Origin of the sequence: Haloarcula quadrata (assembly GCF_003634715.1) — an archaeon.
Taxonomy (GTDB): domain Archaea; phylum Halobacteriota; class Halobacteria; order Halobacteriales; family Haloarculaceae; genus Haloarcula; species Haloarcula marismortui.
This window is the reverse complement of sequence record NZ_RBWW01000003.1, coordinates 114739-230081: the sequence shown is the minus strand read 5'-3', so window position 1 is coordinate 230081 and position 115343 is coordinate 114739. Positions and strand designations below refer to the sequence as shown.

The 115343-nt window shown below is 55.8% G+C and carries 98 protein-coding genes, 19 pseudogenes and 2 CRISPR repeat arrays (2 of these 119 only partly in view); of the genes and pseudogenes, 67 read left to right on the top strand and 50 right to left on the bottom strand.

Going from position 1 to position 115343, the window contains the following annotated elements:
• Together BDK61_RS21735 and BDK61_RS21730 are read left to right on the top strand one after the other, a co-directional pair.
• Positions 1 to 722 carry the end of a PD-(D/E)XK nuclease family protein gene (locus BDK61_RS21735; protein ID WP_148709172.1) on the top strand. 1066 nt of this gene lie to the left of the window's left edge, so 722 of the gene's 1788 nt are visible here — the last part of the coding sequence; its start codon lies off the left edge, out of view; the stop codon is at positions 720 to 722.
• Positions 719 to 4192 carry a UvrD-helicase domain-containing protein gene (locus BDK61_RS21730; protein ID WP_121304687.1) on the top strand — a complete coding sequence of 1158 codons (3474 nt, stop codon included), beginning with the start codon at positions 719 to 721 and terminating at the stop codon, positions 4190 to 4192. The genes BDK61_RS21735 and BDK61_RS21730 overlap by 4 nt, the downstream gene beginning before the upstream one ends.
• 47 nt (positions 4193 to 4239) lie before the next feature.
• On the opposite strand, the gene BDK61_RS21725 is transcribed toward BDK61_RS21730, so the two are convergent.
• Positions 4240 to 4683, bottom strand: coding sequence for a DUF3592 domain-containing protein (locus BDK61_RS21725; protein ID WP_121304686.1), 444 nt, complete (start codon positions 4681 to 4683; stop codon positions 4240 to 4242).
• Between the two features lie 640 nt (positions 4684 to 5323).
• On the opposite strand from BDK61_RS21725, the gene BDK61_RS23690 reads away from it, so the two are divergent.
• From BDK61_RS23690 to BDK61_RS21700, 5 genes and pseudogenes are all read left to right on the top strand, one after another.
• Positions 5324 to 5476, top strand: a complete 153-nt coding sequence (locus tag BDK61_RS23690) for a DUF7837 family putative zinc-binding protein (protein ID WP_167467419.1) — start codon at positions 5324 to 5326, stop codon at positions 5474 to 5476.
• Positions 5477 to 5600: 124 nt separating this feature from the next.
• On the top strand, positions 5601 to 6290 hold the full coding sequence (locus tag BDK61_RS21715) for a hypothetical protein (RefSeq protein ID WP_121304682.1): 690 nt from the start codon (positions 5601 to 5603) through the stop codon (positions 6288 to 6290).
• Between the two features lie 129 nt (positions 6291 to 6419).
• Positions 6420 to 6659: pseudogene (locus BDK61_RS21710) on the top strand (ISH3 family transposase); the annotation flags it as partial.
• 52 nt (positions 6660 to 6711) lie between these two features.
• Entirely contained in the window at positions 6712 to 7563 is an 852-nt protein-coding gene (locus BDK61_RS21705; RefSeq protein ID WP_121301968.1) for an IS5-like element ISHma10 family transposase, read from the top strand.
• A 31-nt stretch (positions 7564 to 7594) separates the two neighbouring features.
• Positions 7595 to 8092, top strand: a pseudogene (locus BDK61_RS21700) (ISH3 family transposase); the annotation flags it as partial.
• A gap of 13 nt (positions 8093 to 8105) precedes the next feature.
• Here the strand turns inward: BDK61_RS21700 and BDK61_RS21695 are convergent.
• A pseudogene (locus BDK61_RS21695) lies at positions 8106 to 9257 on the bottom strand (IS4-like element ISHma1 family transposase); the annotation flags it as partial.
• A gap of 1 nt (position 9258) precedes the next feature.
• Here BDK61_RS21695 and BDK61_RS21690 point away from each other — a divergent pair.
• Positions 9259 to 9537, top strand: a pseudogene (locus tag BDK61_RS21690) (ISH3 family transposase); the annotation flags it as partial.
• A 188-nt stretch (positions 9538 to 9725) separates the two neighbouring features.
• Here the strand turns inward: BDK61_RS21690 and BDK61_RS21685 are convergent.
• The 6 genes from BDK61_RS21685 to BDK61_RS21665 all read right to left on the bottom strand — a co-directional run bounded on the left by BDK61_RS21685 (position 9726) and on the right by BDK61_RS21665 (position 17230).
• The gene (locus tag BDK61_RS21685) at positions 9726 to 11000 is read right to left on the bottom strand and encodes an IS4 family transposase (protein ID WP_394337640.1); all 1275 of its coding nucleotides are present in this window, start codon (positions 10998 to 11000) and stop codon (positions 9726 to 9728) included.
• Between the two features lie 212 nt (positions 11001 to 11212).
• Positions 11213 to 13159: a hybrid sensor histidine kinase/response regulator gene (locus BDK61_RS21680; protein WP_121304797.1), complete on the bottom strand. Its 1947-nt coding sequence runs from the start codon at positions 13157 to 13159 to the stop codon at positions 11213 to 11215.
• Positions 13160 to 13775: 616 nt separating this feature from the next.
• Positions 13776 to 14219 carry a hypothetical protein gene (locus BDK61_RS21675; RefSeq protein ID WP_121304680.1) on the bottom strand — a complete coding sequence of 148 codons (444 nt, stop codon included), beginning with the start codon at positions 14217 to 14219 and terminating at the stop codon, positions 13776 to 13778.
• A gap of 190 nt (positions 14220 to 14409) precedes the next feature.
• A complete protein-coding gene (locus BDK61_RS21670) occupies positions 14410 to 15579 on the bottom strand; it encodes an ISH3 family transposase (RefSeq protein ID WP_121304485.1) in 1170 nt (389 codons plus the stop codon).
• A 51-nt stretch (positions 15580 to 15630) separates the two neighbouring features.
• A complete protein-coding gene (locus BDK61_RS23685) occupies positions 15631 to 15795 on the bottom strand; it encodes a hypothetical protein (protein ID WP_167467418.1) in 165 nt (54 codons plus the stop codon).
• 604 nt (positions 15796 to 16399) lie between these two features.
• Positions 16400 to 17230, bottom strand: a complete 831-nt coding sequence (locus tag BDK61_RS21665) for an IS5 family transposase (RefSeq protein WP_121303441.1) — start codon at positions 17228 to 17230, stop codon at positions 16400 to 16402.
• Positions 17231 to 17304: 74 nt separating this feature from the next.
• On the opposite strand from BDK61_RS21665, the pseudogene BDK61_RS24425 reads away from it, so the two are divergent.
• Positions 17305 to 17476 (top strand): annotated as a pseudogene (locus tag BDK61_RS24425) (ISH3 family transposase); the annotation flags it as partial.
• Positions 17477 to 17625: 149 nt separating this feature from the next.
• On the opposite strand, the gene BDK61_RS21660 reads toward BDK61_RS24425, so the two are convergent.
• Together BDK61_RS21660 and BDK61_RS24045 are read right to left on the bottom strand one after the other, a co-directional pair.
• Positions 17626 to 18042, bottom strand: a complete 417-nt coding sequence (locus tag BDK61_RS21660) for a universal stress protein (RefSeq protein ID WP_121304678.1) — start codon at positions 18040 to 18042, stop codon at positions 17626 to 17628.
• A pseudogene (locus tag BDK61_RS24045) lies at positions 18035 to 18325 on the bottom strand (MMPL family transporter); the annotation flags it as partial. The pseudogene BDK61_RS24045 and the gene BDK61_RS21660, both read right to left, overlap by 8 nt.
• A 49-nt stretch (positions 18326 to 18374) precedes the next feature.
• Here BDK61_RS24045 and BDK61_RS21650 point away from each other — a divergent pair.
• Positions 18375 to 18527, top strand: a pseudogene (locus BDK61_RS21650) (ISH3 family transposase); the annotation flags it as partial.
• Between the two features lie 587 nt (positions 18528 to 19114).
• Here the strand turns inward: BDK61_RS21650 and BDK61_RS21645 are convergent.
• Complete coding sequence (locus BDK61_RS21645) at positions 19115 to 20113, bottom strand: IS110 family RNA-guided transposase (protein WP_121303628.1); 999 nt, start codon at positions 20111 to 20113, stop codon at positions 19115 to 19117.
• A gap of 349 nt (positions 20114 to 20462) precedes the next feature.
• Positions 20463 to 20858 carry a ribbon-helix-helix domain-containing protein gene (locus tag BDK61_RS21640; RefSeq protein ID WP_121304676.1) on the bottom strand — a complete coding sequence of 132 codons (396 nt, stop codon included), beginning with the start codon at positions 20856 to 20858 and terminating at the stop codon, positions 20463 to 20465.
• Between the two features lie 865 nt (positions 20859 to 21723).
• Between BDK61_RS21640 and BDK61_RS21635 the strand changes: the two genes are divergently transcribed.
• The 4 genes from BDK61_RS21635 to BDK61_RS21625 all read left to right on the top strand — a co-directional run bounded on the left by BDK61_RS21635 (position 21724) and on the right by BDK61_RS21625 (position 25108).
• On the top strand, positions 21724 to 23307 hold the full coding sequence (locus BDK61_RS21635) for a hypothetical protein (RefSeq protein WP_244209993.1): 1584 nt from the start codon (positions 21724 to 21726) through the stop codon (positions 23305 to 23307).
• 36 nt (positions 23308 to 23343) lie between these two features.
• A complete protein-coding gene (locus BDK61_RS24040; protein ID WP_244209991.1) occupies positions 23344 to 23580 on the top strand; it encodes a hypothetical protein in 237 nt (78 codons plus the stop codon).
• Between the two features lie 41 nt (positions 23581 to 23621).
• On the top strand, positions 23622 to 24473 hold the full coding sequence (locus BDK61_RS21630) for an IS5-like element ISHma10 family transposase (protein ID WP_121301968.1): 852 nt from the start codon (positions 23622 to 23624) through the stop codon (positions 24471 to 24473).
• A gap of 125 nt (positions 24474 to 24598) precedes the next feature.
• On the top strand, positions 24599 to 25108 hold the full coding sequence (locus BDK61_RS21625) for a hypothetical protein (RefSeq protein ID WP_244209990.1): 510 nt from the start codon (positions 24599 to 24601) through the stop codon (positions 25106 to 25108).
• A 24-nt stretch (positions 25109 to 25132) separates the two neighbouring features.
• Here BDK61_RS21625 and BDK61_RS21620 read toward each other — a convergent pair whose 3' ends face one another.
• Complete coding sequence (locus BDK61_RS21620) at positions 25133 to 25327, bottom strand: zinc ribbon domain-containing protein (protein WP_394337641.1); 195 nt, start codon at positions 25325 to 25327, stop codon at positions 25133 to 25135.
• Positions 25328 to 25547: 220 nt separating this feature from the next.
• On the opposite strand from BDK61_RS21620, the gene BDK61_RS21615 reads away from it, so the two are divergent.
• On the top strand, positions 25548 to 26822 hold the full coding sequence (locus BDK61_RS21615; RefSeq protein ID WP_394337640.1) for an IS4 family transposase: 1275 nt from the start codon (positions 25548 to 25550) through the stop codon (positions 26820 to 26822).
• Here the strand turns inward: BDK61_RS21615 and BDK61_RS21610 are convergent.
• Entirely contained in the window at positions 26819 to 28081 is a 1263-nt protein-coding gene (locus BDK61_RS21610) for a Cdc6/Cdc18 family protein (protein WP_167467417.1), read from the bottom strand. The two genes, BDK61_RS21615 and BDK61_RS21610, sit on opposite strands and share 4 nt — an antisense overlap.
• Before the next feature lie 639 nt (positions 28082 to 28720).
• Between BDK61_RS21610 and BDK61_RS21605 the strand changes: the two genes are divergently transcribed.
• The 9 genes from BDK61_RS21605 (at position 28721) to BDK61_RS21560 (ending at position 39553) form a co-directional block, all read left to right on the top strand.
• Complete coding sequence (locus BDK61_RS21605) at positions 28721 to 29995, top strand: IS4-like element ISHma1 family transposase (RefSeq protein ID WP_011222252.1); 1275 nt, start codon at positions 28721 to 28723, stop codon at positions 29993 to 29995.
• Between the two features lie 706 nt (positions 29996 to 30701).
• A complete protein-coding gene (locus tag BDK61_RS21595) occupies positions 30702 to 32507 on the top strand; it encodes an SWIM zinc finger family protein (protein ID WP_121304666.1) in 1806 nt (601 codons plus the stop codon).
• Positions 32508 to 32618: 111 nt separating this feature from the next.
• Entirely contained in the window at positions 32619 to 33272 is a 654-nt protein-coding gene (locus tag BDK61_RS21590) for a hypothetical protein (protein ID WP_148709171.1), read from the top strand.
• 82 nt (positions 33273 to 33354) lie between these two features.
• Positions 33355 to 34629 carry an IS4-like element ISHma1 family transposase gene (locus BDK61_RS21585; RefSeq protein ID WP_121302325.1) on the top strand — a complete coding sequence of 425 codons (1275 nt, stop codon included), beginning with the start codon at positions 33355 to 33357 and terminating at the stop codon, positions 34627 to 34629.
• Between the two features lie 308 nt (positions 34630 to 34937).
• Positions 34938 to 36608, top strand: coding sequence for a hypothetical protein (locus BDK61_RS24035; protein WP_244209988.1), 1671 nt, complete (start codon positions 34938 to 34940; stop codon positions 36606 to 36608).
• A gap of 91 nt (positions 36609 to 36699) precedes the next feature.
• On the top strand, positions 36700 to 37068 hold the full coding sequence (locus tag BDK61_RS21575; RefSeq protein WP_121304662.1) for a calcium-binding protein: 369 nt from the start codon (positions 36700 to 36702) through the stop codon (positions 37066 to 37068).
• A gap of 24 nt (positions 37069 to 37092) precedes the next feature.
• A complete protein-coding gene (locus BDK61_RS21570; protein ID WP_121304660.1) occupies positions 37093 to 37587 on the top strand; it encodes a zinc ribbon domain-containing protein in 495 nt (164 codons plus the stop codon).
• A gap of 122 nt (positions 37588 to 37709) precedes the next feature.
• Positions 37710 to 38516: a recombinase family protein gene (locus BDK61_RS21565; protein ID WP_121304658.1), complete on the top strand. Its 807-nt coding sequence runs from the start codon at positions 37710 to 37712 to the stop codon at positions 38514 to 38516.
• A gap of 134 nt (positions 38517 to 38650) precedes the next feature.
• Entirely contained in the window at positions 38651 to 39553 is a 903-nt protein-coding gene (locus BDK61_RS21560; RefSeq protein ID WP_121304656.1) for a response regulator, read from the top strand.
• Between the two features lies 1 nt (position 39554).
• Here the strand turns inward: BDK61_RS21560 and BDK61_RS21555 are convergent, their stop codons facing one another.
• Positions 39555 to 40520 carry an IS1595 family transposase gene (locus BDK61_RS21555; RefSeq protein WP_121302811.1) on the bottom strand — a complete coding sequence of 322 codons (966 nt, stop codon included), beginning with the start codon at positions 40518 to 40520 and terminating at the stop codon, positions 39555 to 39557.
• 80 nt (positions 40521 to 40600) lie between these two features.
• On the opposite strand from BDK61_RS21555, the pseudogene BDK61_RS24420 reads away from it, so the two are divergent.
• The 3 genes and pseudogenes from BDK61_RS24420 to BDK61_RS21545 all read left to right on the top strand — a co-directional run.
• Positions 40601 to 40918: pseudogene (locus tag BDK61_RS24420) on the top strand (GAF domain-containing protein); the annotation flags it as partial.
• Positions 40919 to 40984: 66 nt separating this feature from the next.
• Positions 40985 to 42091: a sensor histidine kinase gene (locus BDK61_RS21550; protein ID WP_244209986.1), complete on the top strand. Its 1107-nt coding sequence runs from the start codon at positions 40985 to 40987 to the stop codon at positions 42089 to 42091.
• A 160-nt stretch (positions 42092 to 42251) separates the two neighbouring features.
• Positions 42252 to 42611 carry a hypothetical protein gene (locus BDK61_RS21545; RefSeq protein ID WP_121304653.1) on the top strand — a complete coding sequence of 120 codons (360 nt, stop codon included), beginning with the start codon at positions 42252 to 42254 and terminating at the stop codon, positions 42609 to 42611.
• A 190-nt stretch (positions 42612 to 42801) separates the two neighbouring features.
• Here BDK61_RS21545 and BDK61_RS21540 read toward each other — a convergent pair whose 3' ends face one another.
• Positions 42802 to 44604: an MBL fold metallo-hydrolase gene (locus BDK61_RS21540; protein ID WP_121304651.1), complete on the bottom strand. Its 1803-nt coding sequence runs from the start codon at positions 44602 to 44604 to the stop codon at positions 42802 to 42804.
• Positions 44605 to 44761: 157 nt separating this feature from the next.
• Between BDK61_RS21540 and BDK61_RS21535 the strand changes: the two genes are divergently transcribed.
• Complete coding sequence (locus BDK61_RS21535) at positions 44762 to 45439, top strand: hypothetical protein (RefSeq protein WP_121304649.1); 678 nt, start codon at positions 44762 to 44764, stop codon at positions 45437 to 45439.
• Between the two features lie 42 nt (positions 45440 to 45481).
• On the opposite strand, the gene BDK61_RS21530 is transcribed toward BDK61_RS21535, so the two are convergent.
• Positions 45482 to 45820 carry a hypothetical protein gene (locus tag BDK61_RS21530; protein ID WP_121304647.1) on the bottom strand — a complete coding sequence of 113 codons (339 nt, stop codon included), beginning with the start codon at positions 45818 to 45820 and terminating at the stop codon, positions 45482 to 45484.
• Entirely contained in the window at positions 45817 to 46140 is a 324-nt protein-coding gene (locus BDK61_RS21525) for a MarR family transcriptional regulator (RefSeq protein WP_121304645.1), read from the bottom strand. Before BDK61_RS21525 ends, BDK61_RS21530 begins: the two co-directional genes overlap by 4 nt.
• A gap of 250 nt (positions 46141 to 46390) precedes the next feature.
• Here BDK61_RS21525 and BDK61_RS21520 point away from each other — a divergent pair, with 250 nt between their 5' ends.
• Complete coding sequence (locus tag BDK61_RS21520) at positions 46391 to 46594, top strand: hypothetical protein (RefSeq protein ID WP_121304643.1); 204 nt, start codon at positions 46391 to 46393, stop codon at positions 46592 to 46594.
• 2 nt (positions 46595 to 46596) lie between these two features.
• On the opposite strand, the gene BDK61_RS21515 is transcribed toward BDK61_RS21520, so the two are convergent.
• Together BDK61_RS21515 and BDK61_RS21510 are read right to left on the bottom strand one after the other, a co-directional pair.
• Entirely contained in the window at positions 46597 to 47310 is a 714-nt protein-coding gene (locus tag BDK61_RS21515) for a DNA-binding protein (RefSeq protein ID WP_121304641.1), read from the bottom strand.
• Between the two features lie 21 nt (positions 47311 to 47331).
• A pseudogene (locus BDK61_RS21510) lies at positions 47332 to 47997 on the bottom strand (replication factor A); the annotation flags it as partial.
• Between the two features lie 115 nt (positions 47998 to 48112).
• Here BDK61_RS21510 and BDK61_RS21505 point away from each other — a divergent pair.
• On the top strand, positions 48113 to 49387 hold the full coding sequence (locus BDK61_RS21505) for an IS4-like element ISHma1 family transposase (protein WP_121302325.1): 1275 nt from the start codon (positions 48113 to 48115) through the stop codon (positions 49385 to 49387).
• Here the strand turns inward: BDK61_RS21505 and BDK61_RS21500 are convergent.
• Positions 49384 to 49683 (bottom strand): hypothetical protein, encoded by a 300-nt coding sequence (locus tag BDK61_RS21500; RefSeq protein WP_244209982.1) that lies wholly within the window; start codon positions 49681 to 49683, stop codon positions 49384 to 49386. The two genes, BDK61_RS21505 and BDK61_RS21500, sit on opposite strands and share 4 nt — an antisense overlap.
• A 278-nt stretch (positions 49684 to 49961) precedes the next feature.
• Between BDK61_RS21500 and BDK61_RS21495 the strand changes: the two genes are divergently transcribed.
• Positions 49962 to 50246, top strand: coding sequence for a helix-turn-helix transcriptional regulator (locus tag BDK61_RS21495; RefSeq protein ID WP_121304529.1), 285 nt, complete (start codon positions 49962 to 49964; stop codon positions 50244 to 50246).
• A gap of 349 nt (positions 50247 to 50595) precedes the next feature.
• Positions 50596 to 50940 (top strand): ester cyclase, encoded by a 345-nt coding sequence (locus BDK61_RS21485; RefSeq protein WP_167467416.1) that lies wholly within the window; start codon positions 50596 to 50598, stop codon positions 50938 to 50940.
• Here BDK61_RS21485 and BDK61_RS21480 read toward each other — a convergent pair.
• Positions 50914 to 51678: a helix-turn-helix domain-containing protein gene (locus BDK61_RS21480; protein ID WP_121304635.1), complete on the bottom strand. Its 765-nt coding sequence runs from the start codon at positions 51676 to 51678 to the stop codon at positions 50914 to 50916. The genes BDK61_RS21485 and BDK61_RS21480 overlap by 27 nt on opposite strands.
• Before the next feature lie 387 nt (positions 51679 to 52065).
• Here BDK61_RS21480 and BDK61_RS21475 point away from each other — a divergent pair, with 387 nt between their 5' ends.
• A complete protein-coding gene (locus BDK61_RS21475) occupies positions 52066 to 53238 on the top strand; it encodes an FAD-dependent monooxygenase (RefSeq protein WP_244209980.1) in 1173 nt (390 codons plus the stop codon).
• An 8-nt stretch (positions 53239 to 53246) separates the two neighbouring features.
• Positions 53247 to 53423: a DUF1272 domain-containing protein gene (locus tag BDK61_RS24415; RefSeq protein WP_121304633.1), complete on the top strand. Its 177-nt coding sequence runs from the start codon at positions 53247 to 53249 to the stop codon at positions 53421 to 53423.
• A 207-nt stretch (positions 53424 to 53630) separates the two neighbouring features.
• On the opposite strand, the gene BDK61_RS21465 is transcribed toward BDK61_RS24415, so the two are convergent.
• Positions 53631 to 54041, bottom strand: coding sequence for a response regulator (locus tag BDK61_RS21465; RefSeq protein WP_121304631.1), 411 nt, complete (start codon positions 54039 to 54041; stop codon positions 53631 to 53633).
• Positions 54042 to 54108: 67 nt separating this feature from the next.
• Between BDK61_RS21465 and BDK61_RS21460 the strand changes: the two genes are divergently transcribed.
• From BDK61_RS21460 to cas2, 11 genes are all read left to right on the top strand, one after another.
• Positions 54109 to 54531 (top strand): radical SAM domain-containing protein, encoded by a 423-nt coding sequence (locus BDK61_RS21460; protein ID WP_121304629.1) that lies wholly within the window; start codon positions 54109 to 54111, stop codon positions 54529 to 54531.
• A gap of 487 nt (positions 54532 to 55018) precedes the next feature.
• Entirely contained in the window at positions 55019 to 55300 is a 282-nt protein-coding gene (locus tag BDK61_RS21450) for a hypothetical protein (protein WP_121304625.1), read from the top strand.
• A complete protein-coding gene (locus BDK61_RS21445; protein ID WP_121304624.1) occupies positions 55297 to 55548 on the top strand; it encodes a hypothetical protein in 252 nt (83 codons plus the stop codon). Before BDK61_RS21450 ends, BDK61_RS21445 begins: the two co-directional genes overlap by 4 nt.
• A 116-nt stretch (positions 55549 to 55664) precedes the next feature.
• A CRISPR array of direct repeats spans positions 55665 to 58181; the repeat unit is 30 nt; unit sequence GTTTCAGACGGACCCTTGGGCGGTTGAAGC.
• A gap of 206 nt (positions 58182 to 58387) precedes the next feature.
• Positions 58388 to 59200, top strand: a complete 813-nt coding sequence (gene cas6, locus BDK61_RS21440) for a CRISPR-associated endoribonuclease Cas6 (protein ID WP_121304621.1) — start codon at positions 58388 to 58390, stop codon at positions 59198 to 59200.
• Complete coding sequence (gene cas8b, locus BDK61_RS21435) at positions 59187 to 61319, top strand: type I-B CRISPR-associated protein Cas8b/Csh1 (protein WP_121304619.1); 2133 nt, start codon at positions 59187 to 59189, stop codon at positions 61317 to 61319. Before cas6 ends, cas8b begins: the two co-directional genes overlap by 14 nt.
• A gap of 1 nt (position 61320) precedes the next feature.
• Positions 61321 to 62394 carry a type I-B CRISPR-associated protein Cas7/Csh2 gene (gene cas7b / locus BDK61_RS21430; RefSeq protein WP_011222267.1) on the top strand — a complete coding sequence of 358 codons (1074 nt, stop codon included), beginning with the start codon at positions 61321 to 61323 and terminating at the stop codon, positions 62392 to 62394.
• A gap of 2 nt (positions 62395 to 62396) precedes the next feature.
• Entirely contained in the window at positions 62397 to 63194 is a 798-nt protein-coding gene (gene cas5b, locus BDK61_RS21425) for a type I-B CRISPR-associated protein Cas5b (RefSeq protein WP_121304617.1), read from the top strand.
• A 1-nt stretch (position 63195) separates the two neighbouring features.
• Positions 63196 to 65805: a CRISPR-associated endonuclease Cas3'' gene (locus tag BDK61_RS21420; protein ID WP_167467415.1), complete on the top strand. Its 2610-nt coding sequence runs from the start codon at positions 63196 to 63198 to the stop codon at positions 65803 to 65805.
• Entirely contained in the window at positions 65802 to 66374 is a 573-nt protein-coding gene (locus tag BDK61_RS21415; protein WP_011222270.1) for a CRISPR-associated protein Cas4, read from the top strand. The genes BDK61_RS21420 and BDK61_RS21415 overlap by 4 nt, the downstream gene beginning before the upstream one ends.
• Before the next feature lie 2 nt (positions 66375 to 66376).
• Positions 66377 to 67369: a type I-B CRISPR-associated endonuclease Cas1b gene (gene cas1b / locus BDK61_RS21410; RefSeq protein WP_121304613.1), complete on the top strand. Its 993-nt coding sequence runs from the start codon at positions 66377 to 66379 to the stop codon at positions 67367 to 67369.
• A gap of 2 nt (positions 67370 to 67371) precedes the next feature.
• Positions 67372 to 67635, top strand: a complete 264-nt coding sequence (cas2, locus tag BDK61_RS21405; RefSeq protein ID WP_121304611.1) for a CRISPR-associated endonuclease Cas2 — start codon at positions 67372 to 67374, stop codon at positions 67633 to 67635.
• A gap of 104 nt (positions 67636 to 67739) precedes the next feature.
• A CRISPR array of direct repeats spans positions 67740 to 70461; the repeat unit is 30 nt; unit sequence GTTACAGACGGACCCTCGTGGGGTTGAAGC.
• A gap of 165 nt (positions 70462 to 70626) precedes the next feature.
• On the opposite strand, the pseudogene BDK61_RS21400 reads toward cas2, so the two are convergent.
• Positions 70627 to 71082 (bottom strand): annotated as a pseudogene (locus BDK61_RS21400) (hypothetical protein); the annotation flags it as partial.
• 547 nt (positions 71083 to 71629) lie between these two features.
• On the opposite strand from BDK61_RS21400, the gene BDK61_RS23680 reads away from it, so the two are divergent.
• Together BDK61_RS23680 and BDK61_RS21390 are read left to right on the top strand one after the other, a co-directional pair.
• The gene (locus tag BDK61_RS23680; RefSeq protein ID WP_167467424.1) at positions 71630 to 71782 is read left to right on the top strand and encodes a DUF7837 family putative zinc-binding protein; all 153 of its coding nucleotides are present in this window, start codon (positions 71630 to 71632) and stop codon (positions 71780 to 71782) included.
• A gap of 102 nt (positions 71783 to 71884) precedes the next feature.
• Positions 71885 to 72877: a hypothetical protein gene (locus BDK61_RS21390; RefSeq protein ID WP_121304607.1), complete on the top strand. Its 993-nt coding sequence runs from the start codon at positions 71885 to 71887 to the stop codon at positions 72875 to 72877.
• A 168-nt stretch (positions 72878 to 73045) separates the two neighbouring features.
• On the opposite strand, the gene BDK61_RS21385 is transcribed toward BDK61_RS21390, so the two are convergent.
• A complete protein-coding gene (locus tag BDK61_RS21385) occupies positions 73046 to 73300 on the bottom strand; it encodes a PRC-barrel domain-containing protein (protein WP_004966886.1) in 255 nt (84 codons plus the stop codon).
• Between the two features lie 489 nt (positions 73301 to 73789).
• On the opposite strand from BDK61_RS21385, the gene BDK61_RS23135 reads away from it, so the two are divergent.
• The 6 genes and pseudogenes from BDK61_RS23135 (at position 73790) to BDK61_RS24030 (ending at position 79178) form a co-directional block, all read left to right on the top strand.
• Positions 73790 to 73972, top strand: coding sequence for a hypothetical protein (locus tag BDK61_RS23135; protein ID WP_148709170.1), 183 nt, complete (start codon positions 73790 to 73792; stop codon positions 73970 to 73972).
• A gap of 610 nt (positions 73973 to 74582) precedes the next feature.
• Positions 74583 to 74828: pseudogene (locus BDK61_RS21380) on the top strand (IS5/IS1182 family transposase); the annotation flags it as partial.
• A gap of 64 nt (positions 74829 to 74892) precedes the next feature.
• A complete protein-coding gene (locus tag BDK61_RS21375; protein ID WP_121303712.1) occupies positions 74893 to 75858 on the top strand; it encodes an IS1595 family transposase in 966 nt (321 codons plus the stop codon).
• A 15-nt stretch (positions 75859 to 75873) separates the two neighbouring features.
• A pseudogene (locus BDK61_RS21370) lies at positions 75874 to 76488 on the top strand (IS5-like element ISHma10 family transposase); the annotation flags it as partial.
• A gap of 106 nt (positions 76489 to 76594) precedes the next feature.
• The gene (locus tag BDK61_RS21365; RefSeq protein WP_244209978.1) at positions 76595 to 78610 is read left to right on the top strand and encodes a hypothetical protein; all 2016 of its coding nucleotides are present in this window, start codon (positions 76595 to 76597) and stop codon (positions 78608 to 78610) included.
• A complete protein-coding gene (locus BDK61_RS24030) occupies positions 78561 to 79178 on the top strand; it encodes a hypothetical protein (RefSeq protein ID WP_244209976.1) in 618 nt (205 codons plus the stop codon). Before BDK61_RS21365 ends, BDK61_RS24030 begins: the two co-directional genes overlap by 50 nt.
• Position 79179: 1 nt before the next feature.
• On the opposite strand, the gene BDK61_RS21360 is transcribed toward BDK61_RS24030, so the two are convergent.
• Entirely contained in the window at positions 79180 to 80145 is a 966-nt protein-coding gene (locus BDK61_RS21360; protein WP_121302811.1) for an IS1595 family transposase, read from the bottom strand.
• A gap of 74 nt (positions 80146 to 80219) precedes the next feature.
• Here BDK61_RS21360 and BDK61_RS21355 point away from each other — a divergent pair, with 74 nt between their 5' ends.
• Both BDK61_RS21355 and BDK61_RS21350 read left to right on the top strand, forming a co-directional pair.
• Positions 80220 to 80903, top strand: coding sequence for a type IV secretory system conjugative DNA transfer family protein (locus tag BDK61_RS21355; protein ID WP_244209974.1), 684 nt, complete (start codon positions 80220 to 80222; stop codon positions 80901 to 80903).
• 5 nt (positions 80904 to 80908) lie between these two features.
• Positions 80909 to 81286: a plasmid mobilization protein gene (locus BDK61_RS21350; protein WP_121304605.1), complete on the top strand. Its 378-nt coding sequence runs from the start codon at positions 80909 to 80911 to the stop codon at positions 81284 to 81286.
• 84 nt (positions 81287 to 81370) lie between these two features.
• Here the strand turns inward: BDK61_RS21350 and BDK61_RS21345 are convergent, their stop codons facing one another.
• The 4 genes and pseudogenes from BDK61_RS21345 to BDK61_RS21325 all read right to left on the bottom strand — a co-directional run.
• Positions 81371 to 82255: an IS1595-like element ISHja1 family transposase gene (locus BDK61_RS21345; protein WP_121304603.1), complete on the bottom strand. Its 885-nt coding sequence runs from the start codon at positions 82253 to 82255 to the stop codon at positions 81371 to 81373.
• A 158-nt stretch (positions 82256 to 82413) separates the two neighbouring features.
• Positions 82414 to 83289 (bottom strand): annotated as a pseudogene (locus BDK61_RS21340) (IS4-like element ISHma1 family transposase); the annotation flags it as partial.
• A gap of 183 nt (positions 83290 to 83472) precedes the next feature.
• Positions 83473 to 84618, bottom strand: a complete 1146-nt coding sequence (locus BDK61_RS21330) for an ISH3 family transposase (protein WP_121302321.1) — start codon at positions 84616 to 84618, stop codon at positions 83473 to 83475.
• A gap of 45 nt (positions 84619 to 84663) precedes the next feature.
• Positions 84664 to 85068, bottom strand: a pseudogene (locus tag BDK61_RS21325) (IS4 family transposase); the annotation flags it as partial.
• A 112-nt stretch (positions 85069 to 85180) separates the two neighbouring features.
• Between BDK61_RS21325 and BDK61_RS21320 the strand changes: the two are divergent.
• The 3 genes and pseudogenes from BDK61_RS21320 to BDK61_RS21310 all read left to right on the top strand — a co-directional run.
• On the top strand, positions 85181 to 85555 hold the full coding sequence (locus BDK61_RS21320) for a hypothetical protein (protein ID WP_121304601.1): 375 nt from the start codon (positions 85181 to 85183) through the stop codon (positions 85553 to 85555).
• Entirely contained in the window at positions 85552 to 86307 is a 756-nt protein-coding gene (locus tag BDK61_RS21315) for a relaxase (RefSeq protein WP_121304599.1), read from the top strand. The genes BDK61_RS21320 and BDK61_RS21315 overlap by 4 nt, the downstream gene beginning before the upstream one ends.
• Positions 86304 to 87740 (top strand): annotated as a pseudogene (locus BDK61_RS21310) (type IV secretory system conjugative DNA transfer family protein); the annotation flags it as partial. The gene BDK61_RS21315 and the pseudogene BDK61_RS21310, both read left to right, overlap by 4 nt.
• 13 nt (positions 87741 to 87753) lie before the next feature.
• Here BDK61_RS21310 and BDK61_RS21305 read toward each other — a convergent pair.
• Positions 87754 to 89028: an IS4-like element ISHma1 family transposase gene (locus BDK61_RS21305; RefSeq protein WP_121302325.1), complete on the bottom strand. Its 1275-nt coding sequence runs from the start codon at positions 89026 to 89028 to the stop codon at positions 87754 to 87756.
• 107 nt (positions 89029 to 89135) lie between these two features.
• Here BDK61_RS21305 and BDK61_RS21300 point away from each other — a divergent pair.
• A pseudogene (locus tag BDK61_RS21300) lies at positions 89136 to 89933 on the top strand (type IV secretory system conjugative DNA transfer family protein); the annotation flags it as partial.
• 810 nt (positions 89934 to 90743) lie between these two features.
• Here the strand turns inward: BDK61_RS21300 and BDK61_RS23130 are convergent.
• Positions 90744 to 90929 (bottom strand): hypothetical protein, encoded by a 186-nt coding sequence (locus BDK61_RS23130; RefSeq protein WP_148709169.1) that lies wholly within the window; start codon positions 90927 to 90929, stop codon positions 90744 to 90746.
• Between the two features lie 115 nt (positions 90930 to 91044).
• Here BDK61_RS23130 and BDK61_RS21295 point away from each other — a divergent pair, with 115 nt between their 5' ends.
• Positions 91045 to 91410, top strand: a complete 366-nt coding sequence (locus tag BDK61_RS21295) for a hypothetical protein (protein ID WP_208644711.1) — start codon at positions 91045 to 91047, stop codon at positions 91408 to 91410.
• Positions 91411 to 91419: 9 nt separating this feature from the next.
• Here the strand turns inward: BDK61_RS21295 and BDK61_RS23675 are convergent, their stop codons facing one another.
• Positions 91420 to 91572, bottom strand: a complete 153-nt coding sequence (locus BDK61_RS23675) for a hypothetical protein (protein ID WP_023842963.1) — start codon at positions 91570 to 91572, stop codon at positions 91420 to 91422.
• 574 nt (positions 91573 to 92146) lie between these two features.
• Between BDK61_RS23675 and BDK61_RS21285 the strand changes: the two genes are divergently transcribed.
• Together BDK61_RS21285 and BDK61_RS21280 are read left to right on the top strand one after the other, a co-directional pair.
• Positions 92147 to 93169 (top strand): hypothetical protein, encoded by a 1023-nt coding sequence (locus BDK61_RS21285; protein WP_014030736.1) that lies wholly within the window; start codon positions 92147 to 92149, stop codon positions 93167 to 93169.
• Complete coding sequence (locus tag BDK61_RS21280) at positions 93166 to 93537, top strand: type II toxin-antitoxin system PemK/MazF family toxin (RefSeq protein ID WP_008313532.1); 372 nt, start codon at positions 93166 to 93168, stop codon at positions 93535 to 93537. The genes BDK61_RS21285 and BDK61_RS21280 overlap by 4 nt, the downstream gene beginning before the upstream one ends.
• A gap of 746 nt (positions 93538 to 94283) precedes the next feature.
• Here the strand turns inward: BDK61_RS21280 and BDK61_RS21275 are convergent.
• Complete coding sequence (locus BDK61_RS21275; RefSeq protein WP_121304597.1) at positions 94284 to 95504, bottom strand: SOSS complex subunit B family protein; 1221 nt, start codon at positions 95502 to 95504, stop codon at positions 94284 to 94286.
• A 1860-nt stretch (positions 95505 to 97364) separates the two neighbouring features.
• Between BDK61_RS21275 and BDK61_RS21270 the strand changes: the two genes are divergently transcribed.
• Positions 97365 to 98357, top strand: coding sequence for a transposase (locus BDK61_RS21270; protein ID WP_121302489.1), 993 nt, complete (start codon positions 97365 to 97367; stop codon positions 98355 to 98357).
• 239 nt (positions 98358 to 98596) lie between these two features.
• Here BDK61_RS21270 and BDK61_RS23120 read toward each other — a convergent pair whose 3' ends face one another.
• The 4 genes from BDK61_RS23120 to BDK61_RS23670 all read right to left on the bottom strand — a co-directional run bounded on the left by BDK61_RS23120 (position 98597) and on the right by BDK61_RS23670 (position 100372).
• Complete coding sequence (locus BDK61_RS23120; protein WP_148709167.1) at positions 98597 to 98800, bottom strand: hypothetical protein; 204 nt, start codon at positions 98798 to 98800, stop codon at positions 98597 to 98599.
• A 227-nt stretch (positions 98801 to 99027) separates the two neighbouring features.
• Positions 99028 to 99516, bottom strand: a complete 489-nt coding sequence (locus BDK61_RS21265; RefSeq protein WP_121304790.1) for a hypothetical protein — start codon at positions 99514 to 99516, stop codon at positions 99028 to 99030.
• 132 nt (positions 99517 to 99648) lie between these two features.
• A complete protein-coding gene (locus BDK61_RS21260; RefSeq protein WP_121304595.1) occupies positions 99649 to 100014 on the bottom strand; it encodes a hypothetical protein in 366 nt (121 codons plus the stop codon).
• A 202-nt stretch (positions 100015 to 100216) separates the two neighbouring features.
• Positions 100217 to 100372 carry a hypothetical protein gene (locus tag BDK61_RS23670; RefSeq protein ID WP_167467414.1) on the bottom strand — a complete coding sequence of 52 codons (156 nt, stop codon included), beginning with the start codon at positions 100370 to 100372 and terminating at the stop codon, positions 100217 to 100219.
• A 471-nt stretch (positions 100373 to 100843) separates the two neighbouring features.
• Between BDK61_RS23670 and BDK61_RS21250 the strand changes: the two genes are divergently transcribed.
• The 3 genes from BDK61_RS21250 (at position 100844) to BDK61_RS21240 (ending at position 102705) form a co-directional block, all read left to right on the top strand.
• Positions 100844 to 101455 carry a pentapeptide repeat-containing protein gene (locus BDK61_RS21250; RefSeq protein ID WP_121304591.1) on the top strand — a complete coding sequence of 204 codons (612 nt, stop codon included), beginning with the start codon at positions 100844 to 100846 and terminating at the stop codon, positions 101453 to 101455.
• A complete protein-coding gene (locus BDK61_RS21245; RefSeq protein WP_121302041.1) occupies positions 101385 to 102269 on the top strand; it encodes an IS1595-like element ISHja1 family transposase in 885 nt (294 codons plus the stop codon). Before BDK61_RS21250 ends, BDK61_RS21245 begins: the two co-directional genes overlap by 71 nt.
• A 193-nt stretch (positions 102270 to 102462) precedes the next feature.
• Positions 102463 to 102705, top strand: coding sequence for a helix-turn-helix transcriptional regulator (locus BDK61_RS21240; protein ID WP_394337638.1), 243 nt, complete (start codon positions 102463 to 102465; stop codon positions 102703 to 102705).
• A 29-nt stretch (positions 102706 to 102734) separates the two neighbouring features.
• Here the strand turns inward: BDK61_RS21240 and BDK61_RS21235 are convergent, their stop codons facing one another.
• The 3 genes from BDK61_RS21235 to BDK61_RS21225 all read right to left on the bottom strand — a co-directional run bounded on the left by BDK61_RS21235 (position 102735) and on the right by BDK61_RS21225 (position 105920).
• The gene (locus tag BDK61_RS21235) at positions 102735 to 103103 is read right to left on the bottom strand and encodes a hypothetical protein (protein WP_008313784.1); all 369 of its coding nucleotides are present in this window, start codon (positions 103101 to 103103) and stop codon (positions 102735 to 102737) included.
• Positions 103096 to 103923 carry a ParA family protein gene (locus tag BDK61_RS21230; RefSeq protein ID WP_011222370.1) on the bottom strand — a complete coding sequence of 276 codons (828 nt, stop codon included), beginning with the start codon at positions 103921 to 103923 and terminating at the stop codon, positions 103096 to 103098. Before BDK61_RS21230 ends, BDK61_RS21235 begins: the two co-directional genes overlap by 8 nt.
• Positions 103924 to 104624: 701 nt before the next feature.
• Positions 104625 to 105920 (bottom strand): orc1/cdc6 family replication initiation protein, encoded by a 1296-nt coding sequence (locus tag BDK61_RS21225; RefSeq protein WP_121304788.1) that lies wholly within the window; start codon positions 105918 to 105920, stop codon positions 104625 to 104627.
• 514 nt (positions 105921 to 106434) lie between these two features.
• Between BDK61_RS21225 and BDK61_RS24510 the strand changes: the two genes are divergently transcribed.
• A complete protein-coding gene (locus BDK61_RS24510) occupies positions 106435 to 106803 on the top strand; it encodes a DUF7344 domain-containing protein (RefSeq protein ID WP_121304587.1) in 369 nt (122 codons plus the stop codon).
• Between the two features lie 29 nt (positions 106804 to 106832).
• Here the strand turns inward: BDK61_RS24510 and BDK61_RS24275 are convergent, their stop codons facing one another.
• The 9 genes and pseudogenes from BDK61_RS24275 to BDK61_RS21175 form a co-directional block, all read right to left on the bottom strand.
• Positions 106833 to 107171 carry a HalOD1 output domain-containing protein gene (locus BDK61_RS24275; protein WP_004966982.1) on the bottom strand — a complete coding sequence of 113 codons (339 nt, stop codon included), beginning with the start codon at positions 107169 to 107171 and terminating at the stop codon, positions 106833 to 106835.
• A 123-nt stretch (positions 107172 to 107294) separates the two neighbouring features.
• Complete coding sequence (locus tag BDK61_RS24020) at positions 107295 to 108089, bottom strand: TrmB family transcriptional regulator (RefSeq protein WP_244210003.1); 795 nt, start codon at positions 108087 to 108089, stop codon at positions 107295 to 107297.
• Positions 108090 to 108122: 33 nt separating this feature from the next.
• Positions 108123 to 108853 (bottom strand): annotated as a pseudogene (locus BDK61_RS24015) (ISH3 family transposase); the annotation flags it as partial.
• Positions 108854 to 108910: 57 nt separating this feature from the next.
• Positions 108911 to 109261: pseudogene (locus tag BDK61_RS21205) on the bottom strand (IS5/IS1182 family transposase); the annotation flags it as partial.
• Positions 109262 to 109484: 223 nt separating this feature from the next.
• Positions 109485 to 110117 carry a TetR/AcrR family transcriptional regulator gene (locus BDK61_RS21200; protein WP_007188619.1) on the bottom strand — a complete coding sequence of 211 codons (633 nt, stop codon included), beginning with the start codon at positions 110115 to 110117 and terminating at the stop codon, positions 109485 to 109487.
• Positions 110118 to 110467: 350 nt separating this feature from the next.
• A complete protein-coding gene (locus tag BDK61_RS21195; protein WP_121304585.1) occupies positions 110468 to 111784 on the bottom strand; it encodes an RNA-guided endonuclease InsQ/TnpB family protein in 1317 nt (438 codons plus the stop codon).
• Positions 111785 to 112448: 664 nt separating this feature from the next.
• Positions 112449 to 113690 carry an RNA-guided endonuclease InsQ/TnpB family protein gene (locus BDK61_RS21190; RefSeq protein ID WP_121304583.1) on the bottom strand — a complete coding sequence of 414 codons (1242 nt, stop codon included), beginning with the start codon at positions 113688 to 113690 and terminating at the stop codon, positions 112449 to 112451.
• 1 nt (position 113691) lies between these two features.
• Positions 113692 to 114033 (bottom strand): annotated as a pseudogene (gene tnpA, locus BDK61_RS21185) (IS200/IS605-like element ISHma12 family transposase); the annotation flags it as partial.
• Between the two features lie 177 nt (positions 114034 to 114210).
• Positions 114211 to 115343: the 3' portion of an ISH3 family transposase gene (locus BDK61_RS21175; protein WP_121302812.1), read on the bottom strand. The gene runs 13 nt beyond the window's last position; 1133 of the gene's 1146 nt are visible here — the last part of the coding sequence; the start codon falls outside the window, past its right edge; the stop codon is at positions 114211 to 114213.

Here is a 115343-nt window from a genome sequence, read left to right as displayed (position 1 = left end):
ATGATATTCTCGCTACGCTTGGCCCAGTTCTGGATGGGTTTGAGACTGTTGTTCTTCCACACATCGAGGAAAACGATACAGTAGCATATACTGAGACATCACGTGCTGCCCGGGCCATACAGCGCGTCGCCGGGGATACTGATTCTGATCACTTGCTACGCGAGGCTCGTGCAAAATACGCCGACTGGCGTGACCGACACCAGATCGAGTCGTCATGGTCGTCAGTTCTGGAGGTGATCGAGACGATCGCAACAGCTCGCCCAGGCCGCCGGGAACACGAAAACGCTGAGCGACTCGATGTACTCGATGCGACTGACACATGGTTACGGTCGTATCCATTCGTCATCGCGCTCGGGTTCGTCGACGGTGAATGGCCGCAGCAACCTCACGGCGAATTCCCGGTGGAAGTCCAGACGGCCGTCACAGACGGCGAGTCACCCGAGGCACGGACCCTTGGCGTCAGAGGTGCGTGGACTGAAGAACGCGAGTACGACCACGCAGTCGACGCAGTTCGGACGGCGACGAATCACATGATCGTGACTCGGTTTACCGAAGATGTGAAAGGGGTCAGCTATCAGCGGTCACCACTGCTGGAGAACCTCTCGACAACGACACTCAGTGAAGACGCGTATCGCGAGCTGTTGGGGCAAGATGTCATCTTACCTGACCGGATTCGGAAGTCGATTCCAGAGAACGTCAGCACAGACGGGGGAAATGAATGAGTAAGACTGTTCCCCCGATGAAGGGGAAACAGGCTGCTGTCCGTGAGGACTATTTTCAGCACGACGCTGGCTTCTTCGCTCTGGATTGCAATCCAGGATTTGGGAAATCCACGACGCTCAACCAGATCGCCGCAGAGGCCCTTGTTAGGGCTGATGCTGCCGGCGACCGGTGTCCCGAACAACAACTCTGTGTGATCTCGTTTTCACGTGAGGATGCAGCGAGCATCGAACCAGGCATCAGAGACGCGCTTGATGCGTTTGCTGAGGATACGGATGGAGCGTATCCTGTCCAGATATCGCCCGAGACGGCAGACCGGCTCAAACGCCGCCTTCAGATGACAGACCACATCGGGACGATAGACAGCGTACTCCGTGGGATATTCGAGGATATTGCGTCTGAACTTGGTTTTGATGGCATGCCGAGCGTCGGGAACGCGTCGCAGCTCTCGCTCCTTCGACAGAACTGCATAGCGTCGGTCCGCCAAGATGATGCCTATTCTGACCAGTGTACACGGCTCGATACTGCGTATCCGACTGCTGCCGATTCGGACGACGAGTCGGACGACCGCCTTCATACCCTTCTCGAGGACGCGAGAGCGAAAAAGCGCGATCGGCGGCTCTCGATCGACGACTTCGAAGCCCGGCTTCGAGACACCGTCACCGATGTGTATCCAAGTGGGCCACCAGAGACGCTTGCAGATCTCCTTGGAGATATACGCACATTCTACGACGACGACGTCGCCACCGACTTTGCAGCCCAACAACCGCCTGAAACAGATGGGGAAGCGAACGAGGCTGTCAAGGACGACCAAGAGTGCTATGAAGAGTGGCTCACCTGTATCGAAGAGTTTTGTACTGTTCTCGGAGGGTACGAACGTGCGTACGATGCTGCGTGTCGTGAGCAGGGTGTTGTTTCGCACGCTGACATCGCTTACTGGATCGCTGAATACTTCGACAACCCGCTGGAGGACATAGCCGGCGCCGACGAGAGTGCGTCGGAAGAATACCGAGCCCGCGTAAAAGCGCGATATACTGCCAAGTTCCAATCGCTGCTCATCGACGAAGCGCAAGATATCTCGATTGCACAGCACGATGCGCTAGCGCCGTTTGTTACCGACGAGACACGGGTGCTGATGGCTGGCGATGTCGATCAGTGCATCTACGTCTGGCGGAATGCACGGCCAGAGCAGTTTGTGACGGGCTTCAAGCGTGGTGAATACTTCGAGACGGAATGGACAGAGCATCGGTCCTACTCTGGGTCTCGCACCTACCGGATGCGCCCGGACATCGCAGCAGCTGTGGATACGATCTTCGGAGACGTGTTCACAGACCCAGCCCGTGGAGGCGGTGTCGACGCTGTCTCGGCGAACACCGACTATTCCTCGCTCGAGCCGACGCGAAGTGGGACAGCAGACCCTGCAGTCCATATTTCGGGATACACACAGCCAGAAGGGGCGCCTGGGACTCCAGACTGGTTCAAGACAGAAAAGACGCCAGTGGCGAATTATCTCGCTGGCGGACTTACAGATGGTACATTCGGACATGACACCGTGACAGTCCTGTTTGTCACTCGCTCGAATATGGATGAGCTGGCGGAGCAGCTGACAAGTCAGGGGTTCTCTGTCGTCAATGCGAGTACTCACCTCTTCGAGAACCCGCTGATCAAACTCATCTGTCGAGTCGTCTGGTGGCTGGTTGAGCCATATGACCCCGAACGCACCCGTCGCCTCGTTGAGTCCGAGTGTCTCCCGCTTTCGTCCGAGAGCACTGCGTTATTCGAGGATGCCGGGTATCAAATCGATGCCGTGGCAGAACGTGGTGATTCTGATCGACAAGCAGCCACTGAAGACGGATTCCTAGCCGGGCTCGTGGCTCTTGCGCGGCGGCGTGCTCGGCACACGAGTGATCCAGGGTCGCTCGTTGTCGAAGAGATCATCGAGATGCTTGGCTTGCGTGCAGACCCATTTGGTCAAGTACCAGATCCTGAACGACGTCTGGCAGCCTGCGATGCACTTCTCTACTCGATCGAAGACTGGGAAGGCGATGAGAGATATTCACTCAGTGAACTCGCTCAGATCCTGAACAGCTATGTTGCGGAGCCAAAAGACGGCCTCGTCCACCCCGTGCCAAATCAAGACGAGTACGATATCGTGTTTCGGACGATCCACAATATGAAAGGCGACGAAGACAGCGTTGTCTGTCTCGCAGATGCGAGCGGCTCCGTGAATTTTCGGGGCCCGCATACTGACACGTTTCTTGCACTCGGCGATACACTGGCGCTTGCGCCGCCAGAGACAGTCTCTCGAACACCGCTCACACAGTCAGATGACCAAGGGCCTGCGACGACGGACTATGGGTCACTTCGGTGGGCGAGTGACTACTGGAGTGACGGTCGCATTGCTGGCCCTCCATCGCTCAGTAGGATCAGTCAGCGATACTGTGCAGAACAGTGGCGAGTCCTGTACGTTGCTCTCACGAGAGCACGCGATCATCTCGTCCTCTCACTACCCTATGAACGCCGAGATAACGGTGTTGAAACGTCGTGGATAGCAACGCTGGCTGACGCACTCTCGTTTGAAGAGAACTCATCAGCAGGTATATACGAGGCCCCAGTGTCCAACGCTGAGAAAGAAGCGGCACTCACTGTCGGTGTGAACGACGTCGCGTTGCCAGAGCGAAAATCGAGCGAGGGCCAACAGCCAACGCCCCGGAGTGCTCACGTCCCAGCTAAAACCAAGACCGGATGGACAAGCCGATATGTGAACGGAACATCAGTGTACCAACTCACCGCCAATGCGATTGGTTCAAAGGCGCAATATATCTTAGATGAGAGAGGAGAGAGCGTCTCTACTCGAAGTGAGTCAATAGACGCAGACCTTCCGGATGGGATCGAGCGAGAACAACTTGGAGAAATCACACATCAGGTACTCACACGTGCTGTCTCGCAGAACGTGTCTACCGCGAGCCTCCGGTCGTTTGATCGACCGCTCCCAGAGATTCTAGCTCAGAGCGTTACGGCCTCGGATTCTCGGATTACGCCTGCAATGCGAACTTCGATTCAGACCTATCTCAGTGATCGTATTTGTCCACAGTTTGCTACCAGCGATACGTGGAAGGAGATCCAGCAAGCCCAGACCCAGTACGTCGAGGAACCGATTCATACCGTGCTTGAGATAGATGGCATCGAGATAGAAACCCAAAATCGAGCAGACATCGTCTCTGTTCAGTCCGATGGACAGTGGGTTGTTGACGAGCTAAAACTCACACACAGTTCAATTGAGCAGGAAACTAGGAAACAGCATCGGCTGCAGGTAGCGTTCTATGCGTGGCTGCTTAACCAGCAACTCCCAACAGAGAGTTCAGTGACTGCACGACTCACATATCTGGGCGAGTCGGCTGAATCAGCAGTTGTGTCGTCTCCCATTGTCCCAGTTCCTGAGTGGCTTGCAGGTCTCGTCGGTTCTGAGTGATTCAGCAACCAAGCGGAAGGACATCACCCTGACGGAGCGGTTCAAAATTAAGAAGCGACAGATTTGTAGACTGGTCTTCCGATCAGGAGTAGGCCTAAGATACCGAATATAAATGGTAGAGGGCTACTCTTTTTCTTAAGATACGATTTTGAGGGCGAGCCTTGCACGACATAGGCCGTGGTTGTCTCTCCGACATTGTACTGGTCAATTCTGTCTTCCGCGGCAGCCCTTGTGTCGGACGCTTTTGTTCCTATTCCCGGTCTGATGTTGTCGGAAGTGTATTGGGTTCCGTTGTACGTGTAGCTATAAGTGACGTGGGGGGTGTACTTGTCCCCGCTCTTTGAGGAATCCATGGTGACTTCTTTGCTCTCTACCGTGACTTCAATCTGCACCCCGGACGAGAGGCTTTGTTGCTGAGAGTATGCCATGTATCCAGCAACTCCGAGCAGCACAATCCCCAGTATTATACTTATCAGAGACAGCTTCGACATATTGGCGATTGTTCAGACTACTGAATATTAATTTCGACGTATTTCTCACTGCGCAACATATGCAGTCGTACTGAGTAGACGGTTCTTCCACAACTGTTCTAGAATAAACCACCCTATGTGTGGTTTCAGCACACAATCAGTCCGTATTCTGCTTCGGTTGGATCGGGTAGATACGTCGCCCACAAGATCTTGTCACACTCGATTTTGTGTCACTGTTCATTGGTCGTCGGCAGTGTCGTTCCCTTCACTGCAACTGTTCGCGGTGTTGGACAGTCACACTCTGTTCTGATGAGTGCTCTGTGCCCAGGGTCGGTCTGTAAGAGTGCTTCCAGGTCATCCGTATACACGCCCCGCTCGGTATCGACGGCCAACACAACTTGTTCACCACACCGCCGACATACGCGTCCAAGAGGGATCGCTTCTCCCATATCGTTTCTTTTGCCCAGCGGAACCTAGAATGTATCGCCACCGGAGTGAAACTGAAACAGACGGACTCCCACCGGCCACTGACTGGAGTCCCGGCAGTCATACCGGCTACCATCGGGCAAGCTGGACTTGCGTTTTCGACGACGCAAACGGTTATGTCCAAAGCGGTGTGATTTTTTACATACTATCGCTGTGAGTTCCCTGGTATACGATTATGCCTGACAACACAGAGACCATTGGTCAGTGCCCGAACTGTGGTGACCCTCTCACAGCCGCATGGACGCTGGTCGAATACGAGAAGGCCGACGGGACAGCAGGCGTCTGGGCGGAGTGTCCAGCATGTGGGGATGTCGTCGCACCGGAGTAGGAGGCCACCACAGTACCGCAGCACTGCCGCTGATGGAAGCCAGACAATTCAAGACCCGGTGTGGTGAAGTTTTTTTATCGAACTTTATGACCGCTCGCAGTCTCGGTCGTGATCAAAAACTACCATGACGCCAACACAAGACGACCCAGATACCGACCGCACAGAATACACACAAGAGGATTTTGCGATTGGCGATACCGTCATCGACCGCGAGCAAGACGACTCTGAACACGTCGCCGTCGTGGTGAACCGCCCGCCAATGGCTGCCAAGGACTGGGAAGCATATCGAGTCGACGGTGAGGCTGTGACCGTGGCTGATGATAATCCCGACTACGACCCGACGGCAAACGTTGTGGTTGTGATCTACCCCGAGGACTTGGAAGAGTGGGGCATTGAATGGGATGGCGACGATCCCATTGTACTGGCCGATGCGCCAACTGGAATCGCATACGCGTTCCCGCCTAGCCGTCTTGAGCCCGTTGGAACGTATTCACCCGATGAGGAGAGCGATACTCCCGATGATCCATCACAAGCGACCGACACAGGCGACGGCTCGACTGGTGACGACGCCACAACTGAACCGGCATCCGATGCTGCTGATGATGAGTCTCGCTCACAGGAACGGCTTGAGAGCATCGCTGCTGTCGTTGAAGAGTTGAATGTCGACGACGTTACTGTTGACTCCTTGAGAGAGGTTGTTATCGTTGAGAAACTGGGCGAACCATACGACATCGATATCGACGGTTCTGTCGACGCTGATGACTTGCTTGCCCAGCGGCTTGAAGACGCTGTTGCTGAACAGTTAGGCAGTTGAATCCTCCAGAGCTATACAATCGCTAGTTGTCCACTCTGGCTCAAGAGACCAGTTGCTGACACGTAGTGATCAGAATGACGCGACTGAATCAGTCACCTGATTCAGCCGCTGTCCGGATTCCTGTGTGTGATGGAGTTCCCAAGACTCAAACGCACCCTCACAGATCCGGACGAGTACATTTCGAACAACCAGTTGAAGTCTCTTAGCATGGAGTTGCTTGAGCTGATACCGATGGAAGGAATCGAGGGCTCCGGCCTCGATTCCGAGGAGATTATGGAAGTCGTCTTACGAGCTGCTGTTGACACAACTTCAGTCAACGGCGTCACGACGAACACTGAGGACACGCCAAACCGCGAGCCAGTGATGGACGGCTCAATTGAATCCACAGACGGCGCCGGGATAGGTCGTTAGAATCACGGGTATGAAGCGGGAGAGTAATGTTATGCACAACACCCTCTTCCGCTTCGTGAAGCAAGTGGCTTCGCTCGCTCAAAAGCTTACTGACGCTGCGCTGATGGAACTGAGTGATCCAGCCGGCAACGGGTTTGCCGGCTGGAAGCACGCAGTCTTGCTCTATCTGCGCGAACACATGAGCGCGGAGTACGAGGAAATCATCGACTGGGCCGAAGAGATGGAACGTGTTCGAGCGGTATTGAATCTTCAACGCGGGGAGTTTCCCGCGCCTTCGACGCTGTGTAAGGCGTTCAAACGGGCATCGATGACTGTCTGGCGACAGCTGCTCCGCCGGTCGGCGGAGCTGCTGGACCAGAATGGTCACGCCGCAATTGATGCCACCTACTTCGACCGTCAGCAAGCATCGTCTCACTACTTGCGACGGATTGATCGTTCCGTCAAAACGATCCAGACGACGTTTCTCGTAGATACAGCTGAGGGAGCAATTCTTGACTTACACTGCAGCACGAAGTGGCCTGACGAAACCAAGATCGGCCCGAAGGTCGCCCTGCGGAACGCGGGCGACCTTCGAAGCTTGGCCGCTGACAAAGGCTATGATGACATGAGCTTCCGTGAGGAGCTTCGAAACGCCGGGATTCGTCCGCTGATAAAGCACCGTGTTTTCGCTCCTTACGATCACGCACACAACGCCCGAATAGACGACGAGCTCTATGGTCAGCGATCACAGACCGAGTCCGTCAACTCCTCAATCAAGCGCTCGCACGGCTCCGCCGTCCGAGCGCGTGACTGGTTCCGCCAGTTCCGGGAGATAACGCTCATAGCCGGCGTTTACAACGTGGAGCAGGCAATTGAACGCTGAAACGCCGAAATTCGCCGGATTCAATTGAGCCGTGATGGACTGGTTGCACACCCTAGAGAAAGGGCCGATGCTTGATGCTGTCAACGATATCCTTGCAATGATGGCAATGACGGTTCTCGACCGCGGCAGGTCGAGAACCATCTGTCTGGACTTCATGGACAATCCGTTCCACGGTCATTCAGACGACGAGGACGAGTTCAGGAGAATGGAAGCACGGGACGGGACCACGAAGTGTCACCGGTACTGTACTGCGTTCGTCATCGCGCAAGGAAAGCCACTAACACTGGCAGTTGAACCAGTTGACGGCGAGGACAGCAAGGCCGACGCGGTCGAGCGCGTGCTCGCCCGCGTCGAGACATACCCATTCGACACCGACCAGATCCTCATGGATAGGGACGCCTTTGTCGGGGAGTTAATCGGTATTCTTCGGGAGACAGCATCGCCAGTCTTTCCGGTCATAGCCCGGAAAGACTCGCTCCGGGAGAAACTCTCCAAGACCGCGTCACACATGACCGAGGAGACGATTTGCCATTCGTCTTTAGCTAAGACTCACACCTCGGTTGTGTAGCGGTAGCGAGCGTCTCTTGGAGTATCGGTCGTTGCTGGTGGATCTTCTGAGCGTCCTCGATCAACCGCTCCAGCAACGGCGGTGGCGAGTAACCGAGATACTCTCCGAGTTCGTGGAGGATGAGCTGGGCGTGCGACCGGAAGGTCGCCGCCCAGCGTTCCGGCGGAAACACGATCTCATCGTCGGCCTGCTCGGTGAGCAGATCCAACAACTCACGACTCACTAGCAGTGACAGCAACGCCGCGTACAGTAGAATTTTCACGACATCAGGGTTGTTCGTGTCGAATTCGTCCAGTTCGTACTGCGTCTTCAACTCACGGAACAACGTTTTTACTTCCCATCGACACCGATACAGCGTCGCTAGATCTGCCGGGAGAAACTCCTCTCTCGGCAGATTCGTGATGTACAGGTGGTAGTCGTCGGCGTCCTCGTTGCGGACGCCGACGACGCGAAACCGCTTCGTGTCCAGCGACCGAGTTCCCTCGTACTGGCCGCGCTTGAACTCCGCTTCCACCTCTACGTCGATGTACTTCCGCGAGAGATCATCGACCACGTCGTGGATCTGCTTGCCCTCCAAGGGAATGGCGCGGCCGCGCCATTCCCGTAATTCCGTCGTTATCACCGGATTTGCGTTCTGCTTCAGCCGACTCACAAAGTAGCCGTCATTCTCGTCGATCAACGCAAAGCGGCGGTACTTGAAGTACGCTCGATCAAACAGAACCAGTCGTCCTTGCAGCCACGACCCCGTCTTGAACAGCGCGCTGTCGTGTGTTTTCTCATCAGTCACATCGATCCGTTCAATCGTCTGGTCGGTGGCGTTGTGGAGCAGGTGGAGCTTCGCTCCAGCCTGCTCCTCGTGGCGGGCTTGAAACTCATCAGAGAGAGACTCGTGCAACCGCAACACCGTTCCATCAGCGATCATCACGTCCCTGAATCGGTCGATATCAGCGTCAACAGCATCAGGGACAGCGACCTCGTCGAGCGCGGCCTCGACGAGGTCGCGGAGATACTCTGCAAGAGTAGGCGTCAACCGGTGATAGAAACCGCCAGAAGAGATCGGTTCGTCAGCTGTAGCGTTGTAGCAGCGTCTAAACCCAGCGAGTGTTCGGCTCTCGCCTGCGGCGAAGTTCCGCGAAGCGCGTGCTTTGACAACGACACCGTCAACGATAATTCGGCTCTTCTACGTGGGTGTCGGTTTCCTGTTGGAGCAATTGTGGCTCGTGTTGCAATGGGCAGTGCTCGCCCGGCCACGGCGTGGCGGGCGAGCACTCCCGACAGATTTCACATTCAGTGATGCGTTTCTTCACGGGATTGAGCAGGTGTTAGACGATGAGCTCAGCTGGAAGCAAGAGCATCGGACAAACAGTGAAGGGTTACCACCAGGATACGAGCACGGACTCGGCTGAGCCGCCTCGCTTCAGGCGAAGCGAGGCTGGCGAACAGCGACAGCTGTCTTCGGAGATCGGTCCGAACAGCGACTACAGCCAAAACAAACCAGATTTATGACTCTTTCTCAACTCTCCGTGGCGTCAGAAGTGTACTTTGTCTCGTATCAGCGTCTTACCGTGTCAGACCGAACTCCATGCGTCTTTAGCTAAGCCTCACCCCTCGGTTGTGTAGCCTTAGCGAGCGTCTCCTGTAGTATCGGGCGGTGGCTGTGGATTTTCTGTGCATCTTCGATAAGGCGCTCCAACAGCGGCGGTGGCGAGTAGCCGAGATAGTCACCCAGATCATCGAGGATGAGCTGGGCGTGCGACCGGAAGGTCGCCGCCCAGCGCCCTGGTGGAAAGATAGCGTCGTCATCGGCGCACTCTGTCACCAGCGCCAGCAACTCACGGCTTACTAACAGCGACAACAGCGCCGCATGCACCAGAATCTTCACGATGTGCTCTTTCGTCGTGTCGAACTCATCCAGTTCGTACTCCGTCTTGAGTTCTCGAAACAACCGTTCAACAGCCCACCGACACCGATAGATTGTCGCCAGATCTTCCGGGAGAAACTCCTCACGCGGCAGGTTCGTGATGTACAGATGGTAGTCGTCGGCGTCCTCGTCGCGGACGCCGACGACACGGAAACGTTTCGTATCCAGCGACCGCGTTCCGTTGTACTTCCCTCGCTTGAACTCGGCTTCGACTTCTACATCGATGCACTTCCGGTAAAGATCGTCAACGACATCATGGATCTTCTCGCCCTCCAAGGGAATGGTGCCACACCATTCCCGTAATTCGTCGGTTACAACCGGATTTGCGTCGGGTTTCAGCCGACTCACGAAGTAGCCGTCGTTCTCGTCGATCAACGCGAATCGCCGGTACTTGAAGTACGCCTGGTCGAACAGTACCAGCCGCTGTTCGAGCCACGAACCGGTGTTGAACTCGGTGCTGTCGTGGGCTTTTTCATCGGTGATGCTGAACCGTTCCAGCATCTGATCGCTCGGGTTATGGAGCAGGTGGAGCCGTGCTCCAGCCTGCTCCTCGTTGCGCGCTTCGAACTCATCAGAGAGGAACTGATGCAGGCGCAACACCGTCCCATCAGCAATCATCACGTCCCTGAATCGGTCGAACTGGTCGGTCACAGTGTGTGGGACAGCGACCTCGTCGAGGCCGTACTCGACGAGGTCGCGGAGGTACTCGGCCAACGATGGCGTCAATCGCTGGTAGTAGCCACCGGGAGACAGTGATTCGTCGGCTGTGGAGTTGTAGCTCCGGCGGAATGCCGCGAGCGTTCGGCTCTCGCCGGTGGCGAAGCCGAACGCAAACGACCACACGAGAGGCGGAATCTGGAGCTTTCCCTCTCGCTCGATCACGCCGACAGCCTCGGCGTGATCTTCCAGCGCAGTAGAGGGAAAGAGGGTAGTGAGCCGACGTTCAATCTGGTTTGAGGAGGGGGCTTGGTGCACACTTGCGTCCTCCTCAATCCTCTCGAAAAGATGTCTCGATAAGTCGCTGTTGTCTAGTGGTTCGTCACTTAGCTAAAGACGCATGCCCGGTGTGATCGGTGTGCAACAAATAACCCCGAAATCCGGAACCACTGCTGGAATGAGACTCTCGCAGCGTGTGTGTTATGCGCAGAGAAGATTGGTTGTCACTCGATTATCTCCAAGCCAGTAATCTCAAATCGTGTTCCGCCGATTGAGCTTTCGGTCACACGAATATCCCATCCGTGAGCGTCGACGACTCGCTTGGTGATGTTGAGACCAATCCCAGTACCCGCTTCAGAGGTCGAATATCCAAGATTAAACACCTTTTCGCGTTCTTCAGCGGGGATTCCCGGCCCATCATCCTCGATATAGAACCCAACATCGTCGCTGGAAATCATACCAACAACGACGGTGACATCCGCGCCAGCATGGTCAATTGCGTTCCTGAACAGGTTTTCCAGGAGGTGCTGGAATTGATCCACGTCTGCTCTGATCAGCGTCTGAGTAGCACCTCCACAATCGCAATACACCTCGGCGTCATCGGCAGGGTCAGCCGCAATATTCCACGCGGCCTCAGCAGCGGTTTCAATCGCAACTGGTTCCTGTGACCCAATCTCCCGTTGCTCACGAGTCAGCCACAGCAGGTCCTCGATAATACGCTCCATTCTGTCGGTCGCTGTTTCGATCACATCGAGGTGTTCGCTTGAGCACTCCTGTTGAACGAGGTCTAGACGGCCAGTAATTACGTTTAGCGGGTTCCGTAGATCATGGCTAACAGTGGCTGCAAATTGCTCTAGCTGTTCTTTTTGATCCTCAAGCTCTCGTTCACGCCTGTTCCGTTCAGAGACATCGCGGCCAGTACCGACAAGTCCTCTCAGATTACCATTTTGATCTGTCAGGCGGTTCCCGGTGAATTCATACGGAATCCGCTTGCCGTCCTCAGCAAGTAAATCGGCCTCAATGGCTGTTTGCCCCGTAGTGAGCGTCTCCTCGATTGCTTCAGAGATTGTGTCATGCTCGTCGTTTGGAAAGAGGTTGATCACATCACGGTTCGAGAGCTGTGCTTCGCTACGTCCAGTCACCGTTGCGAACTGTTCGTTACAGCGCTGAATACGGCCCTCAGGATCGAGAACATAGAAGATGTCTGCAAGCGAGTCAAGTGCTTGGTCGATGAAGGTCCGCTCTGCACGCAGCTCATCACGAATCTTCAGCGAATGCACGGCATGGGAGATGTTGTCCCCAAGTTCACTGAGCAGCGCCTGCTCGCTCTCACAAAAGGCAAACGAGCGAGACGAGTACACACCCAGAAGACCGTACAACGTGCCGTCGTATTCTAGTGGAACCGCGGCACAACTTTTGTACCCCCGCTCAAGTGCCTCCTCCCGCCAAGTCTCGAATTCCGGGTCGTTTTGAATGTTCTGTGAGGCAGCGATGCGTCGCTTCCGGATAGCCGTACCTGCAGGCCCCTGTCCAGTAGGTGAATCGTCAGCAGTGACAGTAATGTTCTCTAAGTACGACTCTTCAACGCCAGCAGAGGCGCAGGGCTCGATCCGATCTGTGTCGGGATCACGCTCGCCAATCCACGCAAAAAGGTAGGGGTCGGACTCGCTAATGATTTCACAGACGCGGGTTTTAATTTCTGCAATCGAGTCCGCTCGGATGAGTGCCTGGTCGACACTACTTGCGAGGGCACGAACCCGCTCAAGTTCGGCAGCCCGCTGGCTAGTACGATACTGGTCAACGGCATTTTCGATACGATTTGCCAGTAATTCGTATCGCTCTGTGCCGTGGCCTTTTCGAAGGTAATCGGTTGCGCCTGCAGCAATGGCATCACTTGCGACTGTTTCGCTCCCCTGTCCAGTAAACAAAATAAATGGTACGTCAGGATACGTTTCTCGGACGGCTTCAAGCAGTTCAATACCGTCCTGTTCGGGCATCTTGTAATCGCTGACGATGCAATCAACATCGCTTGCTGCGAGTCGTTCTAACGCTTCAGTACCGCTTGTCTCGGTAATAACATTGAAATCGCTAGACTGCTGCTCAAGAAGTTCGGCTGCTACATCCAAGAAATCCGGTTCATCATCAACGTGGAGGACCGTAATACGCGACATCTCGGACACAATATCGAATCTACTTAATTTCGCTTCATAAAGTTGCTGACCCAAGTATCAGACGAGATACTCTTGGTTCATGAAATCTCCTCTTACCGATGACTCAAACACCCTGCTACTGGAATACGTACAGTCCTTGCTGTGGCCATTTGATTATTTGACAGCGTGCTACTAGCTAATCAGTGGGTAAGGGTGGCCAGGGAGATCGGCGATAGGCGGCCTGGACGCTCGCCGACAATGGGCGAGCAGATATTCATCGAGCGAAGCTACGTGGTTACGGTTCGGGATCGGCAGCTGGTGGCACCCGTCGCAGCGGTCATTCGGTTTCTGGTATGGCGTGGTTGGCCAACGCTCGGGAGTGCGTACACGTGGGCACTGGCGCGTGACAGGTGCGAGCGGCAGCGTAGGGAAGTGTAGGGAAAGTCGCGGTCAGTGTTTGGTACCCGGTTTGATCGGCGTGCAACAAATCAGCCCAAAATCTGGAACAGCTGCTGAGGCGATTGGTGTAGCTTGACCGTAGCACTGCTGTTTGTTTCCATAACAGCCCAATCGTGACTGTGCCCTGTCTATCCGGGTCTGGAGGCGTTGTTCAAAGCCTCTGACAACGGTTCACGAGTTACGAAAGCAAATCTTCCAAGTCTTCAGCACTGAGTGCATTCTTTTCTTCTAAGTAGTCTTCAACACTCTCAACATCGTCCATAGATGTCGCCACAGAAAGAAAAGAATCAGCCAGTGGATCGTATGTCGCTAATTCCGACTGGTTATACTCGTGCTTATCGTCGATATAGAGGACAAAGATGAGGTGATACGTTGCGTTGCCTTCTGGAATATTTTCGACGATCTTCGTGTAGAGTCGGCACTGGTCTCCTGCTGTAAGAATATCAAGACTGCCTATCGTTTCGTGTCTGAATTGACTGGGGAGATTAGCGCTCGCAACGATGTCCAAGAGCCTGCTCAGTATCTGCTGTTGTTTGCTCCCATCCAGAGATTGGAGGTTTGAAAGGGTTTCCGCCGCAAAAATGACATATGTTTCCTCATCAGACAGCGGGACTCGGCTCACAGAGCGAACAGAGACTCAGTACCTCACAAAGCATCGCCAGTTAACCTGACCTGAGTCACCTGTTCTGTTGGGATGAGTCGTCGATAGCGGTCGAAGAACACTAATCGAGGCCGGAGCTGTCGCTGTCGGCGGCGATCAGCCGCCGACGCGACAGCGTTGCCACTCACGAAGCGGCGTACTCGGTCGGTGATTACCGGTGGAACCGGTCATCAGGTGGTCGGTTCGCGGGGACGGCCCGACGCACTGCGAGGGCCGTCCACGCGGCCCGCCGAACCATATTGACGAACTCCTTGTATGGCCACCACCAGAGGCGACGCCCGCCTCGGCGGGGCGTCGCCACGTATTCGTAGTGGAGATACCGCCAGACGTTCTGCAACAGCAGACTCACCACAACGTACAGAAACCGAACCGTCGCATCTCGCGTTGTCGTCGTCGCTATCGCTTGCTCAGACAAGCGATAGCTCGACTCGATACCGAAGCGTTTGCTGTAATGGTAGCGAGCATCGCGTGGTGTCTCGATGAACGGCGCGTCAGCGGCGTAGCCGTGACGCGCCACACCGTTCTCGTCGTACCGTCCGTTCAGGTACGTACAGTCGATGTAGACGGGAAACTCGACGGTCCAGCTGTGACTGTCGAGTTTCCCTGTCAGGTCGTGTTCGATGACACGGCTCCACCCTTCCGAGAGTTCCTGCTGGATCGTCTCACCCCACCGGATGATTGGGATCACGTAGGGGTAGTTGTGCGCCTGGAGCAGCGTGAGACACTTGCTGTCGTAGAATCCCCGATCAAGGTAGACGGCCTTGACCTCGGTGTCAAGGCCGTCGAGAACACCGAGGAACTCGGCGAGGACGCTGCTAGCGGTGTCGCCGTCTTCGAGACGGCGCACCGCCAGCGTGTAGCGCTTGTTCTTCACGCGTGCGTAGAGCGTCGCGTACGCGTGGAATGCAGTGGTTCCACGCTTGGCTTCTGAATGATAGAGGCCCTCTGTGTCGTCTTCATCACCGTAGTAGGACCGCAGGTGGAGGTCTGCGCAGACCTCCACCTGCTCGGGGAGGAGTTCGACGACATCTCGCCGAAGGAGCGTGTTAGCGACTTGTTCGAGTCGTTCCGGCTCGAACTTCGTCCGGAGGTGGTACAGGATCGTGTTCGCCGGTGGCGACTCTTCACTGGAGTTGCACAGCGTGGAGATCGAGGTCCCGTCGGCGGTCGCGCCGACGAGGACCTCGTAGATGTCCTCGGGATCGATTTCAGCGTTATTCGCCAGGGTAAGAGAAACTTCCTCGTCAAGCCGGTTGACGAGGAAGTTAAGAAGTTGGTCTTCGTGGATTTCACTGTCCGCTTGCTTTGCTTGCTTGGACACAACTCAGCAAGCGGACTCCTTCAACTTGCGAGCTTTGTGAGGTACTGAGACTTAGAATTTCAGAACGTCTTCGATATCCGACTTGCTGGCAGTATCCCCATTGATGATATCGTCCATCCCATCAAGTAGCCCAATGGGCACTTCGGGGAGATCGGAGTCACCGTCTGCCTTTCGTGACGGCGAAGGCGACGGCGTCTCCTCATCCAGTTCGGTCATATATGTATACATATAATCCTCAGCTAAATAAGTAGTGGTGGTGGTAGTCCTCCGGCTTTGGTATTGCTGACCGCCTGCCACTAATCGCGCTGCTTGTGCTTACCGGCCTCGGACAGTCTCCATTCAGCCGGGGGTACCGGGTATGGGCGGGTGGGCCACCCGGGCGATCACGGACGACGTGCGAGCAGGCGTTCGTCAAGCAAGGCTACGTAGCCACAGTTCGGTATCGACGGCTGGCGGCACCCGTCGCAGCGACCGAACGGGTTCTGGCGTGGCTTGGCGGGCCGACGCCCGGGAGTGCGTACACGTGGGCACCGGCTCGTGTGGCGAACGAGCGGCGGCATGTAGAAGCTCACAATCAGTGGCTTCAGCGAGGGCCTGACACCGGGCTCTCGTGCAGCCCTCGTACCTTCGTTCATAGCACCGGGTACCCGGTGTGATTGGCGTGTAATAATTGGAGTGGAAATCCGGAAAACTGTTATTGATACCCAAGAGCGTGGAGCAAACAATCAATGAGTCTATCGACCTTATTCCTCAGCGTATAGTAGTGTTCGTCGGCATTCAGGACAAACGGCTGTGTTGAATCGCCATAAGGCGGTGGAATTCACTGTTTGACGGCACGTTTGATGTTATAGACGACACACATCAGGGCGATTTCTCGGAACTCACGAAACCAGGAACGCGCTCGCACGGCGAAGCCGAGCGAGCGCTTCACGGCCGAATTAACGGTCTCAGTCATAGAGCGCTGATTGTAGCGTTGTTTGTCGATTCTGGCGTTGTGAGCGTGGTCGTAGGGAGCGAAGATGCGGTGCTTGATGAGCGGTCTGATGCCGAGTTCACGCAGTGCTTTACGGAGCGCTTGCTTGTCGTAGCCTTTATCGGCCGCTAGAGACCGCAGATCGCCCGCGTTCCGGCGGACGATCTGCTCAGCGAGGTCTGCGTCGCTTCCTTCCCGAGTCGTTGAGCAGTGTACGTCAAGGATTGCTTGGGTCTCTGTATCGACGAGTTTCGTGACTTTCAGCTTCTGGACGCGGTAGCTTATGCGCTGGCAGTAGTGACGGCTCGCTGCTGAGCGTTCGTAGAATGTAGCGTCGATAGCAGCGTGTTTCGATGGGTCGTGCAGCTGCGCCGACTGGCGCAGCAACACTCGGCAGACGCTCATTTCGATTCGGTCGAACGCTTTACACAACGTAGATGGAGAGGGGAGATCGGCCGCGCTGAGGCCGATCTCCCCGATTATTTGTGGCATCTCTTTGAGCAGGTCAATCGTCATCCGGTAGGATGTATCAAGATAGATCCGCAGACAATGCAGGGAAACGATGGCATAGTCGGCGAATCCGCCGCCGCCTTCCGGGGCGGCGGATTCGTCTCCATCACCGGTAACAACTTGAGCAATCGGCACAATCTCACCAGTGAAGCGGGAGATTTGTGTCATAGGCAACCGAATCATCCCGCTTCAACTCCTTTGATTTAGCGACCTATCCCGACGCCGTCTAGTGATTCAACAGAGCCGTTGAGGCGGTTGGAGACACACTGTTGCAACGTGATGCGCTTGAGACACCCCCAGATCAACCGGTGGAGGTCTGAAGTTGGAGAGCGACTTGACCCTTACTGGCGACGTGGCCCCAGCAGGGATGTGACCCCTGCAACAACGGACTCAGACCGCTTTCATGGAACAACGAGAGATTTCACGAATTCGGGCTGTGCCAGCGGTTGAATCCTCAACGTAAACACGCACGTTGCAGATGATAGACGCATTGTCAAATACCCAGTGCACACAAACCGACAATCACAGACAGCAACACGGTCTAAGCTGTCACCGCGTGAAAATCAGCGAGTGATTGTCACCGGAGCAGGTGCTTTCCGCATAACTTGCTCTGCAACGCTACCGACAAGCAACCGCTGAATACCATCGCGACCGTGGCTTCCCATTATCACTTGATCTATATCTTCATTTTTGACTGTTGCAATAATTGTCTCAACTGGGTTACCGACCACGACGCTAGTTCGAATTTTCTCGGGACTCATGAATTCGGCCTGCGCATCTTTTAAGAGTGACTCTGCTTCTGCCTTAGCTTGTTTTTCCCAGCTTCCATCGTCATCACCACTGTAACCAGCGAATCCATCAGCAGGGTCGATAACAGTCAGAAGCGTAATGTTTGCATCAGGGAACACAGTTTGAGTGTATTTGACAGCTTCTTGTGCTGGTGCTGATCCGTCAACCGGAACGAGGATTGTTTCAATCATCGGCTTCTCTCATATTCCTTTTCATTGGGAGATATTTATTTTCACGGGCTCTCTCGAGTGCGTCTGACAGGCGGCCAAGAATAATTAGTGTCGGTGGAAGAGTCGCAAGGGCAGCAACAAGAGTGAGGAAAATGACACCGGCAGTTAATGACCCAAAGTCAGCTAAAATTGGGAGCGGTGACAGAGTAAGTGCAGAGAATCCGAACACTGTCGTCAGTCCGGAGACAGTAATTGCCTTCCCAACACGTGATCCAGCAGTTTCGACTGCATTAAGTCTCAGTACTTCACGAAGCCGGTTAGTTGAGAGGTCTGCTTGCTGAAGGTGTGCCTAATACCTGGCGACGACCCGCCGCGGCGGGCGTCGCCTCTGGAAGTGGTCGTTTGAGGAGTTCATCAACATGCTGTGTCGGGCAGCGTGGACGGCCCTCGCGGTGCGTCGGGACGTCCCCGCAAACCGGCCACCGGACGACCGTTTCCACCGGTAATCACCGACCGAGGACACTGCCTTGTGAGTGGCAACGCTGCCGCGTCGGCGGCTCATCGCCGCCGACAGCGGCAGCTCCCCCTTCGATTAGCGTCCTTTGACCACTATCGGCGACTCAGTTCAACAGAACAGGTGACTCAGGTCAGGTTAACTGGCGATACTTTGTGAGGTACTGATTCTTCGCTCTCCTTGAGAAAGGACAACTATAGACCCCACAAGAGATCGACGACCTTCTGTGGGAGAGCTACGGCGTCAACACAGCAGAAAATTCTGCTCTGTTGAATAGCGGGGTTGGTTGAGGTAGTCGGAATTTGAGGAGGCCCGTTAGTGGCTGACGCTAGTGGTTTCAAGACCGGGGTCGTCTCAGTGTGGCTCAGAGGCCGCTATTCACCTATGGAAACGCTGCTACCTAGACGAACCACCGTTATCGACAAAATATTTGCGCCGTCCTGTAGTCTGCGGCTCTCCCAGCCGGCAGGCGGCCGATATCTTCAGGCGGTGCGGTCGCAGTCTGGCGATAGCTGTTGCTAACGCTGGCCCCGACCGGCCACTGAGGGCCGCCCGCCCGGCGGCCCTCAGTTCCCTCCTCTATGAACTCACATCAGGCGGGTCGTATACTTCGCCCCGGTCTAGCATGTGGTAGATCGACACCAGCATTTTCCGAGCGCAGGCGACGATTGCCTTCTGTGAGTTCTTCCGGCTAGCTAACCGCTCATAGAAGCGGCTCAGGTACTCATCGTTACAGGTGTGAACTGCTGTGTTTGCAGCCTGGACGAGCAACCACCGGACACGACCCGATCCACGTTTCGAAATACTCCCTTCGATCCGCGAGTCTCCTGACTCGCGGATTACCGGGTTCAATCCCACGTAGCTGACAACCGATTTATCACCGTCAAACCGACTGATCTTGCCTAACTCGGCGTAAATCGTCAACGCCGTATAGTAACTCACGCCGGGAATGGTCATCAGCAGCTGGGTCTCCTTCAGAGACCCAGCGCGCTCCTCGATCGTTTCTTCGAGTTCCTGTATCTCCTCGGTGAGCGTCTCTATCAGTTCGAGATACGACTCCAGCAACGCGTCCCACGGCGTCGGGAGCGAGAGTTCCCGGAGGAACTCTCGTCCCTCCTTGTTCAACGGCTTCACGTCCTCAGTGATGCCGTGATCGGAGAGAAGTCCGTGAATCTTGTTGGCGTACTTTGTCCGGTTTTCGACTAGGGTCTGTCGCCCGCGCACGAGTGCGCGGGCTTCCCTGATCTCGTCGGTCGGAACATAACTCTCTGGCACCGAGTTCAGCCGCACCATCCGCGCGAGTTCTTTTGCGTCGACGCGATCGGTTTTCTTGTCCGAGTTAGCAATCTGATTCAGCTCCTTCGGGTGAGCGACAGTCACATCCAAATGTTCGGACAGCGTATCGTGGATGTGGTAGTAATTGCTGGTCGCTTCGAGTGCGGCTTCGGCACCAGCGTACCGCTGGGCGAGGTCGTCTAGGTTCGCGTTCTTGACGCGAACCTCTTCGACGATCTCCCCAGCCTCATCCATTACTGCCACCTGTGCGTACCGTTTGTGGACATCAATTCCAAGGTACATTGTCTGTTCACCCGGGACGCCAGTGCGTGAAGCAGAGATTCACCTATTCGGGCTTTCCCGGATGCCGCGCCCCGCGGCATCCGGGCTGTAACGCCCATGACTCGGCTTCTTTCGCACACGGACCAGTCAACACGACGTGCTCTAAGGCACGGAATAGCGGTCGGTCTCTTGCGCCCCATGTCTTAATTCACGCTCTCATGGCGTAGCAGCGTTTCCATCGAGTCAACACGGCACGATATACTGCTCTGTTGTCCCCAGGTTCCAATTGAGTATGCTCATTTGTACCAAACATATTGATAGACGAACATAATTATTGGCTATAATTTATGCTGCTACCCGCAGAAAACAATCAGTTACTATCGCTCCCGTCTTGATACGCAGTAAGTAGGTCTTCAAGCAGCATACTGCGAGGATTTGTCGGTGGGTACTGACTATCAATATACTCTGCTGCCGTATTGATATTCTCCCGCATCGCTAACTGGCGGACTCGTGCTGCGGTATTGATGAATCCGTGTTCAGACTGGGTCGTTGGCTCAGCCTCCTGAATGGGTGGGCCATCGTTAATTGTCTCTGCACAAATTTCTGCAAAATCGACTATTTCAGGTTCATACTCACTGACTTCTGAGAGAACATACTCAACGGCGAATCGCTGGAACTCCGACTTACTTGAAAATGAACCTTCTGCAACCATCTGCTCAACATGGTCCATGACGCTCTCTGGAAACCGTACTGTTGATTTAACCATCTGCCTTTCGCGTCCTGTATTATATAATGAACTTATACAGTATAGTGATTACTTATTCCAGACTGGCACGTTCTCCCCCGTAGTAACTGCGTCGGTTGGTTTCAAATTGGTGGCCGGCACTGTGTCTTCCAGTACAAGCGTGTTCTCTCGACGGTCGACGAAATAAAACTGAGGCAGAGGCGACGACCAAACGATATTCTGGGTTGATATGCAATTTCACGTTACGGTTTAGATGTACTGAACTACCCGCTATATTTCCACGGTTCGGTCCCTCTTTCGAGACAGATACCGCTGTTTCACTGTCCTCAGTAAGAGCTGTCAAAGGTTGTCCTCTCGTTGGGGTTGACCGGGACATGAGAGGAAAGCGAGACAGATTGCTGGCAACAGGTTCTTGTCAACAACAGTAACAATCGGCGGTGACCGACTGAGTACATAACAACGGTTTGTGAGTAACACGTTAGTAGCTGCTACTAACGAGATACGTCTCCTACCGCCGGTTTTGCACTGTCGAGTTAGTCTGGTACATTCTCAACAACTGTGCCGTTGTCACATAAATACTGTCGATAGAATTATACTTGTCTGACGCACGACTGACATTGGAGCCAATGTATTTAACACATCTCCGACTAAAATATCTCAATATCAGCAACTTAGGATACACCCGTCGCTCATCGGTATAGGGTAGGACGCTAGGTCCGTTGGCGCGGACCTAGCTGAAAAGGTGACGAACGTTCCCTTGTTCTCACCTACTGCTTCTTGCCGTGACGAAATAAGCGTTATGCCCGACCGGAGAGAGCCATCTCTGTGCTGAGGTCGGGCTTCCTTGCGTCGTCAGCTAGCTGTGAGACTGTCGTAATCGACGTACATGACGAGCTTCGACGTTCGCCCGGAGGAGTCTTTAGACTCCACTGCCTGTCTTGCCCTTGGCCCAGAGGCCATAACGAGTCCTACGGCTCTCAATCGAAGCCTCTGGGAACCCCAGACGCAACTCTCGGATGCACTCTTGACAGCGCTACGCCAACTGCTCGCGGATGTGCCCCGCGACGAGTGGCGGGCGAAACTGATCGAAGAGTGCGGTGTGACGGCACTCACTGACGAGCTCCCCGGCGTTGGTGCTGAACACCACTATGCGACACTCGCCGCCCAAGCAGCCGACTCACAGTTGCAGTGGTTCCGGCTGTTGGAAGTGTCTCGCCAGCTCGGTGGCACAACATCTATCGGGACCCATTCATCGCTTGCTGACGTACTGGAGGGGCCGATCGCGGTGCTCGAAGCCGCCGACGTCCAGCCAACGCTTGCCGTTGACGTGCGTGAGCTGTGGGAGCTCTCTCGAACCCAGCGCTCGTCGCTGATCGAGTTCCTTGTCGAATTGAGTGCTGGCCTCAACGTGATCCTGACCAACGCAACGCCGCGCGTCCAGCGTCATCTGCTGACCGAGTTCGACGACGTGCTGCCGGCCAGCGTGACTCACTCTCTGGAGTCGCGCCTATATGGGTCCGACTCCGTGTCGACCAGAACTGCCCAGCGCCGCCAGCACGTCCGGGAGCTGCTCGCCGACCGTGGCGCAAGCCATGAAGACTGGAAGCGTCTCTACGCCGTTGCAGACGCTGACAGAGAGCAACTGACCTACGACGCGCTGCAGAATCACACGCTCTTGGAGTGGGCCTCTCGTGAGGCGCTGCGCGCGTGGGTGAAGCGTATGGCCGACCTCGACTTGGTGAAATCTCATGGCTCCGGAGATCGGACTGTGCGGTTGCTGCCGGCGGGTTATGCACTGCTGGACGAACACCCAGACTTCTCGATTGACTCGCCGTACGTCCCGTCTGCTGGCGGTTCGGGCCGTACTGACGAGAGCCAGCAGGGAGCGGGTTCCGGCCAGCGGGCCGATTCACCCGGCGTTACTGACCCCCCAAAATCTCAGCACAGTACCGTGTACACCCCAACCGCCGAGAGAGGGAAGGGGGACCGGCCCGACGGCGAGGCCGCGACCGCCACCCGCGGCGGCTCCAACACCGCGCCGACCGTCTCATTCCTTGACGGGCACATCCACGATGGGGCCGTCTCGGCGGCTGCTCCCGGTGAAATCGCGCTTTGCTCCCGCACGGTCGACTCGACCGGGGACTCTCGTGGGGTCAGCTACTCATTCCTGGAGGAACGCGATGAGATCGTTGTCGAAGTCGAAGCAGCCGGCTACCAGGTCTACACAGTGGTCCGTCTTTGTGCGGCGTTACTCTCGGAACCGGCGTTTCAGCAGGTCTTAACGCAGAATCGGCTTGCTGGCGGGCCAGATCGCTCTGGACTGGACGGACTCCCGGTGTCTGACCCGTATCTCCTCCGCGATGGGGGGTGTCTGGGCTACCTCCGAAATCAAGACGCTACCGCCGAAGGCCTCCGGTCCCGGCTTCGAGACGCTCGCGATGAGCTACTTCAGATGACGACCGACGTCTAGGGCAACGGCGACGAGAACGAGAGCCTCTCGACGGTGATGCGCAACGCCCACGGCCTGCTGGGAACTGTCTCCCGGATCTATGATATGCTCGGCATCGATGTCACTCGCGTCCTCAAGGTCCCTGACTGGGCGGTTGAAGATGGAACTCGCCGAGACAATCTCGCGAAGATGATCGCAATCCAGACTGCGGTGTCCAGCCGCTATGGGCTCTATTCCGCGTATCGAGTGCTCTACGAGGACCGCGAAGAGAAACGGTCTCAACGGCTCAATTGAATCCACAGACGGCGCCGGGATAGGTCGTTAGAATCACGGGTATGAAGCGGGAGAGTAATGTTATGCACAACACCCTCTTCCGCTTCGTGAAGCAAGTGGCTTCGCTCGCTCAAAAGCTTACTGACGCTGCGCTGATGGAACTGAGTGATCCAGCCGGCAACGGGTTTGCCGGCTGGAAGCACGCAGTCTTGCTCTATCTGCGCGAACACATGAGCGCGGAGTACGAGGAAATCATCGACTGGGCCGAAGAGATGGAACGTGTTCGAGCGGTATTGAATCTTCAACGCGGGGAGTTTCCCGCGCCTTCGACGCTGTGTAAGGCGTTCAAACGGGCATCGATGACTGTCTGGCGACAGCTGCTCCGCCGGTCGGCGGAGCTGCTGGACCAGAATGGTCACGCCGCAATTGATGCCACCTACTTCGACCGTCAGCAGGCATCGTCTCACTACTTGCGACGGATTGATCGTTCCGTCAAAACGATCCAGACGACGTTTCTCGTAGATACAGCTGAGGGAGCAATTCTTGACTTACACTGCAGCACGAAGTGGCCTGACGAAACCAAGATCGGCCCGAAGGTCGCCCTGCGGAACGCGGGCGACCTTCGAAGCTTGGCCGCTGACAAAGGCTATGATGACATGAGCTTCCGTGAGGAGCTTCGAAACGCCGGGATTCGTCCGCTGATCAAGCACCGTGTTTTCGCTCCTTACGATCACGCACACAACGCCCGAATAGACGACGAGCTCTATGGTCAGCGATCACAGACCGAGTCCGTCAACTCCTCAATCAAGCGCTCGCACGGCTCCGCCGTCCGAGCGCGTGACTGGTTCCGCCAGTTCCGGGAGATAACGCTCATAGCCGGCGTTTACAACGTGGAGCAGGCAATTGAACGCTGAAACGCCGAAATTCGCCGGATTCAATTGAGCCGTCTCAACTGCTCGCGACACCCGACGTCGACGCAGCGGACCCAACCGGTGACACGACCGGCAGCTGGGTCTTGGCTGGCCCAACGGTCGACTCGATGCGACCCCACGTTGAGGACCTTGACGATCATCTGGACTTGCAGGACGGCGCCGATGGGTTCTCAGCGTTCATGCTGAATGTTGATATCGTCAACGGCGATCGTCGCGACGCCGTCGCCACTGCCCTGTCCCGGCAACTGAGCCTCAAGTCGTTGAAACCGACTCGAGAGACGGTTTCGATCCTCCATGCACTGACGAGCGGAACGTTCGCTGCGGCGCGGGCTGTCTTCCATCTTGGCGGGGAAGCGGACCAGCCACGAACTCTCACGACTGACGATCTCCGGTATGCGCTGTCGATGCTGGATGTCGACGAACTCTTGCCTGATATCGGACCTCAGTCGGTCTCTGAGGCTGTCGCGATACTGCTGGATGTCGATGAACCGCGTTCGACGAGCGAGCTTGCAGACCCTCTGAATATCTCGACACAGACGCTTCGGAACAATGAGACGTACTTTGCCGATTTTGAGGCCACTGGCGTCATCCAACGCGAGGACTTTCGACTCGGTTGAGCGACGGAGTGGCGGATTTACCTGCTATTCGACGATGTCGTTGCTGCTTGCCGTCGTATCTCGGTACAGTTCTGAGTAGCCACAGTTCCGACATGAGACGAGTTTGAAGCTGTTCGTTTGGATATCGAACATCTTGGAGAGGCCACCGCCAGTTGTCGCAGTTTTCCACAAGGAGGGGCACTCAGACCATTCGTAGTCCAGTAGTGTCTCGTCCGTAATTGCTCCGCACCACAGAGGAGCGCACAAACAGGTGTCACAAGCGAACCAGAGAAGGAATGTTGCGACTTGTGTATGATTCAAAGTTCAGGGGCCAATGACTTCCACAATCATGCGTCTTTAGCTAAGTGACGAACCACTAGACAACAGCGACTTATCGAGACATCTTTTCGAGAGGATTGAGGAGGACGCAAGTGTGCACCAAGCCCCCTCCTCAAACCAGATTGAACGTCGGCTCACTACCCTCTTTCCCTCTACTGCGCTGGAAGATCACGCCGAGGCTGTCGGCGTGATCGAGCGAGAGGGAAAGCTCCAGATTCCGCCTCTCGTGTGGTCGTTTGCGTTCGGCTTCGCCACCGGCGAGAGCCGAACGCTCGCGGCATTCCGCCGGAGCTACAACTCCACAGCCGACGAATCACTGTCTCCCGGTGGCTACTACCAGCGATTGACGCCATCGTTGGCCGAGTACCTCCGCGACCTCGTCGAGTACGGCCTCGACGAGGTCGCTGTCCCACACACTGTGACCGACCAGTTCGACCGATTCAGGGACGTGATGATTGCTGATGGGACGGTGTTGCGCCTGCATCAGTTCCTCTCTGATGAGTTCGAAGCGCGCAACGAGGAGCAGGCTGGAGCACGGCTCCACCTGCTCCATAACCCGAGCGATCAGATGCTGGAACGGTTCAGCATCACCGATGAAAAAGCCCACGACAGCACCGAGTTCAACACCGGTTCGTGGCTCGAACAGCGGCTGGTACTGTTCGACCAGGCGTACTTCAAGTACCGGCGATTCGCGTTGATCGACGAGAACGACGGCTACTTCGTGAGTCGGCTGAAACCCGACGCAAATCCGGTTGTAACCGACGAATTACGGGAATGGTGTGGCACCATTCCCTTGGAGGGCGAGAAGATCCATGATGTCGTTGACGATCTTTACCGGAAGTGCATCGATGTAGAAGTCGAAGCCGAGTTCAAGCGAGGGAAGTACAACGGAACGCGGTCGCTGGATACGAAACGTTTCCGTGTCGTCGGCGTCCGCGACGAGGACGCCGACGACTACCATCTGTACATCACGAACCTGCCGCGTGAGGAGTTTCTCCCGGAAGATCTGGCGACAATCTATCGGTGTCGGTGGGCTGTTGAACGGTTGTTTCGAGAACTCAAGACGGAGTACGAACTGGATGAGTTCGACACGACGAAAGAGCACATCGTGAAGATTCTGGTGCATGCGGCGCTGTTGTCGCTGTTAGTAAGCCGTGAGTTGCTGGCGCTGGTGACAGAGTGCGCCGATGACGACGCTATCTTTCCACCAGGGCGCTGGGCGGCGACCTTCCGGTCGCACGCCCAGCTCATCCTCGATGATCTGGGTGACTATCTCGGCTACTCGCCACCGCCGCTGTTGGAGCGCCTTATCGAAGATGCACAGAAAATCCACAGCCACCGCCCGATACTACAGGAGACGCTCGCTAAGGCTACACAACCGAGGGGTGAGGCTTAGCTAAAGACGCATGCTTCCACAATATGCCCAACACGCGAATCATCCTCCAAGGCATCTAACACTGACCTCGGGTTGACATCTCCAGCGAGTGTATACATATTTGACATTCCTTGTCCACGGCCGCGACCATGACGGTCTTTCGACAAAACATTTGAATGAACAAGATCGTTTAGCTTTTCTCTAAATGTGTGCTGTTTGAGTTCATTGGCGTCAATGTACTCACAGAGATCGGAGTACAATTGATGCAGTGCCGTCGTTTCACCCGTCGCATCATTCATTTCGGCAGAGACAACGGTGAGTAGTGCGATTTTGCGTTGGGTAGTTTCAGCACCAATCGTATCGATGAGAGCTTCTCTCTCAATCTCTTCTTTTGCGGCACGAACATGGCGTTCACCCACCATTCCGACGCCCTCGTCATCAGCGAGGTCACAGGCGTAAGATAACAATTCGATGGCCTGTCTAGCGTCACCCGTTTCTTGTGCGGCGAGTGATGCAGTCAAAGGGATCGTGCCGTCCTCAAGCACACCGCTTTTTAAATGGGTGAAATCCTCATCCCCGTCCTCAAAGTGTGTATCGCGGAGTGCCTGCGCAGTACGGCGGGCAAGAATATTTTGAAGATGATTAGCGTTGTAGGGATTGAACGTAATTTCACGCTGGCCAAGCGATGAACGGACATCAGCGTCAAGATTATTCCTGAACTGCAGGTCATTTGTGATACCGATGATTCCGATTTTGACGTCATCAGGGTTAGCTCGAGAGAGTTCATAGAGAATGTAGTCATCTTCCCCGATGGCATCGATCTCGTCGAGAATGATGATGACAGTCCCGCCAATGGTCTCGAGTTCATTAAGGACCATCTCAAACAGCCGTTTCCGCTGGTATCCACTGGGTTCATCAACTCCTTGGCCCTTGCGTACTTCGCGAAGCTCTTTGACGAGTCTCGTTAGGACGTGGTACGAGCGGTCAGCTCCCTTACACGGCAGATGGATAATTTCCAGTTGCACCCCTTCTTGATTAGCCCACTCTTGAAGTTGCTCAGATTTTAGCTGGACACCCGCAGTTTTCCCTTGCCCAGTTGGACCATAGACAAGAATATCGCGGGGGGAGCCATCCATAGTCACAGGCCGGAGGGCCATGTGGATCTTGTCAAGCTCTTCCTCCCGCTCAGGAAGATCAGTTGGTTTGTATTTTCCGACATCAGCCTCAAGAACGTCAATGTCTTCATATATTGTGTCCCTATCCCCGAATCCCTGTGTCATCTTACCTGGTGTATCGACTCCATATTTCATAAAACCCCCCGGTAGAGTGATGAGAGTGACATGGGGTGGCTGAGAGTGTAAATCCACGGGGACGGGGGGTATGAGAGTGTAAATAGCTACAGGAGGGGGTAAAGGAGAGGACTGCAACAGTAGAGATGATACTTCGAATATAAAGCGCCAAACGGTGAAGAAATCTAGCGGTCTAGTCAATATGCTCAATTACGTTTTACAAAGTCTCTCCTTCCGATATATTGTCCTTCAGCTATTTCCTCTATCTATTACTATACTAGTATATAACGAAAACGTTATGATAACGCGAAATCGCCCTAAGCAAGTCCACGAGAACCATAGGTTCAAGCCCTGAGCGTGAGACGGACTCTAATTGCTAAATTTGCTGGTTTTACACTCTTTCACCCCCCGTGGAGGTCAATTGACCTGGAGCTAAATGGAGACCAACCCGTCAATAGTTACACTCTCATACCCCCCGTCTCCCGGTGGTAGAACTGATGATTGAAGCAACTCACCATCTGTCTTTAGCTAAGAGACGAACCACGTGACAGCAGCGGCTTATCGAGGCTACTTTTCGAGAGGAATGAGGAGGAGTCCGCTGTGCACACTGACACCTCCTCGTCGAGAATCATGCGTCGGCTCACTACACTGTTTCCCTCCGAGTTCCTCGAAGAGCACGCCGAGGAACTCGGCGTGGTCGAGCGAGAGGGCAAGCTTCAGATTCCTGTCCTCGTGTGGGCGCTCGTGTTCGGCTTCGCCGCAGGCGAGAGCCGAACACTCGCTGGGTTTAGACGCTGCTACAACGCTACAGCTGACGAACCGATCTCTTCTGGCGGTTTCTATCACCGGTTGACGCCTACTCTTGCAGAGTATCTCCGCGACCTCGTCGAGGCCGCGCTCGACGAGGTCGCTGTCCCTGATGCTGTTGACGCTGATATCGACCGATTCAGGGACGTGATGATCGCTGATGGAACCGTGTTGCGGTTGCACGAGTTCCTCTCTGATGAGTTTCAAGCCCGCCACGAGGAGCAGGCTGGAGCGAAGCTCCACCTGCTCCACAACGCCACCGACCAGACGATTGAACGGATCGATGTGACTGATGAGAAAACGCACGACAGCGCGCTGTTCAAGACGGGATCGTGGCTGCAAGGACGACTGGTTCTGTTTGATCGGGCGTACTTCAAATACCGCCGCTTTGCGTTGATCGACGAGAACGACGGCTACTTTGTGAGTCGGCTGAAGCAGAACGCAAATCCGGTGATAACGGCGGAATTACGGGAATGGCGCGGCCGCGCCATTCCCTTGGAGGGCAAGCAGATCCACGACGTGGTCAATGATCTCTCGCGGAAGTACATCGACGTAGAGGTGGAAGCAGAATTCAAGCGCGGCCAGTACGAGGGAACTCGGTCGCTGGACACGAAGCGGTTTCGCGTCGTCGGCGTCCGCAACGAGGACGCCGACGACTACCACCTGTACATCACGAATCTGCCGAGAGAGGAGTTTCTCCCGGCGGATCTAGCGACGCTGTATCGGTGTCGATGGGAGGTAGAAACGTTGTTCCGTGAGTTGAAAACGCAGTACGAACTGGACGAATTCGACACGAACAACCCTGATGTCGTGAAAATTCTACTATACGCTGCGTTGCTGTCACTGCTGGTGAGCCGAGAGTTGTTGGATCTGGTCACCGAGCAGGCCGACGATGAGATCGTGTTTCCGCCGGAACGCTGGGCGGCGACCTTCCGGTCGCACGCCCAGCTCATCCTCCACGAACTCGGTGAGTACCTCGGCTACTCGCCACCGCCGTTGCTGGAGCGGCTGATCGAGGATGCTCAGAAGATCCACCAACAACGACCGATCTTACAAGAGACGCTCGCTACCGCTACACAACCGAGGTGTGAGTCTTAGCTAAAGACGAATGAGCAACTCACATATTAACTAACGGTCCTCGATATACTACGCTCTGTGTTGGTCAATAGGAACTCTCAGCGTCTTATCGATGTCGTCAACGTAGCAGACAATAGCGTGTCAGTCTGTTTCACGAAGTTGGCCATCGACTTCGTACAGCCAGCCTCGTTCGAGGAGCCGATCAAGAACGTAGGTCGCTTGCTCCTCGGTTTCGATATGGTTGACCTCGGTGAAGAGGACCTTGTGGACCGCTTACAGAGTTCTTTTCTGTCCAACGCGTACGTTGTCTCAAGTGATTCGTAGGCGTTCTGTATCCATTGTGGTAGAGATGGCTGGTCGGTACGTCGCATCTGGTGTATCTGGTGTGAATTAGAGGTGATAGCTGGCAATCTCTGTTGAGTAACACTTCGGACATCGTTCTCGACTGGTGTCGATCATGCACCCGCACCGACGGCACTCATATCTGACTTCTCGCTGAGATTCGGAAACGGCTGCTCGCAGGTTTTGGAGCATATGTTAGACTTTAACAGCCCATGACAAATAGATAGCCCGTCTTTTGCCCTCACAGCTCGTGATTAGCGCGATAATCACGACCACTGGAGAGGCTACTTTCAAATCCTGAAACCGTTCGACACCCGGTATCCACACTGCTCACGGATGACACAGAGCAGAATATAACACTGTCTCTCTTGTAGCAGTCACCATCATGAATGATGGCGAGTGGCCACCCCTGACGGAAGCGACGATCAGGGAACTGGCCAGATCCAACTCCTATCAGCGGGGACAGTCGTACTACGAGCAGGGAGCAGTCAGTGACGTGGTGCGACGCGGAGACAGAGTCAGGGCTGATGTCGAGGGAAGCCAGTACCAGCCCTACACAATCACAATCGAGTTCCAAGACGCTGGCGTTGATCACACGGACTGTTCCTGTCCCTACGACCACGGTGGAATCTGCAAACACCGGGTTGCCGTACTGTTAACGTGTCTCCGCGACCCCGAGCGTGTGCGTGCCCAGCCTCCGCTGTCGGACCTGCTCGCTGATGCGGATCGAGAGACTCTAGAGGAGTTGCTCGTCGAACTCGCTGCGGAGCGGCCAGACGTGTCTGACTGGTTCGAAACGCGTCTCGAAACCAGTGCAGTCGCCGACGAGGCAGCCACTGACGAGTCGGTCTCGGTCAACTTGGAGTCGATTCAGCGGCAGGCCAAGCATACATTGCCAAAGCCGGGCCAGCGCGGTCACAACGACGCCTATGCGGAAGCGCAGCGGATGGCCGGGGAACTGGACGAACTTCTCGAACAGGCACGGCTGGCCATCGAGGCTGATGACGGCGAGACGGCACTCGATGTTCTCGAAGCCATCACAGAGGTCCTCGTGACCAACAAGTGGACCGGGCTGTTGCCACACGATGTCTCGGACCTCTTCGAGACGATCGACGATCTTGGTGAGTTGTTCGTTGAGGCAGTCCTCACAGCCGGTCTGCCCGAGGAAGAGCGAGCCGACTGGGAGCAGCAACTGAGAGAGTGGGACGAAGATACGACGTTCGCGCATTTCATGGGTGGTACGGTCCTGGGTGCTGCTGCCGACGCGGTGATAGAGGGGTGGGACGACGACCGTGTCCAGCAGGCACTGGAGGGCGACCTCGACCACGGCGAATTCGGGGAAGACAGCCAGCGTTGGCACGCGCCCGACGTGGTCGATGTCCGCCTGCGTATCCTCGCCCGTCAGGACCGTCACGAAGCGTATCTGAACCTCTCGCGAGCAGCAGGGGCCGACCTCGCCCACGCGGAGATGCTGGTCGAAGTGGGACGTATCGAGAACGCAGTCGAGTACGGGGTCGACCACCTGTTGGACCCTGAATCGCTGCTCTCGCTGGCACAGACCCTCAGAGAGCAGGGCCACACGGATGCGGCCTTCACTGTCGCCGAACACGGGCTGACAGTCAAGGAATATGGACAAGACACATTGGCAGAATGGCTCCGTGATCGGGCAGCCAGCGCTGGTGAAGACGACCTCGCACTCGAAGCAGCCATCACTGCGTTCGAGACGAGTCCGTCAGTGAGTGCCTTCGAAGCGGTTGAAGAACTCGCGGCCGATGACTGGGAGACGATCAAGACTGACCTGCTGGAGTATCTCCGAACCGAACAGCCCGGCGGCAGGACTGCTGCTCGGGCAGCAGAGGTGTTCATCCGCGAGGGCGAGTACGACGACGCAATCACCCTTGCGAAGCGAAGCAGCCGGACCAGCGTCATCGAACCCGTCGTTGAGGCAGTGACCGAGGAGCGGCCAGACTGGGTGGTCAGAACGTGCAAAGCCCAGGCTGAACCGATTGTCGAACAGGGCAAACACGATAGCTACGAGACAGCCGTCCGGTGGCTCAGACGCGCGGGCGAAGCGGCACAGGCGGCCGACGAACTGGATGAGTGGCGCGAATACGTCGAGACGGTGCGGGACAAACACTATCAGAAGTACAAGCTGCGGCCGATGCTGGACGACTTGTTAGAGGAGTTCTGAAGTATGAGATGGCCGTTTGACCGATATGGACACGTTCAGATACGCATTGGCATACGTCTCGGGGGGGACTCGGTGTCGCCAACTCGAGGCGAGACAGTGAGGTGAGCATGAATGGTTGAGATGGGGCTGACGCCCACAGATCGATGGCATCTGCTGGGTAAACACGGTTGTCACTACGTCGAGTCGGCGGAGTTCGTGGAGACGAGGGAGTTCGACGAACTCGCGTTGATACGTCCTGAATTGGGAATCCCTGGCGTGCCGAGTGACGTCGGTGGTCCAGACGCGAGGTGGTGCCGTCACTGCGAAGATACCATCGATGATATGCGATCCAGACGGTACAACGCTGTCGGAAATATGAAATCGCAGGTCCCGTATCGTGATATTTCGTGGCAGACCGTCGACTGTGCAGGGGACTGCCCATGGTGTGGCAAGGCCGACAGTGCAACCCAGTACGACGACTACCTGGACGAAACTGTCTGCCCGGCCTGTGCCTGGAAGTACAACAACGGACCCGACGTTGAGGACCCCCCGGAGACGGATTTGAGACAGGAGAAACCGACCGACGAAGTCGATCCGGTTCGATACACCTACTACACAGGCAATGCTGATCGACCGCCGGACGAGCCGTCGCCGTCCGAATCCCATGAACAGGCCCGCCAGCGCGCTGCCGACGAGCACCGACCGTACGTCGAAGTGAAAATCAAAGCCAAGTACGCTGACGTAGTCTGTGACCATCCGTCTTTAGCTAAGATGAGAACCGCGTGACAGCGACGGCTTATCGAGGCTATTTTTCGAGAGGAATGAGGAGGAGAAGTCTGTGCACAACCCTCGCTCCTCAACGAGAATCATGCGTCGGCTCACTACGCTTTTTCCCTCTGAGTTCCTCGAAGAGCACGCCGAGGAACTCGGCGTGGTCGAGCGAGAAGGCAAGCTTCAGATTCCTGTCCTCGTGTGGGCGCTCGTGTTCGGCTTCGCCGCAGGCGAGAGCCGAACACTCGCTGGGTTCAGGCGCTGCTACAACGCCACAGCTGACGAACCGATCTCTTCTGGCGGCTTCTATCACCGGTTGACACCGACGCTGGCAGAGTATCTCCGCGACCTCGTCGAGCGCGGCCTCGACGAGGTCGCTGTTCCAGACGCTTTTGACGCTGATATCGACCGATTCAGGGACGTGATGATCGCTGATGGAACAGTGTTGCGGTTGCACGAATTCCTCTCTGATGAGTTCCAAGCCCGTCACGAGGAGCAGGCTGGAGCGAAGCTCCACCTGCTCCACAACGCCACCGACCAGACAATTGAACGGATCGACGTAACGGACGAGAAAACGCACGACAGCACGCTGTTCAACACAGGTTCGTGGCTACAAGGACGGCTAGTTCTGTTCGATCGAGCGTACTTCAAGTACCGCCGTTTCGCGTTGATCGACGAGAACGATGGCTACTTCGTGAGTCGGCTGAAGCAGAACGCGAATCCGGTGATAACGGCGGAATTACGGGAATGGCGCGGCCGCGCCATTCCCTTGGAGGGCAAGCAGATCCACGATGTGGTCGATGACCTCTCGCGGAAGTACATCGACGTAGAGGTCGAAGCGGAATTCAAGCGAGGGCAGTACGAGGGAACGCGGTCACTGGATACGAAGCGGTTCCGCGTCGTCGGCGTCCGCAACGAGGACGCCGACGACTACCATCTCTACATAACGAATCTGCCGAGAGAGGAGTTCCTGCCGTCAGATCTAGCGACGCTGTACCGGTGTCGATGGGAAGTAGAAACTCTGTTCCGTGAGTTGAAGACGCAGTATGAACTGGACGAATTCGACACGAACAACCCTGATGTCGTGAAAATTCTACTATACGCTGCGTTGCTGTCACTGCTGGTGAGCCGGGAGTTGTTGGATCTGGTCACCGAGCAGGCCGACGATGAGATCGTGTTTCCGCCGGAACGCTGGGCGGCGACCTTCCGGTCGCACGCCCAGCTCATCCTCCACAAACTCGGCGAGTACCTCGGTTACTCGCCACCGCCGTTGTTGGAGCGGCTAATCGAAGACGCTCAGAAGATTCATCAGCAACGGCCGATCTTACAGGAGACACTCGCTACCGCTACACAACCGAGGTGTGAGTCTTAGCTAAAGACGAATGAGTCTGTGACATTGCCGGAACTGGCTACCGGTTTACGCCAGCCACCATCGAGGAAATCGAATCACTCCAAGCAGAGCAGAAGACCAAGACCGACGCCGACCCGGATCATAAATCGTATGTCCGGACGGATGTCGGACCACACGGGACCCACGTCCGGACCGCGACGATCTTTCCCGACGACGCGAGACGCCACGCGGACGACCTCGCAGCAATCGCTGCTGACCCGTCGAACTGGCAGTGACTTCCCAACCGTCGAATCGTAGCCACTTTGACATGGACGCTCCAGAGAACTTCTATGGACCCATCTGGCTCTGGTCGGTCAGACCAACAGTACGAATCGATGCTCGACCGGGTCGATACGCTGCTGTCGACGTTCACTGACAGCGACCACTTCGCCGACCTCACCAGACACCAGCAACAGGAAGCGACGTTTGTTGTCGAAGGGGTCGCCGAATTGCTCTACGGCTACGAGGATACCACGCTTGAGGAGTGTGACAGGTCGAGTCTCGAAACGGTCTGTACTCGCATCTACCCGGCAAAGATGAGCGTCGAGCCGGATCACTTCGGCGCAGTCGGACCGGTGCTGGCAGCATTCTTCCGGTTTCTCGGTGACCGCGACTACCATATGGACGGAGAGGACCTCGCTGCCCACGTCGAGGGACTCCGTGACGATATCGTCACGGCTGCCGCAGATTCCGGAACAGGGAGCCTGGCCACGTCCACGGCGATGGGGGCTGTGGACAGCGGTGTCTCGCCGGAATTCATGTCCGGCGACATGGGGGACCCGTCGGTCGAACCGGACATCGGGATGTCAGAATTAGGCCTGACACCGGACGAGACTGCAGCACTCGACGACGCTCTCGACGCGCTCTCGCCCGAGTCCAGGGAGACGCTGGAGACGGTTACTGAAGCGCTCCTCGATCCGACCATGCCCGCAAGCCAGGAGGCAGTCTTCGATGTTGTCGACGTGACACGCGAGGAGTATCAGGCCGCCATGGACGAGGCGCTGGCGAACCTTCAAGACGGTGACGCGTTCAGGGGGCCCGGCAACGATCAGGATCCGTCGGTGCTGGATACCGACCAGGCAGAATGGTTTCTCGAACTGTACGGGCGATTGCTCGTGTACGTCAACAGTCGGTTCGACGTTGTACCAGAAATCGATAGCTACGAGGAGTTCAGCACGGCGTTTCTTGACGAGATTCGCCCGATCCGCGACCGTCTGTATCACGAGGCTGATACTGAAGCGATCATTACAGAGTTCGTCACGGAGAACCCGGCCGGGCTGTCCGAGTCGGCACTCTCACAGGTCGAAGAGTGGATTGCATACGAAACGGACGAATTTGCGGTTGTGGAACACCGAGAGAGAGATACAGTCTTTCTCGATCCCGAGCAGCCACGCGCGTTCGCTGTCACAGCCGTTCACGACCCGTACCCGGAGAAGTTCCCGCCAGCGGAACTCCCGATGCCGGTCGCGGATGTTGTCTTGCTGCCGTTCGAGGACACGATTGTGAGTGACGGCTGGCTTCGTCCTGATCCAATCCTGCTCGGCGCGTGGGATATGCTGCTGGACACCGATCTCGATGCGACCGACGAGGAAGCCAGACACAGGTATGGGGTTGCCGCGACGCTCCCGCCAGAAGACGAACCTGACCGTTCCGACGCCGAGAAACTGCGATTTTATACCAAGAACAAGGAGAATCGCGAGCGTTTTGCCGAAGAGATCAACCGTCTGAAGAACGAAAGTGAGGAGCTCGCTCGCATCTATCACCAGCAGATCGGGAAGGGTCGAGCGCGGAGTCTTGGGCGCGAGTTCCGCGAGATGGGTCTCGACGAAGCATACGTCGCTATCTACGACGGACAGGTCGTCGCCACGGCTCCGACCGAGTCAGCAGTACGGGATACACTCTCGGACATCATGCCCGACGGCACGACAGACCATCCGTATATCTACCACTACGATCCCTGAGAACCCACTTTCGCAGTCCTCCTCACAACTGGCCAACCTCCCTTGATCGGGAGCCGGAATCCCTTCCTGCTGGGTAGCCCTACTGCTGGGCATGGGACGAGGAGAAAAGGATGAGGACCGGGAAGAGCGAATCAGGATGGAGATCGTCGTCGATGCGTATGAACGCCATGAACGAGTCAGTGGCTGGTACGTGTATCTCGAGGAACGGCTGGACACACCGTTTGAGGCCCGGTGTATCGAAGAACGTGACGTATCTCCACTTACTGATGGCGAGACGGTACGCGTCGTGAGGATGTCCCCAATCGATGCGTGTGAGAGCGAAATGTTCGTGACTGTCGACTGGGGGGGCCGAGAGTTGGGTGTCCCGTTGGCACAGTTGGAGCCAGTGGATGCACCGGGTGAGACAGCGCAGGCAATCGCGGACTGGCACTACTGGGATCGGCGAAACTATAGCTTCTAATCGGGTAGGCTCGGTTGACAACGTATGCGAGTGCGCTATTACGCCGATGCGGAGGTCCGGAACTGGCACAAACAGGCACTTCGCTGCCTGACGACGGTACACGATCAGCATGATATCACGGTGGAGATAGAGCGTATCGACGAACAGCATGGACAACTGCCAGAGTTCCCTGGCGAGGTACGGTCAACAACGCCCGAGGATGTCTACGAGCGCGATCTCAAACGGAATCAGACGCTGAACAAGCGTATCAACGAGACCCCATCACAGGCGTACAAACGCCATGGGACACTCGAAATTGCTGGGAATGTGGCGGTTGTGGCTGACGAGGGATCGGTCGAATGGGCCTCGACACTGCCGGGCTACGTCGATGGGTACATGCCCGGTGTCGAATCCGAGACGGCGATGGACTTTTTGGAGGACATCGCCGCAGACCCGAACAGTCGAATTTGCACCGAGTGCTGTGTCCAATTGGACGGCAGCGAACAGTTCTGTCCGGGCTGTGGCACTGATCTTTCCTGAGCTGGCTCGCGCTCTCAAACTTCTGTTCGGAACTTTGTAACAATTCCCGCAAGAAGGTAGTGCTTTCTACGGTCCCGCGAAAAGGTCCGTGGTTTATATATTCAGCCCCTGCCGCAAGAAGTATGCCTGAAATCGGGATCTACGCCCGTGTCTCAACAACAGACCAAGACCCACAGCGACAGCTTGACGAACTGCGTACATTCGCTCAAGACACATATGACGACCCAGAAATTCACGAGTATGCAGACATCATCAGTGGGACCGAGACTGACCGCGGAGACGAGTACCAGCGGCTTCGCGGGGATATCGAAGATGGGCACTTGGACACTATCGTTGTCCACGAACTCTCGCGACTTTCCAGACTCGGTGCCGGCGAGATCCATGAATTCCTCGAATTCTGCCTTAGCCACGAAACAGGCATACGGGACTTGGAAGTGGGACTGGAAATCAGCCTCGAAGATGACCTCGTCGACAGAGCGGTGAGCCAGCTTATTGCTGGAGTAATGGGCGACCTCGCGCGTGTCGAGCACAAACAGAAGCTCCGCCGGATTCAATCCGGTATCGACGCTGCGAAAGCCGCTGGCCGATGGACTGGGCGGCCCCCAGCTGGGTTCGATATCGAAGATGGCTATCTTCGGATCAACGCCGACGAGTTCCTGACCGTTCGACGAGCGCTCGAGCGCGTCGAGCAAGGCTACACCTATCCCGAAGCCGCTGATGGCACCCCAGTCGCTGAGTCAACGCTCCGGTCCCTCTACGACGACCGGCGTGATCTCTACTTCTATGGTGAGGCTACCGATGACCGGCTTCAAGCCGCTGTACAACAACTAAATCCGCTTGAGGAACCTGATATCCCCAGTGAGACAACCCTTCCAGAGCAAGAGATCCGCACTATCGTTCGCGACGAGATTCGCCGCCACCAGCAATAGGCATCAGACCGATAGCAAACAGTCCCACGCATCCGCTAACTTAACCACCGAATAGTGTCGTGTTTATATCATATATTTTCGTCTCAGGCTACATCTGAAGCAACATACTAGTAGTCTGCATCCGATTTGACCCTATGGATGATGTTGTTCAGGTGTTACACGTTGAACGAGACTTGGAGTTCGCACGTAGAACAGCTGAACAACTTGAGCAAGTAAACAGTCAGCTACAGGTCACGACTGTTCTTGGATCGGGCTCTGCATTCCAGACGCTCAGTAATGATGAATACGACTGCATCGTTTCAGAGTATCGACTCCCAAATGGTACAGGGCTTGAACTTTTTGACCAGATTCAGCGTAACTACCCTAATCTCCCATTTATACTGTTTACTGAGCACGGGAGTGAGTCAATTGCCGGTGACGCTGTTACTGCGGGTATCTCTGACTATCTTCAGAAGTCGGAAGCCGACGACGACTATGAATTACTAGCAGATAGTATCAGTAACGCTGTCACAGCCAACGAAACTGTGATTGAGGCAACTCGGGAGCGCCGCCGGTTCGAACAGGTACTGAAGACTGTCCCGAGTTGTGTAGTTCAACTCAATCGGGACGGACAATTTGTTTTTGCAAACGACAGGGCCGAGACCGTCTTGGGGTTAAGACAAGCAGAACTAGAGGAGCGTGCGTATAACGATCCTGAATGGGATATCAAAGACCTTGACGGGAACCCGATCCCTGATAATGAATTACCGTTCGCGCGTGTCTTATATGACGGTGAACAAGTGCGGGACCGGCACACAATCAGGTGGCCCGATGGGAAGAAGCGTGTACTCGCTGTGAACGGTGCACCAGTCATGAATGAAGGGTCCGTGGAGAGTGTCGTTTGCTCGCTCACAGACATCACCGATCGCTACCGACGCGAGCGCCGCCTTGAGAAGCTTCACGAAGCGACTCACGAGTTGTACGATGCTGAAACGAAACAAGAAGTCGCACAGATCACCAGCGACACAGCAGACGCTATTCTTGAGGCTCTTACATAACTCAGCGAAACACGTTGACGACGAAGCAGTCAAGAAGGCCGTGTAGTGGTGCTCCAGCGAGGTTTAACGTCCGTACGAACCCGTAGGTTCGGACGGACTGCTCCAATCCAGGCTTGGAGAGGCCGCGGAACTTCTGTAGCCATGGATTCACTAGCGACCAGAGGCATTCGACTTGGTTGATGTGGACGCCGTCATCAGTGACAAATTCTTCGGAGTGAACAACGGTCTGCTCGTTCTTGTAGACGAGTGGCGCGTACCCGCGCCACCCGTCGTGCCAGACCTCATCCAGTTTCCCTGAGAGAATCTCTACCTCATCAAGTGCTGGTTTGAGTTCTTCCGGTTGAGCACCTGGCTCGGCGCGAATTACACGAAGTACATCACGACAGGCACCGATCAGCGTCATGGTATCGCCAGGTGCTCCTTCCCACCGTGATCGCCCCCCTTCCCCAGAGCCGCCGCGGGAAAGCCCATCCCGCGGCGGCGTCTGTCCCTTGTAACCAGAGCACTTGTGGCCGGTTTCGTCGATCTGAGTTGGGCCGTCGATAGCGTGTTGGATGCGCTCCCAGACGAGGTAGAAGCCGCGCTGGAAGGCGGCTTCTACCTCTCGAATCGTGGAATGAACCGTGTCGTAGACCGCTTCGAAGAGCTGGGTGATTTGGTGGATGCTGAGAAGTGTGTCGGCATAGAGGACGAACGCAATGACGATTTCGCCAGGAGAGAGAGTGCGGCCTTCGAAGGGCGTGTTGCGGGTGTAGGAGAAGACATAGCGGCAGTTGGTGCACCAGACCCGGGGACTGCCGTCCCCGGACTGGATGGCGGTTTCACCACACTCCGGGCAAGGAGCTTGTTCCCATGCCTGCTTACAGCGCCGCTCGATTTCCTCATCGAGCGGCTCTGGGCGCAACACTATTGACGTGAGCTCAACAATATCCTGTAGCATCCCGCCGAAGGCTGTTTGATTGTACATAGCAACTAGCCTACGGCGGGATGCTGTAATTCTCGGGGTACTGTTTCACTCAGTTCGGTAAGAGCCTTCTTGATTTTGAATTGAACGGTGTCCATTTCTACGATGAACAGGCAGGTGGGCTGAAACCCGTAGCAGTGTCAGACCGAACACAGCGCGTTACTGATGAGTTAGTGACCTTTGATCACGGGATTGCTTGGGAAACGTTTCAGTCTGGTAAAATCAGACAATACGACGACATCCACACCGCTGATAATATATACAATCCTGAAACGGAATTCCGAAGCGGATTGTATTTCCCGCTTGGGGAACACGGTATTCTACTCGCGAATTCAACCCAGCGTGGCGATTTCGATGATACTGATGTCTCGTTAGGGCAACTCCTTGCGGAAAATGCAAAGAGTGCACTCGATCGTGTCGAACGAGAGCGGCGGCTTGCGCTTCTCCAAGAGCGAACAAGTGCTCTAATGCAAACTACGACCACGGCTAAGACGGTTGATCTTACTGTTGATGCCGCAGCTGAGATCCTTGGAACGAGTCTCTCTGGGTTTATTCAGGAAGACGAGCGCGAAGAAGTCTTACGCCCCCTCTCTACGACTGACGCACTCGCAGCGGAATTTAGCACGTACGATGGCTTCGTATATGACACAGATGGTGACCCCATCAGTAGCTTTCTGTGGGATGTGTACAATTCGGGCACACCAGAATATGTGGGTGACGCGAGCGAGCACCCAGCGCTCCCATCAGATACCCCAGCCCGCAGTGCGTTGTTGTATCCACTGGAGTCGTACGGACTCCTCGTGTTCGCAGCTAAAGCGCCAGACGCGTTTGACAGGACAGATAAGCGATTCGGCTGGATTCTTGCTTCGACACTTGAGACAGCGTTGGAGCGTGTCGACCGAGAAAGACTCCTCCGTGACCAGACACAGAAGCTTACGAGACAGAACCAGCAGCTTGAGGAGTTCGCACAGACTGTCACACATGATCTCCGGAATCCACTGCAGGTCCTACGAGGGACACTTGATGGCGTTCGCAAAACGACTGATGTCAACCATCTTGACCGGGGCTATAGGGCACTTGACCGGATGGAGACACTCATTGATGATGTGCTCATGCTCGCCCAAGATGGACAACTAATCGACGACACAGAGATGGTTTCGCTTGCATCACTCGCTGATGACTGCTGGGACGTTCTGGAGACCGCTGATGCTGAACTGATGATAAATGACGATATGGAGTTTGAGGCTGACTCAGGACGCGTCCGCCAACTTCTTGAGAATCTCTTTGCCAATGCAGTGACTCACGCTGGTACAGACGTGACCGTCACAGTTGGTACACTTACAAATGGATTCTTCGTTAGTGACGACGGATCAGGGATCGATCCAGTAGAGCGTAACCAGATTTTCACTGACGGCTATACAAGCACAAGAAGCGGTACCGGATTCGGACTCTCAATCGTCAAGCAGATTGCTGACGCCCATGACTGGGATGCAACCATAGCAGAGAGTCCCAGTGGCGGAGCACAGATTGAGTTTACTGGTCTCGATGTGGCGTCGACCCAGACAGACAATTAAAATGCCTCTCCCGCGTTCTGCAAGTCGTGTCTCCTTTGATAGCATCCTTCTTATCAAGCCCATCCAGTTCAATTTTGTCAGGGCGGCGGTCTGTTGTCATTACTTGTCCTAACACCAACTGGGGCGTAATGTTTGTGTCTCAGAATGACGACAATCACGTATGGCCGAGACATATGCTCTCAGCATCCACGTTGAATCCTACGAGTTCAGCGGAGAATTCTATCTGGTTGGCGACAGATACGACACAGGTGGAGAAGTGCTGAAACACGTGGCAACCGATCATATCTTGGCGATGAAGCAACGCCCACACGCCGCTGAATACCTTCTTGAAACGCTCCAAGAGGGCGAGAACGTGAGCAAGTCCGAGTACGAGCAGGCAGACCCAGATGTCTCCTGTGGACTCCACTTCGATGTTGACCACCAGCAGTTTCGGTTCTGGGTCGGCGACTACTCCGTCGACATTGGGCGACAGCCGACAAAGAGCGACCTTCGCTCAATCGCTGACGACCTCCCAGTGTAGCCCCAGTCATCGCATTGATACGGATTGTCGTTACTTCCCGAACGAGTAGAGGGAGTGCTGTCTGAACGCCATAAAACAGTCAGCTTTTGTATGATTTAACCGGCGGTCTTTGGTGCTACTGCGGCTCAGATCGAGACAGCTCCAATCTACTAATCCGAACAAGGAAAATATACTTAGACACCTGTGGCGGTCAATTAATCATATCACGAACGATGGCTCTGACCTCCGCCTCAGAGAGTCCATCATTGCGGGTATCAGCAATCTCTTCGCTCAGGGCGGTGACGGTGTCGTGGAGGTCGTCAATCTGTGTTCGGATCTCACCACTGGAACTGGTCACGTCTTCTGATAGCGTTGCTGCGTCTATATCTGGATCTCGTTCGATCGGAATCGGTGTGAGGAGTCGCGCTCGAGACAGTTGCTCACTCGATTCCACATTGTCCATCAAGTGAGCTCCAAAGCCCTCTTGGGCGTATGCAGGCCCGTGGATGAGTGTAATAGTCTCTGGTGAGATGTCGCGAGCAAACGAGAGGAGCCCATTTTGTGCAGCGTGGGCGCTCAGTCCGGACAATGAGTGGAGCCAGCGGGTCGGAACCGTCATTCGGGTTTTGGTTCCATCGTCCGTTTCAACCCACGAAATGCGGTCTGAAGCCGGCCAATCGTTGCCAAATGGATTTGTATCGACTAACCGTGTCGCCTTTTCAGTCCCGCTTTTCTTTGCGTTCTGGAGTGCGTTCCCGAGCGTGCCGTTTGCTTGGTAGCCGGTCGGCACGACGTGACCGTCGTCATATCGAGCGATCAGTTCACCAAGATAGCGAGGGGAGTTCCCGCCACTGAGCATACCGGACGGAGCGAGGATAATTGGGACTTGCTCGCCTCTTGCAGGCGCGAACCGTTCGAATATACGTCGGCGCTCTCGGTCTGTCCGCGGCGTTGTGATCCCACTTGGCAGAAAGGGCGTCGTCATGCCAGTCTCAGTAGCGCGATTGACGACACCAGTGTCATAGTACATATTATCGGTGACATAGTCGTGATAGTGATCTGTAATGTCTTGAGCCATGCCGTCGACAACAAGCTGGTAGTCAACTCCAATCTCTCCAGGGAGGGCATGGCCTCGGTCGTTGAACATCAGGAGCAGCGTCTGTGCACGCCCAGTCGCGAAGGTTGGGATGAGGACTGGCTCGCCGTTTCGAATTGCGTCACCGAGCAGTTCGAACAACTCCGTGCCAGCATCGCTCAGTGACCGATGGCTATGCGTTGCACCGTATGTGCTTTCGATGAAGAGGTGGTCTGCCTGTGGCGGCACATCTATATCGGGGAGTTGTTTTGCCCGACCGCCGATATCTCCTGAGAAAACGACTCGGTGGCCATGGGATTCGAATGCGAACCACGCTGAACCAAGCAGATGCGCTGCATTCCCCACTTGGAGCGTGAGCGGTTCAACTTCGTCGGTTTCCGGGATGAGATTTCGAACTGTGAGTGGCTCAGTATCGGTATCAGTGGTGTATTCGATAGCGCTGAACCGGCGGAACACGGATTCGACATCAGCTTCAGTGAACTGTTGTTCTGCAGGTCCATCAGCGGTTTCGCGGAGGTGCAGCTTCAGCGAATCTTGGAGGAGGGTCTGGGCTATCTGAATCGTCGGCTCCGTCGCGAAGATTTTCGCATCGTCATCAAGCAGCCCCCTATTCTCGAGGACAGGGAGCCCACCAGAGTGATCGATGTGTGCATGGGTGAGAAAGACAGAATCGACATCGTCGGGCGAAAGCCCACGCAGATCAGGGAACTTGTCACCTCCGCCCTGTGAGAGCCCACAGTCAATGAGGTACGTCCCATACTGCGTATCTAATTGGTAGCAGCTCCGTCCGACTTCGCGCCCGCCGCCCCTCGGCGTGACGGCCATTGGCATATCATCGGTTGTGGTGATATCGAAATGCGAAAGCGGGGCAAATGACTCATCAATATCGCTTGGGAGCCATGGAGTCTCTGTGTTCATGCTGGCTATATGTGACGTAGCAGCCGCTGTATTGATATGTCTGGTTTCTATTATCGTGGGGAGTCCAGAGTTCGCGGGAAGCCATACGCATCATGGCTGCAGCACAGCCTGAGACAGTCCGACAGAATTACCAACGGAGCCTATCCATCTGATTGTGATGCCCTCCAACCAGCAGCTTGCGCGCCCCCAGCAGGTGCTAACTATCGCCAACAGCTACCTCAAGCGCGAGCGTCCAGCGACTGCATTGCTACCTGTAGCTGCTTTGCTTGTCGTTGCCGGTGTGTTTGCCGTCACGTCTTTTCTACCCGCCATCGTTGTGGGTGGCCTCCTGACCACTGGGTTTCTTGTACCACTTATTCAGCCCCGTGGTACAGTTCGGCTCCGAACAGACACTGATGTGACGAGCGTAGTCGACTCGTTTACCAGTCCGGTCCCGCCAATCCTCCCGCTTCAGTGGGGCACTGCAGACGAAGTTGTTGTTGAAGACGGTATTCCAGTGTATACACTCTCGTATCTATTCGGCCTCCGTTCGGTCGAAATCTCACTACACAGAGACAGTAGATCGATATCCGACGGAAGTCACCGTATCAACCTCCAACTTCGGATGGACGGCACTCCTTGGTCGAGATACGCTGTCGACGTCTATGACCAAGACGGACAGGCCGAAATCGAGTACGAGTACGAGGCTGACCAGCGCCTTGGATTACGCCGTCTTCCACAGCGGCTTATTGCTGACCGGTACTTTGAGGCGGCGCTACGGGCGCAGGGATATACTGTCGTTGAACGAAACAGGAGCGTTACTCGCTACCTCAAGCAATTGGGGTGTGGAAGTTAGTGGGTCGCTCTAAGTGCTGAAAATAAACTGATAGGGCGAGTTTCAATCTAGTCCTCCGATGAGCGTTGCTGCCTCTCGGGCGATAGTATCAACGGTGTCTGCTCTCAGTTGCCCTTCAATTTCAGCAACATCGGCGTGCTTAATCGTGACCAGAACCCACGGGTTGACGTAACTTTCACGAGAGAGTCCGCCACTTGTGAAGTCTGTTTCGGCAAGCGGGATTGCAGCGGAACGACGTGTCGTCGTGACAACCGTATAGACAGCTTCTTCATCACGAAATGGTGGATCTTCTGTGCTCAGACAGACGTATGGGCGATATTCGTGTGGTCCCAAAAGGTCCGGTCCTTTCACAACCGTGCCCCGGGTGTATTGCTCGGTCATGTGTCTGTGTCAGCGTAGTAGTCGTCAGTTGTTGATGCCGAGCTTGCAGCCTGCTGTGCTGCGAACGAGGCGAGCCGGTCGTCGTCTGCGATAGCCCAGTAGCGGCCACGATGGCGGACTAGTCCTCGGTCTTCCAACCGTGACAGCACGACACCGACGCTCCCGCGAGGGATGTCGGTTGCCTCGTAAATCTCAGTCTGTGTAAACGCTTGGTCGTCATTGGCTGTTAAAAAAGTGAGAATCCTGTGGGGCTGTGTTCCCTCGGTAATGTTGAGGGTATCTTCGGACTCATCTTCGAACCGATCAATGTTGATTGGCATGTGTAGCAATATGTTATAGAATGTAATAAACTGTTTGATGCAGTCAATCCGCGGACCTACCGAGTAGTCGTTTCATCTACTCTCACGGGTGCAAACTGTCTTCGCAACGACTGATACCGGTACATCTAATCGTTTTTGAGTGCTACCATCGTTGAAGCCAACGCCCTTGGATAAGAACTGATGAGTAAAACTGTATTAACGACATATGAGGCGTAATCGCCCACCTGGCTCGTTGGGAGCCGCCTATGATATGCTGTATGAGGATATTAATCCCGGAGAGAGCATCGAGGTTGATACCGCCGTGACCAAAGTGCGTGAGACAGAGCGCTCAGTCGGTACCGCTGAGCACGTAGTTGAACGACTGGTTGACCGTGGCTACCTGTACAAGGTTGACGGACAGCTGTATATTACCGAGCATCGGGATGGCTCGCAAGACCCGGAAAGCGAGCAGTAGCCTTACGAGTTGAGGTCAGTCGTATCGAAGTCGCCGATGTCGCCACCCGACTGTGACGTACTGTCTTCGTCTGCTGAGACCTCTGTGGCACTACCGGATGCGTCCTCTGCTGTGGTTGGTGTCGCGTCACCAGTTTGGTCCTGCGAGGTCGGGGCAGTTTCGGCGTCGTCGGTGAGTTCTTCGAGCGCTTGGATCACGGTTTGTCGGTACTGGTCAGGATCGGTGTCATACTCTTCGCGAGCCATGGCAGCGTACTCGTTGGTATCGTCGTCGAAGCGTTTGAGACGCTCAAGAGTTCGCTTCGCTGTTTCTGTCACCCAGCGATTGCGGGTGTCTGCATCAACAACGGTCAGGTGCTCTGGTCGGAGCGAGACGTTGGTGTCGCCGTCGTCGGTTTCATAGGTGCGGGGCTTGCCAACGAGCGCAACGAAGACAGGCGGGTCAACCTCTCGTAGCATTGCGGCTGCTTCGGGCTGGTACTGCCCAGCATACGTGAAGAACGTCCCTGTGGGCCCGACAATTCGGCCCTGCCAGTATTCATCATCGCTGCCGACATCGTCGGTTTCGGTCAGGGTGCCGACGACAAACACACGGTTTGCTTTCGCGCCTGTCGGGAGCAGGGCATAGACGGGTGCGCGGTCATCATCTGACTCCCGGAAGGTGTAGCCTGCATCGTTGAATTCCCCAGCGAAGGCTCGCTGTGCGAGTTCACGCATCGGGGCTTGTCCTTGGCTCATTTAGATCGACCTCGCAGTGATGAGGAGTTGTTCTGGATCATGCATCTCGGCGAGTTGCTCGAACTCGTTGACGAGCAAATACCGGCCCAGTTCAGGGCCTTGAACGCGATAGTACCGCCCAAGCATCACCTCACGTATCTCGTCGGCGACGACGCTTGTATCTAAAGCGTCCATGGCCATCTCTTGTGCTTGAGACAGCGTAATATCGGCGACCTGCTCAGTCGCATCTCTGTCGAAGATGACCTCCTGGACTGTATCGCCGTTGTCAATCACGCCCTTGATGCGGAGGTCGAACTCGCCTTCACCCTCGCCGTGTTCACTGCATCGCCCGTTTTGGAGGACACGTGTGCAATCGTCTTCGGGGCAGCGTTTGATCAGCCCGCTGCCTGACTGGATATCGACGAGCGCCCCTTCAGCATCGGTGGTGTCATCGCCGACTTCGATATCCCGGTCGAGTGCTTCGATGGTGGTGGTGCGATTGAGTTTGACCGAGTACTGGCCTTGGTACTCATCAGTGACGACATTTCCAAGGCGGTAGACTTGGCCTTCAGTGAGTGCTTCGAGGTCGGATTTGGCCCACTTGGTGAACTTGATGGTTCCAGTTTCGTCACCGAGGAGGCCGACTTGTGCTATCGAGTCGCTACGGGGCTCCCAGAGGTCGGCGACCATCCGTCTTTAGCTAAGATGAGAACCGCGTGACAGCGACGGCTTATCGAGGCTATTTTTCGAGAGGAATGAGGAGGAGAAGTCTGTGCACAACCCTCGCTCCTCAACGAGAATCATGCGTCGGCTCACTACGCTTTTTCCCTCTGAGTTCCTCGAAGAGCACGCCGAGGAACTCGGCGTGGTCGAGCGAGAAGGCAAGCTTCAGATTCCTGTCCTCGTGTGGGCGCTCGTGTTCGGCTTCGCCGCAGGCGAGAGCCGAACACTCGCTGGGTTCAGGCGCTGCTACAACGCCACAGCTGACGAACCGATCTCTTCTGGCGGCTTCTATCACCGGTTGACACCGACGCTGGCAGAGTATCTCCGCGACCTCGTCGAGCGCGGCCTCGACGAGGTCGCTGTTCCAGACGCTTTTGACGCTGATATCGACCGATTCAGGGACGTGATGATCGCTGATGGAACAGTGTTGCGGTTGCACGAATTCCTCTCTGATGAGTTCCAAGCCCGTCACGAGGAGCAGGCTGGAGCGAAGCTCCACCTGCTCCACAACGCCACCGACCAGACAATTGAACGGATCGACGTAACGGACGAGAAAACGCACGACAGCACGCTGTTCAACACAGGTTCGTGGCTACAAGGACGGCTAGTTCTGTTCGATCGAGCGTACTTCAAGTACCGCCGTTTCGCGTTGATCGACGAGAACGATGGCTACTTCGTGAGTCGGCTGAAGCAGAACGCGAATCCGGTGATAACGGCGGAATTACGGGAATGGCGCGGCCGCGCCATTCCCTTGGAGGGCAAGCAGATCCACGATGTGGTCGATGACCTCTCGCGGAAGTACATCGACGTAGAGGTCGAAGCGGAATTCAAGCGAGGGCAGTACGAGGGAACGCGGTCACTGGATACGAAGCGGTTCCGCGTCGTCGGCGTCCGCAACGAGGACGCCGACGACTACCATCTCTACATAACGAATCTGCCGAGAGAGGAGTTCCTGCCGTCAGATCTAGCGACGCTGTACCGGTGTCGATGGGAAGTAGAAACTCTGTTCCGTGAGTTGAAGACGCAGTATGAACTGGACGAATTCGACACGAACAACCCTGATGTCGTGAAAATTCTACTATACGCTGCGTTGCTGTCACTGCTGGTGAGCCGGGAGTTGTTGGATCTGGTCACCGAGCAGGCCGACGATGAGATCGTGTTTCCGCCGGAACGCTGGGCGGCGACCTTCCGGTCGCACGCCCAGCTCATCCTCCACAAACTCGGCGAGTACCTCGGTTACTCGCCACCGCCGTTGTTGGAGCGGCTAATCGAAGACGCTCAGAAGATTCATCAGCAACGGCCGATCTTACAGGAGACACTCGCTACCGCTACACAACCGAGGTGTGAGTCTTAGCTAAAGACGAATGGGTCGGCGACTTTCGCGGTGATATCGACCCACTGTTCGGCTTCGGTAATTTCCTCGAGATCGACCTGTTGATTCTCGTTCTCGCTGCTGACATCGTCACGGTCGACATCGCTGTCGGAAAGATAGGTACTTACGACACTGCGTTGAGCTTCGTCGAGCGGGACTCTGTAGTCGTCGACAAGTGTGGTGAGCCGTTCCTTAATGTCGTCGAGGGAGGCATCAACTGATTCTGGTAACTGGTCGTGGATGTCTTGGGCTTCCTGCTGTATATCAGAGTTGCTCATAGTGTTCTCCGTCTCGTTTGCGATGGGAGACGGCTGGCGGTACGCTTGGCGTGGTCTAAAACCCATGCAAATCGTGGTGAAAGTGAAGCTGTGCCACTCCGACTGTCCCGTGCCAATCACTGGACAGCGGCCGACTGGTTTCGGATGTGAGTCGATCTGGTTTCCTCGTATATACACACGCTTTCCTCTGCCGGAGGTGGGCCTTGTGCTCTCTCTGATGAGCGTGGTACAGTGGGTTCACTGGGATTAACCATGCCAGGCTGGTAGTTAGCGGTGAAATGCACGATCTAACCGGTTTCCAACGTGACCTACTCTATATAGTACATGGGCTGGCCGAGCCCCATGGCCTAGCGATCAAAGACGAGATAGATGAGTACTATCAGCAAGATATCTATCACGGGAGGCTATACCCAAATCTGGACACGCTTGTTGAGAAAGGACTCGTCGAAAAAGGAGAGAAAGACGGGCGGACCAATGTCTATGCAACCACACAGCGTGGTGAACGAGAGCTTACTGCTCGGAGTGAATGGGAGAACCAGCACATAACCACTCACCCTTCCTGACAGCTTGTATCAGGGGCAGCATCGTAGTTCACGCAGTAGCTATTTTTCAGCGCTGAGTGGTTGAATACGCTGTTCGATAAATGTGCCTATTGAGACACAGCGTGTGGACATAGCAAGTTGCGAAGCACTACTATCGTGGACATTATTTGAATGAGTGCTGTTTTCATTTCTATGCCCTCTGAGAAGCAGTGCCCAGACTGTGACGAGTCATTAGAGCAAATGAAACTGAATGAAAGCCACGGACAGCCATCGATAGTTCCAACGGAAGGCGGCTTTTTTGACCGACTAATGTCGGGAAGTCTCACACCGGTTCCATATGTCTGTCCTGAGTGCAAACGGACGTTACTATATGCAGAAGAGTAAGAAACTCCATACAGACGATGTCTCGCATCATGGGCCTAACGGAACCGTAACCGGCGTCAAGAAGTTTGCCGATCACGACTTTGGTCTATTTGATGCCGTTCCTGATCTTACATATGCGGTGGAAGAGTCATTTGGAGGCGAAAATTGGGCAGTGGCCCGATTTACACTCCACGGGACTCACGAAGCAGAACTGTTTGGGATCAAGCCGACTGGAGAAGAGTTCGAGCTATCCTCGATGTCGATTTTCCATCTTGAAGACGGTCAAATTGCTGAAATCTGGACGGAGGCGGACAGGCTCGGGTTGTTAGAACAGTTCGGCATACTTGACTAACCTCGCGGTGAGGGGCCGAAGTGACAATCCAGACATAGGCCCGCTACTGGTATTCTTTTTAATACAGCTTCTCGTTGTCTGGTGGAGGGTAGCCGACTTGACCAGTGTCGATTCGAGTCGCCGTAACCGGTTGCTAATGGTGGCGTTGGTAACTCCCATTGTCTCCGCCAACTCCTTTTGGGTCGTTTCTCGTGGAACCTCGTAGTAGCCAGCGCGGAGCGCCTCATTGAGGAGATCGCGTTGTTTCTGACTCAGCGCCTGCATTGGTCCAGCGAGGGCCTTATCATACTCACCAGTTCGGACAAGGGACACATCAATCTCGTCCGGGAGCGCGTCAAGGGCATCGCTGAGCGCGCCTTCTGGCCCCATGAGCGTTATTTGCACACCTCGACTGGCCGATTCGGTCACAAACTGGACCGGCCATCTTAGAACGACAGTATGCTCGAAGATGGATTTTAGAAAGGCGTCGAATAGAGGTGTGGATTCGAAGTGTACATACACGAGTCCATTCTCGTCTTCTGATAGCTTGTAGTCTAGAACATCGGATGCATCTTCGAGTTGCTCTACGAGAGTCGCAGTCTCACCGTGAAACTGTGTCAGTTCCACATACGTCCCATCGCCCACTGGGTTGACGTAGTGCACCGCTTCGAACTGGACTTCAGGTGCCGCGGCGATAGCTCTATCCAGCGGATGTAATCGAGCGGTTTCCCAAGATATAATGACTGTTGTGTATCTCATGATTTTGTAATCGTAATAAGCGGCCGTATTGTCTCAGAGACGCGCCCGCGTCTAGTATCTGTGATTAACACTCTCGTTTTAAAAGACTACCCGTGATAGTAATTACTAACCGGACTACGCTCTTGGGCGATGCCGTCATATTAGAGCGTTTTAGAGCCTGAATCCATGAGAATCCTGCTAAATCCCCCTGGAGTGTGAAGTATGTTATTGAGTCTCCCTCTAGTTGTGAATCCGGTCCTCCGAGCCTTTCTGTGTCTATGTTAAAAACCGTTCTAAATTGCTAGAAGAAACACAGACAACGCCAGTCGGCATACTGCGAGATATAATGTGGTCCATGAAATGGAAATTGAGCGCCCAACCCACTGAAACGTCTGAGGTGGCTCACTGATGGACGAAGTCCGATACGGAAACGACATACAGGTCCTCGTCGTTGGGGGCGGCATCGCAGGATTGAGTTGTGCAGGATTACTTGAACAGCGGGGGTTCTCGCCCGACGTTGTGGAAAAGACGGACGAGTACGGTGGCCTCGGTTACGCTCTCGGTCTTTGGCCCGCTGGATCGAATATTCTCAAAGGACTTGGTAAGTATGAAGAGTTCTGCTCATACGCCGATCCGATGCACACCTACACCCTCCTCAGCGATAGCGGCGAGGAACTTCACAGCTACGATCTGACAAGTCTCGCTGATGAGTACGGGAAACCCCATCTTATCTGGCGGCCACGGCTCGTTGATGTACTCCGAGACACCGTCTCAGACGACAATATCCGGATGGGAACGACCGTGACCGAGATCGACCAGCGCGGCGACGAAGTAGATGTCTCGTTCACTGACGGTACAACCAGCACCTACGATCTCGTCATCGGGGCTGATGGTATCCACTCGAAAGTCCGTGAATTGACGTTCACAGACGTTGATCTGACCTATCAAGGGATGACGAGTTGGGCATTCTGGGTGGACCCGGAGATGGTTGAGATGGGTGTTGCAAAAGAACACTGGGGCGACGGCCGATTCGCCGGACTATATCCAACGGACGATGGTCTCGCTTGCTTCCTTGCAGTAGCGGCTCCCGAGGGAACGTCGGACCCCGTCGATCAGCGGAAAAGACGAATCCGCAATAACTTCCAAGGGATGGGTGGATTCATCCCAGATGTTTTAGATGAACTGGAAAGTCAGGACTCTGAAGATATTTGGCATGATGACTTCTATGATTTGAAGATGGACCAATGGGTAAATAACCGTGTTGTTCTCATTGGTGACGCCGCTCATGCACCGTTACCGACTGCAGGTGTTGGGGCATCAATGGCGATGGAGTCAGCGGCAGTCATCGCTGATGAGCTGACCAGAACCGACTCTGAGTATCTTGGACAGGCGTTAGACCATTACGTCACCCGCCGCCGCAGCCGAGTGGACCATGTGCAGCAGAAGTCTCGGCAGATCGGCAAGTTTGCTCTCTTCGACCACTCCACAGTCCTGTCAGCGTTGCGAGATCAAGCCGTGAAACTCTACTCACAAGAGCGAATGGAACGGTACTACGAAGACTTCCTTTCGACAGAAATCTAATTCGAACGATGAGCCTCAAAATGAAATCCACGTGCGAACGCTGCGGTAACGGACTCGCTCCCACAGATGAGTGCTATATCTGCCACTATGAGTGTACGTTCTGCCCAAGCTGCACTGATCAGCAGGACGCAGTATGCCCGAACTGTAATGGAGAACTCGTTCGTCGACCACGACCACCGAACTGAATATCTACCGGCTGCTCCCGATCGGGAATGGAGTCTTTCCCCGCTTGCGGCACAGAGACGGAAGCACATCTAACATTCCTATATTTCGCTTACTCCCGTATCACCCTTATCGGTAAGACAATTTGAATTTTGGGCCGTGTTGAATCGCCATACAGCAGCGAGGTAGACCACTAAATCAAACGAGTTGAAGCGGGAGACTTCAGTTGCTTATTCAGGAATCTCGTATTGCGATGCACGGTAGCGTTCAACAGCATCCACGAGACGGGTGGCGAGTAGAGTATACTGGTTACTAGTCCCCTTCTTGAGGTAGCCGGTAAGACCCTCTGGAATGTCGCCATCTATTACATTTTCAATTTCTTCTCCAGTGAACAATATAAACGGAAGATTGTAATGTTCCTTGCGGACTATCTCAAGAAATTCGAGGCCATCTTTATTTGACATCCGATAATCAGACAAGAGACAGTCGAAACTAATATTCTCTAAACGCTGAATCCCTTTGTTTACACTTTGTTCGGTTACGACATTGAGACAGTCTTCTTTACGCTCAAGATGGGCTGCAGTGACTTCTGCAAATTCTGGGTCATCCTCTACATAAAGTACCTGAATTCTATTGGACATATGCAAATTAAATATTCGGGAGGGCTATCAGTGACTGCACTAGTATCGTCGAATGTCTTATTATGCCATGCTCCCATGGGTTAGGTCTTTCAGCTACTTTAGAGCGCTCGGTGAGGTTGTCGTCTTCCACGAACCAATCAATCCCCGTGGCGCGAATTTCCAGCAGTGTCTGACCGCCGCCAAAGAAGCCGGCTACGACGACGTTGTCACCGAACTCCAGCGGATGCAAGACAACCACCAGTACTGGGTCGAGTACGCCCTCGAACAGTTGAATACAGTCCAGCAGGTTGCAACGCGCTTCGACGGGCTCGAAGTGCATTCCTGGCTAGACGATGAGCTGGTGCGCTCGACGAGCGGCCAACTTCGGTCGAAGCTCACAGCAATGCAACAGGCTGTCTCACCGGAGTCATTTTCTACACGTGCTACGGACGCCGAGCCTCAGCAGTCCGAGTTGGTCCGGGACGGCGAATCCATCGAGCATCTCATCTAACGTGTCTATCAGGCACCGCGTCAGGGTTTGGCTGGGTTGACGTTACGGCCGTCGCCGGCACAAGCTGAGTATTAGTACGTGGCAGGACACGGTGTCGTAAAAAGCGCTAACCAACAAGGCCCCGGCAGAACCCAAAGCTGTTGGTTAGCTACCCACTCGGATTTCTAACCGTCATTTGTTTCTCTCCTCGATCCCCTGAACCAACCGTTCAGGAAGTATACCTATCATCCGAACCGACGAGCAAGTTCGTAAGCGATGGTAACAGGGATAGTGATAGCGAGCACTACGAATATGATTTCATCGACAGTCGGGCCAGACTGAGTTAGTGAACTGTAGAACACGAGAGCACCAGTGGCAAGAACGCCGATGACAGTTGCGACGTATTTTGGATGTCTCCACTGGGGAGGAGGGCCATTGGTAGTCACGTACTGACATCGGACTGTGGCTGTTCTAACTTTTCTGGAGTCCTGTTGCCTTCGCACTTCCTATCGATAGATACGTAACCTGTACTGCCTGTCCCGTACACGAGCCACTCACCCAAGGTCGCCCGCTGTTTCTTGGCGTCGACGGCGAGGGTGCGGCGCATTACTGGGACAGCTACGAATTCGCTGTGGCTGATGGTGAGGCAGAGAAGGTTGTGCTGGCCGAGACACCCTTCGAGACGCTCGCACAGTGGTGTGAATACACTCGTAGTGAGCGCGGCTGGGACGTTGGGCCGCACGTCGGTGGGTCGCTGGTCGGCGATCTTGTGCGAGGTGCTGAGGCGTGAGCTGCACCGTCGAGGAGCGCAAGCGGGTGCGACGTGCAGCGCGGGCTATTCGAGATGAGGTGGCGACTGAGTCCGTGGATGTGCTTGCGCCAAGCGCGAGCCAATACGGTGAATGGACGTTGGATGCTGTGTTGCGTGGTTCGGAGGGTGTCCCGCCAGAGGTGCTACGGGAGTTGGCGTTGGCTGGGTTGACGTTGCGGCCGACGCCGTCGCGGGCTGAGTTTCAGCACGTGGCGGCGACGGTGTAGAACAACAGTCCCACATTTTCATCGACCCCCAGGGGGTTGCGGGGGTATTGGCGGTCGACGAAAATAGTGAAGTGAAACCACGCTAGAGATAGGCTGTGTCCCGGAAATCGGGCATGGTTTCAGACGGACCCTTGGGCGGTTGAAGCAACCGAGCCCGAGTGTTGGAGCTCGTGTTTCTGGACGTTTCAGACGGACCCTTGGGCGGTTGAAGCCGCTTGACCTGCGGGGCACTCCCGCCATGCACCGGTTTCAGACGGACCCTTGGGCGGTTGAAGCGCATCGGCGGGGTCGCCGAGGTCGTCGACAACCACGGTTTCAGACGGACCCTTGGGCGGTTGAAGCCTCGTACTGTCGCATCGCACGCATGAACGCCTGTGTTTCAGACGGACCCTTGGGCGGTTGAAGCGAACTCGGCTTTGTGCTCGCCGATGTCGATGTCTTGTTTCAGACGGACCCTTGGGCGGTTGAAGCCTTGTCCGGCTGCCGGGGTATCATCGCCGCCGCGTTTCAGACGGACCCTTGGGCGGTTGAAGCGATAGGTTCCGACGGCATACTGTTGCCTGTAATCTGTTTCAGACGGACCCTTGGGCGGTTGAAGCTTGCCCTCCGCCCACCCGTCGCCGACGGTGTCGCGGGTTTCAGACGGACCCTTGGGCGGTTGAAGCCTCGTACTGTCGCATCGCACGCATGAACGCCTGGTTTCAGACGGACCCTTGGGCGGTTGAAGCAATGCGTCCGGCGTATGCAATTGGCCGACCCCGGAGTTTCAGACGGACCCTTGGGCGGTTGAAGCCACCCCGTCAGGACCGGCGTGGCTGTTGCCCCGGCGTCGTTTCAGACGGACCCTTGGGCGGTTGAAGCGGAACCTCGTTGCCGTTCTCATCAACTTTGGTTCCAGTTTCAGACGGACCCTTGGGCGGTTGAAGCCAGCTTGCGAACGCTCACGAACCGACGGATTGGAGAGTTTCAGACGGACCCTTGGGCGGTTGAAGCCGATTACAACGCCGTCGACAAGCGGCTGACGTACAGTTTCAGACGGACCCTTGGGCGGTTGAAGCTTGTCGATTGTCGCTGTTGGGTGTGTCGCTGCTGGTGTTTCAGACGGACCCTTGGGCGGTTGAAGCTCCAACTCGTCCATCAGCATCATCGGCAGACGAACAGGTTTCAGACGGACCCTTGGGCGGTTGAAGCGATGCGCACAATCGCGAACAACAACATCCCCCTGAGTTTCAGACGGACCCTTGGGCGGTTGAAGCAGCTAGATGCCTGTCGGTATGATAAGTGGTAAGCTGGTTTCAGACGGACCCTTGGGCGGTTGAAGCGCCCGGTATACCACCGAGCGACAGGGAATCGACGGGTTTCAGACGGACCCTTGGGCGGTTGAAGCAGGCCGGACAGACCTATGACCCCTCGTCCCTCGGGTTTCAGACGGACCCTTGGGCGGTTGAAGCACTCGGCGGGGGGTACTGACTAAGACCGCTGCGGGTTTCAGACGGACCCTTGGGCGGTTGAAGCCGAACCAAGCGGGGTGTCCGCGAAGGTCGCGGCTAGTTTCAGACGGACCCTTGGGCGGTTGAAGCCACCGCGACACCTTCCTCGAGGAGCTCGCCTGAGACGTTTCAGACGGACCCTTGGGCGGTTGAAGCTCGTCGCTTACCACAGGCATCGAAAACGCGCTGGTTTCAGACGGACCCTTGGGCGGTTGAAGCAGCGCGAACTGTTGAAGTCACTTGAACAGAACCGGCGTTTCAGACGGACCCTTGGGCGGTTGAAGCCAGTCGTTTAACAGAGTAATTTATGCCAGAGACAACCAGTTTCAGACGGACCCTTGGGCGGTTGAAGCGGCTGGAACAGGCTCGGCGCGGAGGGATTGAGGAAGTTTCAGACGGACCCTTGGGCGGTTGAAGCGTTGATGGGTTCGGTCATGTGCTTGACTACATGGGTTTCAGACGGACCCTTGGGCGGTTGAAGCGGTGAGTTTGACGATCCGTATGTCGTGTTGACTGGCGTTTCAGACGGACCCTTGGGCGGTTGAAGCGGTGAGTTTGACGATCCGTATGTCGTGTTGACTGGCGTTTCAGACGGACCCTTGGGCGGTTGAAGCACCGGACTATCTGGATTCAGCGCTGATGTGCAACTGTTTCAGACGGACCCTTGGGCGGTTGAAGCTACGACCGGCGGAACGGCGACGGCGGCCGGCACACGAGTTTCAGACGGACCCTTGGGCGGTTGAAGCCCCGGAGAGGACGAGCCGCCCGAGCGAGTGCGGCTCGTTTCAGACGGACCCTTGGGCGGTTGAAGCCTGTTCGTCCTCAATATCGGGGAGTGGGTCGGGCACGAGTTTCAGACGGACCCTTGGGCGGTTGAAGCTGTGCGATCAGCAGGACCGCGAGCAGGAGACCGAGGTTTCAGACGGACCCTTGGGCGGTTGAAGCATGGTCCGCCCGATCACCGAGTCGAGATCACGACGGTTTCAGACGGACCCTTGGGCGGTTGAAGCATGGTCCGCCCGATCACCGAGTCGAGATCACGACGGTTTCAGACGGACCCTTGGGCGGTTGAAGCCTTCAGATGTTCGAGTAGCTGTTCTTGTTCGGAGTCGCGTTTCAGACGGACCCTTGGGCGGTTGAAGCAGACGGACTCGTGTCGCAGGGAGAAATATCCCAACAGCAGACATATCCATACAACAGTTAATATAGTGGGAGTGTAGAAATTAAACGTATACAGAGCCCCTACAAGCTAATTCCACTTTTATTCCGCAAAGCTGGCATTTATTTACCACCCAACTGATATATATAGTGATATGCAAGCAACTCCTCCATGGTTGGTGATGTAACCAGTGCGGATTCTCACACGACTCTCTGCGCGAACAGACGCCGCCTACGACAACACGTACCACAACAAGCTTCAGGGCCGCATCTGGCAGGCCCTCAAAGACAGCGAGTACGACGCCCTCCACGACAAAAACCAGCCAAAACCATTCGTATACAGCAATCCCTTCCCCCCGCAGGACATGGACGAGGGTGACGAACGAACGCTCCTGGTTGCCTCGCCCGAGGAATCCCTGCTCGCCCACATCGCCGAGGACCTCACGCACGACCGGGAGCTAAATATCGGCGAGATGCCCTTCCACGTCGACGATGTCTCGCCGCTTGCCCCCGATGTCGGCGAGCCCGGCACCAGCGGCACCATCGAAACCGGAACGGGCGTGCTTGTCCGGATTCCGCCGTGGCGCTTCGACGATTACGGGATGGACGTCAACCACGACCAAGCCGAGTTCTGGCGGCCAGAACATACTCTAGAACCGTTTCGGACCCAACTCGAAGCGAACTTGGATAAGAAGCATCGGCTCTACATGCCCGACTATCTGGCGGGCCCCTCCGATGTCGATGGCGACCTCTTCGACAGCTACGAGCTGATCAAGACTTTCGCCATTCCCGTGACGCCAACGACTGGTCGGACAGAAGAGTGGGTGCTCAGTAAGTGGCGCTTCGACTACACTGTCCGGAACGACGACCACCGACGGCATCTTAATCTCGCGCTGGATGTCGGCCTCGGCGAGCGCAACTCGCTGGGCTTTGGGTTCATCAACATCACCGATCAAACGCGCCCTGACGAGACGGAACTGGAGGGGGAGAATGCTTTCCCCTGAGCAGTTCCGCGAGCGGTACGCGGACACGCTGGCTGATGAACTACCGGACGGCCCGGTCACATCGCTGCGCTCGCTCCAGTATCTCTACGGCAAACTGTATACGCTGGCGACAGCAGGCGGTGGCGACTACGCCGCATATCTCACACCCGATGAGGCAGGCGACCTCGTCGATAGCGAAGACAGCCTCATCGTTGTCCGTGTGGATCTTTCAAGTGATGAACCGCAGCTGGCGACCGACGATCGAGGCCCGGTCTGGGTAACAAAATACACTGACGACCGCGTCGAGAAGGTAGCTCACTGCAAGTACCCAGCAGCACGCGGTATTGACCATAGCGTCACGCATCAGGCTGGCCGTAACAGTGGTCCCGAGAAGCTTGCCCGCTACGCGAAGGAGCGGCTAACAAAATGGGCGAAAGACGAGGTTGTGCAGGAGGCAGCAACTGAACACGAGGACGGCTATATCGTCGAAGCACTCGCCGAACTCAGCGAGGACGAGGCCACCCTGGATGCCATCGAGGAGGCGGTCAAGCGAGAACTGGCCGGCGAGTCGACAACGGCGCTACTCACGGTGCAGGTGAAAGTTGACCCAGACGGTGACTACCTCTGGCCTGCAGAGCGTGACGTGTTCCTGGCCGCGATGCGCCGCCGTAAGCTCTCGAAACTGGTCACGAAGAACAAGGCCGACGACTCCTCGGGACAGGCCACCGATATCGTCACCGGGGCTTCGACTCGGACCGTCGGAACCTCTGAGGACCCTCAGAACTACTACCTCGGCAAACAACTGGAGAAATTCCCCGGCCTAGACATCGAGGAGGCGTGGCGAACCCATCCGATCTCCGAAGACGCGGCAGTGACGGTGATGAATGCCGGCACGTTCGTCGAGGCATGTACGTACCGCACGTTTGGGACGAAGGTGTATTGTCTTCCGTACGTCTGGGGGACCATCTCAACGTCAGATGCGTTCGACCTATACAAACTACTCTACGATGCGACGACCGAAGACGACGGCATGACACCTATCGAACGTCAGTACGAGAACCGGAATACGCTGTTTGGTGACGCCCAACTCCGGTTCTACGTCTCCGCTGTCATGCCACACCAGATGTCGCGGTACGATGTCTTCGGTGAGACGCTGAACGGCCGGTTGCTCTATCCCAAAGAGCTCGCAACCAAGCACAACCAGTTGGTGCAGCAGTCAGCCGCGTTCCACTCCGGGGCGGAATGGACACCGCCGATGCCGACACACCCGAACTGGGATCTGCTTGCGGGCAGTGACGAGCAACTCCATGCCGTCTCGACGGGGTGGTACTTCGCTCAGACGTTCGCACAGCGCGACGACGACGATGCCGACGCAGATGATCCCCGTATTGAGGCGCTCGTCAGCGTCCTCAGCGGCGATGCTATTTCGGTCGAAACGCTGCTCGAAGAATATGTTGCACGCATTATAACCGAACAGACCGACGACGACGTCGAAGGCTTCCCGTCGTTCCGCGTCGCCAGTCAGTTCGCCCAGTTATGTGCACTCGCGACAGACAAACTCGACCTACTGACATCCGACGACGCGGCCAAAGAACCGATCACGCGCGAACCGACCTACGATACACAGACGATGGAACCACCAACAGACATACTCGCCGCCGACGGCGGCCATCCCGCGGCGGCAAAGCTCGAATCGTTCATCGAAGATACGCCGGCACTCGCTCCTGACGAAGACGCACCTCACAACGACCAGCGACGCGGTGCGTTCCTGCTCGGTGCGCTGGTTGGCGAGATCGGGAGCTATCAGGAGTACGACCAAGACCGGTCTACGACACTTGTTGATCAGTTCCCAGTCAAATCAATCACCAAGTCGCGAATCAAGAAGGTGACACAGGAGACCATCGGCAAGACGCTCACATACACCCGCCAAGAAAAGAAAGCGGGTCAGAGCTACCCGGGAACAAAGGCCGAGCACGTCGTCGAGCGGCTCCGCGAGACGATCCTCAAACCTGATCCCGACGAATGGGATCTCGATACCGACGACCTCCGCTTCTACTATGCGCTGGGGGTCACCTATGGGATGAACGACCATCCGGAGTGGGATAGCACGGCAATTGACGACACTGAGGAGGACATCTGATATGACAGACACCACCGACATCGCCCAGCATCGCTCCGAAATCGTCTTTCTGTACGACGCCGTCGACGCGAATCCGAATGGCAACCCGCTGAGCAGCGCGAACCGGCCACGCATCGACCCACAGACTCAGCAGGCAATCGTCACTGATGTCCGGTTGAAACGATATCTCAGGGACCAACTGGACGACGACGGGCACGGAGTCTATATCCGGAACGTCCAAGAGGAGGGTGAGCAGTACACTCGGGCCGACCTGCTCGAAGATCGTCTCAAATCCGTCGATTACGACAGCTACGACCTCGACGACGACGAGGAAGCTGAACAGTTCCGTGAGGATGTCTTCGGAGAGTACTTACGGAAAAGTGCCGATGTCCGGTATTTCGGGGCAACGATGTCCGTCGATACGGATGACGTGTACGCCAAGCATCTCCCGGATCACTTTACCGGGCCGGTTCAGTTCTCGCCCGGCAAAACGATGCACGCAGTCAATGAAAACGAGGAGTACGACAGTCTGACCAGCGTCATCGCAACTCAAGAAGGTAAAGAGCAGGGAGGATTCGATCTCGACGACCACCGTATCCAGTACGGACTCATCCGATTCCACGGATTAGTCGACGAACACGGCGCAGCCGACACAAGACTCACTCAAGAAGACGTCGAACGGCTTGATACACTCTGTTGGCGCGCCATCAAGAATCAGACCATCAGCCGGAGTAAGGTCGGACAGGAACCACGCCTCTACTGCCGCGTGGAGTACGCTGACGAGAGTTTCCACCTCGGTGGGTTGGACAAGGACCTTCGACTCGACGAGGAAGCGTCGAAGGACGACGAGGATCTCCGGAACGTTCGGGATCTCGCTGTCGAGATTGACGACTTCGTCGACCGACTCGACGGAGCGGGTGCTCAAGTCGAACGCATCCGCGTAGTCGCAAGTGACGTGTTGCAATTCACGCATGAGGGTGAGCCGGGCGGGCCGGAACTGTTATACAACGCGCTCCGGGATGCCGTCGGGGCTGACCGCGTTGAGATCATCGACGTGTACGACGAACACCTCGAGACGCTGCCGGCGGCGGAGTGATGATGTCGCAGGAATCGCTCGACGAGTGGTCGGAGACGGACTCCGACTGGTCTCCGGAGCGGTGCCTCTCGCTGACAGTCCGTGGACCGTGGGGGCACTTCCGGCGCGTCGAGGGTAACGTGGTCAAGCAGACGTATCGGGTGATGCCCAGAACGACTGTTGCTGGCCTCATCGCGGCTGTTCTTGGAATCGAGCGAGATGGCTACTACGATCTGTTCGCGCCCGGCCGATCGGCTATCGCCATCGAACCAGTTCGAGGACTGCGAACGCTCAACATGCCGGTAAATGCTCTTTCGACCGCAGCGGATAACCTCAAATCCCTCAACAGCCGCGGGAAACTCAGCGTGAAGCTTCCGGACCCGATGGATCTCAGACAGCAGCACAATTACGAAGTGCTCGTTGACCCGGCGTACCGAATCGACGTTGCGCTCGCCGACAGCGAAACGTACCGAGAGCTTCGGCAGACCCTAGAGGCCGGTCGGTCCCACTACGTCCCAAGCCTCGGCCTCTCGGAACACCTCGCGAATATATCATTCCACGGCGAGTTTACCATCGAAGAGGGTCCAGATGACACTGTCGTCTCAGTCGACTCCACACTCCCCAACGCTGTTGACGATGTCGTCCTTGACTCGGATACCCGCTGTGGCATCGAGGAGTCACCGGCATTCATGACGACTGATGCGGGCGGTCGGACGACCACAGCATTCACTACATACGCATACAACCCGGATGCAAAACCCCTCAGGGTGCGAAATATGCAACCGTCCCGAGTCGACGGACGGACTGTGGTGTTCGTCTGAGATGACCACTATCTACTCACATCCGCCGGAGAACGGATCTGAGGGAGTGGTGCTCGATGACCACCTGAATGACGTGGCTGCACGTGTCGAGTACGTGGTCCCGCCGGGCGCGCGGACACCCGCCGGGGAACCGCTTCGACCAGTAGTCAAGACGCTCGGGTACGTCCACGACCTCGGGAAGGCGACGACGTTTTTTCAGGACTACCTTCTCGATGACCGGCAGCCAGACAATGAACTATTGCGCCACCACGCGCCGCTGGGTGCGTTCGCCGCGTACTTCGCACTCGATGCCCGCGGGTTCGACACCGAGACGTGCCTGGCGGGGTTCGTCGCGGTTGCAAAACACCACGGGAGCCTCCCAGATATCACGGACTACATCCACACCCGAGCACACCGCCGTGAGGGTGTCGAGCCGAGGGAACGGAACTCGGCGGAGCGGCGGCAGAACGCTGTCGCCAAGCAAATAAAGAATATCGACGACAATGCCCGAGAGCTGGTCAGCACCGTCTTCGAGGCGGCGACCGCCGGTGCAGAGGAGTGGGCGTCGTTTCGTGACGGGTTCGGCGAACTCCTTGATGACATCGCAGACACGGTTGCCGCGACCGGCACCACCACTGGTATCAATCGAGACGCCCTCTCTTCGTCCTGTTACGGACTCGTTATCCAGTGCTGGGGGTCACTAGTTCTCGCAGACAAGACCAGCGCTGCTGGTGCGCGAAACGTCGCTGAGACATACACAGAAGACCAGCCGTCGCTCGACCGCCTCAACGATCATATCGCGGACATTGAGGCTTCTGTGAGTGCCGACCCCGATGGGAGTCAGTCAGAACGGCTCAACCATTTGCGGTCGATGGCTCGCGAGGACGTTCTCGATAATGCAGCCGACCTCGCCAAAGCGGGTGGCGGTGTGGCGACGCTGACGCTCCCGACGGGAATGGGAAAGACCCTCACTGGGTTGTCGGCGGCACTGGATATCCGAGATAACCTCGGTGGCAAGCGGGTTATCTATGCGCTGCCATTCACGAGCGTTATCGACCAAGTCGTCGACGATGTTTCGGGCATATACGATACCGATGACCATCCGCACCTACTTACGGCCCACCACCACCTCGCCGACGCCAGCATTGAGGACAACGCCGACGCGGATGAGGCGGACCGCTCAGACGATGTCGCAGGGATGCTCGGCGAGAGTTGGCGCGCCGGGCTGACCGTGACGACGTTCGTTCAGTTGTTCGAAAGCCTCGCGGGACCCGGAAACCGTCAGTCGATGAAGCTGCCAGCGCTACGGGACAGTGTTGTCGTGCTGGACGAGCCACAGAGTCTCCCGCTTGACTGGTGGAAGATCGTCCCGCGCCTCGTCAAGATGTTGACCGAGCAGTTCGGGGCGACCGTCATTGCCATGACAGCGACCCAACCGAAGCTGTTCCCCGAATCACCGGAACTTGTCGAGGACCCGGAACAGTACTTCGAGGAAGTCTCACGGGTATCGTACCACCTCGACGCGTCAACCGACCGCTACATTGAGGCACGGAATGAGGGAGACCCGAAATCTTACGAAGACGCCGCTACGAACCTGTCCGAGCAACTGATAGCGGGTACCTCAGCACTAGCAGTCTGTAACACCATCGACAGCGCTCGGCATCTCACCGAGAGGCTTGTCGAGAACGCCCCAGACGCGGTCGATGTCGCCGAGCAGTACGACGATGTACTCCGCAAGAAGGAACTTACCACCGGTGAGGATGTCGCGAAAAGAGTACAATCTGTCGGCGACCGCGCCATCCTTCATCTTTCCACGCGGCTGCGGCCGGCTGATCGGTTGACCCTCGTTGACGCCGCAAAAGAACTTACAGAGGCTGGACACCCGGTCGCCGTCGTCTCGACACAGCTCATCGAAGCAGGCGTCGACATCAGCTTTGATCGTGTGTACCGGGACCTGGCACCCATCGACAGCGTCGTGCAGGCTGCCGGACGTTGCAACCGCTCGTTCGAGCGTGACCGTGGCCACGTCACCGTCTGGTGGCTAGCAGCACCGCCCGACGTCGAAAAGACGCCTGCAGAAGCCGTCTACAATCGTGGCACGTCGTTACTCCCTGTTGCTGCCGACACCTTGGCGTCGGTTCGCTCCGACGACGGCGAACTGACGGAACGAGCGGTTGCTAGGGACGCCGTCGAACGGTATTACGACCGGCTCCACGACGACAAGTGCGTCGGGAAACAGGCCTACGCCGACTACGTCGATAACGCACAGGCCGACAAACTTTCAGACCTATCGCTCATCGACCAACGGCCATCTGTCGATGTAGTGATTTGCCGGACAGATGCAGACCACGAAATCGTTGAATCAGTACGAAACGCCGCCAATGCATACGATTTCGATGCGTTCAGTGATGCGATCGACGAGACGAAGCCGCTCCGTATCTCTGTGCCGGTGTATCCCGGCGATGACGAGACGAAAGAAGCACTCAACAGCCTCGTCCCGCTGGTCAAGAACGAACGATTCAATCGGGCAACTGGCGTCCGCGTGCTCGACGTCCGCCGATTCGAGAACCATTTCGATCAACGAACGGGGTTCATCGTTCCCGATAGCACCGTAGCACATCAGTTCATATGACTGAATCGAGGACAGACAATAGTGAGGATCCAGTTGAGAAACTGCTCCGTTCAGCTCGTGATGAGGCCGTCAACGACCCATTTCACGTTACCGGCGTGATGATGCAGTACTATGAGGTCTGTGAACGGGAGCTCTGGTTCGCCTCGCGGCATCTCGAAATCGACCGAGACAACACCGCAGTCGTCCGCGGTACACAGGTCGACGAGAGTGCATACGACGACAAGCGTCGTAACGTATCCATCGACGGAACCATCGCTATCGATGTCTTGGACGACGGCCGAGTGATGGAGGTGAAGCCCTCCTCATCACTCATCAAACCAGCAAAACTCCAGTTACTCTATTATCTTTGGTATCTTGATCAGGTCGTCGGCGTCGAACGGGAGGGCGTACTTGCCCATCCGACGGAGCGCAAACGCGAGACTGTGGCACTCACCGATGAGAACACCAGGTGGGTCGAAGAGGCAATCCGCGGCATCTACGACGTCACCACCAGTGACTCGCCACCGCCTGCGGAAGAAAAGCCATTCTGTGAATCCTGTGCATACCACGACTTTTGTTGGAGTTGTTAGTCATGAACGATAACTATCACGTATTCACCGACGGCCGTCTTGAACGACACAACGACACGATCCGCCTCGTCACTGAGGACGGCGAAAAAAAGTACCTGCCAATCGAGAACGCCGAAGCGCTGTTCTTACACGGGCAGATTGACTATAATACTCGGCTCGTCTCGTTTCTCAACGACGTCGGCGTTGCGATACACGTCTTTGGCTGGAATGACTACTACGCAGGTTCGATCATGCCTGAGCGGGGGCAGACATCTGGACAGACGCTGGTCGAACAAGTCAGAGCTTATGACGATTCGACCCGGCGACGTGCCATCGCCCGTCAGTTCATCGAGGGAAGCATCCACAACATGCGAGCGAACGTCAAGTACTACGACGACCGTGGTTACGATTTCGATGCCATCATCGACCGTTTAGAAGCCCAAGCTGAATCGCTCTCCGACGAGATGGATACAAACGAGTTGATGGGGGTTGAGGCAACTGCTAGAAAGGCGTACTACTCAATCTTCGACGATGTACTCCCAGATGGGTTCAATTTCGGCGGTCGGCAATACAACCCGCCAGACAATGAAGTAAACAGTCTAATCTCGTTCGGTAACTCATTAGTCTACGCCAACGTCGTTTCGGCAATCCGAGCGACCGCGCTTGACCCCGCTGTGAGCTTTCTTCACGAACCCGGCGAGCGGCGGTACTCGCTCGCTCTCGACATCGCAGATCTGTTCAAGCCGCTCTTGGCCGACCGAATCATCTTTCGCGTCGTCAACCGCAATCAGCTACAACTCGACGATTTCGAGTCGGATCTCAACGGCTGTCTACTCAACGAAAACGGACGGAAAACCTTCTCAAAAGCGTTCGAAGAAAGCCTAGAGCAGACCGTTGATCATCCGAGATTGAACAGGAAGGTGAGCTACCAGTACTTGCTCCGAGTCGAGGTGTACAAACTAAAAAAGCACCTGCTCACTGGTGAGGAGTATGTCCCGTTCAAGCGGTGGTGGTAACCATGGTGTACGCGATAATCGTCTACGACGTACAGGCCGATCGGACACCGAAATTTCTCAAATATCTCCGGCGGTATCTCACGCACGTACAGAACTCTGTATTCGAGGGCGAGCTCACAGAGGGGACGCTCGTTGAAGTCAAAGAGACCCTCCAATCAATGCTTGAGGAAGGGGAATCCGTGATGGTTTATCGGATGGACTCGGGGAGTTATGTCGAGCGATCCGTGTACGGTGACGATCCGATGGACGACCAACAATTCCTCTAGGTATTTTCGTCGACCCCCGGGGGGTTGCGGGGGTATTGGCGGTCGACGAAAATAGTGAAGTGAAACCAGGCTAGAAATAGGCTGTGTCCCGGAAATCGGGCATGGTTACAGACGGACCCTCGTGGGGTTGAAGCATCAATGTCCTTCGACGGGTCGTCGAGGTCCACCGTGTTACAGACGGACCCTCGTGGGGTTGAAGCCAGCGCGACGTGCATGACGACGCGGCCGACGACGGCGTTACAGACGGACCCTCGTGGGGTTGAAGCTTGCGAATCTCCTTGGTGGTCTCCGCGAGTCCGAAGCGTTACAGACGGACCCTCGTGGGGTTGAAGCAAGAGTGGGACCGCGAAGAAGTCAAGGAGTGGAGTTACAGACGGACCCTCGTGGGGTTGAAGCGAAGCCGGGCATCTTGCCACGGGCGAAGGACCACGGTTACAGACGGACCCTCGTGGGGTTGAAGCTCTTGGCCGATGTGTTGACGGGGCTGGCACAGGGCAGTTACAGACGGACCCTCGTGGGGTTGAAGCATCAACCGGTTGCCGTCGATGATAGGCGAGCTAATCGTTACAGACGGACCCTCGTGGGGTTGAAGCGGTCATGGTCGACTGTTTAGACGCAACCATAACAAGTTACAGACGGACCCTCGTGGGGTTGAAGCTGGCATGGATAATCAGTCAAGCACGTCAACATCGAGTTACAGACGGACCCTCGTGGGGTTGAAGCTCGTCGATAGTGTCGGCGCCCCACCCGCGCCCCTCGGTTACAGACGGACCCTCGTGGGGTTGAAGCGGGACGTCACCGGCCTGTCATGGGACTACCGAGGAGTTACAGACGGACCCTCGTGGGGTTGAAGCACACCGACACCCTCCCCGAGTGGGTGCCGCTCGCCGGGTTACAGACGGACCCTCGTGGGGTTGAAGCGACAACATATCACGGTTCCATCGCGGCGCCTCTCGAGTTACAGACGGACCCTCGTGGGGTTGAAGCAGCAACACGCTGACCAGCAGCTACCTCCTCGACGGAGTTACAGACGGACCCTCGTGGGGTTGAAGCCTCCTGATCGCGTCGGCAATCCTATCGAGGTAAGTTACAGACGGACCCTCGTGGGGTTGAAGCCTGTTGAGACGGCCGCCGCCGTCCCGATCCCCGCAGGTTACAGACGGACCCTCGTGGGGTTGAAGCGCTATCAACAAGCCGAGCCGAAGCGATCCCGGCCGCGGTTACAGACGGACCCTCGTGGGGTTGAAGCGACTGGGACGACGTGGCTATCGCGTGGTCGTGGGGCGTTACAGACGGACCCTCGTGGGGTTGAAGCCTCGAATTCCCCGTAGGAGATTTCTACATCTCGGAAGTTACAGACGGACCCTCGTGGGGTTGAAGCCAAGACGAAGTCGTGGAGGACACCAGTCCCGAAGACGTTACAGACGGACCCTCGTGGGGTTGAAGCGGCAGTAGCATCGACAACGCGCAGCGGTTCGTTGAGTTACAGACGGACCCTCGTGGGGTTGAAGCGTCTGTCATGTTGTGTCTCCGTGTTGATGTGATCTGGTTACAGACGGACCCTCGTGGGGTTGAAGCGAGGTCGGCCGCCGCGATTGCGACGGCCTCGCCGACGGTTACAGACGGACCCTCGTGGGGTTGAAGCGTCGTACTGTTCGACCGCCCGAACGTGGCCGTGGCAGGTTACAGACGGACCCTCGTGGGGTTGAAGCAACCGTCTGCCCGCCGCTGTCAGGCCAGAGTTCGCGTTACAGACGGACCCTCGTGGGGTTGAAGCTCGACGGTGGGCGACCTCACCACGCACAACGCCATGTTACAGACGGACCCTCGTGGGGTTGAAGCAGTCGGCACATGGTCACTCATCGACAGAATCCTCCGGTTACAGACGGACCCTCGTGGGGTTGAAGCAGTCGGCACATGGTCACTCATCGACAGAATCCTCCGGTTACAGACGGACCCTCGTGGGGTTGAAGCAGCCGGTCGAAGTCGTCGTGTATCTGTTGGTCACTGGTTACAGACGGACCCTCGTGGGGTTGAAGCGCCGTCGCTCGCCGGCGATTTCGGCGAGCTTGGGCGTTACAGACGGACCCTCGTGGGGTTGAAGCGACTAACCTCAATCAAAATTCAGTTCTGGCGTCTCGAGTTACAGACGGACCCTCGTGGGGTTGAAGCGAGGTCGCCGAACTGCGCGAGAAAGTCGAAAACACGGTTACAGACGGACCCTCGTGGGGTTGAAGCCACGCAAAGGAAATCACCGCCGCTCGCGAAGCCCTAGTTACAGACGGACCCTCGTGGGGTTGAAGCAGATAGAGGCAGAGAAGGCGGTGAAAGAGACGGGAGGTTACAGACGGACCCTCGTGGGGTTGAAGCCGTCGCGCTGGCCTTACTCTCACTGAGAACTCCCAGTTACAGACGGACCCTCGTGGGGTTGAAGCACCGCTCCGCCGAAGGCAGTTTACCTGTCTCTCGGGGTTACAGACGGACCCTCGTGGGGTTGAAGCCTCGGTTTGCAAGACTTCATCCTTGAGCGCCGCGCGTTACAGACGGACCCTCGTGGGGTTGAAGCTCCGGCCGTATACTGGCCGTGTCCTACGCGTTCAGCGTTACAGACGGACCCTCGTGGGGTTGAAGCTGCCCCAAGACACTCCCGAGCGCGCTGTTTGCGGGTTACAGACGGACCCTCGTGGGGTTGAAGCTGCCCCAAGACACTCCCGAGCGCGCTGTTTGCGGGTTACAGACGGACCCTCGTGGGGTTGAAGCTGGCGGGACCAGCACAAAACGCTGAAAGAAAACTCTGTTACAGACGGACCCATGGGCGGTTGAAGCAATTCGCCCGCATCACAGTTATCGAAGGTTATCGTTACCACCGACCTCGTCTACGGCGACCGGCACAAACGGCTTAGTATTTGATCTGGTGTGATACGGATTAGTGTAGATTATTTTCAGATTACACCGGCTCCGAGGTGGGTGGACACCGGTAAATTGCTACACTACTCCGTATGAGGCATCGCGATAGAAGCGCTGTTCGCTAAACCGCTCGGTGAAATCGGCGTCCCACTGCTTGGCCTCAAGCACAGCCGCCGACAGCCCGTACATGCCCTCGGTGTTGCCGTCGCGTTTCTGTCGCGCCGCATCTCGCCGGGCGTCGGCAGACTCGAACAGCAAGCGGTCGTTGTACCCGCCGCTGTCCGGGAGTGTCGTCTCCTGCAGCGTGTCGAAGCCGAGGATATCGAGTACTTCGTCGATCCATGCACCCAGCAGTTCGTCTTCGTTGTACGACGGCAGCAGGTCGCCTTCGGCTTCCCAGAGCGCTTGGAGGTCCTCGAAGGCTTGCGCCGCGTCGTCGTCACATTCCCAGTCGTCCAGGTCGGCGACTCGTTCGTCGAGATAGTAGCCCGCAAAGAGGTCAGAATTCCGGTAGGGGGACCCGAGTGTGGCCTGACTCATAGGTGAATACTCTAGACGGTAGCAGGTACGCTAAAGAACCTAGGGGAAACCAATAGGCCGCCCTCCGGCAATAACTGACAAGCAGTAGATGGAAACAGCGCTGAAAAGTCGACGCTGTCGGACAGGTGTCGACGGCTAACCAACAGTGGTCCGGTATCCCCCGGTGCGTTGGTTAGCTCTGGCTTTGTCGATATCCTTGTCGCCGATGACTCGCTGGCAGGCGGTAGACGAACTCCAGCAGGCCGGTGTGTCAGTGTTCGTCTCGATGTCGACCACATACCCGCCGATGGGCGAAGACGACTTTCACGAACTACTCAGCTACTTTAGAGCACTCGGGGCAGGTCGTCGGTTCTGGCAGCTCCCGTCCTCGGTTGCCTCGGACCAATCGCCGATACAGTGCCAGCGCCGTTCGCAACCGGGACAGTACGGCGAGCCCGTGCCCCAGCGTTGTGTCGGGAGGTCGAGACCCTGGCTAACACTTATTTCCGAAGACAGGCAATTTTTGCGTGGAAGGAACACTGTCACACGCTCCTTCCATCCCCTTTCCATGCCTGATGACACGCGAAGTCTCGGTCGCTGCCCAAACTGTGACGAGCGTATCACGACTGCGTGGCTGCTGGTTGAATACGAACGAGACGATGGGACAGAAGGCATTTGGGCAGAGTGTCCAACGTGTGAGGATGTCGTTGCGCCGGAGTAGTCTCTTTTGACTACCTCTGCTGTGAGTTGTTCTGTAGTTCGTCGAATAACATAGTGAGCCACTTGCCCTACCGTTTTCCCCGACCACCACATACTCTTGGTCATGACCTTCGGGCCTACGTGGAACAATCTCCGTGACAACATTGACGCACTCCAGTCTGGTGCAACCCTTGTTACCCCGCTGTCACGCAAAGCCTTCGCCATTGAGGATGTGCAGGAACACCGAGTGCTGATTCAGTACCGAGACGACGACGAGACGATTCCCCTCCAGAAAGACCAATTTGAGACGCTATACGAGCGCGTGAGCGAATCCCAGGGAAAATTCGATGTTGACCGCTTGCCGCCGGACGCAGAACCGTACGCAACTGTGTTATCTCTGCATCCACGCTTCGAGGTGGACGACCGGGCCGGGACACTGACTGAAAGCGAACAGTCCACGGGGTCGCCGCTAGTAGAAGCACAAAGTGGGAGTGAGGACTCTAACGAGACCGAGCGTGAGGAACCAGATTTAGACGTATATGCAGATGCATTATTGCTGATCGACGCGCTTGAGCGCCATGATGTCGGTTCGCTGGAAGCTGTCGACACGCCCGCGCTGGTGAATATCTACACCCTGCTCTCGGACGTCCAGCGCAATGCAAACGACCTCAGGAAAGACGTTCGCAGTGTCTTGCTTGACCGCCTGCATCACGACCAGCCAGTCTCTGGACAGTTTGGGTCCGTTCAGCGGACCACGCGTCGGAACCGGTCGCTCAAAGATGCCGAACTGGTGTTGAACGCCTTCGAATCCGCCGGCATCGAACGCGAACGGTTGACGACGGTTGATTCCAGCAAGGTTGATGAAGCACTCGAGGTGACAGAACTGTCCGAGTCCGACGTGTACGACATTGAACCGAGCGAGTACGTTCGCAAAGCCGATGTGGACGAGCAAGAAAAAGAGACGCGCCTGCAAGGGCTGAAAGACCAACTTGAGGCAACCGAGGGCGACGAAGCTGACGAACTCCGCAGCGAAATCGAAGAGCTCGAAGACCGGATTGCTGAGCTGACCGAGTTCCGGTCAGGCCGGTCATTTCATGAATCTTCGGCCGGCGGGTAGCATAACTACCGCGTACGAGGTTGTACCACTCGTTTCTTTGGCGGTATTCAGCACCCTATACACCACTTCTATAGCGTCTTCATACTCTTTTCAGTAGTTCGATGGGTAACGGTCTTGTGACTGGTCTTTGTGTTGACGGAGCCCGGCTCTGACTGTATGGCACCGATGTTATCCAAGGTACTCATCAGGCGGCCGGATGATTAGATGGTCACGCAGTGATTCGATCAGTTCCGCTGGAAGTCGCACATAGCCGTCGCCGTCTTGCTGTTTTCCGAAGAGGTTCTGTGCGTCGGTTTCGATAACGAGTTGATTGAGACTACCACCGGCTGTGTGGAACGTGACGTTATGTAGGGTTCCGAGTTCTTGGCCGTCGGTACTCATTACTCGCATATTGGAGAGCGTGCTTGCAAGGACCGTCTGCATACGTGCAAATTTGTTACGTTCAATGTACAAATAAATTGTACTTAATTACCCAAGAGGGCAACCGCCTTGTCTCTGCAATTATTCAGAAGACTGATATCAGCAGCGCCGAAGATTCTATCATAGGCACCACCTTGAATCCAACTTTGGTGCCTGTATTCCACCCCCACCACCCCACCCTTTCTACACGACTCATTGAGGTGCTTGAGTGGCTGTCACGCCTGAACGGTTACCACCTAAACAGTCACGAGGTACTAACAGACGATTCTTGAGACGGCTCGAAAGTGGCTCATGATCTTGACGGCGAGATCTGTATCGGTAATGCAAATATCCCCACAAGTAATACAATAATCATATTGATAGCTCTATCAAGAGGTCACTGAGACTGCCCGTGATAGTCGTTGTCAACTCTCGAAGATCGATCGCTCCAACGACTCACAGCAAGCGTAGTGTCTGACGCAATTTGATATCCAAGAGTCACCAATAGCAGGTATGTTCGGAACAAGTGATACAGACCAACCTGGGGGAATGCGGGCGCTGATAACGTGTACCGTCTGTAATACTCCAATCGCGAACGTCGATACGGTCGGCGAGCAAGCCACTGTCGAGACAGAGATCAGAGACTGTCCGGATCACCCCGACGCGCCGTACACTCTGGCTGTTGAGCGGCTCTGAACCCAGCAGTTGTGTGCTGACTCTCAACACCACCATTTTATCCAGCCAACATCTAGTATAAAATGTATGGTTGAGTCTGAGACAGTTCTGTGTCCTGTCTGTGGCTGGAGCGGGACCAAAGCCCGGCTGACAGCCGATGGCGAACAGTACCAGTGCCCGGCGTGCAGCAGTCAAATCCGGAGTGGGTGAACCCAACCCGGAGTCACTACTACCGGCCTCACAGAATGACCGGCGAGTTTATCCTATACGAAGTATGTTACCTGTACCGACCGTTTCAGCTTGGGTGTGACAACAGTTCTATTACCTCTTCTCTACTCCGTTCAAACTTGATTACGGAGAAGCGAACAGCGGCGAATTGCACTCCGGACAGTAATTATCATTAGAGATACCTCGCCAAGGACAGTGATGGCAGTATAGTAGACCCAGACAGAAGGGTTCTATTGGGGGACTTAGACACCTTCTGGTCTCGACTTGGCGACTATCTCTTTAGCGATGTACGCAAAGCCACAGGTCGGCTAGTCGAAATTAAGTCCTGCCACCTTCTGAATCGGTATGAACGGCTCAATTGAATCCACAGACGGCGCCGGGATAGGTCGTTAGAATCACGGGTATGAAGCGGGAGAGTAATGTTATGCACAACACCCTCTTCCGCTTCGTGAAGCAAGTGGCTTCGCTCGCTCAAAAGCTTACTGACGCTGCGCTGATGGAACTGAGTGATCCAGCCGGCAACGGGTTTGCCGGCTGGAAGCACGCAGTCTTGCTCTATCTGCGCGAACACATGAGCGCGGAGTACGAGGAAATCATCGACTGGGCCGAAGAGATGGAACGTGTTCGAGCGGTATTGAATCTTCAACGGCTCTTACCGAACTGAGTGAAACAGTACCCCGAGAATTACAGCATCCCGCCGTAGGCTAGTTGCTATGTACAATCAAACAGCCTTCGGCGGGATGCTACAGGATATTGTTGAGCTCACGTCAATAGTGTTGCGCCCAGAGCCGCTCGATAAGGAAATCGAGCGGCGCTGTAAGCAGGCATGGGAACAAGCTCCTTGCCCGGAGTGTGGTGAAACCGCCATCCAGTCCGGGGACGGCAGTCCCCGGGTCTGGTGCACCAACTGCCGCTATGTCTTCTCCTACACCCGCAACACGCCCTTCGAAGGCCGCACTCTCTCTCCTGGCGAAATCGTCATTGCGTTCGTCCTCTATGCCGACACACTTCTCAGCATCCACCAAATCACCCAGCTCTTCGAAGCGGTCTACGACACGGTTCATTCCACGATTCGAGAGGTAGAAGCCGCCTTCCAGCGCGGCTTCTACCTCGTCTGGGAGCGCATCCAACACGCTATCGACGGCCCAACTCAGATCGACGAAACCGGCCACAAGTGCTCTGGTTACAAGGGACAGACGCCGCCGCGGGATGGGCTTTCCCGCGGCGGCTCTGGGGAAGGGGGGCGATCACGGTGGGAAGGAGCACCTGGCGATACCATGACGCTGATCGGTGCCTGTCGTGATGTACTTCGTGTAATTCGCGCCGAGCCAGGTGCTCAACCGGAAGAACTCAAACCAGCACTTGATGAGGTAGAGATTCTCTCAGGGAAACTGGATGAGGTCTGGCACGACGGGTGGCGCGGGTACGCGCCACTCGTCTACAAGAACGAGCAGACCGTTGTTCACTCCGAAGAATTTGTCACTGATGACGGCGTCCACATCAACCAAGTCGAATGCCTCTGGTCGCTAGTGAATCCATGGCTACAGAAGTTCCGCGGCCTCTCCAAGCCTGGATTGGAGCAGTCCGTCCGAACCTACGGGTTCGTACGGACGTTAAACCTCGCTGGAGCACCACTACACGGCCTTCTTGACTGCTTCGTCGTCAACGTGTTTCGCTGAGTTATGTAAGAGCCTCTTCAACGCGGGGAGTTTCCCGCGCCTTCGACGCTGTGTAAGGCGTTCAAACGGGCATCGATGACTGTCTGGCGACAGCTGCTCCGCCGGTCGGCGGAGCTGCTGGACCAGAATGGTCACGCCGCAATTGATGCCACCTACTTCGACCGTCAGCAAGCATCGTCTCACTACTTGCGACGGATTGATCGTTCCGTCAAAACGATCCAGACGACGTTTCTCGTAGATACAGCTGAGGGAGCAATTCTTGACTTACACTGCAGCACGAAGTGGCCTGACGAAACCAAGATCGGCCCGAAGGTCGCCCTGCGGAACGCGGGCGACCTTCGAAGCTTGGCCGCTGACAAAGGCTATGATGACATGAGCTTCCGTGAGGAGCTTCGAAACGCCGGGATTCGTCCGCTGATAAAGCACCGTGTTTTCGCTCCTTACGATCACGCACACAACGCCCGAATAGACGACGAGCTCTATGGTCAGCGATCACAGACCGAGTCCGTCAACTCCTCAATCAAGCGCTCGCACGGCTCCGCCGTCCGAGCGCGTGACTGGTTCCGCCAGTTCCGGGAGATAACGCTCATAGCCGGCGTTTACAACGTGGAGCAGGCAATTGAACGCTGAAACGCCGAAATTCGCCGGATTCAATTGAGCCGTTTGCAACTGATGACGATATATTAGGGCCGGATGTGTACCGCGACGGCCTGCCGCACAAGGAGGATGACGACTAATGGCTGACTCAGAAGAAGAGTACAACACGAACATCATCCACGAATCGCTCGGAGATTCGACTAACTTCTGGGGCGACTACACGCTGGGGGAACTTATCCTGTTCCTCATCCCGCCGTTTGGTTTCCTCGTCGCGATGGGGATGCCGTTCGTGCCGGCGGCGCTGTTCTTCCCCACGTTGGCTCTCACAGCGGTCGTCGAAGTATTCCTCTACATCCTGCACAAAGTCCGGCCAGATCACTATCGCCTGACTGAGTGGCTGCGAGTCAAACTGTTCTGGCTCGTCAAAAAGAAGCAGTACACTCACGGCCAAGGGAATCAGGATACTCGGCAGGTCACGCGACTAGAGCGGGTCATGCCCCACGGCATTGAGCGCGTCGACGGAGCGTACGTCGGCGCGGTCGAGGTCGAGCCCGCCAATATGTCGCTGCAGGACGACGAGAAATGGGAGAAAGCCGTCAAGTCACTCACACGCCTGTCTGAATCCCTGACTGGGCGGGCGAAACTCCACGTCACGACGGCCGAAGTCGACAACGAGTCTCACATTCAGGCACACATCGACCGACTCGACGACCCCGATGCGAAGAGCCATTCGATCTTCCGGGGTGTCCTCATGGAGTTCGTCAACCGCTACATCGACGACAGCGGCAACGTTGAAACTGAGACTGAACTCCAGCGGAAGTACTACATCGTCGTCTGGGTCACTGACGACGACATTCACGACCTCCAGATGAACAGCGACTCTATCGCGGATTACCTGACTGGGATACCGGTCATTGGGCGGCTGTTCACTCGGTTCGACAGTGACACGCTCACTGACGCCGAGCGAGAGGAGTTCAAAGCCAAGAAGCTCCACGACCGGCTCGAAACCGTCGACAGAGCAGTCAACAATATGTTCCGGTGCCGTAGTCGGTCGGTCAGCCCCCACGAACTGGCGCACTTGACCGATGACTACTGGGCTTGTGAAACGCGGTCGGAACGCGAGTACGAAGAGGCGGCCTCCGTCTCTCCGGTGACGTACTCCGCGCGAGAACTCATCAAGCACGGCGAGGGTGCCGCAGCCCATGACGCTGCGGAGGGCATGGACACCGACGACGTCGGTGGGACCGACTACGAGGTCGACGAGACCGACTTCGTCTCCCAGTTGCATAGGCCCGGTGAGAACCACCGGTCACTGGTCGCGCCGACGGATATCGAATGGGAAGTTGACCACGCCCTCATCGACCAAGAGACGTATACGCGGTGCTTCTGGATCGAGACGTATCCCGAGCATCCGACGAGTGGGATGCTGGAGCAACTGCTGCTGGATACGGACCTCGCCGTCGACGTCTCAATCCACATCGACCCATACGACGCTGATACAGCAGTGTCGGTGATGAAGGAGTGGATTTCTTCGCTGAAGATGCTGCAAAACGACAAGGGAGAGCTGGAAGCGGAGGATATCGAACAGGAGGTCAACCAGGCAAAGTACATCCGGCAGATGGTCCGGCGGAACCACACGTCGCTGTTCCGTGTCGGGGCGTTCATCCGCCTCACGGCTGAGACCGAAGAAGACCTCCGGAAGCAAACGAACCGGCTCGAAACGCTCCTGCGAGACTCGCCATCGAACTGTGGGGTCAAGCGAACGACCCGCCGGCAGGAAGCAGGACTGGTGACTGTCTCGCCGATCGGGGCCAACGAACTCGGCCAGAATCGGCTTTCTTCGATGACTGGGGAAGCGCTCGGGTCGCTGTTCCCGTTCTCGTCGAACTACCTCCGGATGGAGGACGGCATCGAGTACGGACTGCACGGCCACAACGACTCCTCACTGTTGATCGACCCGTGGGAACTGGAAACCGGCCACTCGGAGCTTGTAACCGGGATGCCCGGCGGCGGAAAGACGCACGGAACGCAGGCTCGGGCGATGCGGATGCTGAAAAAGCGGTCGGACGTCAAGCAGATCTACATCGACCCGGTCGGGGATATGCATGGCAGCGCGAAGATGCTGGACGCAAAAGACCATCACGATCAGCGGTGAGACGCCGCTGAACCCGTGCGAGATGCATCCGACACCGCCTCATGTCCTCGAACAATCGCCGGATATGCAGCCCGTCTCCGCCAAGAAAGACGAAGTGTACGGGGTCATCGAGAACTTCCTCCAATCTCGGGATGTCGATCTGGAGATGCACAGCGGCCTCATCACGTTCCTGATCGACACGATATTCACTGAATCGGATATCGACCCAGCGGACCCGTCGACGCACACGCCGGAGAACTCGCCGGACCTGAGTGACTTCCTCGAAGTCGTCGACCGCCTCCAGGAAGAGCCAGAAATGTTCCCGGGAGCGACGACGGAGTCCTCCCAGCAGAAAATCCAGCAGTACGCAAACGAACTCTCGATTGCACTGCATCCGTTCCGCCCGGGGAGTACCTTCGGCAACCTCTCGAAAGAGTCGGACCTGCGGCTGATCGACGACAGCAGCAAGGCCGTCTATCTGGACCTCCAGCAGGTCGAAGGCTCGGGGAGTGGCCTCGGCAAGCAGTCGTTCATTATGCAACTGCTGTTGTCGACACTGTACCAGCAGGCGAAAAAGGCTCTTACATAACTCAGCGAAACACGTTGACGACGAAGCAGTCAAGAAGGCCGTGTAGTGGTGCTCCAGCGAGGTTTAACGTCCGTACGAACCCGTAGGTTCGGACGGACTGCTCCAATCCAGGCTTGGAGAGGCCGCGGAACTTCTGTAGCCATGGATTCACTAGCGACCAGAGGCATTCGACTTGGTTGATGTGGACGCCGTCATCAGTGACAAATTCTTCGGAGTGAACAACGGTCTGCTCGTTCTTGTAGACGAGTGGCGCGTACCCGCGCCACCCGTCGTGCCAGACCTCATCCAGTTTCCCTGAGAGAATCTCTACCTCATCAAGTGCTGGTTTGAGTTCTTCCGGTTGAGCACCTGGCTCGGCGCGAATTACACGAAGTACATCACGACAGGCACCGATCAGCGTCATGGTATCGCCAGGTGCTCCTTCCCACCGTGATCGCCCCCCTTCCCCAGAGCCGCCGCGGGAAAGCCCATCCCGCGGCGGCGTCTGTCCCTTGTAACCAGAGCACTTGTGGCCGGTTTCGTCGATCTGAGTTGGGCCGTCGATAGCGTGTTGGATGCGCTCCCAGACGAGGTAGAAGCCGCGCTGGAAGGCGGCTTCTACCTCTCGAATCGTGGAATGAACCGTGTCGTAGACCGCTTCGAAGAGCTGGGTGATTTGGTGGATGCTGAGAAGTGTGTCGGCATAGAGGACGAACGCAATGACGATTTCGCCAGGAGAGAGAGTGCGGCCTTCGAAGGGCGTGTTGCGGGTGTAGGAGAAGACATAGCGGCAGTTGGTGCACCAGACCCGGGGACTGCCGTCCCCGGACTGGATGGCGGTTTCACCACACTCCGGGCAAGGAGCTTGTTCCCATGCCTGCTTACAGCGCCGCTCGATTTCCTCATCGAGCGGCTCTGGGCGCAACACTATTGACGTGAGCTCAACAATATCCTGTAGCATCCCGCCGAAGGCTGTTTGATTGTACATAGCAACTAGCCTACGGCGGGATGCTGTAATTCTCGGGGTACTGTTTCACTCAGTTCGGTAAGAGCCCGAAAAATATGCAGCAGAAGGTCGAGATCATCATCGACGAAGCTCACTACCTGTTCAACGACGACGCAAATCTGGAGTCGCTGAACCAGATTGCTCGCCACCAGCGCCACGCTGGACTGCGACTGGTGATGCTGTCTCAGACGCTCTCTGAGTTCGAGGACAAGGGAGCCGCTGAGGAAATCGCAGGAATGTGCCCGATCAAGGTGCATCACCGCGAGCCGGAACTGGGCGACGAAACCGCAACGAGCGCTGGGCTAACGAGCGAACAGCAGTCCTACATCCAGCACGCCGAAGCCGGCAAGGAGTCGCTGGGTGACGGACAGGGCTACTCACAAGCGCTGGTTCGCGTCGACGAACATGGCGATTACCCGCTGACGATCAAGACGTCGTGGGAGGAAAAGCAGATCATTGACCTCGACGCTGACGCGGAAGATGCGCTCGACGTTGTTGCTCACGAGGCTGACTCCCGCGCTGCTGATTTCGAAGAGTTCGTCCATTCCAAAGCAGTCGAGCAGGAGCTAGCGAATCGTGGATTGTCCCCGGAGAAGGCTGAACACGTCCTCAATGGACTCAGCGAAGACGAGTTGGTGGACGTGGTGTCTGTGGCCCTTGACCAGACACAGCCAGAAGCAGTTGTCGCTGACGGTGGTATCGAGGCAGAGACTGATGCGGAGTTTGACACTACGGAGTAATTCACATAGATGAAACAGTTACAGTTCGGTTGAGTGCAGAGCAGCGAAAAGAGATCGTGAAGCAGGCTAACAAAACGGGAGAAGGGGTTTCAGAGTACATTCTGAAAGCTACGGAACAGCGTATATCTCGTGAACTACAGGAACAGCGTGCGGGGGAACTAAATCTTGGATCGGAACTGGACTACATCGCTGATGCCGTCGTCGAAGACGTTGAGGAAGCAACAAACGTTGACACGGAGCAGGAACTGTTCTACTCGGTCGCTCTGTGGGATTTAATAGCCTCTGAGTTCCCGGCAGACAAGCGCGCTACTGCGATGGAGGAAGCGACAGATAAACTAGAGGAAGAGGTTGAAACCATCCGAAACAAGGAGGGTCAGGAATGACTGAGCGACGCACTCTACTCCAGATTTACACGACCGAAGAGAACAAAAAATTGTTTGCGCTCTTGTGAAGCACGTTGTTGATTTTCAGAGGGCAGCATCAAGAGCATGTTTGAGCGCTTCGTCACCTGGTTTTCTGTAGAGTTCGCAGCGGAGCTGAAAGGCTCTGAGATACGGTGTTAGCTTGTCCTTTGACACTCCTCGATGGGGCGAGAGCCACCGTCGCGTCAGCGACGCGTGGCTCTCGCAACCGTTGACGTGTACTTCGCCATCAGCGGATTCACCGTCGCCGTGGACGACGTATTCGCGGGAGAATGCGTCGTCTTCTTCGAGCGGCTCGTACGCTCGAAATCCGTCCGTATAGACGGTCAGCGACTCCTCATCGTGGTCAGCAAGCAGGAGTCGAATAGTCGATTCACCAGCGGATTTCGCTGGCACGACGTATCGATCGTCCGAGCCACGATCGACCAGCGTGAACACCGGCGGTTTGTCGCCGTCGTACGAGCCTCGTCCACGCGTGGACAGGCCACGCGAGCGCGACTCCTGGTCGCGCTCGCGGCCTTTGAGACCGGCAGAGACGTACACTTCGTCGATTTCGACCGGTCCAGACAGTGTGATCGAAGGCGCGTCGAGCGCGCTGGCGAAGCGCTCGACGCGCCGTCTCACCGTTCTGTACGAAAGGTCGAGCTCCGCCTCGATCTGGCGAATACTCGTGTTGAACCGTAAGAACACGTAGATCGTGAAGTACCACTCTTTCAGCGAGAGCTTCGAATGAGCGAAGATCGTGCCGGTCTTGTCGTTGAACGTCCGGCCGCAATTCTTACACAGATACCGCTGATACTCCCGATAGCTGCCGTTTCTGACCGCCAGGTCAGAACGGCAGCGGGGGCACTCGACGCCATCACGCCAGCGAACCTGCTGCAACAGGTCCGCTGCAGCCGATTCCGACACGAACCGGCTTATTGGGAACATATCGGGCACCGCTGGCGCGGTGCCCTTGCCCTCTTCGACTTTCAGCCGCAGCTCTCGCTATCAACAATCTCCTTCGCAAGAGCGAATTGTTTGACCAGCTGGCTGACGCCGCGGGGACATCCACCTCCGAATATGGACACGAGGTCATTCGTCTTTAGCTAAGACTCACACCTCGGTTGTGTAGCGGTAGCGAGCGTCTCTTGTAAGATCGGTCGTTGTTGGTGGATCTTCTGAGCATCCTCGATCAGCCGCTCCAGCAACGGCGGTGGCGAGTAGCCGAGGTACTCACCGAGTTCGTGGAGGATGAGCTGGGCGTGCGACCGGAAGGTCGCCGCCCAGCGTTCCGGCGGAAACACGATCTCATCGTCGGCCTGCTCGGTGACCAGATCCAACAACTCTCGGCTCACCAGCAGTGACAGCAACGCAGCGTATAGTAGAATTTTCACGACATCAGGGTTGTTCGTGTCGAATTCGTCCAGTTCGTACTGCGTTTTCAACTCACGGAACAACGTTTCTACCTCCCATCGACACCGATACAGCGTCGCTAGATCCGCCGGGAGAAACTCCTCTCTCGGCAGATTCGTGATGTACAGGTGGTAGTCGTCGGCGTCCTCGTTGCGGACGCCGACGACGCGAAACCGCTTCGTGTCCAGCGACCGAGTTCCCTCGTACTGGCCGCGCTTGAATTCTGCTTCCACCTCTACGTCGATGTACTTCCGCGAGAGATCATTGACCACGTCGTGGATCTGCTTGCCCTCCAAGGGAATGGCGCGGCCGCGCCATTCCCGTAATTCCGCCGTTATCACCGGATTTGCGTTCTGCTTCAGCCGACTCACAAAGTAGCCGTCGTTCTCGTCGATCAACGCAAAGCGGCGGTATTTGAAGTACGCCCGATCAAACAGAACCAGTCGTCCTTGCAGCCACGATCCCGTCTTGAACAGCGCGCTGTCGTGCGTTTTCTCATCAGTCACATCGATCCGTTCAATCGTCTGGTCGGTGGCGTTGTGGAGCAGGTGGAGCTTCGCTCCAGCCTCAGTCGATCACATCGACAGCCGCGTAACCCCGTTTGATGACGGTGAACCAAACCGAACTAGCTGTGGAGCATCTTCGAACCGCTAGTGAGCATGATTTTCGGGATGGACCGTCGCTGTCGGCGGCGGACTGCCGCCGACGCGACAGTGTCACCACTGACGACCGCTGTCCGGACAGATGGACAGCTACCGGAAGAACCGGTCGTCAAGTGGCTGGTTCGCTGGAACAGTCCTGCGGACACCAAGTGCTGTCCAAGCTGCGCGGAGCGTCATTTCGCAAAACTCCGTGAACGACCACTGCAAGAGGCGGCGGCCCCCACGGCGGGGCGCCGCCACGTACCTCCAGTGGAGATATCGCCAACTGTTCTGAAGCAGTAGGCTCACTACAAACATTACCAACCGCAGTCCAGCATCCTGAGAACTAGTGAAAGCGAGGCTCTGCTTGGCTAATCGGTAGCTTGATTCGATGCCGAAGCGCTTGCTGTAGTGCTCTCGTGCATCTCGTGGCGTGTCGATAAAGGGCGCGTCAGCGGCGTAGCCGTGACGCGCCACCCCGTGTTCGTCGTACCGTCCCTGCTGGTACACGCAGTCGATGAACACAGGGAACTCCACCTCGCCAGCGAGATCGTGTTCGATCTCGCGGCTCCAGCCTTCGCTGAGTTTGTTTTGAATCGTCTCACCCCACTTGACGATCGGCATCACATAGGCGTAATTGTGCGCGTACAGCAGCTTGAGACAGGTGCTGTTGTAGAAACCCCGATCAAGGTAGACGGCCTTGACGCCGAGGTCAAGGCCGTCAAGGAGTTCCAGGAACTCGGCGAGGACATCGCTGGTGGTTTCGCCAGCGACGAGCTGGCGAACCGCCAGCGTGTACCGCTTGTTGCGTACGCGCACGTAGAGCGTCGCATAGGCGTGAAACGTCGTTGTTCCACGCTTGGCCTGTGAGGAGTACAGAGCCTCAGTTTCGTCCTCATCACCGTAGTAGGGATCGAGGTGGAGGTCTGCGCAGACCTCCACCGGTCGATCTGGCAGTGTCGCAAGCGCATCTCGTTGTAACAGTGTGTCTCCAACCGCCTCAACCGAATCAAGCTCAAACTGATCGGTAAGATGTCCACGCACGGTATTGGCGTGCGGTGAGTCGTCAGTCGTTTCGCAGACGTGGTTGATTGAGGTCCCGCCGGCGCTGGCGCCGGCGAGGACCTCGCACAATGTCTCTGTCGTGACCTCTACGTTCTCGTCGAGGTCTACCGTGAGCTCCTCTTCGAGACTGTTGACGACAAAATTAAGCAGGTGCTCTTCCTCTATCTCGCTGTCTGCTTGGGTTGACTGCACATCCTCTCCAAGCAGACGCTTACTCTAACCCGATGTGATCGACTGAGCCTGCTCCTCGTGGCGGGCTTGAAACTCATCAGAGAGGAACTCGTGCAACCGCAACACGGTTCCATCAGCGATCATCACGTCCCTGAATCGGTCGATATCAGCGTCAACAGCATCAGGGACAGCGACCTCGTCGAGCGCGGCCTCGACGAGGTCGCGGAGATACTCTGCAAGAGTAGGCGTCAACCGGTGATAGAAACCGCCAGAAGAGATCGGTTCGTCAGCTGTAGCGTTGTAGCAGCGTCTAAACCCAGCGAGTGTTCGGCTCTCGCCTGCGGCGAAGCCGAACACGAGCGCCCACACGAGGACAGGAATCTGAAGCTTGCCCTCTCGCTCGACCACGCCGAGTTCCTCGGCGTGCTCTTCGAGGAACTCGGAGGGAAACAGTGTAGTGAGCCGACGCATGATTCTCGACGAGGAGGTGTCAGTGTGCACAGCGGACTCCTCCTCATTCCTCTCGAAAAGTAGCCTCGATAAGCCGCTGCTGTCACGTGGTTCGTCTCTTAGCTAAAGACAGATGGGACACGAGGTTATCGAGGACTACGTTGAGTGGGAGACTGGAGAGAGTCAGTATCAGCGGTACAGCACTAACACAAAAATCGAAGCTCTGCTGGAGGAGGCAAAACGCGAGGTGACAGAGCTGTTAGAAGAATTTGAGTCTGGAACAATGGAGGAGGTAAAAACCGTCCAAAAAGTCCGGACGGCATACACCATCGCGATCTGGAAACTGATTCAAGATGACTACTCAGCTGAACAGCGACGGCTTGCGCTGAAATTTGCCGGCGAGCATGTTGGGAGAGATCCAGACATAGAATCGCAAACACCAGACGAGGAAAGCAACCCTGAGTCAGATGCCTCGACCGCTGCTGAATCGGCAGGTGAGAGTGCATGATGCTGAAAACAGATTATCAGGAGGGTGGTGCAGGGAACCTCGTCGATTACATTCAGCGTGATCGCGAACAGGACGCCGGCGCGACGGTCGACCTCCGAAACCCCGCCGGGCGAGAATTGTCTGACTCAGAGGTGAATCGGTTTGTCGACAAGAGCCGCGAGTTCGGATTCCAGCGGCATTTAATCGTCTCGCCAGACCCTACAGGACAATATTCGCCAGAAGAAGTCCGTGATAACACTCGGGAGCTGGTGAATAGCGGGCTGGCTCAACAGCCGACAACCGACTGCGTGTATGGTGTTCACCGAGACACAGAGTTTCCCCATGCACATATCGCGGCGACTGGCGAGCGTGCGGAATTAGAAATGGGTCGGGAAGATATCCGGCAGATGCGCGAACAGGCAGCGACCGCGTTTGAAGAACCCGCTCGAACACGCGACCCAACGGCTGCCCCTCGCGATGCTCCGGAGGACATCGGTCGGGTCGTGGATGAAGAAGCTCGGGAGCAGTACCACGAGGCAGAACTGTCGCTGAACCCCGAAGCAGAAAAAGCCCTCAAGCGCGCGACTGAGAAGGGCCAGCAAAAAGACGCCGGACAGCCCACGGCTGAGAACGCGAGCGATGAGCGCCAAACTGAGCCACTCTCAGAACGTGCTGCGGAGAGAGCCGAAGAACAGGCGGCAACTGAACGCGAACCCGAAGTTGATCTTGAACGCGAGCAGGAACCCGAACGCGAAGTCGGGTGGTGGCAGTGAGTTCTAGTTCCTCTGCACCACCGGGACAACGCTCCGGAGAGGTTCCGAATAGCCTCAAGTACGACAACGTCGTCGGGTTCGTCTGGGCCGGATTCATGCTGTTGTTCCCGCCGATGATCGTCGACAGCGACAAGGTTCTCCCAAAGCGGTTCTGGGCGTGGCGCTACATTTACTTCGGCTTTGGACTGATCAGCGCGGCGTTCTTCTATGACGTCCTTGTTCAGACACCCAGCGCAGCGCTGTTGTTCCCGTTCGCACACGTTCTGGCTGCCATCTCGGTCGGGACATTGTTCGCTGGCTTCACTGTACCCGGCCTGTCACTGCCGATGGTCTCGTACTCGACCACGGTAATCCTGTATGCTGTTTCAATCGGCGTCGTGTTCTCCGGGGAACTACTCCGCCGAACGTCACCGGAAATGCTCGCGATGAACCAGTGGGACCACGACGACGGGGAGTCCGTCGTCCCGCTGGAAGAGGTCTCTCACGAACACGAAGAGGCCGAAATGCCGTTCACGCTCGATCAAGATGTCTCTACAGCCGTCGTAGGCGAGACTGGAAGCGGGAAAACCTCGATGATGAAACTACTGGCCTACCAGTTCCCGTACTACAGCGACACAGCGGTCATCGCTCACGATACCGGCGAGGACTTTCAAGCGTTCTACGAGGACTTGGGCTTTGAGGTTCAGCGCATCCGGCACGAAGATAGCGACGTAGTCTGGAATCTGTTCAAGGACGCCGATTCAGAGTCGGACTTCCGCGAGGTCGCCGGCGCGATCTTCGGCGAGGCCGACGGCCACGACCCATTCCATCGGCCTGCCAAACAGACCTTCGCGGAGATGCTGATGTACCTCCATCTCAGCGCGAAAAAGAACAATCGCCGTCACGCGCTCTGCCACGCCGATATCGTCTCGCTGCTCAACGAGGGTCATATCGCGCTCAAGAAGGCACTCGATGAGTTCGACCGACTAGACTCGGGCCACATTGACCCTGATAAAGGGAAAGGCGCACAGAACGTCTACCAGACAATCAAGGAGAACGTCGACCCCGTGTTCACCGGCGACTTCGGAGACTACGGGGAGTTCTCCCTTCAGGAGTACATCGAGAACCCGGAAGGTCGGGTCCTCATCATTGACTCGAACCCGACGGAACTGGAAACGCTCGGGCCGATGTACCAACTGCTCGTGGACTGGTCCATCCGCTACGCGATGAACGCCTCGAACCCGACGGTCCATATCCTCGACGAGATTGACGCGCTGCCGGCGCTCACTCAGGTAACGAACCTCACGGCCCGAGGTCGGAAACACAAGGCCCGGGCACTAGTCGGTGTACAGACAATCGGCCAGCTCAAAGACACGTATAGTACAATCTCTGGCATTGTCGGCAACTGCCCGCAGGGCGTTTACTTCGGTCCGGGTGACACTGAGTCGACGGACCATTCGTCTTTAGCTAAGACTCACACCTCGGTTGTGTAGCGGTAGCGAGTGTCTCCTGTAAGATCGGCCGTTGCTGATGAATCTTCTGAGCGTCTTCGATTAGCCGCTCCAACAACGGCGGTGGCGAGTAACCGAGGTACTCGCCGAGTTTGTGGAGGATGAGCTGGGCGTGCGACCGGAAGGTCGCCGCCCAGCGTTCCGGCGGAAACACGATCTCATCGTCGGCCTGCTCGGTGACCAGATCCAACAACTCCCGGCTCACCAGCAGTGACAGCAACGCAGCGTATAGTAGAATTTTCACGACATCAGGGTTGTTCGTGTCGAATTCGTCCAGTTCATACTGCGTCTTCAACTCACGGAACAGAGTTTCTACTTCCCATCGACACCGGTACAGCGTCGCTAGATCTGACGGCAGGAACTCCTCTCTCGGCAGATTCGTTATGTAGAGATGGTAGTCGTCGGCGTCCTCGTTGCGGACGCCGACGACGCGGAACCGCTTCGTATCCAGTGACCGCGTTCCCTCGTACTGCCCTCGCTTGAATTCCGCTTCGACCTCTACGTCGATGTACTTCCGCGAGAGGTCATCGACCACATCGTGGATCTGCTTGCCCTCCAAGGGAATGGCGCGGCCGCGCCATTCCCGTAATTCCGCCGTTATCACCGGATTCGCGTTCTGCTTCAGCCGACTCACGAAGTAGCCATCGTTCTCGTCGATCAACGCGAAACGGCGGTACTTGAAGTACGCTCGATCGAACAGAACTAGCCGTCCTTGTAGCCACGAACCTGTGTTGAACAGCGTGCTGTCGTGCGTTTTCTCGTCCGTTACGTCGATCCGTTCAATTGTCTGGTCGGTGGCGTTGTGGAGCAGGTGGAGCTTCGCTCCAGCCTGCTCCTCGTGACGGGCTTGGAACTCATCAGAGAGGAATTCGTGCAACCGCAACACTGTTCCATCAGCGATCATCACGTCCCTGAATCGGTCGATATCAGCGTCAAAAGCGTCTGGAACAGCGACCTCGTCGAGGCCGCGCTCGACGAGGTCGCGGAGATACTCTGCCAGCGTCGGTGTCAACCGGTGATAGAAGCCGCCAGAAGAGATCGGTTCGTCAGCTGTGGCGTTGTAGCAGCGCCTGAACCCAGCGAGTGTTCGGCTCTCGCCTGCGGCGAAGCCGAACACGAGCGCCCACACGAGGACAGGAATCTGAAGCTTGCCTTCTCGCTCGACCACGCCGAGTTCCTCGGCGTGCTCTTCGAGGAACTCAGAGGGAAAAAGCGTGGTGAGCCGACGCATGATTCTCGTTGAGGAGCGAGGGTTGTGCACAGACTTCTCCTCCTCATTCCTCTCGAAAAATAGCCTCGATAAGCCGTCGCTGTCACGCGGTTCTCATCTTAGCTAAAGACGGATGGTCGACGGACTTCATCCTTGACGAACTTGGCGAGAGTCGACAGTATGACCGGTCCGAGATGGTGTCGATGAGCCACCAGGGGCGCGGCGAGAACCCCCGAACACAGGCTCGGGACACGTACAAAGAGAAGGACAAGACGCCGGTCACATCCGGCCTGCTCCGAGACTTCCAGCCCGGTGAGTGCGTTGCCGTCTCTCGGACGACGTGGGTCCACGGGCAGTCTTATGAACTGGCGGACGTTCGCGATAGCCTTCCGGCGCAAGGTGCGGAGTCGCCGGGCAGTTCGGAACCGGAACCCACCGAGGATGATACCGACATAGAGAGTGACAGCTGGTTCTCGTTTACTCGGGCCCGACTCGACGATGTGCTCTATGGGTCACTTGGTGAGACCGAAGATGATGAGCCCAGAGAGAGTGGCCCGGATCGTGACCCCGAAGTCGAGCCGACCGTCGACGCGACAGACGGGTTGGGCGACGACGAGTCGACCGACCCACTCGACCAGACAACAGCAAACACTGCCGTCACGTCTCCGGACACAGATCACCCGAACCTATCAGATTCAGAAGATGAGTATGACGGTGGCGATCACGACCAGCAGTCCGACGACAACACTGGCGGACTCTTCTCTGAGCCGGACCCAGATCCCAGCTTAGGAGGGACGGAATCTGCCGAGCAGGAAGGTGGTGAATCACCCACTGAATCAGATGCAGAGGGGGACTCAAACGAGACTGAAGAGCGGGACGAAACTGAGTCGAAAGAGGAAGAGCGCGACGTATCTGAGTTCATGTAATCCGCCGTTGTGAACTCGTTCCCCTGTATAGAATATCTAATACTTTTGTGCTGTTCTGTGACTGTAATTCTCTCTACGCCGCTGGTAAGAGTGGATTGCAAGAACGTCTATCTCCCATTCTATCAAATTTCGACACTTACCTTTATTGCTACCATTATACCGTTGAAATCGCAAGACTGCGGCGGTTTTCACCCGGTCTGAATCACCGGCAGTGAATCACCACCCCCGACTGACACAAACCCAAATCGCAAGATGGCGGTCGAATTATTCACCGAAAACCGCCGATGTAACACACTCTTTATTTTGTCCTTTAGAGATTCAGTCGTGAGGCGGGCGCTGGAAGCAGCGGTACATAAGAAATAGAACATAAGAGTCGGTGACGAACAGCGGACTTCAGGTAGAATAAAACCCGCCCACTCAGCCCCGGCTATAACTATTGGAGAACAGATATATCTCACCTCACTCCCCAGAGTCCGACCGGGACTGCACATGGCGGGCCAGCCCCACCGAGTGTCATGCGAGTCCACTGTGCCACGCACGTCGCCGGCCACGCACGTCCAGGGCCACGCCGATCACGACCACACTCGAGTTGAGCCAGCGCTGGCAGACCCACGCTCGACCCTCGCTCGCTTCGGCCCTCGTGGCGCACAACCCGGCAGCCACTGGCCGGCGACCACACCACTTTGTCCGGAGCTTTGTATCCGAATCCCAACAAGTACAACACGCCTTGTTTTCGCACTCTCCAAATACCGTAATTTAGTGCGGCATTCAGCCGGGGGACTGTCCGATTCCCGGCGGGGATCGCGCCCGCTACTGCAGGCACGAGTGGACCGGCGTGAGGCGCGCGACCGCGCCGAGCGCAGCGCCCCGTCGTCCGAGTGAGCACCAGCGAACGAGGACACGACAGACGAGCATCGCGAGTCTGTCAGTGGCGTCGCGCGCTGGGACGCTCCACCAGCCATCCAGCCCCAGTTGCGCCCCGGCCGGCAGACCCACGCTTGCGATACACCTGGCACTCTGTGGGACCAGTACCTCGACGTGTGCCAGCTGGAACCACCCCGACCCGGAGCTTTTTGAGCGATGACGGACAAATGTGCAACGCACCGTTCTCATGTCACAGCCACACCTTTCTCCAGAGCCACAGCCATCCAACCAGCGTCAGATTCCGAGTATCGAAGCGATTGGGCCGGTCGTCGACGAAGTAATCGACATCGCCCGGCAAGAACTCGATGCACCGCGGTCAGTGAAAATCAAAACATGGGAGGATCGCGAGTTTCTGGTGCGTGTCAAGCACGGCTCAGCACCAGGCGTAAACACCCGGTATGGATACGAGACAGCAATCCAGTATCACAGTGATCGGGAAACCGTCGAAGCCTTCCTGATCGAAGAGGATACCCACACTGATGAAGCAGAACGCCTCCTGAAGATGGAACTCGGAACGATACCCGATCCAGTACCAGAAAAAATTGGGGAGTAGACGACTGATTTACTTGTCTGTCAGTTCTCGATGGCAGTCCTCACAGACCTGCTCGTACTCTTCATCGCGCTCTGGGTCGTAGAAGGACCCGGCGCGAAACCGCACGGGGTTGTATCGGGTATTGAAGACTTCCTCACAGCGTGGACACTGGACGTCTCCCATTCGAAATATCACCTCCCGGCGGCCCTGTCTGGCCGCCACCTGCCTGCGGCCACACAAAATTGAATCAAGTACTGTCCGGGACACCGGGCCCAGAAAACAGCTAACCAACACGAGCGGGGTCAAACCGATTAATGTGGGTTAGAGCAGGTTGGCATTCCCACGCTCGTCGCTGATTCCGAGCACAACCACATGGTCGGGTCTGAGCTTGTCGCGTACTTTTCGAGAGAGGGTCATAGAAATATGCACAGCTGATTTACTTTGGCGCACCCTGGCTGAGGAAGTATTGAGATAGAGAGTGTATGAAAGCCAGTGCAAGATATAGAGCTTCTATGCAGCAACAGATAGCGTCGGAAATAGAAGCCTGTCGAACCCCGAAATTCAGTATCCACTAGTAGGCACACCCCGTACTCAATATATAACTTCACCTGATGTGCGGCTATCTGATGTTGATACCTGCCAACCGCCGAGCCCTTATACAAAGAGAATAATATGGGTTGGAGACCCTGAAGCATCCATATCCGGCTAAGAAATACGATGAAAGAGATAAAGTGATTCGGTGCTAAGGTGTAGACATATGCTCACCCCCGGAGACGAGGAATCCCTTCTTTTGGATATAAAAGAGGGAATCCAGTATGCACTCTATCTCGGTAAACAGGAGGGGCGATTTACTGAAGACGAAATCTATCTCGATAAGATCCGTCTGAACAAGCTCCAGTATATTGTTAACGAGGACCGCGACTTGGGGCTAACTTTCGGCTGGTTCAAATACGGTCCTGCCCCAGAGGATGTTACCACAGACACCGGAGTAGCGTTAGGTCCACAGCCGGGAGATGACATCGCACACTTAGAGGAAAGTAGACTGCCGAGCAAAGACCATCTTTCGACAGAAGCATTTGCGTACTATTTCCTGAGAGAACTTGACGACGAATTTGATAGAATCGTGACTACAGAGGAGACGAAAGTCTACTTGGTAGACTTCTACGATGAGTATGCGCCAAAAGATGAGTATGCCACTCGATTTACTGATTTATATAAGGCCAGCGCACGCCTCCAACAAACACTTGATGCAATTGGGGGCGGGAAAGATTGGCATCAGAACTCGACAGAGTTCTATTATGAACTGGACAAGAAGTTCCTTCCGGTGAGTGAGGAAATAGCGAAGCTTGACTCCTTGGAACACACTCTAGAGCCGCTTGAAGAATACCGGAAGTTGCTGACCAGTATTATTTCAGAAGCTGACGCAGAAGAGGAACTATCATCGAGCCAGCAAGCCTTTATTAATAATGCTATTCGGAAGTTCTATAACACAGTCTGGGACTTCGTGGGCCAAGAAATCTCTCTTGAGACGATGAGGGGAGAGAATGTTGATGAGCTTCGTCCCAAGGTTGAGACGAATGCGAAAAAATACCGGAACGGCTCATGGAAAGCCGAGCTCAACTCTCTGGCAGAGAGGAGAGAGTCAGTAGGATTGGACCCAGAAATAGAGGATATGGAGAAACTAGAGTCGGGGGGAAACGGAGAGGATGATGAGCAGTCGCTAGATGAGGAAATGGTTAAACGCGTCTCCGAAATGGGTGCAGAGGTGATTAGCAATTGAGTTTCCCAGAATACGGGGACCTCATTCACGTTGACTTTACACCTTCTGAAGACTCCGAGCCGGGCGAATTTGAGGACCCTCATCCAGCAGTTGTAGTCCAATATACGAATTCCGATGACAGGGCAGTGGTCGTTGCCCCAGTTTCATCGCGTGACAAACAGAGCTTCTCTCGTGAAGTCAGACTTCCTGGAACAATTGATGGGCTAGACAGTGACTCAGTAGCTATTCTGAATTTGATAACCACTGTATCATTTGAGGGGCGAGTGAGACCGGAGGGCGATGATTCGGATTCGTGGCGTCTCGGAAAAGTTCCGCCGCAGAAGATGGAAGAGGTCCAAGAAAAACTTGAACGTCTGTTCCGAATTTAGCTATATCACAAATCGGTAGATATTCTCCCGATAGAGGTCTTCGATGTTTTCGTAGTAGTTTGGAAATAGAAGCCAATTGGATCAGTATTTATTCTTTCTTGACTGATCGCCGCGGATATACTTCACCAATCAACTGTTTGCGTTTACTTCCATCTTGTGCTGGCTGTGAGCCTTGATCTTGCACGCAATCTTGACAATACTCGAACAGATAGGCCTGAGAACTATTCTATGAGATGCTCCTCCCGCCGCTATCTCAGATACTTGACTCCAGTAAGGGCCACACGCTGCAGACGGACTAGCGAAAGATCGGTTCCCGTCCACTTCCCGGCGGCAGGCCGGGATCGCGCCCGCTACCGCAGGCACGATGGACCGCCGCGAGGCGCGCGATAGCGCCGAGCGGAGCGTCCCGTCGTCCTCGTGAGCGACAGCGAACGAGGGCTCGACAGACGACCAGCGGGAGTCTGTCGGTGGCGTCGCGCGCTGTCGCGACCCACCAGCCACTCAGCCCGGTTTCTCCCGGGCCGGCTGGCCCACGCTCACGCACACACCAGAACATCGGCTCTCTCACAGCCCCCACCAGACTGACCCACGTCGACGCGCTGGTGCGGTGGCGTGCCAGTCCGTGCGCGCGGTTGTCTCGCCGCCGCCCGGCTCGCCGGAGGCGGCGGCGAGGCCGCGTGCGCGAGCACCGTCGCACCGCCCGAGGAAGCCCCCCGCTCGGTGGGGGACGCCCCCGGTGTCGGGCGTCAGTCGGCCGTCTGTCCGTTCTTCACATCCCGGTAGGTCGAGGTGAAGACCGTCACCGACCCATCACCTTCGTTCTCAGCCTCGTCGTCTGAGTGGACCATGCCCTGATGGGTGGCGGCCCCATGCTCAGTGTCGAACAGGTCCGAACACTCTGGACAGCGGGCCTTCCCGAGCGTCACGGCGACCGCGCGGTCAGAATCCCGCTCGTTGGCCCACTGATGGGTGTCTGATTCTGCTTCCCACGACGCCGCCGTTCGACTATCGCCGGACGAACCGAACGAGCCGCCCCCGTGTCCGGTGGGCGCGGGACCGTCGCCGCGCTCGATGATGCACATGAGCGTGTCGCTCGTGACCGCCACCGTCTTGATACCGTTGTAGTCGTCGGGCTTGCCTCCGGAAATCCGAACTCTGTCGCCCTCGCGGAGCGTGCGCACCATCTCGCCGCCGTGCATGGACTTGCCCCAGACCGTGACCTTCGCGCTCGTTCCCTCGTCGTCCTCGATATAGAGGACTTGGTACTGGTTCCGCGCGTCTGGCTCCGCGATGATGTGGGTCACTTCGCCCTCGACCGTACACTCGTAGCCGTAGGGGCTCACTTCGTCGATAGGCGTGGGAGTTGCCAGTTCGTTCTGGGCCTCGTCCAAGACAGTAAAGGAAGCCTCATACAGGCTGTTACAGTCGCCCATCTGCCCGGACACAAGGGCCGCGAGTCGGCGGCCTGCTGCCGCTCGTGACAGACTGGTCTTGTCTGCCAGCGTCGCGGCCTGCTGGTTGACTCGCGCCAGCGTGTCGCGGTCCATCCACTGCCGGGGGTCAGCCGGTGAGCGGAACCCGTCAGCCCGTTCGGTTTCGGCGTCGGTGAGCTGGCGAGCTGAGGCTTCGCGGTCGGCACCGTCGACGTGAGCGCGTGCGACCTCGGAGTGTCGGGCTTGCTCGGCTTCGCGTCCGTGACGTTCTTCCTGCTGTTCCAGCGTTTCGCCAAAGCGCCGGTCCGGACCAACCTCGGTCGAGCGCGTCCAGTCGTATGCCTCCTCCTGCCGGGCGTAGAAGTTGCCACGGCTATCGCTCCCCCGATTCATCCTGAAATCGAGTTCGTCGCCGTTTTCGGTCTCTGCGACCGCCTCTAGAAGCTGTTCGGGGCCACCCTCGACGTGAGCCGAAAGGGAAACCGTCTGATTGCTTGCCGATGCTTTCTTACCGCTGGAATTGCTAGCGTACATTGTCTTTCGACTTCGCTTCGGAAAGACACTTGTCGGGTGTTCCCGCACCCGATTTCTGCGGCGTGAAACTGCCCTGCCAGCGCCGCGTGCGTCGTGTCTTTCCGTACGTAAAGCCATGGGTGCCGGCTACTTAAAGGCGACGGACCATTTGTATTGTTTCAAGTGCAATATTCGGGTGTCTGCGTGGTTTCTAAGCGTCGTCTTGTGTTTCGCGTTTCGAGGGAGAATAGTATATAAGGACCGTAGGTGGTTGACACCCCGGCGGGCGGTCCCATCGTGTGCGGTTGCGGTGAGCCAGCATCCCGCGCGGCCAAGCGAGTGCCGGATGGGTGAAAGCCCGGCAGCGCAACGAAGTGAGCAGCCCGGAACACAGCGACTGCAAGGAGCGTCCTCGTTCCGGCGAGGGAGCGCCGGCCGCGAGGGTTCCTCACCCGGATCGCGCGCGACTCCGACGCGTGCGTTCGATTTTGCTGTGCTGTGCCGTAGCAGTCGGGTGGGACTGAAAGGGGCACGCCGCTGGCGCTTGCCGTGGTCGCGTCAGCGGCCCCTATCCGCGTGCGGTTTGCGCGGATATGTCGCTGAGCGACTGCCAGCGGCGTGGGGCTTTCAAGGTGTGCTGGTCCGACACCGAGTTTGCCGTCGCGATGTCGCTCGGAGTAGTGCCGTCGAAGCTATCAGTCCCGCCGACGTCAGCAGTCCCGCCAAAGTCAGTCGTACCGCCGACGTCAGTGCCACGAGTCCTGCCATCCGAACCGCCGCCTCCCTCGGCACCGTCACGAGTGCCATAGGACTCGACTCTAGGGCCAGCAGTGCCAGAATCCCCTGCTCGCCACACACGAGACACACGCCACCCGAACCCTCCCCGCCAGCCCTCGGTCCACGTACCGGCTCCACCAAGAGCGAGCGTGCCGCCCAGCGGCGGCTGCCCGGCGGTCAGACGACACACCAGCCAGCCACCCGTCTCTGCCCGGCCGTCAGTCCCACGCCGACACACACCCGTCTCTCGCGCTCTCAGCCCGCCTGCCAGCCCCACGCTGCTATCCACCAGTCATACCTCTGTTTCGCCCGGCCGTCTGCCCCACGCTGCAAGGGACCGACTACCAGCGGGAGTGCAGTCGTGTCCCTCTCGTCTCCAACCGCGTGCGACTCCGATATGTGGCGTCTATCTTGGTGAATCCCCCTTTTCCATTTTTTAGTTAATACTCATAATAATACTATTAGAGCGCGATTTTTGGTCGTATTTTGTCTCAAAATTATATTAGCGCGCCGAAAACCACCGATATCAGTGTTAGTCATCGCAGGATTTGACAAGTGCTGGTGCCTCAACTGACGGGATTGGTTCTACTACTAGTTATAATTGTTATCTAGAGTATTATTATTACTATTGATGTTAATAAAGGAAGAGTGATTCGCGCACTTCCCGTTGCACCACATGGAGTAAACTGGATACGACACAGTGGACAGTAGGAGTGGTGGTCCATGACCAAATATCATGAGAGCACCGTAAGAGAGGGGTCAGACAGAAATCTGTCTCTAAGAATCGGTGGTAGAGGATCTGCTTCTCTTACCTTTGTCCCGAAATAACCTTTCTACTGCGCCCTCATATCATTAGTTAATATTCCAGTTCTTGGACTAGTATATTGAGGGAGATTAGTCTATTTGATGTTATAATGCATATCAAACTCTCATTATTTCATGTGATTGAGTATTGAAGTTATCGTGTAGCAGAAACAAAAGTATATTGTAAAAAACACCAAATAAAATATCACTACGTCCACAATTGTAGAGGCACTATAATGTTGCTGCCATAGGAGCGTGTCATAGAAAGCGCCACATGCAAAGCAGCAGGGTGCGGAAAGTGTGTCCAACACAACCGCGACCCTGCAGGACGTAGGTTCGGTTAACGACTTCTTGAATGCGGCGGCTACCGAGACAGTACCGCTGTTCGAGCATCTTGAGTTCGAGTTTCTGCTGGAGTACGACGTGTTCGCCCCCTCGGGGCGGGGGCGAACACGAGTCCATGAGCCACCAGACCTCTTTCGCGGCTTTCTACACTGCTACTACAAGGATGTATACGGCACACGTCCAGTCACACGAGAACTCCAGCACAGCCTCGTCTGGTACTACTGCGGACTCGACAAACCACCATCCAGAGACACAGTTGACCGGTTTCTTACCGATCTCGAACACGTCATCGATGATGTCTTCAAGAGACTCGTCGAGCAGGCCGCCTGCCGGGGCCTGCTCGACTCGACGTACTCCATCGACTCAACCCACATCGAAGCGGTCCAGTACAACGACGCCGCCTCGTGGAACTACGACCCAACAGCTGAGGAACACTACTACGGCTTCGGCTGTACGATCGTCTCGACCGGTCCAAAGATTCCGATAGCAGCGGAGTTCACACAGAGCAAACAAGCGGATCAAGAGACGGCGATGCGCGTCACGTGTGACGCGCTCGCCGTCGATACACCCATCTGGATGCTTGGAGACAGCGCATACGATATCCTCGATTGGCACGACCACCTGCTGGCCGCAGGGGTCGTGCCAATTGCCCCGTACAACCCGCGAAATACCGACGATCCGCTCGATATCGAGTATAGGGTCGAAGATCGTATCACCGAACACAGTGAGGAAGTTCTGCTCAAACAGTCCATCTTGGACGAGACGTACAACCACCGGATAGGAGTCGAACGAACTAACGATGCCGTCAAGGACTGCGGCCTCGGGCACGTCCGCGCCCGAGGCCGCGTCCACGCTCGAACAGAAGTGTTCGTTGCGCTCTGCCTACGACTCGTCGTTGCAATCACCAACTACGAGCGAGGAAACGAGCCGGGCTGTGAGATGCTATGAGATGGATTCTATGACACGCTCGCCATAGAGTAGATAATCTCAGAGTGATAATCCATGTGATAGCTGTGGTGACTATTAGAACTAAAACTTTTATTGGTAGATGTTCAAACTTGGTTGTATCAGCCCACACCTCTTTGAATGTGGAAATTATGTTAGGCATAGTTATTGATTAACACTGAGCCCTATAAAATGCATCTTGGCTGATGAGTTATACTTTGGTCAATCCTAGTTTTTTGATGTTAGAATGATGGTGGTACGGCATGCATTCCTTCCTCTTTGCTATACAGCGTCATATCATCTGTATCGTATTCTTTCCAACCTCCGGTCACGTAACAGTACGTGTATGGAGTATCCCCGAAATCCACTTCTTCAAATACTAGGCTAATATCATCTTCCTCAGACACAAGCGCGAGTGCAGTCGTGTCCCTCTCGTCTCCAACCACGCGCGACCCCGACGTGCGCGTCGTCACTCCCCGGAAACGCAGACCAGCGATTCTACATAACTCGCTGGTGGCCCTCCGTACACGTCACGACAGTCTCGGTCTTGACGATGTCTGCGTCACACTCCTCTCTCGGGCATGAATCAGGAGTCTCCGACATTCGTGTTCCTCACCCGCCAGGAACACACAAAATCGGGTTCGACGAAAACTGACTGCCGCAGCTCTCTCTCTCAGAAGTGGACGTCGGCGGGGACGATCCAGAGGGTATCACTCTCGTCCAGAAGCCGGTCAAGCTGCGTCCGATCGCGAATCCCGCATCCATGTTCCTCGTACAGTGCAATCTCTGGACCCTTGGCGGCCCCGACTCTCTGGAACGCACATCGAGCGAGGTCTTTGTCGCGCATAATCTCCTCGTCTGAAAGCTCGTCGAGGGCGTCTTTGACCGTCTGGAGATTACGCTCGAACGCTGACTTCGTTGTCTCCCAGCCATCGCCAAGGAGTTCTTGCCCGGCCTCGGAGTCGACCGGAGCCGCGGTCGGACGCTCGCCCCACCGGGATTGGCCTGCGACAGTGGAACTCTCGTCGAACGTGACGTAGTAGTCGAACACTGCGTTTGAGTGCCTGTCGACGCCGACCAGGTTGTCGAAAACGCCTTTGCCAGCGGCGAGTGCTGCGTCTGCTGTCGATGCCTCAACGAGCGCGTAGATGAGCATATGCATTGGTAGATCGTGACCTGCCGGCGCTCCACGCACTGCAGTCAGTGCGACGCCGGCACCCTCGTCGGCGCACACAAAAGTACGCCACACGAAGCCGGTCTGACATCGAGCCCGCTCTAGAAGCTGGCGTCTTGCTTATAGGAGGCGAGCGAGGGACTGCTTGAGACGACCCTTCACGCCGGATGTTGTGAGCACTTCAATCTCGACGACACAAGAACACAGTAGCAACAGCTCGCCACACGCGGGGCACTCTTCGAAGTCACAGAGCCGATGATGTATCTCGCCGTGCTCGACGCCACACGCAGGACACGACTGGTCGCGCCACCGTTCGAGGTCGACGGTAACGGCCCGTTCGTTGCTTTGGAGGACTTGCAGCTTGTACGTGAGATACTGGCTGCCCTCTCCCCACGGGATCGGGTCATGTGCTTGCCCGTCGACGTAGTAACGCTTGTCGACACACGCCGACGCCGACGGTGGCCGGCGGCAGTCGGGACAACACATCTATCTCTCACCCCGTGGACGTCCCTGAAACACCTCGCCACTCGTCTGTGCCTGCCGGTGTTGGGCACGAATGTCTGGTTGGTCGTCGGCTTCGGTGCTTGAAGACTGTTCCTTAACGGACTGCTGTTCGGTACTCATGTTCGGGAAACCCTCACCCCATCGGCGGACACAAAATACGGGCGAGTACGCGGCCGACGGGGACTCAGGCCTCAGCGACGTCCCAGACAGAGAGATGACCGCTGGAACAGACGCCGGCGTGACGCCCGACAGCCATGCAGGGCCCGTACTCTCCGTCGACAGACGCGATGCGCTTGGCGTCGAAGATCGGCGCGTCGCACTCGTCGGTTCTGCAGGTCATATACTGAGACGAGTCACTTGACATCACGCATCGCCCGCCATCGCTTGGTGACGGAGCTCACTTTCGTCTGGTAGATCCCAGCCGTGGTACTCGCGAGCGATGTGGCGTGCTCGCTTGACGTTGTCCGCGACGCCGGCTGGGATCTATCTTCGTGACCAGGCAGCTTTTTCGGGTGGCTTGGTGACCCGACGCCTAGGTGTGCGTGCAAGCGAGGTGAATGTGAAGCGGTCCGATAATTATAATATAGTTGACTTCTTAGACTGAGGATTCAATGAGTCTCTATCTATGTTGCTCTATTGAATAGCGCCCGCTGAGCGAGGATTGAGCGGCCCCGACTCTGAGATCACGCGGCCCACCCACTCACGAGCAAACTTGGATTCGACTTGTCCAGATGACCACCGCTATTCAACAGAGCGATCTATGTCTGTTTGGAAGGATTGAAGTAATGTAAATAAGATCCAATTAATAACTATGAGGCCCGGAAATAAGAATTTTTCAGAGTTAGATTTACAGGGGGCTGACTTCTCCAGCCTTGACCTATCTGATGCCGTGTTCTCCAATAGCAATCTGGAATCCGCTAATTTTGAGGGTGCAGAACTAAGCAATGCGGATTTTGAGGGTGCTGACTTATCAAAGGCAAAGTTCCGAGACGCGAATCTCGAGGACGCAAGCTTTCGACATGTACGTGCAATTAATATAGATCTCTCACAAAACGACTTGACTAACGTTGAGTTGAACCATGGTAATTTCACGCTGGGGCAGTTTGAGTATTCAGAGTTGAATGGAAAGACGATATTCGGAATAAATTTATACAATGCAAATCTGCAAAATGCTCTGATTGGAAAATCTATGTTTGTTAATGCTTCACTGGTTGATAGTAACCTATGTGAAGCGGACCTCCGACAGACTACATTCTACAAAGCAGATACGCTCTTGCGAAGGAGATTGTTGATAGCGAGAGCTGCGGCTGAAAGTCGAAGAGGGCAAGGGCACCGCGCCAGCGGTGCCCGATATGTTCCCAATAAGCCGGTTCGTGTCGGAATCGGCTGCAGCGGACCTGTTGCAGCAGGTTCGCTGGCGTGATGGCGTCGAGTGCCCCCGCTGCCGTTCTGACCTGGCGGTCAGAAACGGCAGCTATCGGGAGTATCAGCGGTATCTGTGTAAGAATTGCGGCCGGACGTTCAACGACAAGACCGGCACGATCTTCGCTCATTCGAAGCTCTCGCTGAAAGAGTGGTACTTCACGATCTACGTGTTCTTACGGTTCAACACGAGTATTCGCCAGATCGAGGCGGAGCTCGACCTTTCGTACAGAACGGTGAGACGGCGCGTCGAGCGCTTCGCCAGCGCGCTCGACGCGCCTTCGATCACACTGTCTGGACCGGTCGAAATCGACGAAGTGTACGTCTCTGCCGGTCTCAAAGGCCGCGAGCGCGACCAGGAGTCGCGCTCGCGTGGCCTGTCCACGCGTGGACGAGGCTCGTACGACGGCGACAAACCGCCGGTGTTCACGCTGGTCGATCGTGGCTCGGACGATCGATACGTCGTGCCAGCGAAATCCGCTGGTGAATCGACTATTCGACTCCTGCTTGCTGACCACGATGAGGAGTCGCTGACCGTCTATACGGACGGATTTCGAGCGTACGAGCCGCTCGAAGAAGACGACGCATTCTCCCGCGAATACGTCGTCCACGGCGACGGTGAATACGCTGATGGCGAAGTACACGTCAACGGTTGCGAGAGCCACGCGTCGCTGACGCGACGGTGGCTCTCGCCCCATCGAGGAGTGTCAAAGGACAAGCTAACACCGTATCTCAGAGCCTTTCAGCTCCGCTGCGAACTCTACAGAAAACCAGGTGACGAAGCGCTCAAACATGCTCTTGATGCTGCCCTCTGAAAATCAACAACGTGCTTCACAAGAGCGTTGTGAGTAAGGCAAAAGGCCGATACAGCGCTTCAGGAGGCTCCCCAAGGCGGGTTTCTGGTGAGTGCGAATAAGTAAGATTATGGCTCCCGGACGTGGCGGTTGATTTGACAGGATGCACGATCTGAATAGTTTTAAACGTGATATGTTAGTCGTGATCGCAGGCATGGATAATCCGAAGGGGACAGAACTCACCGCCGAGTTGCAGGAGCACTATCCTGAAGAGATCACAGCCGGACGCGTGTATCCACAGCTGGATGACTTGGTCGAGAAAGGGCTTGTCAAGAAGGGGAAGAAGAACGGACGAACAAACGAATATCGGCTGGCAGGGCGTGGCGTGCGAGACCTCCAAGATCACCGAGAGTGGGAGAATCAGTATCTGGCTCCGATTGACGAGCTATCCACATAGCAAGCAGTGACGTGATTTGGCATGGGCAGTCACTCGGTTTCGTCGGCATCTGCCTCTAAACCCAAAAATTTCAAGAATTCTGTCCGTTTGTGATCAGTCACGAAATCAACCAGTGCAGGGTAGAACTCGTCATTTTTCGATATTTCTCCATCATCAGCAAGGACAGACTGTGCGTTGGCCTCTTGAAACAGCTTGGAGATGTCATCTTCTCGGTCGTCACCGAGATACATCGTAACCTGATTCCGATCTCTGACTGGGATCTCTGCTTTGGGTCGAGAGTTTGCTGCTTCTGCCTCAGCCTGTCCGGTTTCTTCTTCTGCGATTTCAGTATCTTCAGCGTCCTTGTCGCTACTTTGATCTTGATGATCGCTGAACCGCTCTTTCAGGTCTTCACTCATTGTTTATTTCCTCCAGTAGCTCTGCGATGCTGAGATAACAGTCGCGAAGCTCATTGATTGGGTCACTATCCCACGGATAACCCGCGTCGTCTGGATCATAGGCATAAATTGATGTTTCGTATTCGATAGCGTGTTCAATTGCGTCTCTGTCTGGGACTGAGAGAACTCGATCTTCCCCGAACGTCTCAGTGAACCAGTCCTGCATATCTGCTGCGATGGAGCCTTGTGCTGGGACTTGATTTAGGATGGCTCCAATAGCCCTAATCTTGACCTCGAACTGGTCTTCTAGAGTCTCTACTTCATCAAACAAGATCTTAAGCGACTCCTGAGCGATAACATTCGGCTCGCTTGGGAATAAGACGTTCTCTGCAGCGAGAAGTGCAGCATCGGCGAGCGGCCCAAGATTTGGAGGCGAGTCGATCAGGACATAGTCATAGTCGATGTCAGAGCGGTTGAGAGCGATTTTTAGAGACTCAAAGCCTCGCCGATCAGTGTACAAAGACTTCTCGGCAAGGAAATTCCGCATATGCGCAGGAATAATGTCGTACTCCCCACCGGAGATGATGAGATCATCTAATTGGTCGAATTCCATATCTCCATCTTGGGTTAGGACATCAATCAGTGCCTCCGCGTCTTCATTTGGGTTGTCAGAGAACCGTCTATATTGCTCTTTATGCCCGAGTTTGAGCGTTAAAGCTCCCTGCGGATCAGCATCTATTGCGAGCACGTCATGGCCACGTTCAGCGAGTGCGCCTGCCGTGTTGATCGTTGTCGTTGTCTTTCCGACTCCCCCTTTCTGCATACCAATTGTGACTCTCATGTACGCACCTCTCGAAATTTTCGAAGTTTGCGAAGTTTTCGGGCCATTCGTATATGTCGTATATTACGCCATGTACATAAATTCCAGTGCGACAGATATAAGACATATATTGCGCAACTTCCGTAAGACTTGGAAGTTGCGGAATATCCGTAATATACGTAGTGTCCGTAATTTCCAGCTATTTCGAATAGTACGGCTGTCACTGTCGAATCAAGCGTAGCTAACTGATACTTACCCTACCCCCATCGGAGTCGAGTCCGGGTACTAGATTTAGCGTCTCAAGCAGTTGTCAACCACTTTTCGGACACCCACACACCGTCTTCGAAGTATCCTCCTGGATTGGTGTTTGTGGAGAATAGTCGATAACCAACTCATGCGGTGCAGTTTGAGGAATAATGGATAATTGAAACGGTAGAAGATAAGATATTAAATTGACTATTATAGGAGATAGATTTAATAAGAAGGGAGAAAAACCAAACCCGTATCACTACTTGAGTAATAGTATGAACAGACTAAGAATCATCAAGAGCATCGTAAAGTATGCCCATAACTCCACTACTCGCTTATTTTAAGCAAAGATACTTCGAAGACGGTGTCTCTCTCTCTATCCATTCTGATTATGCTTCAGAACAACTTATCCGTGGAACCGGCCACAAAGATACTTCGAAGACGGTGTGTGGCCCCCCCCCTATGTAGATATGCTAATCCTCCGCAAAATTGCGCTTCTGTGCCTGAATCACTCGGTTAAGGCCATCTTCGTGGTGACTCAAATCAGCAATACGTTCATCTTGCTCTAACCGCTTCTTGATTTCTCCGGGGTCACGCTTGAACTCATACATCAAGTACATCCCCCCACCTTGTTTTCCGCCAAGGCTTTTCCTCTCGTGATCGAGCTGCCCATACGTCCCGACCTCACGGACATAGTTGTTGAACGTCTCCCGTGTCCGTCCATCTGCATCAAGCACATCCGTCAGAAACTGGTACACCGGGAACGCCACCCGCGATGACGCCGTCGTTGACCCACTCTTCCCGAACTCCGCCACCGCGGCTGTCGCATATAACGAGATCTTCTTCTGTGTCGTCAGCCCTTCCACAAGCTTGAGAGAACGGTCAGTCTCAACATCCTCTTGAGCTTCCCGAACGTGATTCTCGGTCACAGTCAGATCACCGTTCTCATTCGCGACGTCGCCTGCCTTCCGAAGAAGATCAATAGCTTTCCGAGCGTCTCCATGGCTTTGAGCAGCGAAGGCAGAAGTCAACGGGATAACGTCCTCGGATAATGCGTCCTGAATAAATGCGTCTTCCCGGTTCCGGAGAATCTCCTGTAGTTGGTTAGCATCGTAGTCTGAAAAGGGAATGTCCCGTGGGTTGAACGAACTTTCCGCTCGTGCGTCCAGGTTATTCATGAACTCAGGGTCGTTGGTTAGTGCAGCTACTGATACCTGAATATCGATGCTCTCAATGCTGGCGCGGCTGAGTTGGTAGATTAAATCCGAATATGCGGGTTCGCTTGAAGATGACCGCCGACCGAGTAGCAAGTCAATTTCGTCTAAGACAAACACGACAGAGTCGTATCCTTCATCTAGCAGATCGTAGAGACGGTCATACTTCGTACTCGTAGAGACGCCATGCCGTGCGACTCCGATTTCTTCGTTGAGGTCATGAGCAGCTTCACGGACAAGTGCGTACACGGCTTCGTCAAGACTCCTGAGATTTTGGCAATTAATTCGGAGTGTACCGAACTCATAACCCCGATTCTTAGATATGTCTCGGATTTGCCGTGCAACAGCGTCAAATATCAGCGATTTCCCTGTTCCTGCAGGACCGTAGAGTAGTAAGTTCGGTGGGCGGTTTTCATTCAGAACCTTCCGAAGATTAGAGACGACAGTTCTCAGTTGATCGTCACGGCCAACAATACGGTCTCTGTCGATAATCGTGTCGGGCTCCACTAGATTCCGATTTCTGAACACTGACTCCTCGCCTGCCTGTTCAATCATCTCCCGCACGGTGAGTGAATCGTCAGTATCTCCCACGTTATTTCCTGATGAGTGGCCGCTGTCAGTCATATATCCCGATGTATCTCCCAGCCACATAAGTATACTACACCACGTTCGAAGTAACATCTCACTATTCTTGGCAACTGCAGTCTCTTATACCCGGAATATCGTTATCTACTAAAATAGAATTCATGCACCGTCTTCGGAGTATCATTGGATATCCAAACACACCGTCTTCGAAGTATTATCGTCATGTCCACAACAAGAGTGAATAAAAAACTCATACCATTACTTGGATGAAAATTATGTTGTTTCTTGGAGGTCAGAATCTGAGGCCAGAAGTTGAGACTGGTCATCTCAATGCATACGGTTTTGCGATCACCCTTCTCCCCAGTTCAGCCAGTAATCCACGAACGGGCTGAACACTGTGAGGATCCGAGTTAACGACACAGATTTTTGTAAGGCTCGTAAGATATCGCTTACGTGTTCACGCGAGCCAACGTCCCAACTGAACATGGTGAGGACACCAATGAGCAACTCAGAACAACGGATATCGACTGAGACAACACTGCAGTTACTGACTAAGCAGGAGCGACGACAGATCCTCCGTCACGTGGCTGAGGCGTCCGATGGAACGACTGTCGACAAACTCACGCAGCATCTGCGAGGGTTAGATTCACTACAACCAGACGGTAACGGCCCCACGCGATCTTGGGATAGCGACCTTCATCACCTTCACCTACCGAAGTTACAAGAAGCAAACGTGCTCGAGTACGATACTAACCGAGGCACCGTGCATCGGAGCCGAGAGTTCCAAACTGTTTTCTCCTTGCTTGAGGTCATCGACGACCACAGAAAAGATACATCGCTAGCTAACTCCTGATTGCTCATTTGCTCAATAGACTGCAGAACTTATCCGCTATCTTCTTCTCTAGAGTTCCTCTCGACGTGGACTTCGATACTTCCATCCCCGCTCATCGAGACAGCGGTGTCTGCGTATCGGAAGGAGATTGTTACTGATGATGGCTGTCCATTGAGCAGTGTATCGAGTGCACTGGCATCGATCGTCTCGTGCAAGGGTGGCAGGTCAGTCATTTCACGATTGGTAGCCGCTGCGACTGCTTCGACGGTCGCAACACTGGGGCGATCCGATTCCTTCCAGTTATCACGCACTGTAGTGGAACCTGTATCTTCGCTTTCGGGTTGATCGGCTGGACCTGAGCCACTTTCCTCATTTGTATCGTCGTGCATTTTCCATCACTGGTTGTGGTAGGGAGAAGCAACAGCAGCGGAAACCGCTATGACTTCAGGTGTCATCTCTACGATCTGGGCTGGAATAAAATTGTTGTGATTGTCTGAGTGACTGCTTAGTGTTCATTCGCGGTTGTTGGCAAGCTGCCAGGCGAACAGCGCTTTCGGCACGACAACAAGGCTGTTGCTCTGCCCCGTGCCCCAGATAGCGGTTTCGTCGGAGGGCTCAGGTGAGTAGCCACCATTGGCGCCGACGAGCACACTCACGAGCGTTTTTTGTTGGTCTATCATGAGTAGGCGACCAGCAGGCGTATCCGACCACTCCCACGCCGATTCGAACAGTTGCGCGTCAGGGACGTCCTGTTCGAGCTGGGCTTCGACGGATTGTGACATCTCTGCGAGCCGAATTGTGACCCCACGGTCGCTGGCGGTCGAGAGGGATTCAGCGATTTCGTCGGTCAGTAGCTCTTCGGCAGTCATGTAAACGACCTCATCATCAGCAGACGAGATGAAATCCACTACGCGTCCGGTCACGGTATCCCGGCCGGTTACCGTCCAGACACCTTGCTGTTCAGTGCTACGATTCGCTGATGCAAGCCGGTCGAGCGCGTTTGTCAGAACCGTCACCCGGTGGTCGTACTCCTGTTCGAAGTGACGGCCAGCCGTCTCTGTCGAAATGGCCCAATATCGCCGGGGACTCGACTGTTTCACGTCGACGAGACCGCGGTCACGGAGCTCGTCAGCTGCGTCGTAGACGCGAGTTCGGGGGACATCGGCAACTTCACTCACGTCCTGCGCAGTCCCTTCGCCGAGACTGATAAGTGCGACGAATGTCCGGGCGGCGTAGGTACTGAGGCCGAGTGCTTTGAGCTGTTTGACGGCCGTAGATCGTGCTTGGTCGGATAGGTCGTCGGACATTGACTCGTCACCAGTCTCGTGAAACCCACCGTGGTGACCGTCGAGTTTCCCTGTCAGCTCGTGTTGGATGACGCGGCTCCATCCCTCCGAGAGTTCCTGCTTGATTGTCTTTCCCCACCGGACGATCGGCATCACGTACGCATAGTTGTGGGCTTGAAGCAGCGTGAGACACTTGCTATCGTAGAATCCTCGGTCCAGATAGACGGCCTTGACCTCAGCGTCAAGGCCGTCGAGGAGACCAAGAAACTCAGCGAGGACACTGCTGGCGGTGTCGCCGTCAACGAGACGGCGCACCGCCAGCGTATATCGCTTATTTTTCACACGCGCGTAGAGTGTCGCATAGGCGTGGAACGCTGTGGTTCCACGCTTTGCCTCTGAGTGGTAGAGGCCATCTGTCTCGTCCTCGTCACCGTAGTAGGGCCGCAGGTGGAGGTCTGCGACGACCTCCACCTGCTCGGGGAGAACCTCTAGAACGTCCTTTTGCAGGAGTGCGTTCCCGACTTGTTCAACCGACGTTAGCTCGAACTTCTCGCGGAGGTGGTACAGAATCGTGTTTTGATGGGGAGAATCTTCGCTGGTCTCACAGAGTTCAGATACCGAGGTCCCGTCGGAGCAAGCGCCGACGAGGACCTCGTAGATATCCTCAGCATCGATTTCAGCATTAGCGCCAAGACCGAGATCAACTTCCTCGTCAAGCGGTTGACGAGGAAGTTAAGTAGCTGGTCTTCGTGGATTTCACCGTCTGCTTGCTTGGTATTAGGCACATCTTCAGCAAGCAGACCTCTCAGCTAACCGGCTTCGTGAAGTACTGACAGTAGGTCAAGTCGGTCAAAGACGTTGTCAACGACGTGTTCGAGGTCGGTGAGAAAGCGATTGGCCGCGTCTCTCGACGGCGGTCGATCGAACCCGCAGCTCAGCCAAACGACCGTGTTCCGAAGCTCTCGCTCAACGGGACGAATCCCGTAGATGTCGTGGTAGTAGCAGTGGAGGAAACCACGCATCATCTCTGGAGTTTCGTGATCGCGTGTTCGCTCCGTCTCCGCCGGGGCAAACACGTCAACTTCTTCGAGAAACTCCGAGGAAGGGTGTTCAAACAACGCTAGCGTCTCGGTCTCCGCGACATTGAAGAACAACTCTACTGAAGGGTCTCCTTGCAGGGAAGCTGAACTCATCTACCTCAGCGTTCACCCTGCTCTTTGGTGTGCCACTCGTTTTATAACACCCCCCTAATCAACTATACTGTCCTGTATAGCGACCGCGCACCCCGACCACAGCCACGACGCCCTCGGCATCAACTTGTCCTACAGTAAGGATTGCTGACGTATCTCTTTGGCATCGACATCCTGTGGAACGATAGAGACGAAATTCACAGTTGTAACACGCAGAAGTCCACCACTAGGAGCGGGTCGCTGACTCTACAAATAGCTCTGTTTGAATATACTCAATAAGATTCTGACGTAGCTGCTGGAACGGCGCACGCTTTCGAGTTGACCCTTGCATAAGTATTCCATTTAGTATTGCCAATATGAACTCAGCTGTTTCCTCCGGCTCAACTGGCTGAAATACTCCCTTATCAATCCCTGCGTCGATAATTACCGCTATCTGTTTGACGAAGCGCTTGTCTGTCCTTGTGATACGTTCTCTATACTTAGTATCATGAATCGCTTGGGAGCGCAGTTCAATATACGCTGCAAGTATTTCACCTTTCGCTGATTGTTCCTTCTGTGTTATGCCCTCATCGAGAAGGACATCGACAAAGTCCAAAAGCTCTTTTTTTGGCTCGTTGGTTGAACTAGATTTACAGAATTGCTCTAATTCATCCAATAGGAAGTTGAAAAACGAGAGGAGGAGGTCATCTTTATCAGAGAAGTGGTGGTATAAGGTAGACTTGCTGAAATTGAGTTCACTGGCAATCCGTTGAATGGATAGCTCCGCATATCCATACTTTTTGAGTGCCGAAAAGGTAGCGTACATAATAGCGTCATAGGTGTCTTCCGGGTCTTCGGCAAATGGAACTGAATCACTCACATGACTCAATCATTATAGTTAGCAATAAAGGTACTTCGCTTGTCACCGCCTGCACCGTAGATCACCTTGGACCAATTCCAGAGACTTTTCGTCTGGCATACACTGCAGACACGTATAGCCGTCCACACGGAGCGCAGTCGGCATGATTGGGTATTCAACGGTCCTTTGATTCTAGAAAGATCGGACTTAACAACACGCGGGAATATTCAAACGCTCTGGAAGCCGTGTTGTCACAGCGTGACGGGTGTCGCGTATCTGGTTACTATGGGGGTGTCATAGCAGTACTTCCGAGGTTCAGCGGTTTGACATCTTCCTCCGCGTGAACGCGGAGGAATCCCGAGGTTGGGATATTAGGGTTTGGAGTCTACCACCTCTCGTTGCGGTTGGAATCCGCAGGAGAGGTCGTACAGGTAGACTCCGGGCTGTGCCAACCAGCCGGTACTCCTATCCCCGGACAACTGCCCGGTAGACTCGGAGTTACTTTCCTCGTCGATATCCAGACGGATGTTTTCCGCCCCGTTCACATCCGCGTTGAACGCCGCATCACACGACTCACAGACGTACAACCCGCGTTCGACACGCTGACTGTCGTCCTCTCTTCCACAAACGCAGCACGTTTTACTCGTGTCGCGTTCGGACACTTCCATGACCTCGATGCCCTCAACCTTCGCCTTGTATTCGAGGATCGACGTGAAGCGGTCGAACGGCCACCCGTGTAGGTCGAGGTTGCCGTGCCGACCCCAGTTCTTCGACTTGGCGTTCTCGTCCTCGCGGATGCCTTCCAAGTCCCCGACATTGATGCGACCCACACTACGCTCGATACATTTCTCCACGATGTGTTTGGCGAGACTGTGGAAGAAGTGGGTGCGGCGTTCCGACCATTTGTGATGAAGTCGCGTGGCCCTGTCGCCACTGCTGTCGTCACAGTTGGCGATTTCTTTCGGGAAGTAGTACCCGTCCTGTTTCAGGCGGTTGCCGGGATAGAGGTCGGCGTCTTCGGTGCTGTAGGCGACAGCGGCGAAGTTGCTGATACCGAGATCGATGCCCGCAGTCTCGGTTCCGGGAGCGTCGGGCGTCTCGATTTCTTCCTTGCAGACGAGGTGTAACTCCCATCGCTCCTTTGTTTGGTCGTAAACAGCACGAACCTGTTGCAGGTTCTCAACCTCGACGCCGGGGCGTGTCTCGTATTCGACAAGGATGTACTCCCACGCTTTCGGATGTTCTTTGTGGTTCGCTCCCTTAGAGAGGCGGACACGGTTGTTCTTAGTGTCGTGGCGGATGCCGTTCTGTTTCCACGTCACCGTACTGAGTGGGTGTTCTTCGTGGACGCGACGACCCTGTTGGTCGTAGTAGTTTTGTTTGCGATAGCCGGGCGGATTGTCCCGTTCGTCATCACTGGAGTACCACGAGTTGAAGGCTTCAGCGAGTTCCTCCAGAACCCGCTGACTGGACTGACTGTGCAGTCCCTTGTACTTGTCGTGACCTTTCAAGTCGTTTTTCAACTCCTCATGGCCGGGAATCTCCCTAGTCTCCTCCCAGACTTGGCGGGAGTGGTAGTTGGCGACGTTCCAGAGTTTGCTGGCACTCCACCCGTGACGGTTGAGCGAGTCCTCTACCTGACTGTAATTGAGGATTTTCGCTCGATGGGTTCGGTGGACTTCCAGCATTCTGAACGTCTGTATAATAGCTTATACTCACTTTTCTTATAAAGACTGGGATTGATAGCGGTGGAATATCCAGCCCTGTCGGAGTCAGTAGAATGTGTCACGGAGTGACGGCGCGTATCCACGGCCTGCCGGCGGCGGTCAGTGGCTGGGTCGCAGGCCGCATCAGCCACAGCTACCGCACACGATGTCTCTCGCCTGCCGCTGATCGAGCATAGGATCCGTCTGATGTCTGGCGATTTTCTTTCTCTCAGGACCAATCAGCTCGGCGGTCGAAGATACTATGTCGTCAACGGTGGCTTGTTCAGGTAGCAGAATTCCCATAGGTAATGACGAATAAACCTGCCATTCTCTCGGGTAAGTATCATTAGTAGAGACAGATGATTTATTATGATCTCAACTAATATCTTATCTATGTCAGGGTTGGGCTCGTATACAACATCGTCAGGTCGAATGTTCGCAATTGCGTGGATTAGCATGGCACTCATTATGTCACTCTTTGTAGCGGTCGCGACAACATTTGATATTCCGGTCCAAGCCATCTATGTGTTCGCTGCTGGCTTGACGCTCAGAGAGATGGTGAGTCTGGCTTCATGGGCCTTTCAGCAGTAGTCATGAACACCCACTTAGATTTAGACATGCTCGTCCCTATGTGAACTACCCTACCCTACTCGCTCACGGCTGACGCCGTTCGCTCCTTGAGGGTAGGGCTTCCTGCTTCCACGACGCGCTTTGCAGATACAGGCATATCCATAGGGAGCGCAGTCTCCACAGGCGTTGATTCGGAGTATCCCACTCCTACGTCTTCGAGGCCGCGAGAAAGAATGTTCCACGCCGCGTTCGAGTCCCTGTCCGCCTCAAACCCGCAGGCGGGACAGGAGTGTTCACGGACCCACAACGGCTTGTCGGTCGAAACGCCACACGACGCGCACTCCTTGGTCGTCCCTCCCGGGTTGACCGCGATGAAGTGCGTTCCTTCACGTTCGCACTTGTATTCGACTAACGAGAGGAACGTTCGCCACGCGGCAGACGCCGTGTTGCGGCTGTTCGACGGCGACTCCATCATCCCCTTCACGTTCAGGTCTTCGACCGCCACAAGGTCGTACTCCCGAGCGTAGTACGCCGAGAGCTTGTGCAAGAAGTCGCGGCGCTTCCGTCGGAGGTCGGCGTGACACTCCGCGACTCGACGCCGTTGCTTCTCGTAGTTGTTCGACCCGTGCTGTTTGCGCGAGAGCTTCCGTTGCTCGCGTTCCAACCGCTCGCGTTCGTCGGACAAGTCGAGCGACCCGACCGCCGTGCCGTCGGTGTCGTGGGCGTACTTGAGTATGCCCACGTCGATACCGACGCACTTCTCGGGGTTCTCAGGCGGTTGGGGCGGTTCACGGTCCATTTGGACGCCGAAGGTGGCGAACCACTCGCCCGTCGGTTCCTTCTTGAGCGTGACCTGCTTGTGCTTTGCGTCGTCGGGGATGGCTCGGTGGAGCCAAATCGGTATGTCCGCGAGTTTCGAGAGTGACAGGACAGTCTGACCGCCCTTCTTGTCGAGCTTGAAGCCAGACTGACTGTACGTGAGACTGCGGAACTCGCGTGGCGGCTTCCACTTGAGTTGACCGACGCCGTAGCCGTTCTCCTTGAGTTTGGAGAGACCTTTGAGGTTGTCGAACAGGCGTTCCACGACGGTTTGGAGAACCTTCGAGTACACGTCGGAGAGGCCGTCCCACCACTTCTTGAGGTCGGGTAGCTCCGACCGTAGCGTGGTCATGGACGGCAGTTCGCCGTGTTCGTCTTGGTACTCGTTGAGACGGTAGAGCGTGTGGTTGTACAGTTGCCTACAAATGTCTCGGTGGCGGTCCAACTCCTCACGGTGGGCGTCGGACGGATTGAGACGGTACTTGTAGGCGTAGTACATTCTACTCGCGTTGGTCCTCTACGTACTGTTTCAGCACATCCAGCGACACCTGCCCCGTCGAGATGAGGCAGTACGAATCGTTCCAGAACGAGTCGCCCCACAGTTCGGTCTTCAGTTCATCCGCGTACTCGTTTCGGATACGGCGGGCGGTCGCGCCCTTGACCGTGTTGATGAACTTCACGAGGTCTGTGGTTGGTTTCGCTCGGAACAGGATGTGTACGTGGTCGTCCTCGCCGTCGAGGTTCGTCAGTTCGACGCCGTAGTTGTCCGTGAACCCGCTGATAACCTCGTGAATGAATTGGGTACGCTCTTCGGTTAGCACGCCACGCCGATACTCAGTCGATCACATCGACAGCCGCGTAACCCCGTTTGATTACGGTGAACTAAACCGAACTAGCTGTGGAGCATCTTCGAACCGCTGGTGAGCATGATTTTCGGGATGGACCGTCGCTGTCGGCGGCGGACTGCCGCCGACGCGACAGTGTCACCACTGACGACCGCCGTCCGGCCCGATGGACAGCTACCGGAAGAACCGGCCGTCAAGTGGTTGATTCGCTGGAACAGACCTGCGGACACCAAGTGCTGTCCAAGCTGCGCGAAGCGTCATTTCGCAAAACTCCGTGAACGACCACTGCAAGAGGCGGCGCCCCCCACGGCGGGGCGCCGCCACGTACCTCCAGTGGAGATATCGCCAGCTGTTCTGAAGCAGTAGGCTCACTACAAACATTACCAACCGTAGTCCAGCATCCTGAGAACTAGTGAAAGCGAGGCTCTGCTTGGCTAATCGGTAGCTTGATTCGATGCCGAAGCGCTTGCTGTAGTGATCTCGTGCATCTCGTGGCGTGTCGATAAAGGGCGCGTCAGCGGCGTAGCCGTGACGCGCCACCCCGTGTTCGTCGTACCGTCCCTGCTGGTACACGCAGTCGATGAACACAGGGAACTCCACCTCGCCAGCGAGATCGTGTTCGATCTCGCGGCTCCAGCCTTTGCTGAGTTTGTTTTGAATCGTCTCACCCCACTTGACGATCGGCATCACATAGGCGTAATTGTGCGCGTACAGCAGCTTGAGACAGGTGCTGTTGTAGAAACCTCGATCAAGGTAGACGGCCTTGACGCCGAGGTCAAGGCCGTCAAGGAGTTCAAGAAACTCACCGAGGACATCGCTGGTGGTTTCGCCAGCAACGAGCTGGCGAACCGCCAGCGTGTATCGCTTGTTGCGTACGCGCACGTAGAGCGTTGCATAGGCGTGAAACGTCGTTGTTCCACGCTTGGCCTGTGAGGAGTACAGAGCCTCGGTTTCGTCCTCATCACCGTAGTAGGGATCGAGGTGGAGGTCTGCGCAGACCTCCACCGGTCGATCTGGAAGTGTCTCAAGCGTATCTCGTTGAAGCAGCGTGTCTCCAACCGATTCAACCGAATCCAGTTCAAACTGATCGGTGAGATGTCCACGGACGGTATTAGCGTGTGGTGAGTCGTCAGTCGTTTCGCAGACGTGATTGATCGAGGTCCCGCCGGCGCTGGCGCCGGCGAGGACCTCATAGAGCGTCTCTGCCGTGACCTTGACATTCTCGCCGAGATCTAATGAAAGTTCCTCGTCAAGACTATTGACGACAAAATTAAGCAGGTGCTCTTCTTCTATCTCGCTGTCTGCTT

What these genes read in the sequence shown, in the direction of transcription:
- BDK61_RS21730 (WP_121304687.1), top strand. Translation starts at nt 719, where the DNA reads ATGAGTAAGACTGTTCCCCCGATGAAGGGGAAACAGGCTGCTGTCCGT.
- BDK61_RS21725 (WP_121304686.1), bottom strand. Translation starts at nt 4,683, where the DNA reads ATGTCGAAGCTGTCTCTGATAAGTATAATACTGGGGATTGTGCTGCTC.
- BDK61_RS23690 (WP_167467419.1), top strand. Translation starts at nt 5,324, where the DNA reads ATGCCTGACAACACAGAGACCATTGGTCAGTGCCCGAACTGTGGTGAC.
- BDK61_RS21715 (WP_121304682.1), top strand. Translation starts at nt 5,601, where the DNA reads ATGACGCCAACACAAGACGACCCAGATACCGACCGCACAGAATACACA.
- BDK61_RS21705 (WP_121301968.1), top strand. Translation starts at nt 6,712, where the DNA reads ATGAAGCGGGAGAGTAATGTTATGCACAACACCCTCTTCCGCTTCGTG.
- BDK61_RS21680 (WP_121304797.1), bottom strand. Translation starts at nt 13,159, where the DNA reads ATGTCGCGTATTACGGTCCTCCACGTTGATGATGAACCGGATTTCTTG.
- BDK61_RS23685 (WP_167467418.1), bottom strand. Translation starts at nt 15,795, where the DNA reads ATGACCGAACTGGATGAGGAGACGCCGTCGCCTTCGCCGTCACGAAAG.
- BDK61_RS21665 (WP_121303441.1), bottom strand. Translation starts at nt 17,230, where the DNA reads ATGACACAAATCTCCCGCTTCACTGGTGAGATTGTGCCGATTGCTCAA.
- BDK61_RS21660 (WP_121304678.1), bottom strand. Translation starts at nt 18,042, where the DNA reads ATGATTGAAACAATCCTCGTTCCGGTTGACGGATCAGCACCAGCACAA.
- BDK61_RS21645 (WP_121303628.1), bottom strand. Translation starts at nt 20,113, where the DNA reads ATGTACCTTGGAATTGATGTCCACAAACGGTACGCACAGGTGGCAGTA.
- BDK61_RS21640 (WP_121304676.1), bottom strand. Translation starts at nt 20,858, where the DNA reads ATGGTTAAATCAACAGTACGGTTTCCAGAGAGCGTCATGGACCATGTT.
- BDK61_RS21635 (WP_244209993.1), top strand. Translation starts at nt 21,724, where the DNA reads ATGACGAGCTTCGACGTTCGCCCGGAGGAGTCTTTAGACTCCACTGCC.
- BDK61_RS24040 (WP_244209991.1), top strand. Translation starts at nt 23,344, where the DNA reads ATGCGCAACGCCCACGGCCTGCTGGGAACTGTCTCCCGGATCTATGAT.
- BDK61_RS21630 (WP_121301968.1), top strand. Translation starts at nt 23,622, where the DNA reads ATGAAGCGGGAGAGTAATGTTATGCACAACACCCTCTTCCGCTTCGTG.
- BDK61_RS21625 (WP_244209990.1), top strand. Translation starts at nt 24,599, where the DNA reads ATGCGACCCCACGTTGAGGACCTTGACGATCATCTGGACTTGCAGGAC.
- BDK61_RS21610 (WP_167467417.1), bottom strand. Translation starts at nt 28,081, where the DNA reads ATGACACAGGGATTCGGGGATAGGGACACAATATATGAAGACATTGAC.
- BDK61_RS21605 (WP_011222252.1), top strand. Translation starts at nt 28,721, where the DNA reads ATGCGTCGGCTCACTACACTGTTTCCCTCCGAGTTCCTCGAAGAGCAC.
- BDK61_RS21595 (WP_121304666.1), top strand. Translation starts at nt 30,702, where the DNA reads ATGAATGATGGCGAGTGGCCACCCCTGACGGAAGCGACGATCAGGGAA.
- BDK61_RS21590 (WP_148709171.1), top strand. Translation starts at nt 32,619, where the DNA reads ATGGTTGAGATGGGGCTGACGCCCACAGATCGATGGCATCTGCTGGGT.
- BDK61_RS21585 (WP_121302325.1), top strand. Translation starts at nt 33,355, where the DNA reads ATGCGTCGGCTCACTACGCTTTTTCCCTCTGAGTTCCTCGAAGAGCAC.
- BDK61_RS24035 (WP_244209988.1), top strand. Translation starts at nt 34,938, where the DNA reads ATGGACCCATCTGGCTCTGGTCGGTCAGACCAACAGTACGAATCGATG.
- BDK61_RS21575 (WP_121304662.1), top strand. Translation starts at nt 36,700, where the DNA reads ATGGGACGAGGAGAAAAGGATGAGGACCGGGAAGAGCGAATCAGGATG.
- BDK61_RS21570 (WP_121304660.1), top strand. Translation starts at nt 37,093, where the DNA reads ATGCGAGTGCGCTATTACGCCGATGCGGAGGTCCGGAACTGGCACAAA.
- BDK61_RS21565 (WP_121304658.1), top strand. Translation starts at nt 37,710, where the DNA reads ATGCCTGAAATCGGGATCTACGCCCGTGTCTCAACAACAGACCAAGAC.
- BDK61_RS21560 (WP_121304656.1), top strand. Translation starts at nt 38,651, where the DNA reads ATGGATGATGTTGTTCAGGTGTTACACGTTGAACGAGACTTGGAGTTC.
- BDK61_RS21555 (WP_121302811.1), bottom strand. Translation starts at nt 40,520, where the DNA reads ATGTACAATCAAACAGCCTTCGGCGGGATGCTACAGGATATTGTTGAG.
- BDK61_RS21550 (WP_244209986.1), top strand. Translation starts at nt 40,985, where the DNA reads ATGCAAACTACGACCACGGCTAAGACGGTTGATCTTACTGTTGATGCC.
- BDK61_RS21545 (WP_121304653.1), top strand. Translation starts at nt 42,252, where the DNA reads ATGGCCGAGACATATGCTCTCAGCATCCACGTTGAATCCTACGAGTTC.
- BDK61_RS21540 (WP_121304651.1), bottom strand. Translation starts at nt 44,604, where the DNA reads ATGAACACAGAGACTCCATGGCTCCCAAGCGATATTGATGAGTCATTT.
- BDK61_RS21535 (WP_121304649.1), top strand. Translation starts at nt 44,762, where the DNA reads ATGCCCTCCAACCAGCAGCTTGCGCGCCCCCAGCAGGTGCTAACTATC.
- BDK61_RS21530 (WP_121304647.1), bottom strand. Translation starts at nt 45,820, where the DNA reads ATGACCGAGCAATACACCCGGGGCACGGTTGTGAAAGGACCGGACCTT.
- BDK61_RS21525 (WP_121304645.1), bottom strand. Translation starts at nt 46,140, where the DNA reads ATGCCAATCAACATTGATCGGTTCGAAGATGAGTCCGAAGATACCCTC.
- BDK61_RS21520 (WP_121304643.1), top strand. Translation starts at nt 46,391, where the DNA reads ATGCTGTATGAGGATATTAATCCCGGAGAGAGCATCGAGGTTGATACC.
- BDK61_RS21515 (WP_121304641.1), bottom strand. Translation starts at nt 47,310, where the DNA reads ATGCGTGAACTCGCACAGCGAGCCTTCGCTGGGGAATTCAACGATGCA.
- BDK61_RS21505 (WP_121302325.1), top strand. Translation starts at nt 48,113, where the DNA reads ATGCGTCGGCTCACTACGCTTTTTCCCTCTGAGTTCCTCGAAGAGCAC.
- BDK61_RS21500 (WP_244209982.1), bottom strand. Translation starts at nt 49,683, where the DNA reads ATGAGCAACTCTGATATACAGCAGGAAGCCCAAGACATCCACGACCAG.
- BDK61_RS21495 (WP_121304529.1), top strand. Translation starts at nt 49,962, where the DNA reads ATGCACGATCTAACCGGTTTCCAACGTGACCTACTCTATATAGTACAT.
- BDK61_RS21485 (WP_167467416.1), top strand. Translation starts at nt 50,596, where the DNA reads ATGCAGAAGAGTAAGAAACTCCATACAGACGATGTCTCGCATCATGGG.
- BDK61_RS21480 (WP_121304635.1), bottom strand. Translation starts at nt 51,678, where the DNA reads ATGAGATACACAACAGTCATTATATCTTGGGAAACCGCTCGATTACAT.
- BDK61_RS21475 (WP_244209980.1), top strand. Translation starts at nt 52,066, where the DNA reads ATGGACGAAGTCCGATACGGAAACGACATACAGGTCCTCGTCGTTGGG.
- BDK61_RS24415 (WP_121304633.1), top strand. Translation starts at nt 53,247, where the DNA reads ATGAGCCTCAAAATGAAATCCACGTGCGAACGCTGCGGTAACGGACTC.
- BDK61_RS21465 (WP_121304631.1), bottom strand. Translation starts at nt 54,041, where the DNA reads ATGTCCAATAGAATTCAGGTACTTTATGTAGAGGATGACCCAGAATTT.
- BDK61_RS21460 (WP_121304629.1), top strand. Translation starts at nt 54,109, where the DNA reads ATGCTCCCATGGGTTAGGTCTTTCAGCTACTTTAGAGCGCTCGGTGAG.
- cas8b (WP_121304619.1), top strand. Translation starts at nt 59,187, where the DNA reads ATGCTTTCCCCTGAGCAGTTCCGCGAGCGGTACGCGGACACGCTGGCT.
- cas7b (WP_011222267.1), top strand. Translation starts at nt 61,321, where the DNA reads ATGACAGACACCACCGACATCGCCCAGCATCGCTCCGAAATCGTCTTT.
- cas5b (WP_121304617.1), top strand. Translation starts at nt 62,397, where the DNA reads ATGTCGCAGGAATCGCTCGACGAGTGGTCGGAGACGGACTCCGACTGG.
- BDK61_RS21420 (WP_167467415.1), top strand. Translation starts at nt 63,196, where the DNA reads ATGACCACTATCTACTCACATCCGCCGGAGAACGGATCTGAGGGAGTG.
- BDK61_RS21415 (WP_011222270.1), top strand. Translation starts at nt 65,802, where the DNA reads ATGACTGAATCGAGGACAGACAATAGTGAGGATCCAGTTGAGAAACTG.
- cas1b (WP_121304613.1), top strand. Translation starts at nt 66,377, where the DNA reads ATGAACGATAACTATCACGTATTCACCGACGGCCGTCTTGAACGACAC.
- cas2 (WP_121304611.1), top strand. Translation starts at nt 67,372, where the DNA reads ATGGTGTACGCGATAATCGTCTACGACGTACAGGCCGATCGGACACCG.
- BDK61_RS23680 (WP_167467424.1), top strand. Translation starts at nt 71,630, where the DNA reads ATGCCTGATGACACGCGAAGTCTCGGTCGCTGCCCAAACTGTGACGAG.
- BDK61_RS21390 (WP_121304607.1), top strand. Translation starts at nt 71,885, where the DNA reads ATGACCTTCGGGCCTACGTGGAACAATCTCCGTGACAACATTGACGCA.
- BDK61_RS21385 (WP_004966886.1), bottom strand. Translation starts at nt 73,300, where the DNA reads ATGCAGACGGTCCTTGCAAGCACGCTCTCCAATATGCGAGTAATGAGT.
- BDK61_RS23135 (WP_148709170.1), top strand. Translation starts at nt 73,790, where the DNA reads ATGTTCGGAACAAGTGATACAGACCAACCTGGGGGAATGCGGGCGCTG.
- BDK61_RS21375 (WP_121303712.1), top strand. Translation starts at nt 74,893, where the DNA reads ATGTACAATCAAACAGCCTTCGGCGGGATGCTACAGGATATTGTTGAG.
- BDK61_RS21365 (WP_244209978.1), top strand. Translation starts at nt 76,595, where the DNA reads ATGGCTGACTCAGAAGAAGAGTACAACACGAACATCATCCACGAATCG.
- BDK61_RS24030 (WP_244209976.1), top strand. Translation starts at nt 78,561, where the DNA reads ATGGCAGCGCGAAGATGCTGGACGCAAAAGACCATCACGATCAGCGGT.
- BDK61_RS21360 (WP_121302811.1), bottom strand. Translation starts at nt 80,145, where the DNA reads ATGTACAATCAAACAGCCTTCGGCGGGATGCTACAGGATATTGTTGAG.
- BDK61_RS21355 (WP_244209974.1), top strand. Translation starts at nt 80,220, where the DNA reads ATGCAGCAGAAGGTCGAGATCATCATCGACGAAGCTCACTACCTGTTC.
- BDK61_RS21345 (WP_121304603.1), bottom strand. Translation starts at nt 82,255, where the DNA reads ATGTTCCCAATAAGCCGGTTCGTGTCGGAATCGGCTGCAGCGGACCTG.
- BDK61_RS21320 (WP_121304601.1), top strand. Translation starts at nt 85,181, where the DNA reads ATGGGACACGAGGTTATCGAGGACTACGTTGAGTGGGAGACTGGAGAG.
- BDK61_RS21315 (WP_121304599.1), top strand. Translation starts at nt 85,552, where the DNA reads ATGATGCTGAAAACAGATTATCAGGAGGGTGGTGCAGGGAACCTCGTC.
- BDK61_RS21305 (WP_121302325.1), bottom strand. Translation starts at nt 89,028, where the DNA reads ATGCGTCGGCTCACCACGCTTTTTCCCTCTGAGTTCCTCGAAGAGCAC.
- BDK61_RS21295 (WP_208644711.1), top strand. Translation starts at nt 91,045, where the DNA reads ATGTCACAGCCACACCTTTCTCCAGAGCCACAGCCATCCAACCAGCGT.
- BDK61_RS23675 (WP_023842963.1), bottom strand. Translation starts at nt 91,572, where the DNA reads ATGGGAGACGTCCAGTGTCCACGCTGTGAGGAAGTCTTCAATACCCGA.
- BDK61_RS21285 (WP_014030736.1), top strand. Translation starts at nt 92,147, where the DNA reads ATGCTCACCCCCGGAGACGAGGAATCCCTTCTTTTGGATATAAAAGAG.
- BDK61_RS21275 (WP_121304597.1), bottom strand. Translation starts at nt 95,504, where the DNA reads ATGTACGCTAGCAATTCCAGCGGTAAGAAAGCATCGGCAAGCAATCAG.
- BDK61_RS21265 (WP_121304790.1), bottom strand. Translation starts at nt 99,516, where the DNA reads ATGCATATGCTCATCTACGCGCTCGTTGAGGCATCGACAGCAGACGCA.
- BDK61_RS21260 (WP_121304595.1), bottom strand. Translation starts at nt 100,014, where the DNA reads ATGTGTTGTCCCGACTGCCGCCGGCCACCGTCGGCGTCGGCGTGTGTC.
- BDK61_RS23670 (WP_167467414.1), bottom strand. Translation starts at nt 100,372, where the DNA reads ATGACCTGCAGAACCGACGAGTGCGACGCGCCGATCTTCGACGCCAAG.
- BDK61_RS21250 (WP_121304591.1), top strand. Translation starts at nt 100,844, where the DNA reads ATGAGGCCCGGAAATAAGAATTTTTCAGAGTTAGATTTACAGGGGGCT.
- BDK61_RS21245 (WP_121302041.1), top strand. Translation starts at nt 101,385, where the DNA reads ATGTTCCCAATAAGCCGGTTCGTGTCGGAATCGGCTGCAGCGGACCTG.
- BDK61_RS21240 (WP_394337638.1), top strand. Translation starts at nt 102,463, where the DNA reads ATGGATAATCCGAAGGGGACAGAACTCACCGCCGAGTTGCAGGAGCAC.
- BDK61_RS21235 (WP_008313784.1), bottom strand. Translation starts at nt 103,103, where the DNA reads ATGAGTGAAGACCTGAAAGAGCGGTTCAGCGATCATCAAGATCAAAGT.
- BDK61_RS21230 (WP_011222370.1), bottom strand. Translation starts at nt 103,923, where the DNA reads ATGAGAGTCACAATTGGTATGCAGAAAGGGGGAGTCGGAAAGACAACG.
- BDK61_RS21225 (WP_121304788.1), bottom strand. Translation starts at nt 105,920, where the DNA reads ATGATTGAACAGGCAGGCGAGGAGTCAGTGTTCAGAAATCGGAATCTA.
- BDK61_RS24510 (WP_121304587.1), top strand. Translation starts at nt 106,435, where the DNA reads ATGGTGAGGACACCAATGAGCAACTCAGAACAACGGATATCGACTGAG.
- BDK61_RS24275 (WP_004966982.1), bottom strand. Translation starts at nt 107,171, where the DNA reads ATGCACGACGATACAAATGAGGAAAGTGGCTCAGGTCCAGCCGATCAA.
- BDK61_RS24020 (WP_244210003.1), bottom strand. Translation starts at nt 108,089, where the DNA reads ATGTCCGACGACCTATCCGACCAAGCACGATCTACGGCCGTCAAACAG.
- BDK61_RS21195 (WP_121304585.1), bottom strand. Translation starts at nt 111,784, where the DNA reads ATGCTGGAAGTCCACCGAACCCATCGAGCGAAAATCCTCAATTACAGT.
- BDK61_RS21190 (WP_121304583.1), bottom strand. Translation starts at nt 113,690, where the DNA reads ATGTACTACGCCTACAAGTACCGTCTCAATCCGTCCGACGCCCACCGT.